The following is a 91,921-nucleotide window of genomic DNA, read 5'->3' as shown; positions in this document are numbered from 1 at the left end:
GGGGGGGGGTGGGGCCCCGCCCCCCAAAACACCGGGGGGGGGGGGGGGGGGGGGGGCCCCCCCCCCCCCCCCCCCGCCCCCGCACCTTCTGAACAGCGCCCGCGCGCGCTTCGCCCTTGCAACAGGCGCCGGCGACGCCATCTTGTAGAATTCGGGATTGACGCCGGGTTCCCGGCAGCCAGCGGTTTCCGACGATGCTCCTGACCCTCCTCAAAGCCAAGATCCACCGCGCCACCGTCACCCACGCCGAGCTCCATTACGAGGGCTCCTGCGCGATCGACGGCCGCCTGCTCGACCTGTCGGGCATCCGCGAGTACGAGCGCATCGAGATCTACAACGTCAACAACGGCAAGCGCTTCGCGACCTATGCGATCCGTGCCGAGGAGGGCAGCGGGATCATTTCGGTCAATGGCGCCGCCGCGCACCAGGCGGAGCCCGGGGACCTGGTCATCATCTGCGCCTACGGTGCCTGCGACGAGGCCGAGGCCGCGGCGTTCAAGCCGAGCCTGGTCTACGTCGACCGCCAGAACAGGATGACGCATACCAACAACGCCATCCCGGCACAGGCTGCCTGATGCATGGCCGGCGAAGCGCTCGTCCGGCAGTTCCTCGACCACGCAGAGCGCCTCGCCGGGGCCCGGATTCCGGACCTGGTTGCTGAGGATCCCGCGCGCGCTGCGTCCATGGCCCTGCGCGTGGGGCCGGTTTACGCGAGCTTCGCGCGCCAGCGCATCGACGCTCCCACCCTGGCCACGCTCGGCGAGCTGGCGGGGCATGTGCGCCTGTCGCTGGCGCTGCGGGCGCTGGTCGATGGCGCCGAGGTCAACGCGTCGGAAGGCCGGCCCGCGCTGCATACCGCGCTGCGCTCGGACCTCGGCCGCGGCGAGGTCGCGGGCCGCGCGCACGCCGATGCCCTGGCTGCCCGCGAACGCATGGCCGGACTCGTCGCTTCGCTGCGGGAGTCGGGCGTCACCGACGTCGTCAACATCGGCATCGGGGGCTCCGATCTCGGGCCGCGGCTGGTGGTCGATGCGCTGAAGGATTTCAACGACGGTCGCTTCCGCGTGCATTTCGTCAGCAACGTCGACGGCAGCGAGGTGCAGCACGCACTGCGCGGGCTGGACCCGGCGCGGACCGCGGCGATCCTGGTGTCCAAGAGCTTCGGCACCCAGGAGACCCTGCTCAACGGTGCCCTGGTCCGCGACTGGCTGGGCGGCGGCGAGCGCCTGTACGCGGTGAGCGCCAACGTGCCCGCGGCCGAAGCCTTCGGCGTCGATCCTGCGCGCGTGCTGCCGATGTGGGACTGGGTGGGCGGGCGCTACTCGCTGTGGTCGGCGGTGGGTTTCGCGATCGCGCTGGCGGTCGGCATGGACGGATTCGAGGCGTTGCTGGCCGGCGCCGCCGGGATGGACGCGCATGCCGTCGAAGCGCCGCTGGACGCGAACCTGCCGATCCGCCATGCGCTGGTGGCGGTATGGAATCGCAACGCGCTGGGCCTGCCCACGCAGGCGGTGCTGCCATATGACCAGCGCCTTGCCCACCTGCCCGCCTACCTGCAGCAGTTGGTGATGGAGAGCCTGGGCAAGTCGGTGCGCAGCGATGGCCGCGCGCCCGGCGTGGCGACCGTGCCCGTGGTCTGGGGTGGCGCCGGTACCACTGCCCAGCACAGCTTCTTCCAGGCCCTGCACCAGGGCACCGACGTCGTGCCCGCGGATTTCATCGGCGTGGTGCGGCCGGCCCACGGCTATCGCGGCAACCACGATGCGCTGCTGGCGAACTTGCTGGCCCAGGCCGAGTCGCTGGGCAACGGCCACGCCGCGGACGATCCGCAGAAGACGTATCCGGGCAACCGTCCGTCGACGCTGTTCCTGCTCGATGAACTCACCCCGCATTCGCTTGGCGCGCTGCTGGCGATGTACGAGCACAGCGTCTATGCGCAGTCGGTGCTGTGGGGCATCAACGCTTTCGACCAGTGGGGCGTGGAGCTCGGAAAACGCATCGCCGGCGAGCTGTTGCCCGCGCTGCGCGGCGAGGGCGAGGCTGGTGACGTGGTGACGCGGGCGCTGCTGGAAGAGATCCGCGCGCGCCGCTGAGGTTTACCGTCGTTGCAGGCAATCCGCGTGCGTCGCCGGCCCTGCGGCCCGAGGCGGGCCAAGCGTCTCTGCGCCTCAGCCGGCGCCGTGCCGCGCGATCGCCCACGCCACGTGTTCGCGGATGACGGGGTCGGGATGGTCGCGTCGCGTGTCCAGCGCCTGCAGCACCTCCGGCGTGGTCGGTGCATTGCCCAGCGCGACGGCGATGTTGCGCAGCCAGCGCGCGTGGCCGCTGCGGCGCAGGGCGGTGCCCTCGGTGCGGCGCAGGAATTCCTCTTCTTCCCAGGCGAACAGCCCGGCCAGCGTCGCGCTGTCGAGGTCGTTGCGCGCGCGGAAGTCCGGCTCGTCGCTGCGCCGCGCGAACTTGTTCCAGGGACAGACCAGCTGGCAGTCGTCGCAGCCGAAGATGCGGTTGCCCATCAGCGGCCGCAGCTCCTCGTCGATCGCGCCCTCGTGTTCGATGGTGAGGTAGCTGATGCAGCGCCGCGCATCGAGCACGTTCGGTCCCAGGATCGCCTGCGTCGGACAGATGTCGATGCAGCGCGTGCAGCTGCCGCAGTGCGCTGTCGCCGGCGGATCGGGTGGCAGCGGGATGTCGAGGTAGATCTCGCCGAGGAAGAACCAGGAGCCGCCATCGCGGTCGATCAGGCAGGTGTGCTTGCCGATCCAGCCCAGCCCGGCATTGCGTGCCAGCGCGCGCTCCAGCACCGGCGCCGAATCGACGAAGACGCGGTGGCCGAAGGGCCCGATCTCGGCGGCAATGCGGTCGGCCAGCTTCTGCAGGCGGTTGCGCATCAGCTTGTGGTAGTCGCGGCCCAGCGCATAGCGGGCGACGTAGGCACGCCCGCCGTCGGCCAGCGTCTCCCAGGCCTCCGCGTCGTCGCGGCGGCCGTAGTCGAGTCCGACCGAAAGCACGCTGATCGTGCCCGGCACCAGCTCCTGCGGCCGGGAGCGCTTGTCGCCGTGGCGCGCCATCCAGTCCATCGAGCCGTGGAAGCCGCGCGCGAGCCAGTCGCGCAGATGCCCTTCGTCACTGCCCAGGTCGATGCCGGTGATACCGCAGCGCTGGAAGCCGGCCTCGCGCACCAGCGCGCGGATCCGCGCCGCGAAGGCGGTCGGATCGGACGGGGCGGCGATGCCCTGGGGCAGGACTGCGCCGCTGGCGTTGGCGGAACGCGTGGGCATGGTGGTGCGGAGTATAGAATCCGCGACATGCATGCACCCGTGACCGACGCCGCCACGCCGCTGTACGACGTCGCCGCGATGCGCCGCGTGGAGACGCAGGCGATCGCGCTGCTCGGCAACGACGCGTCCGCCCTGATGGAGCGCGCGGGCCGGGCCGCGTGGGGCTGTCTGCTGGACCACTGGCCGCAGGCGCGGCGCATCGTGGTGGTCTGTGGCCCCGGCAACAACGGCGGCGACGGCTACGTGCTGGCGCGCCACGCGCTCGAGGCCGGGCGCGAGGTGCAGGTGCTGCACGCGCAGGACCAGGCGCCCCGCAGCGTGCCGGCGCGGCAGGCGGCCGCGGCGTTTGGCGATGCCGGAGGCAGGGTGGCGGTCGCGGGTGCGCGGCTGCCCGACTGCGACATCGTGGTCGATGCGGTCTTTGGCATCGGTTTCGACGGCCGCGCGGACGATGCGAGCCATGCGCTGTTTGCCGCGATCGCGGCCAGCGCCGCCCCGGTGCTGGCGCTCGACGTGCCGTCCGGGGTCGACGCGTCCTGCGGTGACGTGCCGGGCATCGCGGTGCGGGCGACCCGCACGCTGCAGTTCATCGGCCACCACGCCGGGCTTGCGACGGGTGCCGCGCTCGACCATGTCGGCGACCTGGCCGTGGCCGCGCTCGCGCTGCCGCCGGAAGTGTTCGACGGGGTGGCACCGGTGGCGTGGAGCCTGCGCGGGGCTGCATTGGAGTCGCTGCTGCCGCAGCGTGCGCGCACCGCGCACAAGGGCAGCGCCGGCCACGTCCTGGTGGCCGGGGGCAATCACGGCATGGGTGGCGCGGCGATGCTGGCGGCAAGCGCGGCGCTGCGCGCGGGCGCCGGCCTGGTCAGCGTCGCCACCCGCGCGGCGCACGTGGCGCCATTGCTGTCGCGCACGCCCGAGGTGATGGCGCATGCACTGGAGGATCCCACGCGCATGGCGCCGCTGCTGGCGATGGCCGACGTCTGCGCCGTGGGGCCGGGGCTCGGCCGCGACGCGTGGGCGAGCGGCGTGCTGAAGGCGACGATCGCCGCCGCGCATGCGTTGGTGGTGGACGCCGATGCGCTGAACCTGCTCGCCGCCAGTCCGCGGCACCTGCCGGCCGCCACCGTGCTCACGCCGCATCCGGGAGAGGCCGCCCGGCTGCTCGGACGCACCGTGCTCGAGGTCCAGCGCGACCGCATCGCTTCAGCGCGTGCGCTGTGCGCACGCTACGGCTGCGTGGTGGTGCTCAAGGGCGCGGGGACGGTGGTGGCGGCGCCAGGCGCCGGGACCTGGATCATCGATGCCGGAAATCCCGGCATGGCCGTGGGCGGCATGGGCGATGCGCTGACCGGCATCATCGCCGCGCTGCGCGCGCAGGGGCTCCCGGCGGCGGAAGCGGCCGTGGTCGGCGCGCTGCAGCACGGGGTGGCCGGTGATCGCGCAGCCGCCGAGGGCGGCGCTCGCGGCATGCTGCCCAGCGACCTGATCGCGGCCCTGCGCCGGCCAGGGCAGGACTGATGGCCGCCGTACGCAGCGCCGTCCTGCCCAATCCCGAGGCCACGGCCGCACTGGCCGCGGCCCTCGCGGCCACGGCCCCGCCCGGAGCGGTGGTCCACCTCCAGGGCGACCTGGGAACCGGCAAGTCGACCCTGGCCCGCGCCTGGCTGCGTGCCCTGGGCGTCACCGGCCCGGTGCGCAGCCCGACCTACACCCTGGTGGAGCGCTATCCGCTGGCGTCCGGCGGCGAGGCGCTGCACCTGGATCTCTACCGCATCGGTGATGCCGGCGAACTCGAGTTCCTGGGGCTGGACGATGCGGATGCGCGTCTGTGGCTGGTCGAATGGCCCGAGCGCGGCCTGGGCGCGTTGCCGGCGCCGGATCTCGAGGTGGGCCTGGTCGTGCTGGGCCAGGGCCGGGCCTGCCGGCTGCGCTTCCGCACGGCCGCGGGCGACGCCTGGGTCGCCGCCCTGGATGAGCAACGGCGTTTGCGGGGGGTTCCTGAACCGTAACCACAGGAAGGGTCGGCAGGTACCGGATTCATAAGGGAAAAGCTGTTGCAAATATCGCGACTTGGTGCTTGACTAGCGGCCATGCGCGTCCGGGGAATCCAGCTCCAGCAATTCCTTCTCGGTGCGGCCCTGCTGGCCGCATTGATCTGGAACGTTGCAAAGTCGGCTGAAATCAACGACTTGCGCTTGAGCGCCGGGCCGACCGGCACGCGCGCAGAGCTCGGACTCGACGCCGAGGCGGACTACAAGCTGATCCCGCTGTCGGGTCCCGACCGCCTCGTGGTCGACTTCCCGGGCAGCCGAATGGCACCGCAGCTGTCGGTCCCCGCCGGCGCCGGCGTGATCAGGGCCGTGCGCACCGGCCAGCCGACGCCCGGAACGAGCCGCGTGGTCTTCGACCTGGCGGTGCCGGTGGTCGCGCTTGCGCCCCGCTTCGAAACCGGCCCCGGTGGTGTGCGCCTGGTGCTGGAGTGGCCGGGCGACCATGGTGTCGCTGCAGCCCCGGCAACGGTGCTCACCGCAGCGCCTTCAGCAGCCGACCCGATCGCGCGGATCGCGGCCGCCACCCAGTCCGGCGCCGCCGCGGCGCCCGCCGTCGATTCCGCGCAGGCGTCCAACGACGCCACCTCGCGCCTGATCGCGAACCTTCCCGCCGCCGGCGCCAGCGCGCCTGCGGCTCCGTACACGGCATCGCCGCAGCGGCCGCAGCCATCGAGCGACCCGTCGTCGCGGCAGGCGGTGCCGACCACGATCGCCACCGGCGTGCCCACGCCGGTGCAGCGCCAACCCGCCGCGCAGCAGCCCACGCCCGCCAACGCGGTGCAGTCCGCCGCGAGTGGCGCCACGCGTCCCCTGGTGATCGCCATCGATGCCGGCCATGGCGGCCAGGACCCCGGCGCGGTCGGCCCCACCGGCAAACGCGAAAAGGACATCACCCTGGCGATCGCCCGCGAGCTCGCACGCCAGGTCAACGCCACGCCGGGCCTCAAGGCCCACCTGGTGCGTGATACCGACGTCTTCATCCCGCTCAACCGCCGCGCCCAGCTGGCGCGCACCGCGGGCGCGGACATGTTCATCTCGATCCACGCCGACGCTGCGGAAAACCGCAAGGCCAAGGGCTCCTCGGTCTACGTGCTGTCGTTGAAGGGCGCATCCTCGCAGCGTGCGCGCTGGCTGGCCGACAAGGAAAACGCGGCCGACCTGATCGGCGGCGGCAAGGTCGCCACCTCCGACAGCATGCTCACCAACGTCCTGCTCGACCTGACCCAGAGCGGGCAGATGAAGGCGTCCGAGGACGCGGGCAACCACATCCTCGATGGCCTCAAGCGCATCGGCAACAACCACAAGCCGCACATCGAGCGCGCCAACTTCGCCGTGCTGCGCACCTCCGACATGCCGGCGATGCTGGTCGAGACCGCCTTCCTGTCCAACCCCGAGGAAGAGAAGCGGCTGGTCGACCCGAAGTTCCAGGCCAACGTCGCGCGCGCGGTGCTCGACGGGGTCAATACCTATTTCACCAGCCAGCCGCCTCCGGGCACGCTGTTCGCGATGCGGGCCGCGACGGGCGGCGGGTCTTCGTCTTCGGCGAGGGCCAGCGGCGGCAGCCGCTGAGGGCGGCAAGCTCGCTTATCATCGGGGCTGGCCCACACCTGGCCGGCGCCCCGCGCCGGACCCCTGCAGCTTCTTGAGCATCCGCCAGCTTCCAGACACCCTCGTCAACCAGATCGCCGCCGGCGAGGTCATCGAACGCCCCGCGTCGGTGGTCAAGGAACTGGTCGAGAACGCGCTCGACGCCGGCGCCCGCCGCGTCGACATCGACCTCGAGGAAGGCGGGGTGCGCCTGCTGCGCGTGCGCGACGACGGCCTCGGCATCGCGCCCGATGAGCTGCCGCTCGCGGTGTCGCGGCATGCGACCAGCAAGATCGCATCGCTCGACGATCTCGAAGTGGTGGCCACGCTCGGCTTCCGGGGGGAGGCATTGCCTTCGATCGCATCGGTGAGCCGCTTCACGATCAGCTCGCGGCGCGCGGGCGCCGAGCATGGCGCCGCGCTGTCGGTGGATGGCGGACGGGTGGGCGATGTCGTGCCCAGGGCGCATCCGCGGGGCACGACGGTGGAGGTCCGCGACCTGTTCTACAACGTGCCGGCGCGGCGCAAGTTCCTGCGTGCCGAGCGCACCGAGCTGGGCCACATCGAAGAGTGGCTGCGCTCGCTGGCGCTGGCGCGCCCCGACGTCGAGCTGCGGGTCTCGCACAACGGCCGCGCTTCGCGCCGCTACCGCGGGGGTGAAGGCGAGGGCCTGGCGCTGGACGAAGGCGCGGCGCGCCTGGTCGAGACCCTGGGCGAGGCCTTCGCGCAGGCCGCGCTGCGCGTCGAACACGCCACCACGCCGCGCCCCGCCGACGACGGTCGCGACGCCGCGCCCGCGCTGCGCCTGCACGGCTGGATCGCGCAGCCGACGTACTCGCGCGCCAGCGCCGACCAGCAGTACCTCTACGTCAACGGCCGCGCAGTGCGCGACCGCAGCGTCGCGCACGCGGTGAAGCAGGCCTATGCCGACGTGCTGTTCCACGGCCGCCAGCCGGCCTATGTGCTGTTCCTCGAACTCGAACCGGCGCGGGTGGACGTGAACGTGCACCCGGCCAAGCACGAGGTCCGCTTCCGCGACGCGCGCATGGTCCACGACTTCGTCTACCGCGCCCTGCACGAGGCGCTGGCCGGCACGCGCGCCGGCAACGCGCCGCTGGTGGCCGCGGTGACCACCCAGGCCGAGGTCTCGCGCGAGCTGGCCGCGCGCGTGGCTGAACAGTCGAGCCTGTCGCTTCGCGGCGACGGCGTGCGCGATGCCTACGCGCTGCTTTACGGCGCGGCCGGTGGTGCTGCGGCCGGCGCCGGTCATGGTGCCGGCGCTGCCTTCGGTGCGGCACCCGGCGATGGCGCCACCGCTCCCGGCACCGCGATGGACCCGGCTTGGCCGATGGTGCCCGGGGCGCATGGCCCCATGCCGGACACCGGCGACGACGGCATCCCGCCGCTCGGCTTCGCCATCGCCCAGCTGCACGGCATCTTCATCCTTGCCGAGGCCGCCGACGGCATGGTCGTGGTCGACATGCACGCCGCACACGAGCGCATCGGCTACGAAAAGCTCAAGACAGCCCACGACGGTGCCGGTCTGCGCGTACAGCCGCTGCTGGTGCCGCAGGCGGTGGCGGTGAGCGAGCGCGAGGCCGACATCGCCGAGCGCGAAACCGCCACGCTTGCCGAGCTCGGTTTCGAAGTCTCGCGCACCGGTCCGCAGTCGCTGCTGCTGCGCGGGGTGCCGGCGCTGCTGGCGCAGGGCGATACCGAAGCCCTGCTGCGCGACGTGCTTGCCGACCTGCGCGAACATGGCGAAAGCCGCCGCGTGCGCGCCGCCCGCGACGAACTGCTGTCGACCATGGCCTGCCACGGTTCGGTGCGCGCGAACCGCCGGCTGACCATCGCCGAAATGAATGCACTGCTGCGCGACATGGAGGCGACCGAGCGCTCCGGGCAGTGCAACCACGGCCGTCCGACCTGGACGCGCATTCCGCTTGCCGATATCGATCGCTGGTTCATGAGGGGACGTTGATGACGAGATCCACGCCGCGCACGGCCACCGCCGTGACCTGTCTTGTTCTTGCCGCCGTGCTTGCCGCCTGTGGTTCCGCTGCGCCGCCGGGCGATGCGGACGGCGATGACGCCCCGGCGCCCGAGGCCAGCCCTGAGCTGATCGCCGCCGAGCAGCAGTGGCGCGCCGCGCGCCGCGAATACCTGCTGGCCGAGGATGGCTGGACCAGCGTGGTCGGCCTGCACTGGCTCGAACTCAGGGCGCACTACATCGGCAGCAGCCAGACCAGCGGCATCCGCCTGGCGCAGGGGCCGGAGAAGCTGGGCCTGGTGCAGCAGGACGCGGGCCGCGTCTACTTCACGCCCGAGCGCGACGTCGCGGTGACGCACGACGATGCGCCGGTCACCGGCCGCATCGAGCTGCGTGATGATCACGACGATGCCGGTCCGGTTGAACTCGTGTTCGACGACGGCCGCGGCAGGCTGTCGCTGATCAGCCGCGGCGCGCGCCGTGCGCTGCGCGTGAAGCACGCCGATGCGCCTGCGCGGACGAACTTCGGCGCGATCGCGCACTGGCCCGTCGATGCCGGCTGGGTGCTGGACGGGCGCTTCGTGCCGCATCCCGCCGGACGCAGCATCGAGATCGGCAACATCGTCGGCGGCGTCGACCCGATGCCCAACCCGGGCGTGGTCGAGTTCAGCCGCGATGGCGTGGACTACCGGCTCGAAGCGCTGGAAGGCAGCGAAGGCGGGCTGTTCCTGATCCTGGCCGACCGCACCAGTGGCCACGACAGCTACGGTGCGGGCCGCTATCTCGACACGGCCGCGCCCGATGCGCAGGGCCGGGTCACGCTCAACTTCAACCGTACCTACAATCCGCCGTGCGCGTTCACGGATTTCGCCACCTGTCCGCTGCCGCCGCCGGAAAATCGCCTCGACCTCGCGGTCACCGCGGGCGAACAGGCCTATGCCAGGCCGGCCCATGCGGCGCCCGGCAGCTGATACACCACCAAGGACTTTCATGACCGAGACAAGGAACCGGGCGCGCTCGCCCCTGTTTGCCGCGGCCCTGGCCGCAAGCGTCGCCATCGGCACCACCGCCGCGGCCGTCGCCGCGCCCCAGGCCGGATCGAAGCCTGCCACGGCCACCGTCGCCGCCAAGTCGCCCCCGGTGCCCCTGCTGTGGAAGGTGTCCGACGACGACAACTCGCTTTACCTGCTGGGCTCGTTCCACCTCCTGCTGCCCGACGACTACCCGCTGTCGCGCGACGTCGACATGGCCTTCGCGGACGCCGAGAAGCTGCTGTTCGAGATCTCGCCCGACGAACTGGCCTCGCCGCAGCTCGGCCTGCAGATGGCGCAGGCGGCGCTGCGCACCGACGGTCGCACGCTCAACGACGAGCTCGGGCCCGAACTCGCCGCCAAGCTTGCCGACTGGGGCAGGGAAAACGCAGCGCAACTGGCCGCAACCGGCATGAACGTGGAGATCCTGCAGCGGTTCGAGCCCTGGTTCGTGGGCACGATGGTGACGGTGGCGCAGATGATGGCGCTGGGCTTCGACCCCTCGATCGGCCTGGACGCGCACATGGGCGGACTGGCGCAGAACGCGCAGAAGCCGACCGCCGGCCTGGAAACCGGCGCGCAGCAGATCGCCTTCCTCGACGGCATGGATCCGGCCGAACAGCTGCAGATGCTGGAGCAGGCGCTCGACCAGGCCGAGGCCGGGGCCGAGCTGATGCTGGAGCTCCACGCCGCGTGGCGCGCGGGTGACAAGCAGGCCATCCTCGACAGCACCGTCAGCGAGATGCGGCGCGACTTCCCGGCGCTGTACCAGGCCATCAACGTCGACCGCAACGACGCCTGGCTGCCAAAGCTCGAGGCGCGCCTGCGCGAGGACGGCGAGGACGACACCCTGGTGGTCGTCGGCGCCATGCACCTGCTGGGCGAGGATGGCGTGGTGGAGAAGCTGCGCGCGAAGGGCTATGCGGTCGAGCGCGTGTGCTCGGCCTGCGCATCGCCCTAGGGGCGGGGCGGGACCATCACGATGCAGTCCACCGGGCAGGCCGGCACGCACAGCCGGCACCCGGTGCACAGCGGTTCCAGCACGACGTGCATGCGCTTGCTGCCGCCGACGATGGCGTCGACGGGACAGGCCTGGATGCACTTGGTGCAGCCGATGCAGTCGGCCTCGACCACCAGCGCGAACTCGGGCGGGCGGTGCTCGCCCAGGCCGCGCTCGTAGGGAAGGGGCGGCACGCCGAGCAGCTTTGCCAGCGCGCGGGCTCCGGCGTCGCCACCGGGCGGGCAGCGGTCGACGCCGGCATCGCCGGCGGCCATGGCCATGGCATAGGGGCGGCAGCCGGCATAGCCGCACTGCCCGCACTGGGTTTGCGGCAGCAGCCGGTCGAGACGTTCGACCAGGGGGGCGTCGGCGGCGTGCGCGCCCATCGCGGACTCAGCGCACCGGCATCCCGGGCTCGGCGGCGGCGTCCGCGCCCAGCAGCGCCAGCGCGCCGGCGTCGAAGCCGGCCGACAGGATCATCCCCTCGCTCAGGCCGAAGCGCATCTTGCGCGGCGCCAGGTTGGCGATGAAGACGACGTTGCGGCCGACCAGGGCATCCGGCTCGCCGTAGCTGGCGCGGATGCCGGAGAAGATCTGGCGCGTGCCGAGCGGACCTGCGTCGAGCTCGAAGCGCAGGAGCTTGTCGGAGCCTTCGACGAATTCGCAGGCGAGGACCTTGCCGATGCGCAGGTCGAGCTTCGTGAAGTCGTCGATGCCGATGGTAGGAGCGCCGGCTGCCTCTGGCGTGCCCGCTTGCACGGTCGCTGCTGCGGGCTTGTCCGCGGTTGCGGGCGCTCCTGCAGGGGGCGATGTTGCGCCAGCCGCTGCTGTAGCCGCTCCTGCACGTGCTTTGGTGCCGGGCAGGGGGCTGCCGCTGGGCTTGAGGTCATCCTTGCTGGCTTCGGTCATGGCGGCGATCTGCTTCGGGTCGATGCGGGTGAACAGCGGCTGGTAGGCCTGGATGCGATGGCCGGTCAGCGGCGCGTCCAGGTCCTGCCATCGCGAGAGCGGCGCATCGAGGAAGGCCTCGACCTGCGCGGCCATCGCCGGCAGCACCGGACGCAGGGCGCCGGCGAGCACGCGGAACAGGTTCAGCCCCTGCGTGCACACCGCCTGCAGCTCGGCGTCGGCGCCGTCCTGCTTGGCGATCACCCAGGGCTTGCGTTCGTCGATGTAGCGGTTGGCCTCGTCGGCCAGCGCCATCACCTGGCGCAGCACGCTGGCCGGCTCGTTGTGCTCGTAAGCCTCGCGCACCGGCGCCAGTGCGTCCACGAAGCGCGCATACATCGCCGGCTCCGGCAGTGCGCCCGCGAGCATGCCGTCGAAGCGCTTGCCGATGAAGCCGGCGCAGCGGCTGGCGAGATTGACGAACTTGCCGACGATGTCGGAGTTCACCCGCGCCACGAAGTCGGCGAGATTGAGGTCGATGTCGTCGACGCCGCCGGCCGACTTGGCGGCGAAGTAGTAGCGCAGCGCTTCCGGCGGCAAGCCCGCTTCAAGGTAGGTCCGCGCCATCACGAAGGTGCCGCGCGACTTCGACATCTTCGCCCCGTCGACGGTCAGGTAGCCGTTGACGTGCAGCCGCGTGGGCGCGCGGTGGCCGCTGCCGTGCAGCACCGCCGGCCAGAACAGGCCGTGGAAATTGATGATGTCCTTGCCGATGAAGTGGTGCATCTCGGCTTCGCCGCCCGGCGCGGTGAACGCCGCATAGTCCAGGCCTTCGCGCTCGCACAGTGCCTGGAAGCTGGCCAGGTAGCCGATCGGCGCGTCGATCCAGACATACAGGTACTTGCCCGGGTGGCCGGGGATCTCGAAGCCGAAGTAGGGCGCATCGCGCGAGATGTCCCAGGCGCGCAGCCCGCCCTCTCCGTCGACCCACTCCAGCAGCTTGGCCTTGACCCCCGGGACGGCGACGTCGCCGGCCAGCCACTCGCGCAGGAAGGACTCGAAGTGCCCGACCTCGAAGAAGAAGTGCTCGCTGTCGCGCAGCTCGGGCGCCGCGCCGCTGACCACCGAGTACGGCTGCAGCAGTTCGGTGGGCGAGTAGGTCGCGCCGCAGTGCTCGCAGTTGTCGCCGTACTGGTCGGCGGTGCCGCAGCGCGGGCAGGTGCCCTTGACGTAGCGGTCGGGCAGGAACATGCCCTTCACCGGGTCGTAGAGCTGGGCGACCGAGCGCCGGGTGATGTGGCCGGTGGCATCCAGGCGGTTGTAGATCGCCTCGGTGATCGCGCGGTTGCGGTCGGAATTGGTGGAATCGTAGTTGTCGAAGGCGACGCCGAAGTCGGCGAAGTCGCGCTCGTGCCCGGCCTGGATCCCGGCGACGAAGGCCTCCGGCGTGGTTCCGGCCTTCTCCGCGGCGAGCATGATCGGCGTGCCGTGGGTGTCGTCGGCGCAGACGTAGTGCACCGTGCCGCTGGCCATTCGCCGCGCGCGCACCCAGATGTCGGCCTGCACATAACCGACCAGGTGGCCGATGTGCAGGGGACCGTTGGCATAGGGCAGGGCGTTGGTGACGAGTGCGGGGCGGGGCATGCGGACAATCAGCGACGGACGGCCGATGATTATCGCATGCGGTTGCGCGGTGGCCGGCCCACGGTCTGCGTACGCCGCAAGGAAAAGGGCCCGGCGATTGCCGGGCCCCACAGCTAGCTCAAGGCCGGTGCCGCATCATTCGCGGATCCACACCTGCTCCCGGCAGATGAATGCCACGCAGCCGGAGACGCCGAGCTTGTCGTCGTCGATGAGCTTGAGCCTGGACTTGTAGGTCTTGCCCTTGGCCGGGTCCAGGATGGTGCCGCCCTCCCAGCCATCACCGCCCGGCGACAGGCCCCAGAGGATGGCCATGCCCTTGATCGGCTTGCCCTTGTTGTCGCCCTTGCACTTGTCGCATGCCGGGTCGGGGCCGCGGTCGGAGTGGAGGATATCCACCACCTGGCCGCGCAGTTTTCCGCCGGACTCGGAGATCTCGACGATCGACTTCACCTTGCCGGTTTCGTCGTCGATGGTCTTCCAGCGGCCGGTGGGGGACTGCTGGGCGACGGCGGCCAGGGGCAGCAGCGCCAGCAGGAGTACGGTGGAGCGGATAAATACGTTCATGGTTTCACTTCCTGCCGATGTGGCGGTCGAAGAAGTCCAGCATCTTCGTGTACAGATTCTCGCGATTGTCCTCGTCGTAGAAGCCGTGCATTTCACCCGACTGGATGATCATGCCTTCCGGCGGGTTGCCGGCCTCGATGAGGGCCTTGTTCATCAACTCCGTCTGCTCCGGCGGCGTGCGCTCGTCGCGGGCGCCGGCGGCGAGGTAGACCGGGATCTTCACTTCAGCGGCGCGGCGCGCCGGTGAATTCGCGGCCCACGTCGCGCTGTCGGTGCCGTGGGTGCGACGCAGGTAGCGCAGGCCACTCTCGTTGCGCGGGATGTCGCCCCTCTTGAACATCATGTCCACGTCGTAGACGCCGACGTAGCCGAAGGTGCACCCGAACAGGCCCGGCTCGCGGATCGGCGCCATCAACGCCGAGTAGCCACCGAAGCTGCCGCCGTAGATGCAGATGCGCTCCTTGTCGGCATGGCCCTCGCGGATCGCCCAGTGGGTGGCGTCAAGGATGTCGTTCTGGATGCCCTGGCCCCACTGCATGTGTCCGGCGTCCTGGAACGCACGGCCATAGCCGCCGGAGCCGCGGTAGTTGACCTGCAGCACGGCGTAGCCGCGGCTGGCGAACAACTGCGCTTCGGGGTTGAATGCCCAGCGGTCGCGCGGGCCGATGGGGCCGCCGTGGGGATTGACGATCAACGGCAGATTCCTGCCATCGGAGCCGTTGGGAAGCGTGAGGTAGCCGTGGACGAGCTGCCCGTCGCGCGCGGTAAACGAGAACGGCTGGACCGAAGCCATCCTGTCCTTGTCCAGCCACTGCCTGTTGCTCATGAGGAAGCGGGCGCTTCCGGTATCGCGGTCGAACAGGTACAGCTCGCCCGGGTTGCTGTCGCTGTACACGGAAACGACGATCTGCCCGCCGTCCTGGGTATAGCTCGAGAAATCGACCATCTGGCCCGGGAACGACTGCGCAAGCGAGGCGTAGAGCTGGCCGTCGTGGTGCGATTCGTCGAGAAGGGTCACGTCGGGTGCGCCGGCCTCGGTGACGACCGCCACCAGCGCCGTGTCGTCGGTGGACAGGATGTAGTCCGAGATCTCCGCGACCTGGTCCTGGAACAGCTTCGTGAACTCTCCGGTGGACGTGTCCAGCGTACCGATCGCGGCCGGAGAGCGTTTGTCGTCCTCCATGACGTAGACGGTGCCGTCGGCGGTGGTGTGGATGACGAACAGGTGCTTGCCGTCGGTCTTGGAGGCATTGACCAGCGTCCACCGGTTGCCTTCGAGGCGGAAGAGCTCGGTACGCTCGTCGAAGGCGCCTTCCTCGTCACGGCTCGACGAGCAGATCGCGAACCTCGGCTCCTTTGCCGCGTCCACGGAGATGCTGCAGTTGACCTTCGGCGCCTTGGCCAGCGTCGTGCGGCGCCCGCTGAGTACGTCGAGCCTGACCAGCTCGGTGCCCGCGCCCTCGGCGGAGCGCGGGTAGCGCGCCTGCATCAGGACGTACTGGTCGTCATCCTTGAGCGTGTCGAGCAGCGAGAAGCGCTGGTTGCCCACGGCCTTGCCGCGCTGCGTGGCATCGCGGGTGCCGTAGAAAATGAGCGGGCGGGGCTGCGATCCGTCGGCGTTGACCGCGAACCACTCGCCGGTCATGAAGGGTTGCGCATAGCCGCCCATCTTCCTGACCGCGTTGAACATCAGCCGGTCGGAGCTGACCCAGTAGAAGCTGCCGACACTCTTTTTGTCGGGCAACTGGTTGACCTTGACGATCTGCAGGTCGGACGTGCGCATGACGGTCAGCACGTCCTGGTCGCCGCGATCCACGGTGATCGCGAGGTATTCGCCGGTAGGCGAGATCTTCACCTCGCCATAGGTCGCGTGCCTGACGAAGTCCCTGACCGAGTATTCGGGGTTCGCCGCGCCCGCCAGGCCTGCGGGGGCCAGGCACGCGGCCATCAAAAGGGAAAGGTAAACGGTGACTGCCTTCATTTTCATGTGCGCATCGCTTCGGTTGTCTGGTGGTCGCCAGGATGGCCGGGGCCATTGGGGAAACCAGGGTGATCCAACAAGTGCAAAGCCCGGCATTGCCGGGCTTTGCGGGTTGGTTGCAGGCCTTGATCAGCGGAAGCGGTAGTCCATCTGGATGAACACTTCGCGACCGATCGGGCTCTGGCCGCCCCAGTAGTTGAAGTACGGCCAGGAGGTGTGCGACTCGTCCACGATGTGGGTGTTGTTCAGCACGTTGTTCACCAACAGGGTGACCTTGAGGTCGTTGGTGATCTGCTTGCCGACGTTCATGTTGTAGGTGATGAAGGGCTGCAGGCGGCTGGTCTCGGCCCAGTTGGGGATCGAGCCGTAGCGCAGGCCGAACAGTGTGGTGGTCCAGTCGTTGTAGCTCCAGGTGACTGCACCACGCACGCGGCTCCGGTGCTCGAAGTTCTGCATGTGGTCGCGCCAGTTGACACGCGGTGTGTCGAAGCGCTCCTGGGTTTCCGAGCTCAGGATGTGCGAGTACGCCAGCTGGGTGTCGAAGCTGCCCCAGCGATCGGTCGTGGTCCGATAGCGGAAGGTGGCGTCGATACCTTCGACCTCACGGAACGCACGGTTGATCGGGCCACGCACGATCTGCGATACACGCTGGTCGTTCGGGGTGCCGGGAGCGTCGGTGCGGCTGATGCGGCCCAGCATCTCCTGGCAGAACGAGCTGTTGATGTCGAAGTCGGACGGGCTGCCGTCACGCTTGACACCCAGTCGGCAGTCGGCTTCCTGCTGCAGGATGTAGGCATTGCTGATATCGCCCACCTGGTCCTCGAGTTCGATGCTGTAGTAATCGACGGACATCGACATGCCTTCGATCAGGTCGAGCACGAAACCGGCTGTCCACGACTTGCCCGTTTCCTCCTTGAGGCCCGGGTTGCCCTGGCGGACGCCGAACGCGCTGTACGACTCGGACGTCAGTGCGTTCGCGGCGCACTGCGAGTAGGTCCGGCCCGCCGAGCGGCAGGCATACTCGTCGAGGATCCCGGAGAAGCTGCCGCTCTGCTCTGCGAAGACATAGTGCATGTCCGGCGAGCGGAAGCTGGTGCCGTAGTTGGCACGGACCAGCAGGCGGTCGACCGGACGCCACTCGAGGCCGGCCTGCCAGGTCGAGGCGCCGTCCACTTCGGTGATGTCGTCGTACTTGTCGTAGCGGCCGGCGACGGTCGCGCGGAGTGTATTGACGATCGGGATGCTCAGCTCGAGGCCGACCGCATAGCGGTCGCGCTCGCCGCCACCCCCGGTGCCGGTAAGGTTGAGCGGCTTGTCGGGCGCGGTGGTCGGGTAACTCGGCAGGATCCGCGGATCGGCGTTCAGATCGTATTCCTGCGACGCCCACTCGAGCACGCCGGCGAAGCCGAGCGGGCCGGCCGGCATCTCGAACAGGTCGCCGGAGACCGTGAAGGACGCCGTGGTCGCCTTCGATTCACCCCGGTTGACGACACGGGTGGACATCGAACGGTACTGCTCGGGGGTCAGCGGCGTGTGCCAGGCGTCGAAGTTCATGTTGAACACCGGATATGCGCCGAAGAACGGATCAACCGCACCGTCCACGCGGGTCAGGAACAGGTCGTGGACCGACCTGGCCAGCAGGCGCGGACGGTCGTTCTCATACTTGTAACGCGACTGTGCCAAGGTGACGTCCCAGTCGAAGCGCTCGCCGAACGTGCCGCGGTAGCCCGCCGCGAGCTCGGTTGCGCGCTCGGAGTACTCGCTGGCCACGGCGTCGAGGCCGCCGTACTCCTCGGGCCGGAAGATGCGCTGGAGCTGGACGATCGTGCCCAGGGAGGGCTCGTAGAACAGGCCGCTGTGCACATCGATGGTGTTGCCCCACCACTCGGTGCCACCGCTGGAGATGGCCTCGGAATCCCAGCCGAAGGCGCTGGCCCAGAGCTGGTCGCCGTTGTCCAAGTCGAACGTGCCGTAGCCGTAGGCGGAGGTGTTCGAGGACTTGTTGCGGATGGTCTGCAGGGCGGCGTCGTTGTCCGGCCCGCAGACGAGGCCACGGGTGGGCGAGTTGAAGGTGCGGTAGCCGAAGCGGTCGCAGACCTCTTCACCGGGGTAATAGGCCGCGTGGCCGGGCGGGATCGGCGCCCCCGGGCCGAAGTTGAGCAGGTTCAGCGCCACCAGCGCCAGCGCCGGGCTCGGGTTCGGGTTGCCCGGGTTGTCGAAGACCGAGTCGATGAAGTCGCGCTGCGTGCCGTAGATCGGCTCGCGCTCCAGGTGCTCGAACGCATAGACCACGCTCCAGCGGTCGCCGGACCGGCCGCCGGTCCACTGGATGTGGCCGGTGTCGCCACCGCCCATGGTGGTGGTGCCGGCCAGCAGGCGGACCGCGTCGCCCTCCATGTTCTCGCGCAGGACGACGTTGACCACGCCGGCCACCGCGTCGGAGCCGTAAATGGCCGATGCGCCGCCGGCCAGGACCTCGATGCGCTCGACCATCGCCGAGGGGATGGCGGCCACGTTCACGAAGTTGCTCTGGCTGTTGTACGGCTGCGGGTACTCCGCCATCCGGCGGCCGTTGAGCAGGAACAGCGTGTAGCCGGGGCCGATGCCGCGCAGGTTGATCACGCTCGCGTTGGGGGTGAAGCCGCCTGCAAACATCTCGCCCTGGACGTTGGTCGAGTTCTGCGTAAGGGTTTCGAGCGCATCGAATACCGTCACGTGGCCTTCACGCTCGAGGTCCTGCCGGGTGATGACCGTGATCGGGGCCGGGCCTTCGATCTCGGCGCGCTTGATGCGCGAACCAGTTACCTGGACCTTGTCGAGGGTGGTCGTATCCTCGGCAGAGGTCGTCGACTGGAACTCGTCCTGCTCGTTGGCCTGGGTGGCATCCTGGGCCAGCACGGCCCCGCTTGCGGACACCATCAAGGTGGCCAGCAGCGCGACGCTCAGCGGGCTGCGCTTGAAATCGTTACGACGTATCGTCATGTGAAGTATCCCCAATACTGACTGGTAAAAGACGGTCGAGCCACAAGCCGCTAGCACAGGACCGGTTACGGTTCATCGGGTACATCCCCTCCCGATGATCCGACATTAACATGGGGTTAACACGAAGTGCCACATTGCGCGCAGACCCGTGCCAGGCCGGGCGGGCGCAGTTTGGGGCGGCTCGCTGAATTGCATGAAACTATCTGAAAAATGAAGGAATGTTCCCTTGAATCACGCCGATGAAACCGTCTCCCTATCGTCCAGGGCGGTGCAGCCCAGGCTTTCGCCGCTGCCCGGCATCCGCAACATCATCGCCGTGGGCTCGGGCAAGGGTGGCGTGGGCAAGTCGACCACGACGGTCAACCTGGCCCTGGCGCTCGCGGCCGGTGGTGCGAGGGTCGGCATCCTCGATGCCGACGTCTACGGCCCCAGCATCCCGACCATGCTCGGCCTGTCGGGCCGGCCGGAGAGCCCGGACAACAAGTCGATCATCCCGATGCGCGTGCACGGCATCGAGGCAATGTCGATCGGCCTGCTGGTCGAGGAGGACACGCCGATGATCTGGCGCGGCCCCATGGCGACGTCGGCATTGACCCAACTCCTCAACGACACCCTCTGGGGCGGCGACGAGGGCCTGGACTACTTGATCGTCGATCTGCCGCCCGGTACCGGCGACATCCAGCTGACGCTGGCGCAGAAGATCCCGGTGGCGGGGGCGGTGATCGTGACCACGCCGCAGGACGTCGCCACCCTGGATGCGCGGAAGGGCCTGAAGATGTTCGAGAAGGTCGAGGTGGCGGTCTTGGGCCTGGTCGAGAACATGGCCGTGCACGTGTGCGCGAACTGTGGGCATGCCGAGCACCTCTTCGGCGAGGGCGGTGGCGCACGCATGGCCGAGCAGTACGGGGTTCCGCTGCTGGGTTCGCTGCCGCTGGAGCGGACCATCCGGGAGCAGGGCGATGCCGGTCTGCCGATAGTCGTGGCGGCGCCGGATTCGACCGCTGCCATCGCCTATCGCACGCTCGCCCTCAATCTGGTTGCGGAGCTCCGCAAGCGCCCGCGCGTGCCGATGACGATCGCTTCGTCGCTGCTCGGCTGACCTTCGCCGCGCGATCGCCGCTGCACTGCGGCATCCGCGCGCGGAAATTTGCAAAAAATTTGACGCGGGTGGCGGAATTCGCCAGGCGCTGGCGCCGCATGGGGCCAATGCTGCAATGCGGCGTGTCCGCGTTGCCTCCAGGTTGCAATGTCCCCCGGCGCCCGGCTTTGGGCGCGCTCTTTCAAGGGGTAGTCCGTGATAAGCAACCATCGTCATATGCTTCTGGCCAGTGCGATCCTCCTTGCGTTGTCCGGCCCCGCGCTTGCAGGCGGAAAGCCCGATCTCGTGCTTCGCGGCCTGCATGCCGGCGTTCCACACGTCCCGGGAGAAGTTCTGGTCAAGTTCCGCGACGGCGTCGACGCCGCCTCCCAGGAGGCCTTCTACCGCAACTACGGCGTGCAGAAGTCGGCGACCGTGCGCACCGACAAGGGCCGGGGTGAGCTGGCACTGGTCCGGCTGCCCGCCGGGCAGGGTGTCGCCAGTGCCGTCAGCGCGCTGTCGAAGATCGGCGCCATCGACTACGTCGAGCCCAACTGGATCTACCAGCACACCGACGTATCGAACGACACCTACTATGCCGACGGCACCTTGTGGGGCATGTACGGCGACGCAACCAGCCCCGCCAACCAGTTCGGTTCGCAGGCTGGCGAGGCCTGGAACGCCGGCCATACGTCCTGCGGCGATGTCTGGGTCGGGGTGATCGACGAGGGTTACATGTACTCGCACGTCGACCTCGCGGCCAACGCCGGCACCAATCCCGGCGAGATCCCCGGCAACGGCATCGATGACGATGGCAACGGCTATATCGACGACGTCTACGGCTGGGACTTCGATGGCAACGACAACACGGTGTTCGATGGCGTGGACGACGACCACGGCACCCACGTGGCCGGCACCATTGGAGCCGTGGGCGGCAACGGCACCGGCGTGGCCGGCGTGTGCTGGGAGGTCAAGCTGATCAACGCCAAGTTCCTCGGCAAGCGCGGCGGCACTACCGCCAATGCGATCAAGGCGGTGGACTACATGACCGACCTGAAGACCCGGCACGGTCTGAACATGGTGGCCACCAACAACTCGTGGGGCGGTGGCGGCTTCTCGCAGGGTCTCAAGGACGCGATCGGGCGCGCCGATACGGCGGGCATCCTGTTCATCGCCGCCGCGGGCAATTCGGGTGCGGACAACGACGCTACCGACAGCTACCCGTCCAATTACACGAACCCCAACGTCGTCGCGGTGGCGGCGCTGGTGAAGGACGGGTCGATGGCCAGCTACTCGCAGTACGGTGCAACCACGGTCGACATCTGCGCACCGGGTTCGGCCATCGTGTCCACGGTGCCGGTCCGCTCCAAGGGCAGCGTGGTTTCCGGATATGCGAGCTACAGCGGCACGTCCATGGCGGCGCCACACGTGGCCGGTGCCGCAGCGCTCTACAAGTCGTCCCGTGCGGGTGCGACCGCGGCCGATGTCAAGGCGGGCATCATGGGCACGGCGGTGACCACGGCTTCGTGCGAAGGCAAGGTGGTCAGCAACGGCCGCCTGGATGTCAGCAGCTTCTGATTGCGGCACCAGGATGGAGGAGGCCCGGTCCGCCGGGCCTCCTTCTTCCAGACCCCGAGCGGACGACGGGTGCGGCGGCTAGAATTGGCCACCAATCGCGTGGGCAGGAACTGCATGAGCATCAAGTCCGACCGCTGGATCCGTCGCATGGCCGCCGAGCAGGGCATGATCGAGCCCTTCGAGCCCGGCCAGGTCAAGCACGCCGGAAACGGCGAACGCATCGTCAGCTACGGCACCTCGAGCTACGGCTACGACGTGCGCTGCTCGCGCGAGTTCAAGGTGTTCACCAACATCAACTCGACCATCGTCGATCCCAAGCACTTCGATCCCAAGAGCTTCGTGGATATCGAGGCGGACGAATGCATCATCCCGCCGAACTCGTTCGCGCTGGCGCGCACAGTGGAGTACTTCCGCATCCCGCGCGACACCCTGGTGGTCTGCCTGGGCAAGAGCACCTACGCGCGCTGCGGGATCATCGTCAACGTCACTCCGCTCGAGCCCGAGTGGGAAGGGCATGTGACGCTCGAGTTCAGCAACACCACGCCGCTGCCGGCGCGCATCTACGCCAACGAGGGCGTGGCGCAGATGCTGTTCTTCCAGGCCGCGGCCGACGACGTCTGCGAGACCTCGTACAAGGATCGCGGCGGCAAGTACCAGGGCCAGACCGGGGTCACGCTGCCCCGCACCTGAGCCGGCTCAGCCGCGCAGCGCGGCCTGCAGGTCGCGTACGCGGTCGACCAGGGTTTCGGGCGCGTAGGGCCGGGAGGCCACGCGGCCCCAGACCGGCGCCGGCCACGCCGGGTCGTGTTCGAAGCGGGCGATGACGTGCACGTGCAGCTGCGGCACCAGGTTGCCGAGCGCGGCCACGTTGAGCTTGTGCGGCTGGAACACGTCGAGCAGCAGCCGCTCGCAGCGGACGATCTCCTCCATCAGTGCGCTGCGCTGCGCGGGGTCGAGGTCGAGCAGCTCGCGGGCGCCGGCCACGCGCGGCACCAGCACCAGCCACGGATAGTTGCTGTCGTCCATCAGCTGCAGGTCGCACAGCTCGAGGGCGGCGAGCGGGTGGCTGTCCGCGGCGAGCTGCGGATGCAGGGCGTAGGGGTCGGGCTGCGTGACGCGATGACGGGACATGGCGGCCTCCTTTCAGGCGCTCGCTGCGGGCGCGAGTGCCCGGTGCAGGAAGTCCAGCGTGCGGGTATGCGCGAGGCGGGCGCTAGCCTCGTCGAAGTGACGCGGGTCGACGTCGCGGTTGAACGCGTGGCCGGCGTCATAGACATGGAGTCCGGCTTCGGGCCGGGCGCGGCGATGGGCCTCGATGTCGGCCTCCGGAATGCTGGAATCGCGGGTGCCGAAGTGGAACAGCATCGGCGCCCGCAGCGGTTCGTCCAGGAAAGGCACAGTACGCGCGCCGTAATAGCTCACTGCGGGCAGGCCCAGGCGCGCGTTGGCCAGGTAGGCCACGCTGCCGCCCCAGCAGAAACCGACCACCCCGATCCCGGCGTGCCGGTCCGCTGCCTCTTCGGAGAGCAGGGTCCGCAGCTGGGCCGCTGCGGCTTCGACGATGGCCACCGCGCGGTCGAAGCCCAGGGCCGCGGCGAGCGCGCGGCCACGTTCGAAACCGGACTCGTCGTAGGCGAGCTCGACGTCGCGCTGGACCGGGTCGAATACCGCGGGCGCCAGCGCCAGCAGGCCGTCGCGGGCGTAGCGCTCGGTGACCGCGCGCATGTGTGCGTTGACGCCGAAGATCTCCTGTACCACGACCAGGCCGCCGCGGGGTGCCGCTTCCGGGCGCGCCAGCCAGCCGCCGACCTCGCCGATTCCCGCGGCCTCCAGGCTGACTCGCGTACCCATCGTCGCCTCCGGGCGGCCGGCCAGACACCGGCCCTCGGGTGGATTCTAGCCCGCCGGTATAATCGCGGCGCGAAGACCACCAGACCCCTCCGCCGCCGCGCGGACCCACGCCGAGCCCGCCGCCAGCGCATGAACGATATCGCCACCCCGACCGCCCCCCGAGTGGGCTTCATCAGCCTTGGCTGCCCCAAGGCCCTCGTCGACTCCGAACGCATCCTTACCCAGCTCCGGGTCGAGGGCTATGCGCTGTCGCCCAGCTATGACGACGCCGACGTGGTGGTGGTCAACACCTGCGGCTTCATCGATTCGGCGGTGGAAGAATCGCTGGACGCGATCGGCGAGGCGATGGCCGAGAACGGCAAGGTGATCGTCACCGGCTGCCTGGGCAAGCGCGCCGACGTGATCCGCGAGGCGCATCCGGGCGTGCTGTCGATCAGCGGCCCGCAGGACTACGCCAGCGTCATGGACGCGGTGCACGCCGCGCTGCCGCCGCGGCACGATCCCTTCATCGACCTGATGCCGGCCCCGCGCCTGGGCGCGGAGGACTACGCGGACGGCGTGAAGCTGACGCCGAAGCACTATGCGTACCTGAAGATCTCCGAAGGCTGCAACCACCGCTGCAGCTTCTGCATCATCCCCTCGATGCGCGGCGACCTGGTCTCGCGCCCGGTGGATGAGGTGCTGCGCGAGGCCGAGCGCCTGGTGCGCGGCGGCGTGCGCGAGCTGCTGGTGGTGTCGCAGGACACTTCGGCCTACGGCGTCGACCTGCGCTACGCCGAGCGCGAGTGGCGGGGCAAGGCCTACCAGACGCGCATGAAGGCGCTGTGCGAAGGCCTGTCAGAGCTCGACGCCTGGGTGCGCCTGCACTACGTCTACCCGTATCCGCACGTCGACGGCATCATCGAACTGATGACCGCGCGCCGCGCCGACGGACAGCCGCGGCTGCTGCCCTATCTCGACATCCCGTTCCAGCACGCCAGCCCGCGCATCCTGAAGCTGATGAAGCGCCCGGGCGCCGTCGAGCGCACCCTGGAGCGCGTGCAGTCCTGGCGCGCCGCCTGCCCGGAACTGACCGTGCGCTCGACCTTCATCGTCGGCTTCCCGGGCGAGACCGAGGCCGAGTTCGAGTCGTTGCTGGATTTCCTGGACGAGGCGCAGCTCGACCGCGTCGGTGCCTTCGCCTACTCGCCGGTGCAGGGCGCGGCGGCGAACGCGCTGCCCGACCCGGTGCCCGAGGAGGTCAAGCAGGAGCGGCTGGCGCGCTTCATGGAGCGCCAGGCGGAGATCTCCGCCGCGCGCCTTGAAGCCAAGGTCGGGACGGTGCAGCGCTGCATCGTCGACGCCATCGACGGCGACCTGGCGATCGCGCGCTCGATGGCCGACGCGCCGGAGATCGACGGCCTGGTGCAGGTGCAGGACGGCCGCGACGCCGGGCTGCGCCCGGGCGAATTCGCCGACATCCGCATCATGGGCAGCGACGAGCACGACCTGTACGGCGAGGTCGAGTACAACGACTGAGTGCGGAGGGTGCGTGGGGTACTCCGCCGGCTGTCCCGCTGCGCGGGCCTTTATGCCGGCTGCGTACCCCACACACCCTCCGCTGCCACCGCTGAGGTGGGGTGAGGGGGAAGCGTCGCGCTTCTGCTTTTCCCGGCGGCCCGCGGGGATGCGCTGCAAGGCGGGTGGGTGGGTAGGCAGTGGGCATAAAGGCCCGCGCAGCGGGACAGCCCACGGAGTACCCACCCACCCGCCGTACCGCGCGCCAACGCGCCATCGCGCCGCGCCCGGTCGCGGTCTGCGCCGGGCGCCTCAGTCCGCGGGATAGTCCACCGACACCACCAGGAAGCCGCGGCGTCCGCCTGGAAGCTCGACTTCGACTTCGTCGTCCACGCGCTTCTTCAGCAGCGCGCGTGCCAGCGGCGAGTCGATGCTGATCCAGCCCAGCGCCGCGTCGGTCTCATCGGGGCCGACGATGCGGTGGCGCGCGCAATCGCCGCTGTCCATGTCTTCGACCTCGACCACCGCGCCGAAGTAGATCGCGTCGGGATCGGACGGGCGCGTGTCCACCACGCGCAGATCCAGCAGGCGCTTGCTGAGGTAGCGCACGCGGCGGTCGATCTCGCCCAACTGCTTCTTGCGGTAGGTGTACTCGGCGTTCTCGGAGCGGTCGCCCTCGGCCGCCGCCGCCGACAGCGCGCGCACCACCTCCGGCCGACGCACGCGCCAGAGGTCGTCGAGCTCGGCCTTCAGGCGCGCATGGCCCTCCGGGGTGACCAGCGCGGTGGATTTCTCGGGAGGCGGGCGCCAGCGCGACATCGCGGCGTCAGCCGATGCCGGCGCCGCGGGAGCCGCGCGCGGAATGGACGATGCGGCTGATCACTTCTTTCCGGTGATGCCGCCGAAGATCCCGCGCAGGATCTGGCGTCCGATCTGGTTGCCCACGGTGCGCGCGGACTGCTTGGCCATGGTCTCGATCATGCCCTGTCGGCGCTTGGTGCCGAACACCGCGTCCTTGACCGACTGGGCGAAGCCGCCACCGGACTCGGCTTCGTCCTGCTTCGCGGTGCGGGCCTTCGGTGCTGCGGCCTGTTCGGCCAGGCCCTCGGCCTTCTTCGCCAGGATTTCGAACGCCGACTCGCGGTCGACCGCGGTGTCGTACTTCGCGCCGACCGGGCTGCCGGCGCGTACGCGTTCGCGCTCGGCGTCGGTGATCGCGCCCATGCGGCAGCGCGGCGGCGCGACCAGGGTCTGTTCGACGGGCATCGGCGCGCCCTTGCCCTGCAGCGTCGACACCAGGGCCTCGCCGGTGCCGAGCTGGCCGATGGCCTTGGCCACGTCCAGCCCCGGGTTGGACACGAAGGTTTCGGCCGCCGTGCGCACGGCCTTCTGGTCGCGCGGCGTGTAGGCGCGCAGCGCGTGCTGCACCCGGTTGCCGAGCTGGCCGAGCACGTTGTCGGGCACGTCGTCGGGGAACTGCGAGCAGAAGTACACGCCCACGCCCTTGGACCGGATCAGGCGCACCACCTGCTCGATGCGCTGCAGCAGCGCGGACGGCGCGTCGTTGAACAGCAGGTGGGCCTCGTCGAACACGAACACCAGCTTCGGCTTGTCGAGGTCGCCAACCTCGGGCAGGGTCTCGAACAGCTCCGACAGCAGCCACAGCAGGAAGCTCGAATACAGTCGTGGCTTCAGGATCAGGCGGTCGGCGGCCATGATGCTGACCACGCCACGGCCCCCGGTGGTGGTGCGCATGATGTCGACCAGCTCCAGGGCCGGCTCGCCGAAGAAGGCATCGCCGCCGTCCTGCTCCAGGCGCAGCAGGGCGCGCTGGATGGCGCCGATCGAGGGCGTGCTGACCAGGCCGTACTGCGTGGATACCGTCTTGCGTTCCTCGGCCACCAGGGCCAGCAGCGCGCGCAGGTCGGCGAGGTCGAGCAGCAGCAGACCGCGGTCGTCGGCGAGCTTGAAGGTGATGTCGAGCACGCCCGACTGGGTGTCGTTGAGCTCGAGCATGCGCGCCAGCAGGGTGGGGCCGATCTCGCTGACCGTGGTCCGCACCGGGTGGCCGGACTTGCCGTAGATGTCCCAGAACACCACCGGGCTCGCCTCCGGGCCGTAGGCATCGACCCCGATCATCTCCGCGCGCTCGCGCAGCCTGTCGTTGATGTCGCCGGGCACGGCCAGGCCGGCCACGTCGCCCTTCACGTCGGCCATGAATACGGGCACGCCGATCCGCGAGAAGCCCTCGGCCAGGGTCATCAGGGTCACCGTCTTGCCGGTGCCGGTGGCGCCGGCGACCAGGCCGTGGCGGTTGGCGAGTTTCGGCTGCAGGAAGACGCGACCGCCGGTTTCGGGCAGGGAATCGGGCTGGGTGACGGCTTTGCCGACGAGGATCGGGTCCATGGGGGCTCCTGTGCGTGATGCCGGGATTCTAGCGACAAGCGGCCGCGGGGCGGTTGCAGGCGCGGGGGGCTTTGCGCTGGCCGTGGGCGGTCGCTACGCTGCCGGCTCGCTTTGCAGTCCCCGGTCCATCGAATGCCCCCACGTTCCGCTGTCCTCCCGAGGCTGGCGCTTGCCGCCGCCGTCGCAATGTTCGCCCTCCACGTCCCTGAAGCCTCAGCCCAGTCCAGGCGCGACCGCGCCGCGGCCGGGGAGCTGACCGGACGCATGGCCGCCGCGGAGACCCGCTACCGCGAGTCGCTGGTGAAGGCCGCCAACGCCGATCCGGATGCCATCGCCGAGGGCGACGCCGCGCTCGAGGACATGGAGGACGTGATGCTGGCCTGCGAGAAGCAGCGCGGCTGCCAGGTCTCGTCGCTGATGCCGGCCTTCAAGCGCCTGCTGAAGGCGCAGGCGGACGAGGCGTCGGGCGTACCGGAAGAAGACTTCGATGGCGACGGCCTTGCCGATGGCCACCTGCCCACGGGCGAGGTGCCCGAGGGTGCCAGCGCCGCGGCGCTGCTGAGCGAGGACGGCCAGCGCTTCGTGCGCATGGTGCAGTTCAATCCGGCGGTGCAGGAGGGCATCCGGCGCTGGCTCACCGACATGCGCGTATCGCTCATCACCAGCCACGAAAACTACCAGTACATGCGCCACCTGATGGCGCCCGCGTTCGAGGAGCGCGGCCTGCCCGAAGCGCTGCTGTTCGGGATCATGGCCAAGGAATCCACCGGCCGCGTGCACGTCGGCTCGCGCGCCGGCGCCGTGGGTCCGCTGCAGTTCATGCCGGCCACCGGGCGCCGCTTCGGCCTCGGGGCCGATGCCAGCGGCTTCGACACCCGCTACGACCCGGCGCTGTCCGCCGATGCCGCCGCGATATACCTCAGCGAGCGCTTCGCCGAATTCGGCAACGAGGTCGAGAAGTGGCTGGCCGCCTACAACGGCGGCGAGGGCCGTGCCCGGCGCATCCACGATGCCAGCGGCGGGCGCCAGTTCTGGGATGCGGACGTCTACAGCCAGTTCCCCGCCGAGACCCGCGACTACGTGCCGATGGTGATCGCCGCGGCGTGGCTGTACCTGCACCCGCGGGAATACGGCCTGAGCTTTCCGAAGGTCGACGCGCGCCCGGCGCACTTCGCGCTGTCGCGCCCGGCCTCGATCTATGAACTCACCGTGTGCATGGGCGACAGCGGCAGCCGGCACGGCTACATGCGGCAGCTGCGCAACCTCAACCCGCGCTTCGAGGCCGACCAGGTGATCCCGGCCGGCGCCGTGCTCCAGGGCACCACGCGCATGGCGGCGCTGTACAAGCGCTGGTGCGCCCAGGGCCGCCGCGCCGACCTGGCGAAGCAGCTCGTGGGCAGCCGCGTGGACTCGGCCCTGGTCCGGGCCGGTCCGGTCGAGGCGGTGCCGACCACGGTTGCCACCGGCGTGCCGACGCCCGCCGCGGGTCCGCGCGAGCATCGCGTCGCGCGCGGCGACACCCTGGTCGGGATCGCGCGGCGCTATGGCTGCGAGGCGCGTGGGCTGGCGCAGGCCAATCGCCTGAAGGCGCCGGCGTACAGCATCCGCATCGGCCAGCGCATCCGCCTGGAGGGCTGCAGCCGCTGAGCGGCCACGGCGCCGTTGCGCGCCGGCTGCCACACTGCGCGCATGCGCTTCGACTTCGACAACGCCTTTCTGCGCGAGCTGCCCGGCGACCCGATAGCCAGCGCAGGCGTGCGCCAGGTGCACGGCGCGGCATGGTCGCGCGTGATGCCCACGCCGGTGGCGGCGCCGCGGCTGGTGGCGCATTCCGCAGAAGTGGCGGCGCAGCTCGGCCTGGACGCGGATGGGATCGCGGCGCCCGCGTTCGCGCAGGTGTTCGGCGGCAATCGCCTGCTGGACGGCATGGATCCCTGGGCGGCGAACTATGGTGGCCACCAGTTCGGGCACTGGGCGGGCCAGCTTGGCGATGGCCGTGCGATCAGCCTGGGCGAAGCGGTCGGCGTCGACGGCGGCAGGCACGAGCTGCAGCTCAAGGGTGCGGGCCGGACGCCGTACTCCCGCGGCGCCGACGGGCGCGCGGTGCTGCGCTCATCGGTCCGCGAGTTCATCTGCAGCGAGGCCATGCACCACCTGGGTGTGCCGACCACGCGCGCGCTGTCGCTCGTGGCCACCGGCGACGCGGTGGTGCGCGACATGTTCTACGACGGCCATCCAGGGCCGGAGCCCGGCGCCATCGTCTGCCGCGTGGCGCCCTCGTTCATCCGCTTCGGCACGTTCGAGCTGCCGGCCTCGCGCGGTGACGTCGACCTGCTGCGGGCGCTGGTCGAATTCTGCGTGTGGCGGGACTTCCCCTGGCTGCTGGGCAGGCGCGCGGCGCTGCCGCTGGCGGAACTGCGCGCGGCGGCTGCCTTCGACGAGGCCTTGTTCGCCGCGTGGTTCCACGAGGTGTGCACGCGCACGGCGGCCCTGGTTGGCCACTGGATGCGCGTCGGCTTCGTCCACGGCGTGCTCAACACGGACAACATGTCGATCCTCGGGCTGACCATCGACTACGGCCCCTACGGCTGGATCGACGGCTACGATCCCGACTGGACCCCCAACACCACCGATGCCCAGGGCCGCCGCTACCGCTTCGGCTGGCAGCCGCGGGTGGCGCACTGGAACCTGGGGCGGCTGGCGCAGGCGCTGTCGCCGCTGTTCGCCGACGCCGCGCCGCTGCAGGCCGGACTCGATGCCTACGCCACGCGCTGGGCGGCGTGCGAGCGCGACAATGCCGCCGCCAAGCTCGGGCTGTCGGAGTGCCTGGGCGACGACCTTGCGCTGATGCGGGAGCTGCAGGCGCTGATGCACCGCGCCGGGGCCGACATGACGAATTTCTTCCGCGCGCTGCCGGATGTCGACATCGAGGCCGAAGCGCCTTCGCTGGAGCCCCTGCGCGGCGCCTTCTACGACACGGTGCAGCTGGCGGCCAGCGCCGACGCGCTCGACGCCTGGCTCGCACGCTACGCCACCCGCTGCCGCGCCGACGGCCTGCCGCGGGAGGCGAGGGTGGCGCGCATGCACGCGGCCAACCCGCGCTACGTGCCGCGCAACTACCTGGCCCAGCAGGCGATCGAACGCGCGGAGGCCGGTGACGAGGCCGGTATCGCGGAGCTGCTCGACGTGCTGCGCGAACCCTATGACGAGCAGCCGGGCCGCGAGGCTTTCGCCGCGCTGCGCCCGGACTGGGCGCTCGACCGCGCCGGCTGTTCGATGCTGTCCTGCAGCTCGTAGTGGTATCACCGGCAGCGTGCGCGCCGTTGACGCCGGCGATGGCAGGCTGCAGCCTGCAAGAACGCGAGGATTGAACACATGAAGCAGATGTTGGCGTTTGCATGCGGCCTGTTCTTGGCCGGGTGCGTCGGCCAGGAAGCCGCGGTGCCGCCGTCGCCGGGCGTCGCGGCCAGCGGCGCTGTCGCGGACGGGGATGCCGGGATGTTCTGCGCGGAGGGCGAGGACGTCGTGTTCGGCTGCAAGCTTGCGCAGGGCCACACCGTCGCGCTCTGCGCATCGCCCGGGCTGGCGCCGGCCGGTGGCGAGCTGCAGTACCGTGAAAACGTTCCTGGCGAAGCCGCCGACGTGGCCTGGCCGCAGGACGGCACCGTGGCCTCGCAGGCCTACCGCTCAGGCACCCTGATGTACTCGGGCGGCGGCGGGGCATTCCTGCGCTTCGACCGCGAGGGCCGGACCTACACGGTCTACACCGGCATCGGCCGCGGCTGGGAGAAGGCCGGCGTACTGGTGCAGGCGCAGGGCAATACCGTCGCGAACCTGGCCTGCGACGGCGAAGAGGTCTCGGCGATCGGCCCGGAGCTGTTCGCCCGGGCCGGCATCCCCGAGGACGCGGACGGCTTCGAGATTCCCTGACCGGCAGGGCCGGTCAGTACAGCGCGTCCTGCGCGCGCGCGTAATAGGCCTCGCGATCGGCAAGGCCGTTGGTGCCGCCGTTGATCAGGCGGGTGACCTCGACGAAGTTGCCGGCATCGGCCGCGGCATTGATGTTGCGGTCGCTCCAGTACCAGGCGGCGATGCGCGCGGCGTTCTCGGGAAGGGAGGCCAGTTCCGGATTGTTGATCAGGTCGAGCCCCAGGGCCTCGCCGGCCGCGGCGTAGTTGTAGCGACCGGTGATCTGGATGTAGCCGCGGCCCTTGTAGCGTTCGCCGTCGCCGGGCTCGGTGTTGCCAAGGTCGGCGCGGCCTTCGTAATTGGCGCCGCTGGCGATCTCTTCCAGGTACTGGAAGCCGCCGCTCTCGTGCGCCAGCTGGGCGATGAACATCGCCTGCCGCTGCGGTGTGTCGACCTTGGCTTCGGCCATTGCGATGTCGAGGTGCTCGGCGATCGCCGGCGCCCTGGACGGATCCAGCGTCGGCACGATCTGCAGCAGCTGGTCGGCGGTGATGCCGCCCTCGGTGTCGAGGCTCCCGCCCACGCGCTCGATGCCGCCGGCCCCGGTGGCGACGGTCCCGCCCGATGCGGCCGGCACGCCCGATGCCTCGTCGCCGCCAATTGGCAGGCTGACCTGTTCGTTGGGGTAGATCACGTCGGGATTGAGGATCTGCGGGTTGGCGGCGAGCAGCTGGTCGATGCCCAGGCCGTGGCGCAGGGCGATGGCCGACAGGGTGTCGCCGTACTGCACGGTATGCGACGGCGACTGCCTGGCCGGGATGTTGGCGGCATGGTGGCTGACGGGGGAAACGGCCATGTTCATGCTTGGAGTCCTCTGGCGTGGCCTCCGCGGCAGCGGAGAAGCGGATGCGATGCACTATTGATAGAGGGTGTGGCGTGCGCAGAACAGCTAGGGCGACTACCGGGGCGCTGGCCCCGGTAAACTTGTGCGATGCCTCTGATCACCTTGAATGCCGTCGACTACAGCGTCGGCGGCCCGCTCCTGCTCGAACGCGTCGACCTCGCGATCGAATCCGGCGAGCGCATCGCCCTCATCGGCCGCAACGGCGCCGGGAAATCCACCTTGCTGCGCCTGCTCGCGGGCGAACTCAAGCCCGACGACGGCGAAGTCCGCCGCGAGGGCGGGGTGCGCGTGGCCCGCCTCGAACAGGAGGTGCCGGCCGGCGCCTCGGGCAGCGTCTTCGACGTCGTCGCCGAGGGCCTCGGCGCGCTGGGCGCGGCGCTGGCGGCCTACCACCACCTCATCCACCAGGACGAGGTCGACATCGATGCGCTGTCGCGCGCGCAGGCGGAGATCGAGGCCGGCGGCGGCTGGGCCATCGACCAGCGTGTGACCGAGGTGCTGGAACGGCTCGACCTCGACGGCGACGCCGACTTCTCGCGGCTGTCCGGCGGCATGAAGCGCCGGGTGCTGCTGGCGCGCGCCCTGGCCGGAGCGCCCGACCTGCTGCTGCTTGACGAACCGACCAACCACCTCGATATCGCCGCCATCGACTGGCTCGAGGGTTTCCTCAAGTCCTGGGCGGGCGCGCTGGTGTTCATCACCCATGACCGCCGCTTCCTGCGCGCGCTGGCGACGCGGATCGTCGAGATCGATCGCGGCCAGGTCACGGGCTGGCCGGGCGACTGGGACAACTACCTGCGGCGCAAGGAAGAGCGCCTCAACGCCGAGGCCCAGGAGAACGCGCGCTTCGACAAGATGCTGGCCCAGGAAGAGGCCTGGATCCGCCAGGGCATCAAGGCCCGGCGTACCCGCGACGAAGGCCGCGTGCGGCGGCTCAAGGCGATGCGCAGCGAGCGCGCCGAGCGGCGTGAACACATGGGCAACGTGCGCATGGACACGGCGCAGGCCGGCGCCTCGGGCAAGAAGGTCATCGAGGCGAAGGCGGTGTCGTTCGCCTTCGGCGAGCGCCCGCTGGTGCGCGATTTCTCGAGCACCATCCTGCGCGGCGACCGCATCGGCCTGATCGGCCCCAACGGCAGCGGCAAGACCACGCTGCTGAAGCTGCTGCTCGGCCAGCTGCAGCCGCAGGCGGGCGAACTGCGCATCGGTACCCAGCTGCAGGTCGCCTATTTCGACCAGTACCGCGCCACCCTGCGCGAGGACTGGAACGCGCTGGAGAACGTGGCCGAGGGCCTGGAGTTCGTCGAGGTCGGCGGCAAGCGCAAGCACGTGGTCGGCTATCTCCAGGATTTCCTCTTCACCCCCGAACGCGCGCGCGCGCCGATCACCCGGCTGTCGGGTGGCGAGCGCAACCGGCTGCTGCTGGCCAAGCTGTTCGCGCAGCCGTCCAACCTCTTGGTGATGGACGAACCCACCAACGACCTCGACGTCGAGACCCTGGAGCTGCTGGAAGAGCTGCTGGCCGAGTACGAAGGCACCCTGCTGCTGGTCAGCCACGACCGCGACTTCCTCGACAACGTCGTGACCTCCACCCTGGTGATGGAGGGCGAGGGCCGCGTGGGCGAGTACGTCGGCGGCTACAGCGACTGGCTGCGTCAGCGTCCGCAGGCGCAGGCCGCACACTCAGCTGCCGGGCCGGCGCGACGGGAGGACGCGTCGGGCGTGGTCGGAACGCCTCCGGCCCAGGCAGCCGCGCCCGCGGCGGCGCGGCGGAAGCTCAGCTACAAGGACGCCCGCGAGCTGGAGCAGCTGCCGGCACGCATCGAGGCGCTGGAGACCCGGCTTGCGGAAATGACCGGGGCCCTGGCCGACCCGGCGTTCTTCCGGGATGACGGCAGCGCCATCGCCGCCCACAACGCCGCAATGGCGGAGCTCCAGACGGGCCTCGACGCCGCGTATGCACGATGGGAAGCCTTGGAGGCCGGCCCTGAATGAACACCGGGGTGTGCGTTGCGCTGCGATACCGGCGTGACGCAGTTCCGGGTTGGGGGCGCGTACCCGGCCGCGCACTTGCCGGCGGCGCTGATCGCGGCCACCCTGCGGTGATGCAGTTGTCCGACCCAGCCGACGTGGGCGAGCGCGAACTGCGCTTCGCCGGGCGCGTCCACCAGGTGCGCACGCTCGGGGGAGCGCTGTCGGCGCTGCTGGTGGCATCCGTGCTCGCGGCCAACGGGGCATCGGCGTGGATCTGGGCGTTCTGGGCCTTCAACGGCTTCATCTGGCCGCTGCTGGCACGCTGGCTGATGCTGCGATCGCCGGATCCCGCGCACGCTGCGCATCGCCACCTTGTCTTCGATTCCGCGGCCGCGGGCGCGTGGATCGCGATCATGGAGTTCAACCTGGTGCCCAGTGCGGTGCTGCTGGCAATGGTGACCACGGACAAGGTCGCGGTCGGCGGCTGGCGGTTCCTGGGCCGCACCGCGCCCGCGCTCGTGGCGACCTGCGTGCTGGTATCGGCTGCGCTCGGTTTCCCGGTGCGGCTGGAAAGCAGCATGCCTGTCGTCCTTGCCACGCTTCCGTTCCTGTTCGTCTACCCGGTGGCGCTGGCCACGATCGCCTACCGGCTCGGGCGCAGCGTGGCCGACAAGAACCGCCAGCTCGAACGCCTCAACCGCATCGACGTGCTCACCGGCCTGCGCAACCGCCGCGGCTGGAACGAGGCGATGGCCGCCGAGCTGGCGCGCCATGCGCGCACGCGCAGGCCGGCGGTGCTGATGCTGGTCGATGTCGACAATTTCAAGGCGGTCAACGACAACCATGGCCACGTCGCGGGCGACGAGGTATTGCGCAGCGTCGCCGGCGTACTCGCCGCCTGCACCCGCGACATCGACACGCCGGCGCGCTACGGCGGCGACGAGTTCGGAGTGCTGCTGGCCGAGACCAGCCTTGCCGGAGCGCTGTGCGTGGCCGAGCGCGTGCGTCTTGCTTTCCTCGACCAGCGGCCGGACGAGGCGGCGGCGCAGGACTGCACGCTGAGCATCGGCCTGTCCGAGGTCGACCTGTCGGTGATCACCACGGACGAATGGCTCACGCGTGCCGACGCGGCGATGTATCGGGCGAAGGCCGGCGGCAGGAACCGGGTGGAGCCGGCCGCGGCACTGGTCCGGCGCTGAGCGGACGCGGCGTGACCGCCGCTGCAGGGCCCGGCAGGGTCAGCGGGGCGCGGTGGCAGTGCGGAAAACCGGATAGAGGCCGAGGCGCTCGTCCCAGCTCGAGTGGCGGCGGTAGAACCAGTCGAGGCGCGCGCCCGGGCTGGCGGCGAATTCCGGGTCCCCGGCCAGGCGGGCCTCGAAGGCTTCACGTACGGCCGGCTCGCGCAGCATCTCGCGCGCGACCGCCTCGGCGACGTAGGGCTCCATGTATTCCTTGCGCTCGAAGGCATTGTTGAACTCGCCCCAGGCCGCCATCGAGTCCGGTGCCTGCGGTTCGAGGATCGCCATCGCCAGCCGTGCACGGGGCTGGGCGATGGGGACGAACAGGGCGCCGACAGCGAGGTCACGGGTCTCGGGACGCCATTCGCCGTCCAGCTCGAGGCGCTGGTGGCCTTCGCTGGAGGCGGCGGCCAGGCGCGTGGCGTCGGCGCGGAATGTCTCGAGGGCCGCGCCGGGGAGCGGCTGCTCCAGCCTGCGGTACCGGATGCCGTGCACGTCCAGCCAGCGCGTCACCCGGGTGGCGTGCCGCGCCGGCACGATATAGCCGGCGGCGGGCGCGGTCACGCTGCGGCCGGGCACGATCTCGTCGCGCAGCGGCATCTTCCAGACCTGCGGGGTGGTCTCGTCATAGCGCGTGGCCGCTGCGCCGGAGATCTCCGAGGGCGTGCGTGTCCAGGCGTAGCCGCGGAAGTCGACGCTGCGCACGCGGTCGGTGGCGACGTAGTCCAGGGGCACGTCGCGGCCGGCCAGGGTGGCCGCGCGCGCGTCGGCGTCAGCGGCGATGTCCAGCCACTCCCGGCCATCCGCGGCGGTCTGCTCCAGCATCCCGACCACGAGGTTGCGGGTGATGCGCACCCGCACCGGGTATTCCTTCCAGGAATGGGTTTCGACCAGGATCCCGAAGCGGTTCCGCAGCGGGAAATAGCCGTGCGAGAAACGCGGCGGCGAGACGCCGTCGACGATGCCCGAGGCCGGATCGTCATGGGTCACGAACGAAGGGTAGAAGGGCAGCGGCAGCGAGCCCTGCGCGGCGAGGTCGGCGAGCAGTGCGTCGCGCAGCGCCAGGCCGGCCTTGGCCAGCGCCGGGTCGCCGGAGTGCAGCGGCTCGATCTGCACCGAGATGTCGTGCTCGAACTGCGCGCCGTTGGTGGCGTGCAGGTCGACGTAGGCGATCGGGTCCCAGGCTTCGACCAGTCCCAGCATTGCCCGCATTTCCGCCGCGTCGGCCTTGAGGTAGTCGCGGTTGAGGTTGTAGTTCTGCGCGGTGGTGCGCCAGCCCATCTCCTCGGGGCCGCGCTGGTTGGGGCGGTTCCACGCCCCGAAGCGCTCGTGGCCGTCGGCGTTGAACACCGGCACGAACACGAGCACCAGCTTGTCCAGCGCCCCGGTCGCGGCCTCGCCGTCCAGCACCTGGCGCAGTGCCAGGAAGCCCGCGTCCTTGCCGTCCACCTCGCCGGCGTGGATGCCGCCCTGGACCAGCAGCACCGGCAGTCCCGCCGCGCGCGCGGCCTCGGGCGTCAGCGCGCCGCTGCGCGACGCCACCAGCGCCTTCATCGGCCGCCCTTCGGGCGTGGTGCCGAAGTCGATGCAGCGGACCGCATCCGGGTGGCGGCGGGCGAAGGTGGTGCAGAGGCTCACCACCTCGTCGTAGCGGCCCGTGCGCAGGAAGCCCGAGCGCTCCGCGACCGTGGACAGCGGCTGCGGGCTCTCGGCGGATGGCGCCGGCGACGGGGCGGCAGTGGCCGCAGCCGGGACGGCCAGCAGCAGGAGCAGGGGCAGGGCGGCACGTGCGGATCGGGACATGGCGTGGGCATCGGAGGGCGGCAAGGTCGCCCATGATGCCTGCCCATGCCTTTCGGGCCAAAGCGCCGCGGCCATGGATACGCTAGCCTTCACGGCTTCGACCGCAAGACGCCCGAGCCGCATGAGCACAGCCCCCGTTGCCCCCGACGCCGGCAGGATGCCGCGCCAGATCGCCTACATCATCGGCAACGAAGCCTGCGAGCGCTTCAGCTTCTATGGCATGAGGAACATCCTCATCCCGTTCCTGATCAGCTCGATGCTGCTGGCCTACCTGCCGGCGGGCCCCGAGCGCGAGGGCGCCGCGAAGGACATCTTCCACAGCTTCGTCATCGGCGTGTACTTCTTCCCGCTGCTCGGCGGCTGGCTGTCGGACCGTTACTTCGGCAAGTACAACACCGTGCTGTGGTTCTCGCTGATCTACTGTGCGGGCCACGCCTGCCTGGCACTGTTCGAGGACAGCCGCAACGGCTTCTACACCGGCCTGTTCCTGATCGCGCTGGGCTCGGGCGGCATCAAGCCGCTGGTGGTCTCGTTCTGCGGCGACCAGTTCGACCAGACCAACAAATCCAAGGCCAAGGTGGTCTTCGACGCCTTCTACTGGATCATCAACTTCGGCTCGTTCTTCGCCTCGCTGCTGGCGCCGCTGCTGCTGCGCAGCTACGGCCCGGCGGTGGCCTTCGGCGTGCCGGGCGTGCTGATGTTCATCGCCACCGTCGTGTTCTGGCTGGGCCGCAAGCAGTACGTCAACGTACCGCCGTCGGGGCGCGATCCGGACTCCTTCCTCAACGTCGTGCGCACCGCGCTGCGTGGGAGCGCAGGGCAGGGCGGCTCCGGCACGCTGATCGCGCGCACGGGCATCGCGCTCGCGGTGCTGATGCTGGCCTTGTGGGCGCTCGACGCGACCGGCGTGCCGCTGCCGTGGCCGGATTCCTTCGGCTTCGTCATCACCGCCTGCCTGGCGCTGGGCGTGGTGATCGCCTGCGTCGGCTGGGGCGCATCCCTGCAGCTCGAGCGCGCGCGCGGCCTGCACCCGGACGCGGCGGTCGATGGCGTCCGCGCGGTGCTGCGGATCCTGATCGTGTTCGCGCTGGTGACCCCGTTCTGGTCGCTGTTCGACCAGAAGGCATCGACCTGGATCATCCAGGGCAACGCCATGCTGATCCCGCACGAGGCCTGGTGGTGGCCGAGCTGGCTGGTGAAGGAAGCGGCGCAGATGCAGGCGCTGAACCCGCTGCTGGTGATGCTGCTGATCCCGTTCAACAACCTGGTGCTGTACCCGCTGCTGCGCCGGATGGGCTTCACCGTGACGGCGCTGCGCCGGATGGGCTGGGGCATCGTGTTCTCGGGCGTGGCCTGGATCGCGGCCGGGGTGCTGCAGCTCTGGCTCGACGGCGGCGCCGAGGTCTCGCTGGCCTGGCAGAGCCTGCCCTACCTGCTGCTGACCTTCGGCGAGGTGCTGGTCTCGGCCACCGCGCTGGAGTTCGCCTACAGCCAGGCGCCGCACGCAATGAAGGGCGTGATCATGGCCTTCTGGTACCTCACCAGCACCTTCGGCAGCCTCTGGGTGCTGCTGACCAACGCCGGCGTGCGCAACGACGCGGTGACGTCCGCCATCGCCTCCACGGGGCTGAGCGAGAACGCCTTCCTGATGTTCTTCTTCGCACTGTTCGCGTTCGTCGCGGCGCTGGCGTTCGCGGCCTATGCGCGCAGATACCCGATGCAGGACAACTACCGCGTCTCCGGCGGGGTGGCGGCATGAGTGGCGTCGGCATGGTCACCCTGGCGATCCTGGCGCTGACGGTGCTGGTGTCGTGGCAGGCCTTCGGCAATCGTCGCCTGCTGGAGCGCCTGCTGCTGTGGCCGCCGGCGATCGCCCGCCAGCGCCAGTACGACCGCCTGGTCACGCACGGCTTCGTGCACGCCGACTGGCAGCACCTGCTGTTCAACATGATCACGCTGTACTTCTTCGGGCGCCACGTCGAGCGCATGTTCGCGCCCTATATCGGCCCGATCGGCTTCGGGCTGTTCTACCTGTCGGCGATCGTTGTGGCGATCCTGCCCACCTACCTGCGCCATCGCGGCGACCCGAACTACCGCAGCCTCGGCGCCTCCGGCGCGGTGTCGGCCGTGCTGTTCGCCTTCATCCTGGTGCAGCCCTGGGCGCTGATCTTCGTGTTCTTCATCCCGGTGCCGGCGATCGTCTACGCCGTGCTCTACGTCGGCTACTCGATCTGGATGGAGCGCCGGGGCGGCGACAACATCAACCACAGCGCCCATCTCTGGGGTGCGGGCTACGGCCTGCTGTTCACGGTGCTGATGGAGCCGCGCGTGCTCGAGGTCTTCTTCGCGCGGCTGATGTCGCCGATGTCCTGAGTCAGGAGATCGACTCGCCGCCGCAGCCCAGGCCGCCCTGGTCGCAGGCGTAGGTCTCGAGCAGGCGCGAATAGACCAGCGAGTCGAGCTGGTTGAATTCGACGTTGTCCACGTCCCCGGAACGGACGAGATCGAACAGGCGGGTAACGGCTTCGTGTCCGGCGCGGGTATCGACGATGGGCGGCATGATGCTCTCCGTGCGTGAGTTGCGTATCCCGGTCCACGCATCAAGCGTGCCAACCGGCCTGCCCACGCCAGGGCATGGGCGGCAGGTGACGCGTTTGGTCAGTCACACGCGCCGGTCGGCCGCAATCGACGCGGGTCGGCGCTGCTCACTGCGCCTGAATCCCCGCCGTGCTACCCATTGGGGCACCCGATAAAAGGAGAGTGCATATGGCCTTCACCCGTGCCCAGGCGAGTGGCCTGCTCAACAAGTCGGAAATGAAACTGTTCGACGACAGCCGCGCCAACGCCCTGCGCGGCCTGGATCGGGCGGCGCTGGCGGGGCGGGTCGAGCGCACGCGGGCCGCGCGCGACCGGGCCCGCGACCTGCTGAAGCGCCAGCGGCTGGCGGCGCGGAAACGCGGCGAAGGCAAGGCCGACACCATCGCCGCGCGCACCGCGCGCAAGGAGGCGCTGCTGGCCGAGATCCTGCAGCGCTTCGCGGAGGCGCGCCGGAATGCTCCAGCGAAGGTGGTGAAGAAGGCCACTGCGAAGAGGGCGATCGCGAAGAAGGCGCCCGCGAATAAGGGGGCTGGGATGACTGCTTCCAGGAAGGCTGCAGTCAGGAAGACCGCGACCAGGAAGACCGCGGCGAAGACATCCGTCGCGAAGAAGTCCACCGCGAAGAAGGCCGTCGCGAAGAAGGCCGCCCCGGCGATATCCACCGTGAAGAAGGCGGCCCCTGCCAGGCAGCCTGCGCGAAAAGCCGACGCGGCAGGACGGCCCGCAAAGAAGGCTGCTTCGAAAAAGACGCCCGCGAAGCGGAGCGCCTCGCGTCGCCGCGTCTCTCCGGAGCGGGCCCTCGAGGCCACCCGCAGCCTGCTCGAGGCCAAGCACGAACGCGACCGGACGCCGCAGCCGTGGCAATCCCTCGACCCCGTCGCCGACCACGTCCCGCAGCCCGGCTACCAGTCGCCGCAGGCCGCGAGCAAGGCCAGGGAGCTTCACGCCGGCGAGGCCCGGTTGGTCCCGATCCATGGCAGCATCTCCACGCGCGACCGCCGCAACCAGGGCAAGCGCGACCACCGCAACGGCGACAGCGACTGAGGAGCGCGCTGATGAGCGGACTCGACATCATCCACCACGGCATCCCGGGCCGGTTCCTGACCGAGGTCGACGGCCATGTCGCCAATCTCGATTACGAAATGGCCGACGGCATCATGCACATCACCCATACGCATGTGCCCGAAGCGATCGGCGGCCGCGGGATTGCCGGAAAGCTGGTGGAGGCGGCCTTCCACCACGCCCGGGTGGAAGGCTGGAAGGTCCGGCCGCTGTGCAGCTACGCCGAGGCCTGGGTGAAGCGGCACGTCGAGTACGCCGACCTGCTGGGCTGAACGGGCGGGCGCGCAATCTGCCAGACTTGCGCCCCTTTTCAAGGTCGGCCTGCCATCCATGCGCCTGAACAAGCACATCAGCGAGACCGGCGCATGCTCGCGTCGCGAGGCCGATCGCCTCATCGGCGAAGGGCGGGTGACGGTCAACGGCCAGCGGGCGCGGATCGGCGCCGAGGTGGGCGAGGGCGACGAGGTCCTCCTGGACGGCCAGCCGCTGCGCGTCCGCAGCGCTGCGCCCGGCAAGCGCCGCCACGTCTACATCGCGCTGTACAAGCCGGTCGGCATCACCTGCACCACCGAGACCGGCGTGGCCGGGAACATCACCGACTTCGTCGACCACCAGGAGCGGATCTTCCCGATCGGCCGCCTGGACAAGGACTCCGAAGGCCTGATCCTGCTGACCAGCAACGGCGACATCGTCAACGCCATCCTGCGCGCGGAAAACAAGCTGGAGAAGGAGTACCTGGTGGCGGTGAACAACCCCGTCACCGACGATTTCCTGCGCGGCATGGCCCGCGGGGTGCCGGTGCACGGCCAGCTCACCCTGCCGTGCCGGACCGGCAAGCTCGGCCGCTACGGCTTCCGGATCACCCTGGTGCAGGGACTCAACCGCCAGGTCCGGCTGATGGCCGCGCATTTCGGCTATCGGGTGAAGCGCCTGGTCCGGGCCCGCATCGGCCCGGTGAAGCTCGGGCATCTCAAGCCGGGGGGCTGGCGCAATCTGAGCGATGTCGAACTGGCCGCCCTGCTTCCGAGCCAGGACGGCTGGTAGGAGGCTGAATGGCGGTGGCTGCCGATGAACGGCAGGTGCCGTTCACATTTGCAATCGAAAGTAGGGTATGGTTCGCCCACTGTTCAAAGCGGGATCACGGTACATCGTGGCTCCGGTGCGGTAGATCCAAGGTTTCAAGGCCGGTGACGGCTGCGTCCGACGATCCGCTCCATCGTTCCTGTGCTACCCCTTGCTTCGCAGTCTCGGATCCGCCAGGCGGACCGTGTCATTTCAAAAACTGTTCCAAGGAGTAACACCATGTCCGATCGTCAGACCGGCACTGTCAAGTGGTTCAACGACGCCAAGGGCTTCGGCTTCATCACCCCCGAGAGTGGCCAGGACCTCTTCGTCCACTTCCGTTCGATCCAGGGCACCGGCTTCAAGTCGCTGCAGGAAGGCCAGAAGGTTTCGTTCAAGGTTGTGCAGGGCCAGAAGGGCCTGCAGGCCGATGAGGTGCAGGCCGAGTAAGGTCCGCATCGCTGTATCAAAAGCCCCGGACGGCAACGTCCGGGGCTTTTTTGTGGGTTCATCTCCCATCTCCGGGGAAACAGTTTCGACGAGGAGTGTCTGCTTCTTTCGCTACGCCCGGCCGTGAGCTGGAGGGCCCCGCCGCGGCCGGGAGGCCTTCGCGGCTCATGTCCCCCGGCATCCGCCTGCCGGGGGATGCCTCCTCCTTGACTTCCCCGCGAAGGCCTCCCGGCCACGACGGGGCTCGGCTTCGGGTGCAATGCTCGCGCACTGCTGCGCACCGGGTGCCAAGGCCCTTGAGAGCGAAGTCAAGGAGGAGGCGATGGCCGCAGGCCAGCGCCGGGGGACATGAGCACTCAAGGGCCTTGGCACCCGGTGCCCGAGATTATCAATGGCGCGCCAGTCCCTCAGTCGGGAGATGAACCTTTTTTGTGCCGCAACGCGGCCGGCGGCGTGAGCGCCGGCATCACGCGCGGGCCGCTAGCCTGTATGCATCGTGGACAGGACAGGGGGTTCCCGGATGACCCGTAGCCGCTATTGTCTCGTGGCGTTCGTCTTGTTGCTGGCGCTCGCCGGCTGCCGCCGCGAGGCCGAGGTGCCCGGGGGCGCCGTGGACGGCGCCGCGCAGGCGCCGGTCCCGACCGCCGATGGCGTCGCTGCCGACGCACCGGTGGTGCTGGAAGACGTGATGGAGTCCGACCCGCGCTACATCATCGGCATCAGCTATCCGCCCGGGATCAACAGCTACCCGGAGCTGGCGGCAGAGCTCAAGCGCTATGCCGATGCCGCACGCGCCGACCTGATGGACGCCGTCGAGGCCCGGGACCCGTCGTCGACCGGCGCTGCCGGCGCACCCTACGACCTGGCGCTGCCCTTCGACATGGTGATGGAGACCCCCGAAGTCGTGGCCGTGCAGGCGACCGGCACCAGCTATACCGGCGGCGCGCACGGCAACCCGCTGGTGGCGCGCTTCGTCTGGCTGCCCGCCCGGGCTGAAATGCTTCGCGCCGAGGCCCTGGTCCAGGGACCGGGGGGCTGGAACGACATCTCCGCCTTCGTGCGCGAATCGCTGCATGCAGCCCTGTCCCAGCGCCTGGACGCGGACGACCTGGAGCCCGAGGACCGCATGCGCCTGATGCGCACCGGCGGCAGGATGATCGACGAGGGCACGGTACCGACGGCCGGGAACTTCGCGAACTTCGAGCCCGTGCCCAGCACCGGCGGGCGCCTGCGCGCGCTGCGCTTCGTGTTCCCGCCCTATCAGGTGGGGCCGTACTCGGACGGCGTGCAGACGGTGGAGGTGCCCGCCGCCGTACTGCTGCCACACCTTGCGCCAGAGTACCGCGCGCTGTTCACCGCCGGCTGAGATCGATTCCGGCGTGGCTGGCCCGCGCTGCCGTGGCGGGCTAGCATCGTCCCGGGGCGACTTCGGGAGGCGGGCGATGCACCCGGTGCGGGAACGTGTCCACGGCTTGCTGGGCTCGGCCGATGTCCACGTCGGCGGCGGCAGACCCTGGGACATCCAGATCCATGACGACCGGCTGCCGGCGCGATTGCTGACCGGAGGATCGTTGGCGCTGGGCGATTCCTACATGGATGGCTGGTGGGACACGGCCTGCCTGGACGGCATGCTCGAACGTTTGCTCGATGCCCGCGTCGACCAGCGCGCGCGGGGCCTGGCCGACCTGCGCGACGCCCTGGTCGCCCGCCTGCTCAACCTGCAGCTCGGTCGCCGCGCGTTCGCCGTGGGCGAGCGCCATTACGACCTGGGAAACGACCTTTACCAGGCGATGCTGGGCCGTCGACTGGTCTACAGCTGCGGCTACTGGCACGACCGCGACGGCAGGCTCGCTGCTTCGCTCGACCTGGCGCAGGAGGCCAAGCTCGACCTGGTCTGCCGGAAGCTCCGGTTGGGTCCGGGCATGCGCGTGCTCGATATCGGCTGCGGCTGGGGCGAGGCCTTGAAGTTCGCCGCGGAACGCTACGGCGTCAGCGGCGTGGGCGTGACCGTCTCGCGCGAGCAGCAGGCCTTTGCCGCCAGTCTGTGCGATGGACTGCCGCTGGAGTTCCGCCTGCAGGACTACCGGGCGCTGCGCGGGGAGCGCTTCGATCGCGTGTTCTCGATCGGCATGTTCGAGCACGTGGGCGTGCGCAACTACCGCGCTTACTTCGAGCTCGTGCGTTCACTGCTGCCCGACGACGGCCTGTTCCTGCTGCACAGCATCGGCAGCAACATCTCGCGGCGACGCACCGACCCGTGGATCGCACGCCATATCTTCCCGAATTCGATGCTGCCGTCGGCAAGCCAGATCGCAGCGGCCAGCGAAGGCCTGTTCGTGGTCGAGGACTGGCACAACTTCGGTGCCGATTACGACCTGACGCTGCAGGCCTGGCGTGAAAACGTCGAGGCCGCCTGGGGTCGCCTGCCGGCGCGCTATGACGAGCGGTTCCGGCGGATGTGGCGGTATTACCTCGCCGCTTCGATGGCGAGCTTCCGGACGCGGCGCAGCCAGCTGTGGCAGGTGCTGATGTCGCCGCAGGGCGTGCCGGGCGGAATCGTCGTCCCGCGCTGACTGTGTCTGTTTTTTTGGTTCATCTCCCGACTGGGGGATTGGCGCGCCATTGACTGCAGCGCGGGCGCCGGATGCCAAGGCCCTTGAGTGCTCATGTCCCCCGGCGCTGGCCTTGCGGCCATCGCCTCCTCCTTGACTTCGCTCTCAAGGGCCTTGGCCCCCGGTGCGCAGCAGTACGCGGTGGCCCGGGAGCAAAAGCCGGGGCTCCTGCAGGATTGATGGGATGGCAGAAGCGACTTCCCCCGCCGGGGCGGGGGAAGTCGGGTGGCGTCAGTCCTGCTGGGTGGTTTCGGCCGGCGGGGCGCCGTCTTCGACGCTACCGTCCAGGCCACGCTTGACCAGCAGCGGCTGGATGTCCGGATCCTTGCCGGAGAAATCCGTGAACAGCTGCAGCGCATCCTTGCTGCCACCCTGCGAGAGCAGGGTCGCGCGGAAGCGGTCGCCGTTCTCGCGGGTCAGGCCGCCGTTCTCCTCGATCCAGGCCACGGTGTTGGCGTCCAGCACCTCGGACCAGATATAGGCGTAGTAGCCGGCCGCGTAGCCACCCATGATGTGGCTGAAATACGTGGTGCGGTAGCGCGGCGGCACCGGCTTGAAGTCCAGGCCGGCGGCCTTGAGCGCGGTGGCCTCGGTGGCGAGGATGTCGCCGGCCGCGGGCAGTTGGTCGGCCGGCAGCTGGTGCAGGTACTGGTCGAGCATCGCCGCGCCCAGGTATTCGGTCGTGGCGAAGCCCTGGTTGAACTTGGCGGTCGCGACCACCTTGTCCAGCAGCGCCTGCGGCATGGGCTCGCCGGTCTCGTGGTGCTTGGCGTAGTTGGCCAGGATCGACGGCCAGTCGGCCCACATCTCGTTGACCTGCGACGGGAACTCGACGAAGTCCCGCGGCACGCTGGTGCCGGAGAAGTAGGGGTACTCGACGTCGGAGAACATGCCGTGCAGCGCATGCCCGAACTCGTGGAACATCGTGGTGACCTCGTCCCAGGTCAGCAGGGTCGGCTGGCCGGGCTGCGGCTTGGGGATGTTCTGGTGGTTGGCCACCACGGGCTTCGTGCCCTCGAGCTCCGACTGCGACACGTAGGAGTTCATCCAGGCGCCGCCGCGCTTGGAGTCCCGCGCGTAGGGGTCGAAGATGAAGAAGGCCAGCTGGCTGCCGTCGGCGTTGGAGACCTCGTACACCCAGGTGTCGGCGTGGTACTTCGGCAGGTCGGTGCGAGGCTTGAAGGTGATGCCGTAGAGCTCGGTGGCGGCAAAGAACACGCCGTCCTCGAGCACGCTCTTCATCTCCAGGTAGGGCTTGAGCTGCGACTCGTCGAAGTCGTACTCGGCCTTGCGCACCTTCTCGGTGTAGTAGGCCCAGTCCCAGGGCTCGAGCTGGAAGGTCGGCTCGCCCTTGGCCGCCTGTTCCGCATCGATCATCGCCTGCAGCTTGCCACCTTCCGCGCGGGCGTTGGCCACGGCCGCCGGGGCCAGCTGGCCGAGCATGCCGTTGACGGCGTCCACCGTCTTGGCGGTTTCGCCGGCGAGCACGTAGGCGGCGTAGGTGTCGAAGCCCAGCATCTTCGCGCGCTCTGCGCGCAGCTTCAGCACGGTGGCCACGATCTCCCTGTTGTCCCACTGGTTGTCGCGCGCACCGCGGATCACCGAGGCCGTGTGGATGCGCTCGCGCAGCGCGCGGTTGGTCAGCTGCGGCATCGGCGGCTGGCCGGTGGTGTTGAGCAGGGTGATGACGTACTTGCCTTCATGGCCGCGCGCCTTGGCGGCGTCGGCGGCGGTCTGGATCTGCTCCGGCGTCAGGCCGTCGAGCTCGGCGGCGGTGTCGACCACCACGGCGGAGTCGTTGACCTCGGCCAGCACGTTCTGGCTGAAAGTGGTGCCAAGCGTCGCGAGCTCCGCGTTGATCTCCTTCAGGCGTGCCTTCTGGGCTTCGTCCAGGGCGGCGCCCGAGCGCACCAGGTCCTTGTAGTACTCCTCGACCAGGCGCACGCCCTCGGCCTCGAGGCCCAGGGTGTCACGGGCGTCGTGCAGCGTCTTGATGCGCGCGAACAGCTCGGGATCCAGCGAGATCGCGTCGCGGTGGGCGGCGAGCTTGCCGGCGTAGTCGGCCTGCAGCTTCTTGCGGGCGTCGTTGGTGTCGGTGCCCACGAGGTTGTAGAACACGCGCAGGGCGCGGCTCAGCGTCTGGCCGCTGGTCTCCAGCGCGAGGATGGTGTTCTCGAAGGACGCGGGCTCGGCGTTGCCGGCGATCGCGCGCACTTCGGCGAGCTGTTCGGCCATGCCGGCGTCGAAGGCCGGCGCGAAGTGCTCGTCGCGGATCCGGTCGAAATGGGGGTATTGCAGCGGCAGGGTGCTCTCGACCGCGAAGGGGTTGCCCTTGAGGGCCTCGACGCTGGCGGACATGGTGGCCTCCGCTTCGGTGGTGGACTGGGCGAGGGCAGGCGACATGCCGGCCCCGGCGAGGGTGATGGCCAGGGCGAGCGTCAGCGGATGCTTCATCGGGGGTTTCCTTGCGGGACAGAGTCCCCTAGGGTACCCCGCCCCGCGCCGGGGCCTCCCATGACGAAAGGCATGGGCGCCGGCACCGGATTCCGCGCCTCAGCGGATGATGGTGACCGGGAGCTCGGCCTGGGCGATGACCTTGCTCGACACCGAGCCCAGCAGGAGCCCCTTGACCGAGCCGCGGCCATGGGAGCCCATCACCACCAGCTCGGCCTTGTTGTCGCCGGCGGCGGCGAGGATGGCCTCGGCCGGTTCGCCGACCACCGGGACTTCGCGCACGTCGGCCTTGCTGCGCGCCAGCGCCTTGCGCGCCGGGGCCAGCATGCGTTCGTGGTTCTCGGCGTGGATGGCGTCCATCGCCTCCTTGCCGATGCGGCTGACGACACCGGGAAACGGCGCGGATTCGACCGCCACCAGGAAGATCTTCGCCGGCTTGGCCAGCTTGCGGGCCAGCGCGCCGGCGTACTTGGCGGCACGCACGCTGATCTCGCTGCCGTCAACGGCGACCAGGATCTTCATCGCGGGATTCCTTGAGCTTGGGGTCGAGGGCCGTGATTCTACTTGCAGGCCGGCACCGGCGTACGCCCCGGCCTGCCTACTTCTCGACGAAGGCGCGCTCGAAGACGTAGTCGCCGACCACGCCGATGCGCATCGACGGGGTGAAGCCGCGGCCGTCGAGCAGGGTGCGGAAGTCGGCGAGCATGGCCGGGCTGCCGCAGACCATGGCGCGGTCGCGGGCCGGGTCCAGGGGGGCGAGGCCGAGGTCGGCCATCATCTGCCCGCTGGCCATCAGGTCGGTGAGGCGGCCGCGATGCGGGTGGCCGTCGAACACGAAATCCTCGCGGGTCACCGCCGGGTAGTAGAGCAGGCGCTCGCCGAGGACGTCGCCGAGCAGCTCGTGGTGCGGCAGCTCGTTGACGATGTAGTCGCGGTAGCAGAGGTCGGACTCGCGCCGCACGCCGTGGCAGAGCACCACGCGCTCGAAGCGCTCGTAGGTCTCGGGGTCCTTGATGATCGACATCCACGGCGCCAGACCGGTGCCCGTGCCCAGCAGGTACAGGTTGCGGCCGGGGTGAAGGTCGCTGATCAGCAGGGTGCCGGTGGGTTTGCGGCCGATCAGCACTTCGTCGCCCGGCTTGACGTGCTGCAGGCGCGAGGTCAGGGCGCCGTCGGCGACCTTGATGCTGAAGAACTCGAGCTGCTCTTCCCAGTTCGCCGACGCGATCGAATACGCGCGCATCAGCGGCTTGCTGCCGCCGTCGGGGCGCGGCAGGTCCAGTCCGATCATCACGAACTGGCCATTGTCGAAGCGGAAGCCGTCGTCGCGGGTCGTGGTGAAGCTGAAGTAGTCGTCCGTCCAGTGACGGACGTCCAGCACCGTCTCGGTGCCAAACGCGGAGGACATGCGGGATCTTGGTCGGGGAGGGAAACCCGCTCATTATACGCCGTGGCGAGTGGGGCTGGCCGGAGCGGCAGGCACACGCCGCGGAGGCTAGCGGTAGCCGGCGGCCTGGAGCTCGAACAGCTCGGCATAGCGGCCGCCGGCGGTCATCAGCTCGGTGTGGGTGCCGCTGGCCTCGATGCGGCCGTCGGCCATCACCAGGATGCGGTCGGCCATGCGCACGCTGGAGAAGCGGTGCGAGATCAGCACCGCGGTGCGGTCGTCGGACAGCTCGCGGAAGCGCTGGAACACTTCGTACTCGCTGCGCGCGTCCAGCGCGGCGGTGGGTTCGTCGAGGATCATCACCTGGGCCTCCCGCATGTAGGCGCGGGCGATGGCGATCTTCTGCCACTGGCCGCCGGAGAGGTCGACGCCGGTCTTGAAGCGGCGGCCGATCACCTGGTCGTAGCCGGCGGGCAACTCGTTGATGAGCTCCTCGGCCATGGCCCGACGCGCGGCGGCCTGGATGCGTTCGCGGTCGTCCATGGCCTCGATCTGGCCGACGCCGATGTTTTCGGCCGCGGTCATGTGGAAGCGCACGAAGTCCTGGAAGATCACGCCGATGTTGGCGCGCAGGTCGTCGAGGTCGTAGTCGCGCAGGTCGCGGCCGTCGAGGAGGATCCGGCCTTCGTCGGGGTCGTACAGGCGGGCCAGCAGCTTCACCAGCGTGGTCTTGCCGGCGCCGTTTTCGCCGACCAGGGCCAGTACTTCGCCTGCGCGCAGCTCGAGATCGACACCGCGCAGCGCCCAGCGGCTGGCGTCGGGATAGCGGAAGCCGACGTTCTCGAACACGAAGCCGGTGCCGATCGGCCGCGGGATCGCCGCCGCGCCGGGCTTGGACACGATCTCCGGCTGGATCTCGAAGAACGAGTACAGGTCGTCCAGGAACATCGCCTGCCCGGCCACCTGCGACAGGCCCACCAGCAGGCCCTCCAGCAGCTGGCGCAGGCGCCGGAAGCTGCCGGCCAGGAAGGTCAGGTCGCCGATGCTGAAGTCGCCGTGCACCGTGCGCCAGGCGATGTAGGCATAGGCCACGTAATAGCCCAGCGTGCCCAGGGCGGCGAGCAGGGTGCCCCAGAACGCGCGCTTGCGGGCCAGCCTGCGGTTCGCCACCAGGAAGGCCTGCGACAGCCTGCGGAAGCGCTCCACCAGGAAGCGGTGCAGGCCGAAGATCTTCACCTCTTTGGCGGTGTCGACGCTGGCGCCGGTCTGGCGCAGGTATTCGAGCTGGCGGCGCTCAGCCGTCCACTGGAAGTTGAGCGAATAGTTCAGCGCGTTGAAATGCGACTCGCCGATGAAGGCCGGGATCAGCGCCACCGCCAGCAGCAGGATCAGCCAGGGCGCGTAGACCAGCAGGCCGGCGGAGAAGCTGATGATGGTGATGATGTCCTGGGCCTGGCCGAACAGCTGCCCCATCAGGTTCATGCGGCCCATGGTCTGGCGGCGCGCGCGGTCCAGCTTGTCCTGCAGCTCGGGATCCTCGAAGTCCTCGAGGTCGAGCGTGGCCGCGTGCTCCATCAGGCGCACGCTGGCGGCGTTGGTGAACATCTCCGACAGCACCTGGTCGCAGTAGGACACCAGGCGGCCGAGCAGGTCGGACAGGATCGCCAGCCCGAACTCGGCCGCCAGCAGCAGCGCCAGGTGGTCCAGCTGGCCGCTGCGCCAGGCCTGGGCGAAGCCGTCGCCGACCACGCCGGTGCCGACCAGGCGGATCGCCTCGTCGATGATCAGCTTGCCCAGGTACAGCATCGCCACCGGCAGCAGCGCCCGGACCAGGCGGAGGCTGAGGGTGGCGAGGGTGAGCGGCCGGCTGGTGCGCCAGATCTCGCGCAGGAACGGCGGCAGGTTGCGCAGGGCCTTCAGGCGCTCGCGGAACGAGGGGCGGGCTGCCCGCGGGTCGGGGGCGGTGGCGGAGTGGGGAGCGGTCGACATCGCGCCATCATGCCGCGACTGCCTTGCATGACGCGACTCGCCGGCCCGCGGCGCATGGCCGCGGGCCGGCGCGGGCTCAGTCGAGCACCAGCTTCACGCTGCCGGAAAAGGTCTCGATGGCGATCGAGCCGCTGCCGGTACCGTAACTGTGCTCGAGGCTGGCGCCGGGCCCGTAGCGCTTGCGCACCACGTTGGCATCGGGAGCATCGAGGTCTCCGCTGAAGGTGCTGGCTTCCACCCGTGCGGACGCATCGCGCGGCAGCGCCAGGCGGATGTCGCCGCTGACCGACTCGAAGCTGAAGCGGCCGCCGTCGGCGATGCCGCCGCGGACCCGGGCGTCGCCGGAGACGGTGCTGGCCTCCAGCCGCGCCAGGCGCTCGCCGCGGGTGTCGATGTCGATATTCCCGGATACCGTTTCCGCCGCGATGCTTCCGGCGATGCGGCCGCGCAGCGCCACCTTGCCGCTGACGCTCTCGATGTCGACGTCGTGGCTGTTGAGGGTCAGCTGCAGGTCGCCGCTGACGCTTTCGATGCTGGCCTTGCGCGGCGCGCCGACCGCGACCACGTCGCCGCTCACGCTGTCGATCTCCAGCTCGTCGCCGGCCACGCCCTGGACATCGACGCTGGCCGCGACCGAGTCGACGTCCAGGCTCGCCTGGCGCGGGATCTCGAGGATCAGCGTGGTCGGCTCGCTGTTGCGGCTGTTGCGTGGATAGCGCGTGCGCACCAGCAGCTTGGCTCCGCCGTCGCCGATCTCCAGGCGCTCGACGCCTTCGCCCAGGCTGCCGGTGATGCGCACTTCGTTGCGGTCCCAGGTGCGGACTTCGATGCTGCCCTTGAGGTTGGACACCTCGACTTCGCCGCGGGCGTCGAGCGGGCGGGTTTCGTTGATCGGCGTGGCGGCCAGCGCGGGGAAGGCAAGGCCGGCCAGCGCAAAGCCGATGAGATAGCGGTTCATGGATGACTCCTCGGGTCAGGCCTGGCGCAGGCTGAGCGCCAGGCGGTGGGCGTAGATGCGCTGCAGCCGATGGAACAGATGCAGTGCATCGGGGTCGCGGGCCAGCGCGGCGCGGACTTCCGCGGCGCTGCGTTCGAGTTCGGCGTCAAGCCCGTCGGGCGTCGTCGCCGCGGTCGCGCTGGCTTCGCTGGCGCGGGCGGCGTCGGACGTCGTGGCCTGGACCTCGCGCATGGCGCCCTGGTATTCGCGGGCCAGGGCATCCGCGGCGCGCAGCAGCGGCGATTCCCCGGCAGCCGAGGCGCTGGTGGCGACCACGTTGGCGGGGTCGGCGGCCGGGTCGACCACGGTCTTCACCGGCAACAGCTGCCAGGCGATGGCGACGGCCAGCACCACCGCGGCCGCAGTGGCATAGCCGGCGTTGCGGCGGCGGAGATAGCGGCGCCAGTCGCGACGGGGCGCGACGGTGCCCGGCGCGGGGGCCTGCGGTGCGCTTGCGGCTCCGTCGGTGCGTGGGCGCATGGGGCCGGGCGCCGCCGTCGCAGCTGCGGTGTCACCGGTCGCCCGGACACGCGGCTCCAGCCGGGCCGCGATGGCCGGCCAGAGGTCGCGATCCGGCGCGAGGTCGTCGCGCAGCGCGCGCAGGCCGGAGGCCAGGACTGCGGGAAGCGGGCTGTCGTCGTCGTGCGGGGAGCGGGTGTTGGTCATGGCGTATCTCCAAGACGCGCGCGGAGCAGGCCGCGCGCGCGGTGCAGCTGGGCCTTCGAGCTGCCGACCGCCATGTCCAGCGCGGCGGCGATCTCGGCGTGGGTCCAGCCTTCGATGTCGTGCAGCACCAGCACGGCGCGTGCGCGGGGCGGCAGGGTGGCCACGGCCTTGCCGAGGTCCATGGCCGTGGCAGGACCGTGGCCGAAGGCGTCGACCGAAGGCAAGGCGTTCAGCGCGTCGTCGTCGTCGCCGTCAAGCACTGGCCGCACGCGGCGCGCACGCAGGTCCATCAGCGCGGTGTTCACCGCCAGCCGGTACAGCCAGGTGCCGAAGGCGGCCTCGCTGCGCCACTGCGGCAGCGCCTGCCAGGCGCGCAGGAAGGCCTCCTGCACAAGGTCCTCGGCGCGGGCGTGCTGCCAGCCCGCCAGGCGCAGCACCACGCCGTGGACACGACCGGTGTGGCGGCGGTACAGCGCCTCGAAGGCGGCCGCATCGCCGGCGGCTGCGGCCAGCGCCAGGGCGTGGTCGCCGTCCCCGGTATCGGTGGCCGGGGCTTGCGGGCTGTCGGTCATGGCGGCGTCGAGCATACCCAGTCGGATGCAGCGTCACGGCAAAGGGTTTAAGCCTCCGGTCAGCCGCGGCTTAAAATGGGTGCCTACGCCCGCAATCCGAGCCCGCCGTGACCGAGATCCGCCAGCAGGACTTCATCCAGAGCGTCGCCGACGCCCTGCAGTACATCAGCTACTACCACCCGGTGGACTACATCCGGAACCTGGCGGCCGCGTACGAGCGCGAGGAATCCCCGGCCGCGAAGGACGCGATGGCGCAGATCCTGATCAACTCGCGCATGTGCGCCGAGGGCCACCGTCCGATCTGCCAGGACACCGGCATCGTCACCGTGTTCCTTGAAATCGGCATGGACGTGCGCTGGACCGACGCCACCATGGGCGTCGAGGACATGGTCAACGAGGGCGTGCGCCGCGCCTACAACCTGCCCGACAACAAGCTGCGTGCCTCGGTGCTGGCCGACCCGGCCGGCAAGCGCCGCAACACCGGCGACAACACCCCGGCGATCGTCAACTTCAAGGTGGTCCCGGGCGGCACGGTCGACGTGATCGTGGCCGCCAAGGGCGGGGGCTCTGAGGCGAAGTCGAAGTTCGCCATGCTCAACCCGTCGGACTCCGTCGTCGACTGGGTGCTGAAGACGGTGCCGACCATGGGCGCCGGCTGGTGCCCGCCGGGCATGCTCGGCATCGGCATCGGCGGCACCGCCGAGAAGGCGATGCTGCTGGCCAAGGAAGCGCTGATGGAGCCGATCGACATCGTCGACCTCAAGGCCCGCGGTGCCTCGAACCGGCTGGAAGAGATGCGGCTGGAGATCTTCGAGAAGGTCAACGCGCTGGGCATCGGCGCCCAGGGCCTGGGCGGCCTGACCACCGTGCTCGACATCAAGATCAAGGACTACCCGACGCACGCCGCGAACCTGCCGGTGGCGATGATTCCGAACTGCGCCGCCACGCGGCATGCGCACTTCACGCTCGACGGCAGCGGCCCGGTCGCACTGGATCCGCCCTCGCTGGAAGACTGGCCGCAGATCACCTACGACGCCTCCAAGGGTCGCCGCGTCGACCTCGACACGGTCACCCGCGAAGATGTCGCCTCGTGGAAGCCGGGCGAGACCCTGCTGCTCAACGGCAGGCTGCTGACCGGCCGCGATGCCGCGCACAAGCGCATGGTCGAAATGCTCGACAGGGGCGAGACGCTGCCCGTCGACCTGGCGGGCCGCTTCATCTACTACGTCGGCCCGGTCGATCCGGTCCCCGGTGAAGTCGTCGGTCCCGCCGGTCCGACCACGGCCACGCGCATGGACAAGTTCACCGAGCAGATCCTGTCGGAAACGGGGCTGTTCGGCATGGTCGGCAAGGCCGAGCGCGGCCCGGCGGCGATCGAGGCCATCCGCAAGCACCAGTCGGCCTATCTGATGGCCGTTGGTGGTTCGGCCTACCTGGTGTCCAAGGCGATCAAGGCGGCGAGGGTGCTCGCGTTCGAGGACCTGGGCATGGAGGCGATCTACGAGTTCACGGTGCAGGACATGCCGGTGACGGTGGCGGTGGATTCGACGGGCGAGTCGGTGCACGAGACGGGGCCGCGGGAGTGGCAGTCGCGCATCGGCGCGATTCCGTTGACGGTGGTCGAGACCGCCTGACCCTTTTTTCGGGCTCTTCTCCCATTTGAGGGAATGGCACGCCATTGATACAGCGCGGGCGCGGGGTGTCGGGTGCCGGGTACCAAGGCCCTTGAGTGCTCATGTCCCCCGGCGCTGGCCTGCGGCCAGCGCCTCCTCCTTGACTTCGCTCTCAAGGGCCTTGGCACCCGGCGCGCAACAGTGCGCGGTGGCCCCAGGAGCAAAGCGGGCATCCCGCGCAGCTGCAACAACGCCGAGCCCCGCCGTGGCCGGGAGGCCTTCGCGGGGAAGTAAAGGAGGAGGCATCCGCCGCCAGGCGGATGCCGGGGGACATGAGCCGCGAAGGCCTCCCGGCCGCGGCGGGGCCCTCCAGGTCACGACAAGGCGTAGCGAAAGAAGCAGACACTCCTCGTCGAAACCGTTCCCCCGGAGTCGGGAGATGAACTTTTTCGGGCCGAAGGTCGTGGCGGCGGAGTACCCAACGACCCCGCCGCACGAGTCCAAGCACTAAAGCTGGGAGCGGAGCGGGCGGACGAACTTCTCGGCCAGTTTTTCGCGCAGCGGCCGGCGCTCCCACATCTCGTGCGAATACTGCTTCGCATGCTCCAGGTCGGCCTCGAAGACTTCGGTCATGCGTGCGGCGAAGTCGCGGTTGTAGACGTTGAGGCTGGCCTCGTCGTTGAGGCGGAAGGAGCGGATGTCGAAGTTGGTGGAGCCGAGGGAGACCAGCTCCCCGTCCACGATCAGCAGCTTCACGTGCAGCATCGTGGGTTCGTACTCGTGGATCTCGATGCCCGTCTGGAGCAGCTCGCCCCAGGTGGCTTTGGATGACAGCCGCACCGTTTCCGAATCGATGTGCTCGCCGGGAAGCAGCACGCGCACGCGGACGCCGCGCTGGCGGGCGGCGATCAGCGCTTTGATGATCAGCTCGTCGGGAACGAAGTAGGACGCGGCGAGGTCGATCGAGCGGTCCGCCGCGGCGATCGCGCTCAGGTACATCAGGTGCATGCTCTCGCTGCCGCCGGCGGGAGAGGCGATGAACAGGTGCGCGGCCATGTCGCCGGCGGGCTCGAGCGGGGGGAAGTAGGCGGGGCCGTTGAGCAGGATGCCGGTGGTCTTGATCCAGTTGTCGTTGAACGCCGACTGCATCTGCGCCACCGCAGGGCCCTCGATGCGGAAATGGGCCTCGCGCCAGTGGTCCGGGTCCTGGGCGTGGCCCGTCCACTGGTCGGCGATGCCGACGCCGCCGGTGAAGCCCACGCGGCCGTCGATCACCAGCAGCTTGCGGTGGGTGCGGTTGTTCATGCGGCCGAGGTTGTACCAGTGCAACGGGCGGTAGCGCTCGACCAGAACGCCGGCATCCTTCATCGCCTGCAGCATCTCCTCGTCCATCTTGATGCTGCCCACCCAGTCGATCATCAGGTGCACCGCGACGCCCGCCCGTGCGCGCTCGGAGAGTGCGTCGGCGAAGCGCTGGCCGATGTCGCCGGACCAGTAGATATAGGTCTCGAAGGTGATCGTCTGCTGCGCCGACGCGATGGCCTCGAGCATCGCGGGGAAGATCTCGTCGCCGTTCTCGTAGTCGACAACGTGGTTGCCGGGCAGGATCGCCGGACCCAGCAGGACCGACATCTCGCGCCGGAACTGCGGGTCGGCGATCGCGTGCCGGTGCGCGATCTTGCGTTCGATCTTCTTCTCTGGCGTCGAGAAGTTCATCGCCAGCACCACGGCCAGCGCCGTGATGGCGACAGTCAGCACGATCGTCCACGCCATGCGCTTGCGGCTCCAGGTTCTTCGGCTCATCGGGATCCTCGGCGTCGGGGCGCCGGAGGCCGCACTCTCCCGCAATCGCATTCAGCAGCGTGTGAAGCCGGACCGGTCAGAACCAGTCGAGGACCGAGATTCCGAAGCCGACGTAGGTGGCCTTGTGGTCGTAGTCGAGCATGCTCTCGCCGTAGCCGCTGAACAGCTGCAGGTGGCCGTGCAGGTGGCTGCTGAGCGGGAAGCCCCAGTCGAACTGCAGGGCGCCGTGCGAGCGATCGCCGCTGCGCAGGGAGTGCCGCGCCATCAGCGCGAAGGTCTGGTCGCCGCGGGCGTGGACCAGGGTGACGTCGCCGCGGCCCAGATAGTCCTCGATGCCCGGGTTGTCGTCGTCGCTGCCGTCGGAGATGCGGATCCACGGCCGGAAAGTGATCGCCCAGTTTTCGCGGTCGAGGCCGACGTTGAACATCACCCGGTTCCAGCTGCGCGACAGCGGATCGCCGCGGCCGTTGGACTGGTGGTTGATGCCGACCGCGGCCATGCGCCCCTTCCACCCGCCGAGGCTGTAGCTGTTGCGGAACACCAGCAGCACTTCGGGTTCGTAGTTCGTCTCCCGGAATGGGCGCGAGTCCTCGGTGTTGTAGACCTGCCAGCGCGAGCTCTGCGTGTAGCCGAGCCAGATGTCGCCGTTGTCGCCGAACAGGTTCTCCACCGCCTTGGTCTTGAAGCTGAGCTGGAACTTGGTCTCGATGTCGTCCACGGCCGCCAGCTGCAGCTCCTGGCCGTCGGACGACGATGTCGGCGTGGAGTTCGGGCTGCTGGTCCAGAACGCCGGCAGCAGGTACACCGGTTTGTACGCACGCATGTTGAATGTGCCCAGCTTCGAGTCCCGCGCCAGCTCCCAGCGGCTGTCGAGCAGCGACCCGCGGCCGGCATTGGCCAGTGCGCGGCGCGGGTCGTCGTCGTGCGGGAACACGTCGCTGTGGGTATCGCCGCCGGGACGCCTGGCTTCGCGCACCTCGGCGCGGGCACGCGCGGCCGCGGCATCTGCGTCTTCAGGCGACGACCCGGCGCGCTGCATGGCGCGGTCATAACAGGCCAGGCGTTCGACCGCGGTTTCGATCGCGACGCAGGCCGCGGGCGAGGTGCGCGCACCGGCTTCGTCGACCGCTTGTGCCTGTGCAGCGAGCGGGAATGCGCAGAGCAGGGGCAACAGCAGCTGCGTCGTCTTGCCTGGATGCATTCCTGCGGCCCTCGTGATTGCGGATTTGCGAAGTCTAGCGGGTGGCGCGTCAACGCCGTCTCCGGCGCCCTCGCGACCCTGAAAGATGGTTCATCTCCCAATTCCGGGGAACCGGTTGAGACGAAGAGTGTCTGCTTCTTTCGCTATGCCTCGCCGCGGCCTGGAGGGCCCCGCCGCGGCCGGGAGGCCTTCGCGGCTCATGTCCCCCGGCATCCGCCTGGCGGCGGATGCCTCCTCCTTGACTTCCCCGCGAAGGCCTCCCGGCCACGGCGGGGCTCGGCTTCGGCTGCAGATGCGCGAGCCGGACTTTGCTCCTGCGCCACCGCGTACTGCTGCGCACCGGGGGACATGAGCACTCAAGGGCCTTGGCACCCGGCGCCCGCGCTCTATCAATGGCGCGCCATTTCCTCAGTTGGGAGAAGAACCTAAAAAATCCACGCCAGCACAAACAGCCCGATCATCGTGAACGCCAGCCCCAGTTTCAGCACCGTGCCGAACACGATCCCCATCCAGGTGCCGAAGCCCACGCGCGTCGCCTTGGCCACGTCGCGACCATGAAGAAGCTCACCCGCCAACGCACCGACGAAGGGGCCCGCGAACAGACCGATGGGTCCGAAGAAGATGCCGACGAAGGTGCCGATCACCGCGCCGGCGACTGCCTTGCCGCTGGCACCGACGCGCCGCGCGCCCAGGGCCGTGGCCCAGAAATCCACCACCAGCGAGAGAAGGGTCAGCAGCCCGAGGACCACCAGCACGGGGATGCCGATGTGCTCGAAATCGCCGGCCCACGCGCCCAGCACCATGCCGGCGAATACCAGCGGCAGCCCTGGTAGTGCCGGCAGGATGGTGCCGGCGATGCCGATGAGGACCAGCACCGCGGCCACGACGTAATAGAGGAGCTGCAGTTCCATTGCGCGAGTCTTCCACAGAAAGACGGCCCGCAGAGCGGGCCGTGAAGAGAGAGATGACTTGAAGGGGTGCGAGGGCTCAGCGGATCAAGGCGCGGCCGTTGGCTACGTTGACGTAGGATCCCTCGCGGATGCCGCCGAGGTCGTTCTGGGTGACGACCGTCATGCGACCGTTGTCCAGCCGCACATGGATGTCGTAGGTCGACTGTCCTTGCACTCGGTTCTGGATGGCGTTGCCGGCGACGGCGCCGCCCACGGCGCCCACTGCGGTGGCGGTATTGGCGCGGCCGTCGCTGTCGGTGTTGCGCTCGGCGATCTCGCGCGCGGCGACCGCGCCGACGATGCCGCCAATCACCGCACCGGTGGCGTTGGGCGTGTTCGAGGCGCGGCCGCGTTGTTCGATGCGGGTCACGACGCCACAGGTCTCGCAGTAGGCGCCCTGCGAACCGCCGTAGCCGCTGCCGTAGCCGCCGGAGGAGTAGCCCGGGGAGGTGCTGGCGCAGCCGACCAGGGCGGTGGCGGCGATCATCGCGGCGGCGCTCATCATGCGGATCTTCATGGCTTGGCTCCTGGCACGGCATGGGGAATGCCTCTCGCCGCCGACGTTAGGGCGTGGGGCGTGAACAGCCGATCAATCGAGCATGCCCAGCGGCGCCGTCGCGGCGCCGCGTGCAGGAAGTGTTCATGCGCTGGCGCCGGCAGGCGCGGCGCGCGGAGCTCAGCCCCTGAAGTCGGTGTGGCAGGCCTTGCAGTCCCCGCCGATGTCCTCGAGCGTGCTCTTGAGGCCGGCGCAGTTCATCGGTGGTGCCGTGAGCGCCTTGTCGAGCGTGGCGCGGAAGCTGCCGGTATGGCCGGCGAAGCGGGTGTTGTCGCGCAGGTCCGCGAAGGCCGGGTCCAGGTCGTTGCCAAAGGTGCGCAGCGCCTGCAGGTGGGGCAGCACGTCGGTGGCGGCGCAACGGTTGGCATCGAGCTTCTGGCGCAGTTGGGCGGTGTGGGCCGACATCAGCTGCATCGCCGCGGTCGGGTAATGGTCCTGCCAGCCCTTGCGGTTTTCCAGGGCGCGCAACAGCATCACCACCGTGATCACGCCGATCACCAGGCCCAGCAGGAACAGGAACAGGTAGCGCCCGGCGGCCGACGGTGGCTTGCGCGGCGGACGCGGTGCGGACGGATCAATCGGCGTGGCTTGCGGCTTCGGCGTCGACATGCTGTGGCTTCCGGTGAGGCGAAAGCGGGGATTGTAGGCGGCGCGACCGCTAAAATGGGCGGATGGACACGGCTTGGAACGAACGTTTCGCGGGCATCGACCGCCTTTATGGCCGCGGCGCGGTGGAGCGTTTCGCCGCCTGCCACGTCGCCGTGGTCGGGCTGGGCGGTGTGGGCTCCTGGGTTGCCGAGGCGCTGGCGCGCAGCGCGGTCGGCACGCTGACCCTGATCGATGCCGATGACCTCTGCGTGTCCAACACCAACCGCCAGCTGCCGGCGCTCGACGGCCATTACGGTCGCGCCAAGGTCGAGGCCATGGCCGAGCGCTGCCGCGCCATCAATCCGGCGATGGTGGTGCATGCCGTGCCCAGCTTCCTCACGCCGTCCAACCTGGGCGAGCTGCTCGATCGCGGCTACGACCTGGTGGTCGATGCCTGCGACAGCTTCCGCAGCAAGGTCGAGATGATCGCCTGGTGCCGGCGCCGCAAGCTGCCGCTGGTGGCGGTGGGTTCGGCCGGTGGTCGCGTCGATCCGACGCTGGTGCGCGTGCGCGACCTGTCGAAGACCGAGCATGACGCGATGCTGGCCCTGGTGCGAAAGAAGCTGCGCGGCGAGTTCAATTTCCCGAAGGGCGCCAAGCGCTACTTCGGCGTCCCCGCGGTGTACTCGCTGGAGAACGTACGCTACCCGCAGGCCGACGGCAGCGTCTGTGGCCTGCGTCCGCAGCTCGGCGGCGAGGACGGATTCAAGCTCGACTGCGGCGGTGGTCTGGGTGCGGCCACCCATATCACCGGCGCCTTCGCGTTCGCCGCCGCCGGCAAGACGCTGGAGATGCTGCTGGCGCGTGCGCCCGTTCGCGAGGCCTCGCCGGCCGGCGCCGATACGGGTTCCAGCGACTGATCGCGAAGGCGCGGTACGCAGTTCAAGCGGTGGTGGCGACCCGGTCGGGCAGGGCGAACAGGCGGCGCGCGTTGGCGGTCGTGGCCGCGGCGACCTCGGCGACAGGCATGTTGCGCAGCGAGGCGATCGTTTCGCAGACCACCGTCAGCCTTGCCGGTTCGTTGCGCTGGCCGCGGATGCCCGAATCGGGCTGGTCCGGCGCATCGGTTTCCAGCAGCAGGAATTCCAGCGGCATGGTCGCCGCCAGCGTGCGCAGGCGATTGGCGCGCTCGTAGGTCACCGGCCCGCCGAGGCCGACCAGGAAGCCCAGGTCCCACAGCGTTTCCGCCTGCTGCCGGCTGCCCGAGAAGCTGTGGACGACGCCGCGCAGGCCGCCGATGCGGCGGATCGCGGCGGTGGCCTGGTCCACGGCGCGCCGCGCATGGACGATCACGGGCAGGTCGGCGTCGCGCGCGATGCGCAGCTGGGTATCGAAGAACCGCGCCTGGGCGTCGGCGTCCAGGCCGTCGACGAAGAAGTCCAGCCCGCATTCGCCCACGGCCACCGGGCGCTCGCGCGCGATCCAGTCGCGCAGCTGCGCCAGGTGTTCCTCGCGGTGGTGCTCCAGGAAGGTCGGGTGCATGCCGTAGGCGGCGTACAGGCCGTCATCGGGGGACGCGGCCTCGCGCAGGGCCGGCCACTCGTCGGCGTGGGTGGCCGGCAGGACTTGCGCATGCACGCCCGCGGCGCGCGCACGCGCCACCACCTCGGCACGGTCATGCGCGAACTCGCCGGCATCGAGGTGGCAGTGCGAATCGACCAGCATGGCTCTCAGCCGCGATGGGCCTCGCCGTCGATCACCCGTTCGTCCGGCGGCGGCCCGGGCTTGCGCTTGCGCCGCGCGATCATCATCGCGCCGATGCCCAGCAGCAGCTCGTCGACGAAGGGCAGCGGGTCGGGCACGAACAGGTTGGCCACGAACAGCGCCGCGGCCACCAGGAACAGCTTCGGATAGCTCAGCCGGCCAAGCCAGCGGAGCAGGGGAGCGAGGATGGGATTGGGCACGGCCGGACTCCGTGAATCGCGTTGCCAGCACGCTATCACGCAGGGAATGGGGACGGGGTTCACGTTCCGCTCAGTCCCGCGGCCGCTGATCGGGGCGCGTTCAGGCGACAAGTGTTGGAATCGATTCCGCCCCCGATCCATTCCCAGCAATCAGGCGTTTCGCCCCGAGGAGCCTTCCATGAAAAACAACACGCTTGCCATCGCCCTTGCCTCGCTGCTGGTTGGAGGCGTCGCGGTCGCCGCGTTCCAGGGCAACCGCGACGACGCGCCGCGTACCGATGTCGCCATCGCCGGCAGTGACACGCTCGGCTTTGCCGACGATGCCGCAATTCCCGCCGACGGTCGCCTCGAGTACGCCAGCGTGCTGGCCATCGAGCCGATTACCGAGCGCGAGGCGCAGTACGCGACGGTGATCGGCAGCGAGGCCATCCGCGAGACCACCACCACCAGTGCGCCGCGCGAAGTCTGCAACGACGTCGTGGTGCAGGAGCGCCTGCCCGAGCGCGACGGCAACGTCGGCGGCACCGTGGCCGGCGCGGTCATCGGCGGCCTCGTCGGCAACCAGGTTGGCAGCGGCAGCGGCCGCAAGCTCGCCACCGTGGCGGGTGCGGTTGGCGGCGGGTTCGCCGGTCGCGAGGTCGACCGTCGCCACGTCGGCGGCCGCGTGGTCGAGCGCGTGGATCGCCAGTGCCACACCGTCCAGGACAGCTCGCAGTCCTCGCGCGTGGTCGCCTACAACGTGACCTACCGCAACCCGGACGGCACCACGGGGACCATGCGCACCGACGGCAAGCCCGGCAACCGCATCGCCCTGGGCGACGCCGAGGTCACGGTGGGCTACGACGTCACCTACAGCTATGACGGCGTCGAGCGCAGCATCCGCATGGACGAGCGCCCCGGCGACCGCCTCCCCGTCATCGACGGCCAGGTCGTCACCCAGGTCGCCGCGGTGGACGACGCCACCCAGCGCGGCTGATCGCGCGGTTCGCCGGCCTCTGGCCGGCAGGCGCCCTGCAGGCATCCCACGGCCGCCCCGGTTCCCCGGTGGCGGCCGTGGCCGTTCCGGGGCCTTGATGTTCGATGTTCGACCTGCCCGGAGGCATCCGGCGTCGCTACAATGCGGGGCTTCCCGCCCACCGGTAGCGCTTCCATGGCCCTGAACCCCTACGATCTCTACGACGTCCACTCCCTGCTCAGCGAGGAGGAGCGCGCGGTCCAGGATACGGTGGCGCGTTTCACCGACGAGCGCGTGCTGCCGATCATCGGCGAGTGCTTCGACGAAGGCCGCTTCCCCGCGGAACTGATCCCCGAGATCGCCGGCCTCGGCCTGCTCGGTGCGACCCTTCCGGCGGAATACGGCGGGTCCGAGCTCAACTACGTCAGCTACGGCCTGATCTGCCAGGAGCTCGAGCGCGGCGATTCCGGCCTGCGCAGCTTCGCCAGCGTGCAGTCCTCGCTGTGCATGTACCCGATCTTCGCCTACGGCACGGAAGAGCAGAAGCGGCGCTGGCTGCCGGACATGGCCGCGGGCAAGGTGATCGGCTGCTTCGGCCTGACCGAGGCGCACGGCGGCTCCGACCCGGCGAACATGAAGACGCATGCCAAGCGCGACGGCGACGACTGGATCCTCAACGGCTCCAAGATGTGGATCACCAACGGCAACCTGGCCGACATCGCCATCGTCTGGGCGCAGACCGACGACGGCATCCAGGGCTTCGTGGTCGAGAAGGACTTCGCCGGCTTCAAGGCGCAGGAGATCAAGCACAAGATGAGCCTGCGCGCTTCGGTGACCAGCGCACTGTTCTTCGACGGCGTGCGCGTGCCGGAGGCCAACCGGCTGCCGAACGTTAAGGGCCTGAAGGGTCCGCTGGGCTGCCTGACGCAGGCGCGCTACGGCATCACCTGGGGCCCGATCGGCGCGGCGATCGCCTGCCTGGACGAAGCCCTGGAGTATTCGAAGGAGCGCATCCTGTTCGGCCGCCCGGTGGCGGCGACCCAGAGCGCACAGATCAAGATGGCCGACTGGGCGCGCCGCATCACCGGCGCGCAGCTGCTGAGCCTGCAGCTCGGTCGCCTGAAGGACGCCGGCAAGATGCAGCCGACGCAGGTGTCGCTGGCGAAGTGGAACAACTGTCGCATGGCCATCGACATCGCCCGCGAGGCGCGCGACCTGCTCGGCGGCGCCGGCATCACCACCGAGCATTGTCCGATCCGCCACGCGCTGAACCTGGAATCGGTGATCACCTATGAAGGCACCGAAACCGTGCACCAGCTGGTGGTGGGCCGCGAGCTGACCGGCATCAACGCCTTCGGCGGCTGATACTCCACCGGCCGCGTGTGCGGCCCGCGTTTCACGAGATCGAGGTGCATCCCGATGTCCCTGGCCGGCCCCCGCATTGAAACCGAACGCCTGCTCCTGCGCCTGCCGGAGATCGGTGATTTCGAGCGCTTCGCCGAACTGCAGGCCGATGAAGAGGCGGCGCGGCACATCGGCGGCCACCAGCCGCGCACCGCGGCGTGGCGCAAGTTCCTGCAGCAGCCGGGTGCATGGATGCTGCAGGGCTTCGGCATGTTCTCGATCATCGACAGGGGCAGCGGCCGCTGGCTTGGCCAGGCGGGCCCATGGAAGCCCGAAGGCTGGCCGGGCAACGAGATCGGCTATTCGCTCCACCCCGACGCCTGGCACAAGGGGTATGTGAGCGAGGCCGTGCCGGCGACCATCGACTGGGCGCTGGCCAACCTTGGCTGGGACGACTTCATCCACTGCATCGCGCCGCAGAACACCGCCTCGCAGCGGGTCGCCCAAGGGCTGGGCTCGACCCTGCTCGGGCCTGGAAGGCTGCCGCCACCCTTTGAGGATGAGGCGGTCGACGTCTGGGGCCAGACGCGCGAACGCTGGCTGGCGCGCCGCCGGGAGCCGCAGGCGCCGTGCTGAGGTGTCGCGGCGTCGTCCACATCCCCCTTTCGACTTCCCGGTAGCCCGGTCGGAGCATCGCACCCGCATGGCAAGCACTACGGTTCCAACACCCATCCCCGCGCGGATGCGCGGCCTCAACCGCGCCGAGATCTGCGACGTCAATTTCAGCGAATTCATACGCGCATGGGACGGCGGTGGCGCCGGCCGCGCGCCGGCCGCCGACGACGCCATCCTGCCCGGCAGCGCGCTCGACGCCCGCGGCTTTCGCGAGCTGTTCGAGTCGCAGCTGATCAGCCGCCACCTCGATCTGATGGCACGCGTCCTGCGGGTGCAGAACAAGGTCTTCTACACCATCGGTTCCAGCGGCCACGAGGGCAACACGATGGTGGCGCGGCTGACGCGCCATACCGATCCGGCGTTCCTGCATTACCGTTCCGGTGGTTTCATGGCCGAGCGGTTCCGCAAGTTGCCCGGCATGGACCCGGTGATGGATTCCGCGCTGTCGTTCGCGGCCAGCAAGGACGACCCGGCCTCCGGCGGCCGCCACAAGGTCTGGGGCAGCAAGCCGCTGTGGGTGCTGCCGCAGACGTCCACCATCGCCTCGCACCTGCCCAAGGCCTTCGGCACCGCGGTCGCGATCGAGCAGGCGCGGCGCATCGGGCACCCGCTGCCCATCCCCGCCGACAGCATCGCCATCTGCTCCTTCGGCGATGCCTCGAGCAACCACGCCACCGCGCAGACCGCCTTCAACGTCGCCGCGTGGACCGCCTACCAGAAGCTGCCCGCCCCGGTGCTGTTCGTCTGCGAGGACAACGGCATCGGCATCTCGGTGAAGACGCCCGATGGCTGGATCGCGCGCAACTTCGCGCACCGCTCGGACCTGGACTACTTCGCGGCCGACGGCCTCGACCTCGCCAAGGGCTATGGCGACGTGCAGCGCGCGGTCGAACACTGCCGCCGCAGTCGCCGCCCGACCTTCCTGCACCTGCGCACCACCCGGATCATGGGACATGCCGGCACCGACTTCGAGATCGAATGGCGCTCGCTCGAAGAACTGTGCGCGGTCGAGGCCACCGATCCGCTGCTGCGTTCGGCGGCGATCGCGCTCGAGTCGGGACTGATGTCGAAGGACGACATCCTCGACCTGTACGAAGCCACGCGCGCCAGGTGCTTTGCCGCCGCCGAAGACGCCGACCGCCGCCCGCGGCTGGACAGCCTGGAAGACGTCATGGCGCCGCTGGCGCCGTACACGCCCGCCGCGGTGCAGGCCGAAGCCGCGCGCACCGACTACGCCGAGCGCCGCCTTGAAGTATTCGGCAGCGAAGCGAAGCTGCCGGAAAACCAGCCGCCCAGGCACCTCGCCATCCAGATCAACCAGGCCCTGCACGACCTGTTCGCGAAGTATCCCGAAGCGCTGCTGTTCGGCGAGGACGTAGCCCAGAAGGGCGGCGTATACACCGTCACCAAGGGGCTGCAGAAAGCCTTCGGCGCGCGCCGCGTGTTCAACACCCTGCTCGACGAGACCGTGATCCTCGGCCTGGCCCAGGGCTACGCCAACATGGGCCTGCTGCCGCTGCCGGAGATCCAGTACCTGGCCTATTTCCACAACGCCTGCGACCAGATCCGCGGCGAAGCGGCCAGCCTGCAGTTCTTCTCCAACGGGCAGTACCGCAACCCGATGGTGATGCGCATCGCATCGCTGGGCTACCAGCGCGGTTTCGGCGGCCACTTCCATAACGACAACTCGATCACCGCGCTGCGCGACATCCCGGGCCTCGTGGTCGGCTGCCCCAGCCGCGGCGACGACGCGGTCACGATGCTGCGCACCCTGATGGCGCTGGCGAAGGTCGACGGCCGCGTCTGCGCCTTCCTCGAGCCGATCGCGCTGTACATGGCCAAGGACCTGTACGAAGCGGGCGATGGCGGCTGGCAGACGACATTCCCGGCGCCAGGCGAAGCCATGCAGCTGGGCGAAGGCCGCGTCTACGGCGAAGGCCACGACGACCTGGTGGTGTTCACCTACGGCAACGGCGTGCCGATGAGCCTGCGCGCAGCGCGGGCCATCGAGGCGAAGCATGGCTGGAAGGTCCGCGTGCTCGACCTGCGCTGGCTGGTGCCGCTCAACGAGGACTTCATCCGCGCACAGGCGGCGGGCGCAAAGCACATCCTGGTCGTCGACGAAGGCCGCCGCAGCGCCGGCGTGGGCGAGGGCGTCATCACCGCCTTGACGGAAGGCGGTTTCGGCACGACGCCACTGCTTCGCGTGACCGGCGCCGACACCTTCACCCCGCTGGCTGGCGCAGCGTTCCTGGCGATTCCGTCGGAAGAAGAGATCGTGGCCGCCGCGGATCGTCTGGCCGCAAACTGAGGGCGCACCGCGGAGTGGCGGGCTGATGGTGCTCCGTGGGCGCCGCGGATCCGCACGCCCTCCGCACCCGGCGACCCACCAGCGCTAAAGCGCTTGCACCCTCACTTCGACCCGACGATTCGGAGCCAGGCAATCGATCAGCGCCTGGTTGCGTTCGCCTTCGCATGCAGCGACCGGCTCGACGCTGCCGCGACCGACGGCGGTGATCTGCCCGGCGGAAACTCCGGCGGCGACCAGGTAGTCGCGCACCGCGGCTGCCCGCTTGCGCGAGAGCTCGACGTTGGCCGCGTCCTTGCCGATGCGGTCGCTGTGGCCGATCACTCGGATGGCCTCGATGTCCGGGGTGGAGAGCACGCGCTCGGCGAGCGCATCGAGTTCGGCGCGCCCCGCGTCGCTCAGGTTGTCGACGCTGGCCTTGCCGAAGGCGAACAGCGCGTCGCCCGACAGCGTGTGGTTGAACGAGGCCGACGGTGGCGGGACCGATGCAGGTGCGGGTTCGGGTGCAGGTGCAGTGGCACAGGCCGCGACCAGGCAGGCGGCCGCGAACGCGGCCAGGATCGGCTTCGACTGGCGATACATTGGATTTCCCCTTGCGTTGCAGCGGCGCCTGGCCCGATGCCCGGCGTCCCCTCCGGATCCCCTGGGCCGAGCATAGCCAAGGAATGTGTCCGTGCTGCAACCGCGGTCGCGTTTTCGGGGTTCCATCGGCATCGGGCGGGACGCCCGCGATGGCCGAAGGGTCAGCGGGCCAGTCCGTCCAGGAGCGGCACGGGCGTCAGGGCTGCCTCCTCGATCCGTAGTGCGGGGGCGTCGTCCGCCCGCTCCAGGGGCAGGACGGCGAGTGCCAGGGCAGGGTGGGACCCGGACTCACCCGCGGCGGCGGCCCCGGCCACCACCGTGCCGATCGCACGCTCGCCCTCCATGACCTGGGTGCCGGACGCCGGCACGTCGTCGCAGCCGAACAGCGCCAGGCCGCGCTTGGCCTGGCCAAGGAAATGGGTGCGGGCGACGATCTCCTGCCCCGGATAGCAGCCCTTGCGCACGCTGTAGGCCTGCAGGCGGTCGAGCGACAGCTGCTGCGGGGTAAAGGCCTCAAGCGTCGCGCTTCCCGGCCGCGGAAGGCCGTGCGCGAGGTCGTACGCACGCCAGCGGGCGAGGGCGTCGGCATCGGTCGGGGCGGTGCAGCCGCTGCAGATACGCAGCGTGCGCGGCTGCCTGCCGTCGCCGAAGTCGAGTTCGACCCGGCCCTTCGCGTCGGTGGACGTGGTCGCGCCGGATGCCTCGGCGGGCGCCGCGAAGGATCCGCACACCGCGGCATCTTCAGGCACCCGCAGCTTCACCTTGCTGCGGAACACAAACCGTTCCAGGGCCGCCTTCAGCGCTGCGGCATCACCGTCGGGCAACAGCAGCCAGAGCGTTTCCGGTCCCACGCGCAGCAGTGCGAACAGCGCCTGCACGCGGCCCTTCGGCGACAGCCAGCCGCTCCACTGCCACTGGCCATCGGCGAGCGTGGCGAGGTCGCTCATGCACTGCGCCTGTGCGAAAGCGATCGCATCGCGACCCTCGAGCGCAAGCAGGGCGTGGTCGGAGAGGGCGAAAAACTGGGCCTTGTCGGCCGTTGGCTTGTCCAAACTGTGCTCCGGGACGTAAACTTCGGCTCGTGCCAGATCCCGCAATCATAGGCGAAACGCCGACCGACACGGCCCCGGAGACATCCCCGGCCAAACCGGTGACGCCACTGCCAGCGCCCGAATTCGGCGGGCGGGACGGTCCCGATCCGACGCGCTACGGCGACTGGGAGAAGAACGGACGCTGCATCGATTTCTGATGCACCCGCTGCGGTACGCAGCCAACACCTGTCAATGAAGCCAACGCGGCCCACGGCCGCCCAGCGAGAGATGCCTGCCGCGATGACCCACCCCAACCGCCCCCTGTCGCCACACCTCCAGGTGTACCGCTGGCAGATCACCATGCTCACGTCCATCCTGCACCGCGCCACGGGCATCGCCCTGGTCGTGGGCGCGTTCGGTCTCGCGTGGTGGCTGCTTGCCGTCGCCGCCGGCGGTGATGCCTATGCATCCGCCGCCGCCTGCCTGGCCTCGCCGCTGGGCAGGATCGCGCTCTTCGGCTTCTCGCTGGCGCTGGTCTACCACCTGCTCAACGGCATTCGCCACCTGCTGTGGGATGTCGGTTGGGGCTTCGAGATCCCCGAGCTCTACCGCTCCGGCTACATCGTGTTCGCGCTCACCGTGGTGTTCACCGCGCTGATCTGGTTCGTGGCACTGGGAGGTGCGGCATGAACGAAGCCAAGGCAAGTCCCGACTACCGCACGCCGCTGTCGCGCGCGCGCGGCCTGGGTTCGGCCAAGTCCGGCACCGGCCACTTCTGGTGGCAGCGCGTCACCGCCGTCGTGCTGGCGCTGCTGGTGCCGTGGCTGGTGGGCACGCTGGTGTCGCTGGTCGGCGCCGACCTCGGCCGCGTGTACGAGGTCTTCTCCCGCCCCTACAACGCCATCCTGATGACGCTGTTCGTGCTCGCCCTGTTCTGGCACGCCAAGCTCGGCATCCAGGTGGTGATCGAAGACTACGTCCACAACCGCACCGTCGAGATCACCCTCCTCGTGCTCAACATCCTCCTTTGCGTCCTCGGCGCGCTCGCGTCGCTGTATGCGATCGCCCGCATCGCGCTGCTGGCCTGAGAAGACGCCTGAAATGACCAACGCCTACAAGATCACCGAACACAACTACGACATGATCGTGGTGGGAGCCGGCGGCGCCGGCCTCCGCGCCACCTTCGGCCTCGCCCACAAGGGCCTGCGCACCGCCTGCATCACCAAGGTCTTCCCGACCCGCTCGCACACCGTTGCGGCGCAGGGCGGTATTTCCGCGGCGCTCGGCAACATGGGCGAGGACGACTGGCGCTTCCACTACTACGACACCATCAAGGGCTCCGACTGGCTGGGCGACCAGGACGCCATCCAGTACATGTGCCGCGAGGCCATCCCGGCGGTGATCGAGCTCGAGCACCAGGGCGTGCCGTTTTCACGCACCGAAGAGGGCAAGATCTACCAGCGTCCCTTCGGCGGCATGACCACGCACTACGGCAAGGGCACCGCGCAGCGCACCTGCGCCGCCGCCGACCGCACCGGCCACGCGATGCTGCACACGCTGTACCAGCAGTCGCTCGCGCACCAGGCCGAGTTCTTCATCGAATACTTCGCGCTCGACCTGATCATGGACGACGAGGGCGTCTGTCGCGGCGTGCTCGCCATCGACATGGCCGAGGGCACGCTGCACCTGTTCCGCGCCCAGGGCACGGTGCTGGCGACCGGCGGCTACGGCCGCGCCTACTTCTCCGCCACCTCCGCCCACACCTGCACCGGTGATGGCGGCGGCATGGCCCTGCGCGCCGGCCTGGGCCTGCAGGACATGGAGTTCGTGCAGTTCCATCCCACCGGCATCTACGGCGCCGGCTGCCTGATCACCGAGGGCGTGCGCGGCGAAGGCGGCATCCTGCGCAACGCGCAGGGCGAGCGCTTCATGGAGCGCTATGCGCCCAACGCCAAGGACCTCGCCTCGCGCGACGTCGTCAGCCGCTCGATGACCATCGAGATCCGGGAAGGCCGCGGCGTCGGCGAGCACAAGGACCACATCCACCTCGACCTGACCCACCTCGACCCCGCCGACATCCACGAGAAGCTCCCCGGCATCGCCGAGAGCGCGCGGATCTTCGCCGGCGTCGACGTCGAGAAGCAGCCGATCCCGGTCATCCCCACCGTGCACTACAACATGGGCGGCGTGCCGACCAACTACCACGGCGAAGTGGTGCAGCTGCGCGACGGCAACCCGGATTCCGTGGTTCCCGGCCTGTACGCCATCGGCGAGGCCGCCTGCGTATCGGTGCATGGTGCCAACCGCCTGGGCTCGAACTCGCTGCTGGACCTGGTGGTGTTCGGCCGCGCGGTGGCCAACCGCTGCGCCGAGACCATCAAGCCCGGCATGCCGCACAAGAAGCTCGCCGGCGATGCCTGCGATGCCTCGCTGTCCAACCTCGACAAGCTGCGCCACGCCAACGGCGACACGCCGACGGCGGTCATCCGCGACAACATGCAGCGCACCATGCAGGCCGACGCCGCGGTGTTCCGCACCGGCAGCACCCTGGCCGAGGGCGTCGAGAAGATCCGCGAGATCAACGCCTCCTTCGCCGACGTCAAGGTCAGCGACCGTTCGCTGGTCTGGAACTCGGACCTGATCGAGACCTTCGAGCTGCAGAACCTGCTGGGCCTGTCGCTGGCCACGATCGTCGCCGCCGAGAACCGCAAGGAGTCGCGCGGCGCCCACGCCCGCGAGGACTTCCCGGATCGCAACGACGCCGAATGGCAGAAGCACTCGCTGACCTGGGTCGACCCGGACGGCGGCACCCGCATCGACTACCGCCCGGTGCACATGTACACGCTCGACGACGAGGTCGAAGTCGTCCCACCCGTTGCGCGCGTCTACTAGGATCGATAAGCAGATGGCCGAATTCTCACTCCCCAGGAACTCCAAGGTCCACAAGGGCAGGCACTTCGCCGCGCCGGCGGGCTCGACCCGCGTGCGCGAGTTCAAGGTCTACCGCTGGAGCCCCGACGACAACGAGAACCCGCGCACCGACACCTACGAGGTCGACCTCGACAAGTGCGGTCCGATGGTTCTCGACGCGCTGATCAAGATCAAGAACGAGGTCGACCCCACGCTGACCTTCCGCCGGTCGTGCCGCGAGGGCATCTGCGGTTCGTGCGCGATGAATATCGACGGCACCAACACGCTGGCGTGCACCAAGGCCATCGAGGACTGCGGCAAGGGCGAAGTGCCGATCTACCCGCTGCCGCACATGGAGGTGGTCAAGGACCTGGTCCCGGACCTGACCCACTTCTACGCGCAGTACGCGTCGATCCAGCCCTGGATCCGCACCCAGAGCGCGCCGCCGCCGGACCGCGAGCGCCTGCAGTCGAAGGAAGACCGCGCCAAGCTCGACGGCCTGTACGAGTGCATCCTCTGCGCCTGCTGCAGCACCGCCTGCCCGAGCTACTGGTGGAACGGCGACCGCTACCTGGGCCCGGCGATCCTGCTCCAGGCCTACCGCTGGATCGTCGACTCGCGCGACGAGGACACCGGCGCGCGCCTGGACGATCTCGAGGATCCGTTCAAGCTCTACCGCTGCCACACCATCATGAACTGCACGCGGACCTGCCCGAAGGGACTGAACCCCGCCAAGGCGATCGGCGCGATCAAGCAGTTGATGCTGGAACGCCAGGTCTGACCCACACCGCGCCGGCACCCGCCGGCGCGATCGTTTCCGGGGAGAGAAAGTCGATGGCCAATCCGATCCTGTGGCCGGGCGTGGCGCTGGTTGCGCTGACGTTCGCGGTGGCGGTGCTGATGTACCGCCGGCGCGTGGGCACCATGAAGCGCGAGCGCATCCATCCGCAGTCGGTGGCGCTGTCGGCGCAGATCGCGCAGCGGCTCACCGATACCCGCGCCTCGGACAACTACCGCAACCTGTTCGAGCTGCCGGTGCTGTTCTACTTCGCCGTTGCGGTGGCGCTGGCCGCCCGGGTGCAGGACCCCTGGGTGCTGGGCCTGGCCTGGGGCTTCGTCGCGTTGCGCCTCGCGCACAGCGTGATCCAGTGCGGCTACAACAAGGTCATGCACCGCTTCCCGGTCTTCATCGCCGGGGTCCTGGTGCTCGCGCTGCTCTGGGTGCGCCTGGCCTGGTACCTCTTCATCGTATGAGCGTGCACGACGACGAGGCCGAGTTCCGCCGCCTGCGCTGGCGCTGCCGCCGCGGCATGCGCGAGCTCGACCAGCTGCTCGAGCGCTGGCTGGAGCGCGAATGGCGGGGTTCCCCGACGGCCGAACGCGACGCATTCCTGCGGCTGCTCGACAGCGAGGACGATAGGCTGTGGAAATGGTTCCTCGGCCACGACACCTCCGATGACGCCGGGCTCCAGGCCCTGGTCGAGCGCATCCGCGCCCTGCCGCATTGACTGGCGCCCCTCGCGCTGCCTGACGGCCGCGCTGCTGTCGCTGGCGCTCCTGGCCCCCATCGCGGTGCTGGCCAGCGAGCTGCCGGTCGCCGCGGCCTGGCTGCTGGCGGCGGCCGCCCTGGTGCAGGGCATGCACCTGGCGCTGCGCGAACGGCGTCGCGCCCCGCGCAGCCTGCTGTTCACCGCGGACGGCCGCCTGCTGGTCGACGATATCGAGGCGTCCGGCGTGCAGCTGCAGTGGCGCGGCCCGCTGGCCTTCCTCGCCTGGCACGACCCGGACGGCCGCCGCGACCGGCTCGTCTGGTGGCCGGACACCCTGCCGCCGCGCTGGCGGCGTGAACTGAGGCTGGCCGTCGACAGGTTGCCCGCTGCGCTCGCGGGGCCATCGGTGGCACCATAGCGGCCTTCGAGCCGGCGAGACCCGATGTTCAAACCACTCCCAGTCGCCATCGGCCTGCGCTACCTGCGCGCCAAGCGCCGCAACGGCTTCATCTCCTTCATCTCGCTGGCCTCCATCCTCGGCATCGCCATCGGCGTGACCGCGCTGATCACCACGCTGGCGGTGATGAGCGGCTTCCAGCGCGAGATCCGCGACCGCATGCTGCAGATGACGCAGCACGCCACGGTCAGCGCCCACGGCGAGCCGATGCAGAACTGGCAGCAGGCGATCGACGTCGCCGGTCGCGACCCGCGGGTGGCCGGCGCCGCCGCCTACATCGCCACCGAAGCGCTGCTGTCGGGCAAGCGCCGCGAGCCGGCCATGGTCCGCGGCATCGTGCCCGCCGACGAAGCCAAGGTGTCCATCCTCGGCGAGCGCATGGTCGAGGGCAGTCTCGATACGCTCAGCCCACGCAGCTACAACATGGTGCTTGGCCGCGAGCTGGCGCTGTGGCTGGGCGTGCGCGTGGGCGACAGCGTGGTCGCCACCACCGACTTCCAGGCCACGCCGATGGGCGCGGTGCCGCAGCTCAAGCGCTTCACCGTCAGCGGCATCTTCGAGGCCGGCTACCAGGAGTTCGACAGGGGCCTGGCGGTGGTCAACATCCAGGACCTGCAGCGCCTGCTGCGCATGGGCGAGGGCGTGACCGGCGTGCGCCTGCAGATGCACGACATGGACCAGGCCTACACCGTGGCGCGCGAGCTCGCGCTGGCGCTGGAGGGTCCGTACATGGTCAGCGACTGGACACGGGAGAACGCGCACCTGTTCCGGGCGCTGAAGCTCGAAAAGACCATGATCGCGATCCTGCTGTCGCTGATCATCGCCATGGGCGCGTTCAACCTGGTGTCCTCGCAGGTGATGCTGGTCACCGACAAGCAGTCCGACATCGCGATCCTGCGCACCCTGGGGCTGACGCCGCGGGGCGTGATGCAGGTGTTCATGGTGCAGGGCTCGTTGATCGGCCTGTTCGGCACCGTGCTTGGGGTGGTCGGCGGCCTTGTGCTGACGCTGAACCTGGAGCGCATCCTGCGCGTGATCGAAGCGGTGACCGGCGCCGAGCTGATGCCGGCCGACGTCTACTACATCACCGGGCTGCCGACCGAGCTCAGCGGCCAGGACATCGCCATCATCGCCGCGGTGGCGCTGGCCATGGCCTTCCTGGCCACCATCTACCCGGCGCGCCGCGCGGCGCGCACGGCCCCGGCGGAGGCGCTGCGCTATGAGTGAGCAGATCGCTGACGGCGAAGTCGGGCAGGTGACGGGGCGCGTACCCGACGAAGTCGTGGGTGCCGTGGGCCTGGGCAAGACCTATGCCGAAGGCGGGATGCGCACGCCGGTGTTCGACGGCCTGGACCTCAGCGTGCTGGCGGGCGAAACGGTCGCCATCCTCGGCGCATCGGGTGCGGGCAAGAGCACGCTGCTGCATCTTCTCGGCGGGCTGGATACGCCCACTGCGGGCGAGGTGTTCGTCGCCGGCCAGCGCATGGGCTCGCTGTCGGACGCCGAACGCGGCCGCCTGCGCAACCGCGCGCTGGGCTTCGTCTACCAGTTCCACCACCTGCTGCCCGAATTCACCGCGCTGGAGAACGTGATGCTGCCGGTGCTGCTGTCCGGCGCCGGCGTGCCGGACGCATCCAGGCGCGCGCGCAGCCTGCTGGAAAGCGTCGGCCTCGGCCATCGCCTCGAACACAAGCCCGGCGAACTGTCCGGCGGCGAACGCCAGCGCGCCGCCGTCGCCCGCGCACTGGTGAACCGCCCCGCCTGCGTGCTGGGCGACGAACCCACCGGCAACCTCGACGAGAAAACGGCCGCCACCGTGTTCGAACTGATGCTCGAGCTCAACCGCGCCGAGCGCACCAGCCTGGTGCTGGTCACGCATGACCGCCGCCTGGCCCGCCGCCTGGACCGCGTCCTCGAACTCCACGAAGGCAAGCTGCGCGAGATCGCCCCCGCCACCGCCTGACCCACCGAAAACATTCCCAAAACCGACCCTCTTCCCCCGCAAGCGGGGAAGGGGCGGAAATCCCTGACGGATCAATCGGGTCTGCGGCGATCCGTATTCTTGCGACGACGCAGCACGCTGGGCATCGTTCTCGCCCGGCAGTCGGCAATGACAGCAATGATCGCGGCGCCGCCGCTTGGAGTCGGGGCGGCAGCGGCCCTGGTGGCCGGAGCGCTCGCCTGCCTGCGGCTTCCCGCGCTGCCACCAGCAGCCTTGCTCGCGGTGCTCCTGCTCATCGGCCTCGCCGCATGGTGGCGTATCCGCGGTCGATGGCGATGGGCGGGTGCATTGCTCGCGGGCTTCGCGCTCTGCGGCCTGCACGCGGCGGCATCGCTGGGCGCGCAGCTGCCGGCGGCGCACGAACGTGGTGACTTCACCGTCACCGGCCGCGTGACCGGCCTGCCGGAGGTCGAAACGCGACGCACGCGCTTCCAGCTCCGCGTCGATGACGACCCGGCGCTGCCGGAGTTCCTGCGTGGCGCCAGGCTGCGCCTGTCCTGGTACGAAAACGAATGGTCGGATGAGCCCACGCGGCGCCATGAGCTCAAGCCCGGCGCGGAGTGGCGCCTGCAGCTGCGCCTGCGCGCGCCGCGCGGGCTGCGCAATCCCGGCAGCTTCGACAGCGAGCGCCACGCCATGGCCGCGCGCATTGCCGCCACCGGCTATGTGCGCGAACAGGCGGCGGCCGAACAGCTTCGGCCGCCGCGCGGCATCGATGCGTGGCGCGACGGCATCGCCACCCGCATCGGCGTGGCCGTGCCCGGCGAATCCTCGCGCTATGTGCGCGCGCTCGCCCTGGGCGATACCCGCGGCCTGGAAGACGCCGACTGGGAGCTCCTGCGCGCCACCGGCCTCACCCATCTGATCGCGATCTCGGGCTTCCACGTCGGCCTGGTGGCGGGCTTTTTCGCGCTGCTGGGCGCCGCGTTGTGGCGGCTGTTCCCGGCGCTGTGCATGCGCATCCCCCGGCCGCAGGCCGCCGCCGCTGCGGCCTTCCTCGGCGCGCTGGGCTATGCCGCCGTCGCCGGCTTCGCGCTGCCCACCGTGCGCACCGTGCTGATGATCGCGGTGTCCGTCGCCGCGCGGCTCTGGCGCCGTCCGCTGCGGATCTCCGAATCGCTCGCCCTGGCCGCCGTCGCCATCGTCCTGGTCGATCCCCTGGCGCTGCTGTCGGCGGGTTTCTGGCTCAGCTTCGGCGGCGTGGCCTGGCTGCTGTGGTGCCTGCCGCAGGCGGGCCGCCGGCCGCTGCGTGATTTCCTGTCCGCGCAGTGGGTCGCCACGCTGGGCCTGCTGCCGCTGAGCGCCATCCTCTTCGGCCAGGCGTCGCTGGCCGGCCCGCTGGCCAACCTGGTGGCGATTCCCTGGTGGAGCCTGCTCGTGGTGCCGCTGTCGCTGGTCGGCACCGCGCTGGACGGCCTGCATGCCGGCTGGGGCAGCGGTGCCTGGCGCCTGGCCGCCGCCGCCTTCGACCTGTCCTGGCCGCTGTTCGATCGCCTCGGCGGCAGCCCGCTGGCGCTGTGGTGGCTGCCCGAGCCGCCCTGGTTCGCGCTGCCGATGGCAATGCTGGCCGCGTTCTGGCTGCTGCTGCCGCGCGGCGTGCCCGGCAAGGCGCTGGCGCTGCTGCTGTGGCTGCCGCTGCTGTGGCCCGACCGCGGGCTGCCGCGGCCGGGCGAAGTCGAACTCGTCGTACTGGACGTGGGGCAGGGCAGCGCGCTGCTGCTGCGCACCGCCGGCCACGCCATGCTTTACGACATGGGGCCGGCCATCCGCGACGGCTACGACGCAGGCGAGCGCGCCGTGGTGCCGGCGCTGCATGCGCTGGGCGTGCGCCGGCTCGACATGCTGGTGCTCAGCCACGGCGATGCCGACCACGCCGGTGGCCTGGACGCCGTGCGCCGGCGCTTCCCGGCCAGGCGCCTGCTGGCGCCGGAAGGCGTCGATATCGAAGGCGCATCCGAGTGCATGGCCGGCAGCGGCTGGCAGCGCGACGGCGTCCGCTTCCGCTTCCTGCACCCGCCGCTGCATTTCCCCTACCTGGGCAACGAGTCCAGCTGCGTGCTGCGCATCGAGAGCGCACACGGGACGATCCTGCTCCCGGGCGACATCGGCGAGGCCATCGAGCAGCGCCTGGTGGGGCGCGGGCCCGAAGACCTGCCGGCGGATGTGGTGCTGGTGCCCCACCACGGTTCGCGGCATTCGTCGACGGCCGGATTCGTCGCCGCCACCTCGCCGCGGCTGGCGCTGGTGTCGGCGGGGCACGGGAACCGCTTCGGGCATCCGGATCCGCAGGTGGTGGCGCGCTGGCAGGCGGGCGGGGCGGAGGTGCTGGAGACCCCTGCGGGTGGGGCGGTCCGGGTGCGGCTGACCGAAGATGGGGTGGTCGCGGAGACGGAGCGGCTGCGGAGAGTGCGGTTCTGGGATTCGGGACGGTTCCGCTAGGTTGCCCCCATCCCCCGCGGGAATCCCGCACAGCGTTATCCTATGCACCCTGTTTCCCCCGGGCCCCCCGGCCCCAGGAGTCGATACGTGCTGGAACTGGTCAAGGCGGGCGGCTGGCCGATGCTGCCGCTGCTGCTGCTGTCGGCGGTGGCGCTGGCGATCATCGTCGAACGGTTCTGGACGCTGCGCCGCAGCCAGGTGCTGCCGCCGGACCTCGGTCGCGAAGTGCGCGACTGGGTCGGTCGAGGCGGCCAGCTGGATCCGTCGCATATCGAATCGCTGCGCGGCAACTCGCCGCTGGGCGCGCTGCTGGCGAGCGTGCTCGACATGCGCAACCACCCGCGCGAGGAAATGCGCGAGCGCGTCGAGGACGTCGGCCGCCACCTCGCGCACCGCATGGAGCGCTACCTCAACGCGCTCGGCACCATCGCCGGCGTCGGCCCGCTGCTGGGCCTGTTCGGCACCGTGGTCGGCATGATCCAGATGTTCCTCGGCATCATGGACGTCGGCATGGGCGAGATGAACGAGCTCGCCGGCGGCATCGGCAAGGCCCTGGTCTGCGCCGCCGCGGGCATGGTGGTGGCGGTGCCGGCGCTGATGTTCCACCGCTACTTCCGCGGCCGCATCGACGGCTACATCGTGCAGATGGAGCACGAGGCGATCGCGCTGATGGACGCGCTCGATCCGCGCAGCCGCCGCGGCGTCGCACATGCGGTCGGCCAGCCCGGCCAAGCCGGCCGCGCCGGGTTCTCCGCGGGCACCGCGCCGGCCGAGGCCTGAGCCCCGCATGCGCATCCGCGACCGTCGCGCCGAGGACATCCCCGAGATCAACCTCGTGCCGTTGATCGACGTGATCCTGGTGCTGATCATCTTCTTCGTGGTCACCACCACCTTCGACACCCGATCGACGCTGAAGCTCGAACTGCCGCGCGCCGACGCCCGTCCGGCCGACAGCGAGCAGCCCGCGCTGAGCGTGCTGGTCAACGCCGAGGGCCGCTACTTCATCGACGATCGCGAGGCCCTGCGCACCGACGTCGAAGCGATCAAGTCCACCATCCTCGAAGTCGCCGGCGGCGACCGCGAGCGCCCCGTGCTGCTGCGCGCCGACGCCCGCACCCCGCACCAGGCCGTGGTCACCGCGATGGACGCGCTCGGCCAGCTCGGCTTCCGCCGCATCTCGATCGCCACCGCGCCCGAAGCCGGCGCGCCGGTCGTCCAGGATCCCGCGCAATGAGTTCCAGCGACGCCCGCGACGCGGCTGCGGCGCGGAAGGCCGCCTCCGCAGCGCCCACGGCCGGTGCCGCTGCGGCTCCGGCAGCGCCCGCCGCGGCCGCGACCGAAGAGCCACCGCCGCCCAGCCCCTGGCAGACCTATCGCCGCCTGCTTGGCCACGCCGGCCGCTACTGGCCGCTGTTGGCCGTCGCCATGGTCGGCATGGTGATCGAGGCCGGCGCCGGTGCCGCCTTCGTCTGGCTGATGAAGCCGCTGACCAACGACGGCTTCGTCGACCCCAAGCCGGAGATGGCGGTGATCCTGCCGCTGGCGATCATCGCCCTGTTCCTGCTGCGCGGCGCCGCCACCTTCTGCACCGACTATGGCATCGCCCGCGCCGGCCGCAGCGTGGTGCGCGACCTGCGCGAACTGGTGCTGGGCAAGTACCTGCGCCTGCCCAGCAGCCGCTTCGATACCGAAGCCGTGCCGCAGATGGTCAGCCGCCTGAACTTCGACACCGAGCAGGTCACCCAGGCCAGCGCCGACGCGCTGAAGATGATCATCGCCGACGGCCTGACCATCGTCTTCCTGCTCGCGCTGATGCTCTACACCAGCGTCAAGGTGACGATGGCGATGATCCTGATCGCGCCGCTGATCGGCGTCCTGGTCTGGTACGTGGGCGGCCGCTACCGGCGCATCAGCCGCGGCATCCAGACCGGCATGGGCGATCTTGCGCACAGCGCCGAGCAGTCGCTGGCCGCGCAGCAGGACGTCAAGGTGCACGGCGCCCAGGGCTTCGAGCAGACGCGCTACTCCGCGCTGGCCAACCGCGTGCTGCGCCTGAACATGAAGGTCGAGGCCACGCGCGCGGCGTCGTCGGCGCTGGTGCAGGTACTCGCGGCGCTGGCGCTGGCCGCGATCGTCTGGGTGGCGATCCACGAGGCGCTCGAGGGGCGCCTGGATCCCGGCGAGTTCATGCAGCTGATGACCGCGATGATGGGCATCATTCCCTCCCTGCGGCGCATCACCAACGTGCAGAGCGTGATCGGCCGCGGCGTGGCCGCCGCCGAGCGCCTGTTCTCCATCCTCGACGATGTCGAGGAAGACGATCGCGGCCGCCATGCCGTCGAACGCGTGCGCGGCGAACTCGTGTTCGACGACGTCGGCCTGCGCTACCAGCGCGGCGATGGCAGCGCACTGCAGGAGGTCAGCTTCCGCGCCGCGCCCGGCACCGTCACCGCCATCGTCGGCCGCTCGGGCAGCGGCAAGACCAGCCTGGTGCGCCTGGTGCCGCGCTTCTACGAACCCAGCTCCGGCAGCATCACCCTCGACGGCGTGCCGCTGGCCGACTACCCGCTGGCCGACCTGCGCCGGCAGGTCGCGCTGGTCGGGCAGCGCGTGGCGCTGTTCGACGACACGGTTGCCGCCAACATCGCCTATGGCGTCGACGCCCCGCGCGAGTCCATCCGCGCCGCGGCGGAAGCGGCCAACGCCTGGGAATTCATCGAACGCCTGCCGCAGGGCCTGGATACGCCGATCGGCGAGAACGGCGCGCTGCTGTCCGGCGGCCAGCGCCAGCGCCTCGCCATCGCCCGCGCGATCCTGCGCGACGCGCCGATCCTGATCCTGGACGAAGCCACCGCCGCGCTCGACACCGAGTCCGAGCGCCTGGTGCAGGACGCGCTGCAGCGGCTGATGCCCGACCGCACCACGCTGGTGGTGGCGCATCGCCTGTCGACCATCGAACACGCCGACCAGGTGCTGGTCTTCGACCGCGGCCGCATGGTGGAGCAGGGCACCCATGCCGAGCTGCTGGCACAGGGCGGCCTGTATGCGCACCTGCACGCCATGCAGTTCCGCGAAGGCGGTGCCGCATGAGCAGACGCCAGGCCCCCCGTTGGTGGTACGAGACCGGCGCACGCGTGCCGCTGTGGGCGCGCGCCGTGTCGCGCCTTTACGCCGCGCTGGTCGCGCTGCGCGTGCGCCTGTATCGCATGGGCCTGCTGCGCAGCCGCAAGGCCGGCGCGCCGGTGGTGGTAGTCGGCAACCTGGTGGCCGGTGGCAGCGGCAAGACCCCGCTGACCATCGCCATCGTCGAACGCCTGCGCGCCGAGGGCTGGACGCCCGGCGTCGCCAGTCGCGGCTACGGACGCGCGGACGATTCAAAGGCGCTGTGGGTCGAATCCACCACGCCCGCCGCCCAGGGCGGCGACGAACCGGTGCTGATCGCCCGCCAGGCCGAAGCCAAGGTGCGCGTCGACCGCGACCGCGCCGCCGCCGCCCGCGCCCTGGCCGCCGCCGGCTGCGACATCGTGGTCTGCGACGACGGCCTGCAGCACTACGCCCTCGCGCGCGACGTCGAGATCGAAGTCATCGACGGCCGCCGCCGCCACGGCAACGGCCTGCCGCAGCCCGCCGGCCCGATGCGCGAGCCGGCCGGGCGCGGCGCCACCTGCGACTTCCGCGTGCTCAACGCCGGCAGCGATCCCGACATCGCCGCGGGCTTCGGCGAATGGCCGATGTGGCTGGCGCCGGGCGATGCCGTACCGCTGCTGGGCGGGCGCACGCTGCCGCTGTCGGCGTTTGCCGGGAAGCGGGTGCACGCGGTGGCGGGCATCGGCGATCCCGAACGCTTCTTCACCATGCTGCGCGCTTTGGACATCGCCGTGGTGCCGCATGCGTTCCCGGACCACCATGCCTATGTCGAGGACGACCTGCGCTTCGGCAGCGACCTGCCGGTGCTGATGACGGCCAAGGACGCGGTGAAGTGCGCCGCCTTCGTGACCGAGCGGCATTACGCCGTGCCGGTGCGGGCCGAGCTGCCCGAGGCGTTCTGGGTGGCGTTCCTGGCGAAGCTGCCCCCATCTGCCCTTCGGGCATCGTCCCCCGCGTAGCGGGGGAAGAGGGTGGGGGTGGCACAATCCCTGGATGACTGAACCTCCCTTCGTCGTCGCCATCCCCGCCCGCTATGCGGCTACCCGCCTCCCCGGCAAGCCCCTGTGCCTGCTCGCTGGTGAACCCCTCGTGCTCCACGTCGCCCGCCGCGCGCTTGCCGCGGGTGCCGAAGACGTGTGGGTGGCCGCCGATGACGCGCGCATCGCCGATGCCCTGGCCGGCAGCGGCGTCCGCATCGCCATGACCTCGCCCGACCACGCGTCGGGCAGCGATCGCCTCGCCGAGTGCGCCGCCATCGCCGGCTGGCCGGACGACACCGTGGTCGTGAACCTGCAGGGCGACGAGCCCTTCGCGCCTGCGGCGGGCATCCGCGCCGTGGCGGCCGCCCTGGTCGATTCCGGCGCCGACATGGCTACGCTCGCCACGCCGGTCGAAGACGCCGCCACGCTCGCCGATCCCAACGCCGTGAAGCTGGTGCGCGCCGCCAACGGCGACGCCCTGTATTTCAGCCGCGCCCCCATCCCCTGGCCGCGCGATGCCTGGGCCACCACCGAAGGCCGCGCCCTGCTGCCGCCGGGCACGCACTGGCTCCGGCACATCGGCATCTATGCCTACCGCGCCGGCTTCCTGAAGCGATTCGCGGCACTGCCGCCCACGCCGCTGGAACGCACGGAATCGCTGGAACAGCTGCGCGCCCTGGAGCACGGGCACCGGATCGCAGTGGCGCTGTCGCCGGAACCGTTCCCGCCCGGGGTGGACACGGCCGAAGATCTCGAGCGCGCCGAGCATCGCCTCGCCAATCGGCCGCCGGGCGAACAGGGCTGAATCCGGGAAAACCCTTTTCGCGCCGGAGTCCGCATGTATTATCGGGCTTCAGCACAATAACTAGGGGTGATGTGATGACGACGACGCGTATCCTGCTTTGCGCTTTCCTGGCGCTGATGCTCCCGGGTCTGGCCTTGGCGAACCAGCCGCGGGTCGACGTGGGCGCCGGCGCATTCGAGGAGCAGCGTGGCCAGGTCCAGGCCGACCTCGCGGATGGCGAGACGTATTCGGAGATCAGCCAGGCGGACCGGGCCGCCGTGATCGAGGCCCTTGGCAAGATGGAGTCCCTGCTGGGCGGTCGCCCGGTGAGCGCGCTGACCGAAGCGGAAAAGGTGCAGCTCATGAACGCGCAGTCGCTCGTGAACACCAGGCTCACCGCGGCCAGCGAGGACAGCCGCCTGGTATGCCGCCGCGAGGCGGCGGTCGGCAGCCGCCTGCAGCGCAGCCAGTGCCTGACTGTGGCGCAGCGACGCCGCCAGCGCGAAGAGTCCCAGGAAGCCATCAACGCCCACAACCGCGGATTCAAGCTCATCGGCGAGCCTTGACCCGGGACCCTGGCGACCAGCCGGTCGCCGGGCAGGCATAATCGGCGCATGGACGCCGCCGTGCTTGCTCCCGAATTCCCTCCCGGCCTGGAATGGTTGAACACCACCGAGCCGCTGCGCATGTCGCAGCTGCTCGGCCGCGTGACCGCGCTGGCCTTCGTCAATGCGGGTTCCGCCTGGTGCACCCAGACCCTGGTCGACCTCGGCCACCTGCGCAACCGCCACCCCGACCGCCTCAACGTGGTCGCGGTGAACGTGCCGCGCTTCGACCATGAGCGCGAATCGCGGCGGGTGGGCAAGCGCTTTGCCCGCAACAAGTTCGAATTCCCGATCGGCCACGATCCCGACTGGGCGCTCTGGCAGCACTACGGCATCGAGGCCTGGCCCACCGTGGTCCTGATCGACGCCGCCGGCCAGGTGCGCGACCGCTTCGTCGGTGACGGCCAGCTGCGCGAGATCGACACCGCGGTCAGCCGCCTGCAGGATGAAGCCACCCCGCGCTCGCTCAACGTCGAGCGCGTCGAAATGCGCCGCGGTGGCGAGCCGGCGCTGCCGCTGCGCTTCCCGATCGGCCTGGCACTGTCGGGCAACTATCTGTACGTCGCCGACAGCGGCCACCATCGCGTGCTCGAATGCGACCTCAGCGGCCGCGTGCTGCGCCAGTTCGGCAGCGGCGGCGCGGGCTTCATCGACGGCCCGATGGAACTCGCCGCGTTCAACCGCCCGCAGGGCCTTTGCATCGAACGCGACACGCTCTACATCGCCGACACCGGCAACCACGCCGTGCGCCGCATCCAGCTGCGCGGCGGCGACATCGAGACCGTGGTCGGCGCCGGCCGTCCCGGCACGCCGAACGAAGGCCCGGTGGTCGACCCGCGCATGGTCGCGCTCGACCAGCCGCGCGCGGTGTCGCTGGCCGCCGGCAATCTGTACATCGCCACCGCCGGCGACAACCGCGTCTGGCGCTTCGACCTCGGCGCCCCGGCGATGTCGCTGGTGGCCGGCTCCGGCGCGCTGGCGGTCGTCGACGGCCTCCGCGAGAAGGCGTCCTTTGCCGAGCCGTCCTCGCTGGCCTCGGTGCAGCAGGTGGTCTACGTCTGTGACGCCGCCGGCTCCGCCATCCGTTCGGCCAACGGGCGCAGCGGCCAGGTCACCACCGTCATCGGCCAGGACGCCTGGAAGCACGGCAACGCCGACGGCGCCCGCGGCGACGCGCGCCTGCAGCAGCCGCAGGCCATCGCGCTCGACCCCGGCGCGCCGGTGCTGTGGATCGCCGACAGCGGCAACGACTGCCTGCGCTCGCTGCGCCTGGGCGGCGGTGAACTGACCACGGTCGAATTGCCGCAGCGCCTGCACGCACCCTGCGGCATGGTCGTGGGCGGCGGCGCGGTGTGGATCGCCGACACCGATGCCCACGCCGTGCTCCGCTACGACATCGGGAACGGCAGCCTGAAGCACGTTCCCATCGGCGAATGACCGCGGCCGGCGATCCCGCCGCGCCCGCCCCGGCCGCCTTCGACGGCAAGGATTTCGTCCGCGGCCTGAGCACCGCGCCCGGCGTCTACCGCATGTACGCGGCCGACGACAGCGTGCTCTACGTCGGCAAGGCCGGCGCGCTGAAGAAGCGCGTGGCCAGCTACTTCAGCGCCAGCCCCAAGAGCGCCCGCATCATGTCGATGCTGGCCCAGGTCGCGCGCATGGAGGTCACTGTCACCCGCACCGAGGCCGAGGCGCTGCTGCTGGAAAACCAGCTGATCAAGTCGCTCAAGCCGCGCTACAACGTGCTGCTGCGGGACGACAAGAGCTATCCGCACCTGCTGATGACCCGCGAGGAATGGCCGCGCATCGCGCTGCACCGCGGCCCGCAGTCGGTGCCCGGCCGCTACTACGGCCCGTACTCCAGCGTGGTCGCCGTGCGCGAAACGCTGAACCTGCTGCACAAGCTGTTCAAGCTGCGCAGCTGCGAGGACAGCGTCTTCAAGAACCGCACGCGGCCCTGCCTGCAGTACCAGATCGGCCGCTGCAGCGCGCCCTGCGTGGGCCTGGTGGACGCCGACGAATACGCCGCCGCCGTGCGCCGCGTGCGCCTGTTCCTGGAAGGCCACAGCGACGAGCTGCTCGATGAGCTCGGCAACGCCATGGAAGCCGCCAGCGCTGGCCTCGAGTTCGAACAGGCCGCCCGCCTGCGCGACACCCTGGCCAGCCTGCGCAGCATGCAGGCCCGCCAGTACGTCGACGGCCACGCCGCCGACCTCGACGTGCTCGCCGTCGCCATGCAGGGCACCCACGCCTGCGTGCTGCTGCTGGCCTTCCGCGACGGCCGCAACTTCGGCACCCGCGCCTTCTATCCGAAGACCAACGGCGCCGAGGACCCGGCCGAAGTCCTGGCCGCCTTCGTCGCCCAGTACTACACCAGCCAGCAGCCCCCGCGCGAGATCGTGCTCGACCGCGTGATCGAAGACGTGCCGCTGCTGGAAGAGGCCTTCGCGCTCAACGCCGGCCACCGGGTCAACATCAAGACCAGCGTCCGCAGCGAGCGCGCAGGCTACCTGGATCTCGCGCGCCGCAACGCCGAGAACTCGCTGGCCACCATGCTCGGCAGCCAGGCCGCCCAGGCCGCCCGCGTCGAATCGCTGCGCGAACTGCTCGGCCAGGCCGAGCCCGCGAAGCGCATCGAATGCTTCGACATCAGCCACACCATGGGCGAGGCCACCGTGGCATCGCAGGTGGTGTTCGATGCCGACGGCCCCGTGCGCAGCCAGTACCGCCGCTACAACATCTCCGGCATCGAACCCGGCGACGACTACGCCGCCATGCACCAGGCGCTGATGCGCCGCTTCAAGCGCGCCGCCGGCAACGACGACGCCGTGCTGCCGGACCTGCTGCTGATCGATGGCGGGGCAGGGCAGGTGGCCCAGGCCCACGCCGTGCTCGACGAACTCGGTATCCCCGGCATCACCGTGATCGGCGTCGCCAAGGGCGAGGCGCGCAAGGCCGGCGACGAAACCCTGCTGCTGCCGGGCGTCGACGGACAGCCGGGCCGCGAACTCAAGCCCGGCGCCGCATCGCCCGGCCTGCAGCTGGTGCAGCAGGTGCGCGACGAAGCCCACCGCTTCGCCATCACCGGCCACCGCGGCCGCAGGCAGAAAGCGCGCAGCACCAGCCGGCTCGAGGACATCCCCGGCATCGGCCCGCGCCGGCGCGCCGCGCTGCTCAAGCATTTCGGTGGCCTGGGTGGCCTGCGCGCGGCCGGCGTCGAGGAAATCGCGCGCGTCGAAGGCGTCAGCGACGCGCTTGCCGAACGGATTTACGCCACACTGCACGGCCTGGACGCCCCCGCGCCGGGTGCAACGCGAACCCAGAAGGACCCATGAAGCTCACCCTTCCCACATGGCTCACCCTGCTGCGCATGCTGCTGATCCCGGTCATGGTGGCGACGTTCTACATGCCCTGGCAGTGGAGCAACTTCGCCACCGCCGCCGTCTTCGGCCTGGCCGCCCTGACCGACTGGCTGGACGGCTGGATCGCCCGCCGCTTCCAGATGTCCTCGGCCTTCGGCGCCTTCCTCGATCCCGTCGCCGACAAGCTGATGGTCGCCACCGCCCTGTTCCTGATCGTGCAGGGGCATCCCACGCCGTGGATGGCGTTCTGGGCGGCGGTGATCGTGGGCCGCGAGATCGCCGTCTCCGCGCTGCGCGAATGGATGGCCGAGCTCGGCCAGCGCGCTACCGTGAAGGTCGCCGCCATCGGCAAGTTCAAGACCGTGGTGCAGATGGTCGCCCTGCTGTGCCTGCTGTATGCCGTGACCCCCCAGAAGAACCCGCCGCGGCCCGAGCCCTGGCTGGGCGGCCCGATCTTCCACATCGGCGACTGGATGCTGGCCGTGGCCGCGCTGCTGACCCTCTGGTCCGCCTTCCTGTACCTGCGCGCGGCCTGGCCCACCCTGAAGGCAGGTGAACACCACTGACCGCGCCCGCACCCTCCTGCTCCCACAGGTATTGACAGACTTTTTCTTCCGCCTAAAATGACCGGCTCAACGCGGGAATAGCTCAGTTGGTAGAGCACGACCTTGCCAAGGTCGGGGTCGCGAGTTCGAGTCTCGTTTCCCGCTCCAGTTTTTGACAAGGCCCCGGAAACGGGGTCTTGTTGTGTCAGGCCCGGCAATTCGCCCGGCGCCAGTTTTACGTGGGCCTCATGGCAGAGTGGTCATGCAGCGGACTGCAAATCCGCGTACGCCGGTTCGATTCCGACTGAGGCCTCCAGCTCCGGGATGCACCCGACGGGACAATCCCGCGAGGTAGCCCCCATCTGCCCTTTGGGCATCTTCCCCCGCGGGCGGGGGAAGAGAGCCGCGGACTCGCCACGGCACAATGGTAAAGTCCGAGTTCGCCTCGGCTGCATATGGATTTCGCGGCTTTGCATGACCTCCGCTGCCATCTTCTGCCGGTCATCGACGACGCCGGCGTACCGGCGATCATTGCGGTGCTGCTGGGCGCCGCAGCCTTGACACCATCCTCGCGTGGCTTGCTGGGACAGTCCGCGCACGCGCGCGGCTTAGGCGTGACCGCGCTGGTGGCACTGGTTGCGGTGCTGGCGGGCGCTGCAGCGCAGACTAATGACAACCTTGCATAGGGACAACATCCGATGAACCAGTTTCCTTCACCGCAGCACACCCGCATCGCCGTGGTGGGCCTAGGTTACGTGGGTCTGCCACTGGCCGTGGAGTTCGGCAAGCAGTACGACACCGTGGGCTTCGACATCAACACCGCGCGGATCGATGACCTTTGCAGTGGCCGCGACAGCACCCGAGAAGTGGAGCCGGAGCTGCTGGCCGAAGCCACGCGCCTGACGTTCACCAGCGAGCCTGCCGGCATCGCCGCTTGCAACATCTACATCGTGACCGTGCCCACTCCGATCGACAGCGCTCGCCGCCCCGACCTGACCCCGCTCATCAAGGCCAGCGAAAGTTTGGGCGCGGTGCTGGCCAAGGGCGACACCGTGGTCTACGAAAGCACCGTGTATCCCGGCTGCACCGAGGAAGTGTGCGTGCCGATCCTAGAGAACGTGTCGGGACTGAAGTTCAACGAGGACTTCTTCGTTGGCTACAGCCCGGAGCGCATCAACCCTGGCGACAAGGAACATCGCGTCACGACCATCCTCAAGGTGACCTCGGGCTCCACGCCAGCGGTCGCGGACTTTGTCGACGGGCTCTACGCCAGCATCATCACCGCCGGCACCCACAAGGCCAGCAGCATCAAGGTGGCAGAGGCCGCCAAGGTGATCGAGAACACGCAGCGTGACCTCAACATCGCCTTGGTCAATGACTTGGCGATGCTGTTCAACAAGCTGGGTATCGATACGCTGGAAGTGCTGGAAGCGGCAGGCACCAAGTGGAACTTCCTGCCGTTCCGCCCGGGCCTCGTGGGCGGGCACTGCATCAGCGTTGATCCTTACTACCTGACGCACAAGGCGCAGGAAGTAGGGCATCACGCGGACGTGATTCTGGCAGGGCGTCGCACCAACGACGGCATGGGTGCGTACGTGGCGGGCGAAGTGATCCGGCTGATGGTGCGCAGTGGAATCAACCCGGTGCGCGCGCGGATCCTGATCCTGGGGCTGGCGTTCAAGGAGAACTGCCCGGACCTGCGGAATACACGTGTGGTGGACATTATTGGGGCGCTGCAGGGTTACAACGCGAGTGTGGATATTTGCGATCCGTGGGTGGATGTTGCTGAGGCCAAACACGAATATGGGTTGACGTTGTGCAAGCCGGACGAGGGTGAGTACGACGCCATCGTGCTGGCGGTTGGGCACGAGGAGTTCCGGAAGCTGGGTGCGGCGGGGATTCGCGCGCATGGCAAGCCAGGAGCGGTGCTGTATGACGTGAAGTATGTGTTGCCGCGAGAAGCGGTGGATGGGCGGCTCTGACCCTTGGATTCAACCGATCGATGCAACGACTTGTCGATATCGCCCGCCCGGTGTTTCGTAGCCTAGCGTCTTCCGGGGTCGGTCGTTTAATTTCCGCGCCACGGCATCGAGCTTAGCCTGCGAGACGCGGGACAGGCCGATACCCTTGGGGTAATTGCCGCAGCAACCTGATCTTGCCCCGGAACTTGCTGCGCCATTTGTAGAACGTCGCCGAACTGATGCCGTGCTCGCGGCACAGTTCCGGCACGGGCGTCCTAGCTTCGGCCTACTTGAGCATGACGATGATCTGGCTATCGGTAAAGCGGGACCTTTTCATGGACCCTCGGGAAAGGGTACGAGAAAATTCCACTTCTGGCGTCAGCTAACCTGTGGGGGGATTACCCCTGAATCTGCCCCTGGCGACAGATAGCGGTCGGAACGGCGGTACAGGGACCGTCCATGAGCGGACGGTCCCGGTCCGCGATCACTCAACGGTCAACAACGCCAGGCAGCGACAGATCGCCGCTCGCCACCTTGAACACATCGGCCACGCACACCAGCGGCGCATGCACGCTCTCGTTGACGCGCAGTGCCGCGGTCACGCCATCGAAGCTCTTCCCCTGGATCACGCCGATGTCGTCGAACGGCACGCGCACTTCCACGGTGTCGTTGTCGATGGCCGGCCACCATCCAGGGCTGTCGATGAGGATCGGCAGGCCGGGCCAGGTCTTGGGCAGTCGTGGCTTGGCGCCCTCCGGGATGTCGACGATCTTCAGTGCGTCCGATCCACAGACCGGGTCTGGCTGCAGCACCACCCAGTGCGAGTGCCAGACGCCGCCGTCGTTGGTCGGGTCGCCATCACCGTTCTCGTCGTACAGCGGGGTGTCGTCGAAGTCGGGGTGCGAGGTCACCGCGAACGCGAGGATGCCCGCGCGCGGCTCGAATCCCACCACCGCGGGATCCAGGCTGGTGGGCCAGACGTAGGAGAACACCGCGCTGCCGGCGAGGCGTCCGGTGCTGGTCGGGCGCGTGGCGCCCGCTTCGCCCGACACCGCCATGTGGAAGATCGCGATATTGCCCTCGGTGCTGATGCGGGTGTGGACGATGTCGTAGGGCGCCTGCACGCCGGCGGCGGGGGCGGACCTGATGCCGCCCTGGTGCGGCGCGTCGGGGCCGTGGGCCCAGGTGGCGGCGGGAAGGCTGGCCAGGGCCAGCGACAGCAGCGATGACTTGAGCAGCGTGTTCATGCGCGCCTCCTTGAGGCTGATCGGGTGTGGGGGCAGTGTGCGGCGCCAGCGTGTACTATCGGCCACATGACGGCCACGATAGATACCAATACGTCCAGAATGCAGCCTCCGGTCGCCATCGACCGGCTGTCCGGTGTGCTGGACCGGTTCCGGGTGCGGACCGAGCTGCACCACAGCGGCGAGCTGTGCGGGATCAGCCACTTCGATGCCGGCGAGGGATACGGCTATCTGCACGTGCTGCGCAGCGGGCAGTTGGATGTCCGCCATCCGGGCGCGCGGGATGTACCGCGATCGATGCACTTCGACGAGCCGACGCTCCTGTTCTATCCGCGCCCGCTGACCCATCAGTTCCACAATCCGCCGGTGGACGGGCCGGAGTTCACCTGTGCGCGCCTGTGCTTCGAGGGCGGGGCCGCGAACCCCCTCGCCCGCGCGCTGCCGCCGCTGATCGCGCTGCCGCTGGCGCGGGTGCCCGGACTGGGTGCCGCAATCGAGTTGCTGCTCGCGGAGACCGGCCAGGTGCGCTGCGGCCACCGCCTGCTCGCCGACCGGCTGTTCGAGGTGGTGCTGATCCAGCTGCTGCGCTGGCTGCTTGATCACCCGGCGGAGGCGGGGGTGAGTCCGGGCCTGATTACCGGCCTGTCCGATCCGCGCCTGGCGTGCGCACTGGTGGCGATGCACGAGGCGCCGGGCGAGTCCTGGACGCTGGAGCGCATGGCCCAGGTGGCCGGGATGTCGCGGACCGCTTACGTCAACCTCTTCCGCGAGCGCGTGGGCCAGACGCCCGCCGACTACCTCAACGACTGGCGCATCGCGCTGGCGCAGGGCCGGCTGCGGGCCGGGCAGCCGATGAAGCTGCTGGCGGAGCAGCTCGGCTACGCCAACCCTTCGGCGCTGTCACGCGCATTCAAGGCGAAGGTCGGCGTGTCGCCGCGGGCGTGGCTGGGCACGACAGGTGCCCGCGCGGATGCGTTTCGTATCCGCTCGTCCACGTCTTCGCCGGTATCGGGCGGGATTCCGGGCCCGCCCTGAGCGGCACGCTGGAATGTACGATCTGGCATTTAAGGTGGACTAAACGCACCCATGGGTACGTGGTTGCTCCATAGGATGGTCATCGAGCGCTCGACCGGGCGCCGCCACCACCCGACCCAGGAGACGTCCCATGTCCCGTATCCCGCTGGTAAACCCCGACGACACCACCCCCGACCGCAAGGCCACCCTCACCGACATCAACGCCGCGTTTGGCGCCACGCCGAACATGTTCAAGGCGGTCGCCAATTCTCCTGCAGCACTGCAGGGCATGTGGGGATTGTTCGGCGCGCTGGGCAAGGGCGTC

Annotated in this window: 85 protein-coding genes, 2 tRNA genes and 2 pseudogenes (1 of these 89 running past the window's edge); 57 read left to right on the top strand and 32 right to left on the bottom strand. The window is 69.7% G+C overall.

Annotated elements, in window-relative coordinates; genetic code table 11:
• Positions 1-194 precede the first annotated feature (194 nt).
• A complete protein-coding gene (gene panD / locus E2169_RS09520; RefSeq protein WP_132986375.1) occupies positions 195-575 on the top strand; it encodes an aspartate 1-decarboxylase in 381 nt (126 codons plus the stop codon).
• Positions 576-578: 3 nt separating this feature from the next.
• A complete protein-coding gene (gene pgi, locus E2169_RS09515) occupies positions 579-2,093 on the top strand; it encodes a glucose-6-phosphate isomerase (protein ID WP_132986374.1) in 1,515 nt (504 codons plus the stop codon).
• Between the two features lie 75 nt (positions 2,094-2,168).
• On the opposite strand, the gene queG is transcribed toward pgi, so the two are convergent.
• The gene (gene queG, locus E2169_RS09510; RefSeq protein ID WP_132986373.1) at positions 2,169-3,278 is read right to left on the bottom strand and encodes a tRNA epoxyqueuosine(34) reductase QueG; all 1,110 of its coding nucleotides are present in this window, start codon (positions 3,276-3,278) and stop codon (positions 2,169-2,171) included.
• Between the two features lie 27 nt (positions 3,279-3,305).
• On the opposite strand from queG, the gene E2169_RS09505 reads away from it, so the two are divergent.
• The 6 genes from E2169_RS09505 (at position 3,306) to E2169_RS09480 (ending at position 10,901) form a co-directional block, all read left to right on the top strand.
• Positions 3,306-4,799 carry an NAD(P)H-hydrate dehydratase gene (locus E2169_RS09505; protein ID WP_132986372.1) on the top strand — a complete coding sequence of 498 codons (1,494 nt, stop codon included), beginning with the start codon at positions 3,306-3,308 and terminating at the stop codon, positions 4,797-4,799.
• On the top strand, positions 4,799-5,290 hold the full coding sequence (gene tsaE, locus E2169_RS09500) for a tRNA (adenosine(37)-N6)-threonylcarbamoyltransferase complex ATPase subunit type 1 TsaE (RefSeq protein WP_132986371.1): 492 nt from the start codon (positions 4,799-4,801) through the stop codon (positions 5,288-5,290). Before E2169_RS09505 ends, tsaE begins: the two co-directional genes overlap by 1 nt.
• A gap of 81 nt (positions 5,291-5,371) precedes the next feature.
• The gene (locus E2169_RS09495) at positions 5,372-6,901 is read left to right on the top strand and encodes an N-acetylmuramoyl-L-alanine amidase (RefSeq protein WP_132986370.1); all 1,530 of its coding nucleotides are present in this window, start codon (positions 5,372-5,374) and stop codon (positions 6,899-6,901) included.
• 73 nt (positions 6,902-6,974) lie between these two features.
• Entirely contained in the window at positions 6,975-8,900 is a 1,926-nt protein-coding gene (gene mutL, locus E2169_RS09490) for a DNA mismatch repair endonuclease MutL (protein WP_132986369.1), read from the top strand.
• Entirely contained in the window at positions 8,900-9,880 is a 981-nt protein-coding gene (locus E2169_RS09485; RefSeq protein ID WP_132986368.1) for a DUF1684 domain-containing protein, read from the top strand. The genes mutL and E2169_RS09485 overlap by 1 nt, the downstream gene beginning before the upstream one ends.
• A 19-nt stretch (positions 9,881-9,899) precedes the next feature.
• The gene (locus E2169_RS09480; protein WP_132986367.1) at positions 9,900-10,901 is read left to right on the top strand and encodes a TraB/GumN family protein; all 1,002 of its coding nucleotides are present in this window, start codon (positions 9,900-9,902) and stop codon (positions 10,899-10,901) included.
• On the opposite strand, the gene rnfB is transcribed toward E2169_RS09480, so the two are convergent.
• From rnfB to E2169_RS09455, 5 genes are all read right to left on the bottom strand, one after another.
• Complete coding sequence (rnfB, locus tag E2169_RS09475) at positions 10,898-11,326, bottom strand: Rnf electron transport complex subunit RnfB (protein ID WP_132986366.1); 429 nt, start codon at positions 11,324-11,326, stop codon at positions 10,898-10,900. The genes E2169_RS09480 and rnfB overlap by 4 nt on opposite strands.
• A 7-nt stretch (positions 11,327-11,333) precedes the next feature.
• Positions 11,334-13,472, bottom strand: a complete 2,139-nt coding sequence (gene metG / locus E2169_RS09470) for a methionine--tRNA ligase (protein ID WP_132986365.1) — start codon at positions 13,470-13,472, stop codon at positions 11,334-11,336.
• 135 nt (positions 13,473-13,607) lie between these two features.
• Positions 13,608-14,024 carry a DUF2147 domain-containing protein gene (locus E2169_RS09465; RefSeq protein ID WP_229659202.1) on the bottom strand — a complete coding sequence of 139 codons (417 nt, stop codon included), beginning with the start codon at positions 14,022-14,024 and terminating at the stop codon, positions 13,608-13,610.
• Between the two features lie 16 nt (positions 14,025-14,040).
• Complete coding sequence (locus E2169_RS09460; RefSeq protein WP_229659140.1) at positions 14,041-16,023, bottom strand: alpha/beta hydrolase family protein; 1,983 nt, start codon at positions 16,021-16,023, stop codon at positions 14,041-14,043.
• Positions 16,024-16,146: 123 nt separating this feature from the next.
• On the bottom strand, positions 16,147-18,999 hold the full coding sequence (locus E2169_RS09455; protein ID WP_132986363.1) for a TonB-dependent receptor plug domain-containing protein: 2,853 nt from the start codon (positions 18,997-18,999) through the stop codon (positions 16,147-16,149).
• A gap of 226 nt (positions 19,000-19,225) precedes the next feature.
• On the opposite strand from E2169_RS09455, the gene apbC reads away from it, so the two are divergent.
• The 3 genes from apbC (at position 19,226) to dcd (ending at position 22,345) form a co-directional block, all read left to right on the top strand.
• Positions 19,226-20,098 (top strand): iron-sulfur cluster carrier protein ApbC, encoded by an 873-nt coding sequence (apbC, locus tag E2169_RS09450; RefSeq protein WP_132986362.1) that lies wholly within the window; start codon positions 19,226-19,228, stop codon positions 20,096-20,098.
• 216 nt (positions 20,099-20,314) lie between these two features.
• Positions 20,315-21,655 carry a S8 family peptidase gene (locus E2169_RS09445; protein ID WP_132986361.1) on the top strand — a complete coding sequence of 447 codons (1,341 nt, stop codon included), beginning with the start codon at positions 20,315-20,317 and terminating at the stop codon, positions 21,653-21,655.
• 114 nt (positions 21,656-21,769) lie between these two features.
• Positions 21,770-22,345, top strand: a complete 576-nt coding sequence (gene dcd / locus E2169_RS09440; protein ID WP_132986360.1) for a dCTP deaminase — start codon at positions 21,770-21,772, stop codon at positions 22,343-22,345.
• 6 nt (positions 22,346-22,351) lie between these two features.
• Here the strand turns inward: dcd and E2169_RS09435 are convergent, their stop codons facing one another.
• Together E2169_RS09435 and E2169_RS09430 are read right to left on the bottom strand one after the other, a co-directional pair.
• A complete protein-coding gene (locus E2169_RS09435; protein WP_132986359.1) occupies positions 22,352-22,786 on the bottom strand; it encodes an HIT family protein in 435 nt (144 codons plus the stop codon).
• Between the two features lie 12 nt (positions 22,787-22,798).
• Positions 22,799-23,506: a dienelactone hydrolase family protein gene (locus E2169_RS09430; RefSeq protein ID WP_132986358.1), complete on the bottom strand. Its 708-nt coding sequence runs from the start codon at positions 23,504-23,506 to the stop codon at positions 22,799-22,801.
• A gap of 129 nt (positions 23,507-23,635) precedes the next feature.
• On the opposite strand from E2169_RS09430, the gene rimO reads away from it, so the two are divergent.
• The gene (rimO, locus tag E2169_RS09425) at positions 23,636-25,024 is read left to right on the top strand and encodes a 30S ribosomal protein S12 methylthiotransferase RimO (RefSeq protein ID WP_132986357.1); all 1,389 of its coding nucleotides are present in this window, start codon (positions 23,636-23,638) and stop codon (positions 25,022-25,024) included.
• 291 nt (positions 25,025-25,315) lie between these two features.
• Here rimO and greB read toward each other — a convergent pair whose 3' ends face one another.
• The gene (greB, locus tag E2169_RS09420; RefSeq protein WP_132986356.1) at positions 25,316-25,822 is read right to left on the bottom strand and encodes a transcription elongation factor GreB; all 507 of its coding nucleotides are present in this window, start codon (positions 25,820-25,822) and stop codon (positions 25,316-25,318) included.
• A 60-nt stretch (positions 25,823-25,882) separates the two neighbouring features.
• Positions 25,883-27,409: a helicase HerA-like domain-containing protein gene (locus E2169_RS09415; RefSeq protein ID WP_132986355.1), complete on the bottom strand. Its 1,527-nt coding sequence runs from the start codon at positions 27,407-27,409 to the stop codon at positions 25,883-25,885.
• A 132-nt stretch (positions 27,410-27,541) separates the two neighbouring features.
• Between E2169_RS09415 and E2169_RS09410 the strand changes: the two genes are divergently transcribed.
• The 3 genes from E2169_RS09410 to E2169_RS09400 all read left to right on the top strand — a co-directional run bounded on the left by E2169_RS09410 (position 27,542) and on the right by E2169_RS09400 (position 31,339).
• Positions 27,542-29,056, top strand: a complete 1,515-nt coding sequence (locus tag E2169_RS09410; protein WP_132986354.1) for a transglycosylase SLT domain-containing protein — start codon at positions 27,542-27,544, stop codon at positions 29,054-29,056.
• A gap of 42 nt (positions 29,057-29,098) precedes the next feature.
• On the top strand, positions 29,099-30,706 hold the full coding sequence (locus tag E2169_RS09405) for a protein adenylyltransferase SelO (RefSeq protein WP_132986353.1): 1,608 nt from the start codon (positions 29,099-29,101) through the stop codon (positions 30,704-30,706).
• 78 nt (positions 30,707-30,784) lie between these two features.
• The gene (locus tag E2169_RS09400) at positions 30,785-31,339 is read left to right on the top strand and encodes a hypothetical protein (protein WP_132986352.1); all 555 of its coding nucleotides are present in this window, start codon (positions 30,785-30,787) and stop codon (positions 31,337-31,339) included.
• 13 nt (positions 31,340-31,352) lie between these two features.
• Here E2169_RS09400 and E2169_RS09395 read toward each other — a convergent pair whose 3' ends face one another.
• Positions 31,353-32,174 (bottom strand): glycoside hydrolase family 19 protein, encoded by an 822-nt coding sequence (locus E2169_RS09395; RefSeq protein ID WP_165942386.1) that lies wholly within the window; start codon positions 32,172-32,174, stop codon positions 31,353-31,355.
• Positions 32,175-32,309: 135 nt separating this feature from the next.
• Here E2169_RS09395 and E2169_RS09390 point away from each other — a divergent pair, with 135 nt between their 5' ends.
• The gene (locus E2169_RS09390; protein WP_132986350.1) at positions 32,310-34,217 is read left to right on the top strand and encodes an ATP-binding cassette domain-containing protein; all 1,908 of its coding nucleotides are present in this window, start codon (positions 32,310-32,312) and stop codon (positions 34,215-34,217) included.
• Between the two features lie 116 nt (positions 34,218-34,333).
• The gene (locus E2169_RS09385; RefSeq protein WP_165942385.1) at positions 34,334-35,395 is read left to right on the top strand and encodes a sensor domain-containing diguanylate cyclase; all 1,062 of its coding nucleotides are present in this window, start codon (positions 34,334-34,336) and stop codon (positions 35,393-35,395) included.
• 39 nt (positions 35,396-35,434) lie between these two features.
• Here the strand turns inward: E2169_RS09385 and E2169_RS09380 are convergent, their stop codons facing one another.
• Positions 35,435-37,237 (bottom strand): M14 family metallopeptidase, encoded by a 1,803-nt coding sequence (locus E2169_RS09380; RefSeq protein ID WP_132986348.1) that lies wholly within the window; start codon positions 37,235-37,237, stop codon positions 35,435-35,437.
• A gap of 121 nt (positions 37,238-37,358) precedes the next feature.
• Here E2169_RS09380 and E2169_RS09375 point away from each other — a divergent pair, with 121 nt between their 5' ends.
• Both E2169_RS09375 and E2169_RS09370 read left to right on the top strand, forming a co-directional pair.
• A complete protein-coding gene (locus tag E2169_RS09375) occupies positions 37,359-38,996 on the top strand; it encodes a POT-type proton-dependent oligopeptide transporter (protein WP_132986347.1) in 1,638 nt (545 codons plus the stop codon).
• An 11-nt stretch (positions 38,997-39,007) separates the two neighbouring features.
• The gene (locus tag E2169_RS09370; protein ID WP_132986401.1) at positions 39,008-39,610 is read left to right on the top strand and encodes a rhomboid family intramembrane serine protease; all 603 of its coding nucleotides are present in this window, start codon (positions 39,008-39,010) and stop codon (positions 39,608-39,610) included.
• Between the two features lies 1 nt (position 39,611).
• Here E2169_RS09370 and E2169_RS09365 read toward each other — a convergent pair whose 3' ends face one another.
• The gene (locus tag E2169_RS09365) at positions 39,612-39,797 is read right to left on the bottom strand and encodes a hypothetical protein (RefSeq protein ID WP_132986346.1); all 186 of its coding nucleotides are present in this window, start codon (positions 39,795-39,797) and stop codon (positions 39,612-39,614) included.
• Positions 39,798-40,003: 206 nt separating this feature from the next.
• Between E2169_RS09365 and E2169_RS09360 the strand changes: the two genes are divergently transcribed.
• The 6 genes from E2169_RS09360 to cfa all read left to right on the top strand — a co-directional run bounded on the left by E2169_RS09360 (position 40,004) and on the right by cfa (position 44,982).
• Positions 40,004-40,879 carry a hypothetical protein gene (locus E2169_RS09360; RefSeq protein WP_132986345.1) on the top strand — a complete coding sequence of 292 codons (876 nt, stop codon included), beginning with the start codon at positions 40,004-40,006 and terminating at the stop codon, positions 40,877-40,879.
• An 11-nt stretch (positions 40,880-40,890) separates the two neighbouring features.
• Positions 40,891-41,169: a GNAT family N-acetyltransferase gene (locus E2169_RS09355; RefSeq protein WP_132986344.1), complete on the top strand. Its 279-nt coding sequence runs from the start codon at positions 40,891-40,893 to the stop codon at positions 41,167-41,169.
• Positions 41,170-41,227: 58 nt separating this feature from the next.
• Entirely contained in the window at positions 41,228-41,941 is a 714-nt protein-coding gene (locus tag E2169_RS09350) for a pseudouridine synthase (RefSeq protein WP_132986343.1), read from the top strand.
• A 258-nt stretch (positions 41,942-42,199) separates the two neighbouring features.
• Entirely contained in the window at positions 42,200-42,409 is a 210-nt protein-coding gene (locus tag E2169_RS09345; RefSeq protein ID WP_132986342.1) for a cold-shock protein, read from the top strand.
• A gap of 520 nt (positions 42,410-42,929) precedes the next feature.
• On the top strand, positions 42,930-43,775 hold the full coding sequence (locus E2169_RS09340) for a DUF3298 and DUF4163 domain-containing protein (protein ID WP_132986341.1): 846 nt from the start codon (positions 42,930-42,932) through the stop codon (positions 43,773-43,775).
• Positions 43,776-43,851: 76 nt separating this feature from the next.
• Positions 43,852-44,982 (top strand): cyclopropane fatty acyl phospholipid synthase, encoded by a 1,131-nt coding sequence (gene cfa, locus E2169_RS09335; protein WP_132986340.1) that lies wholly within the window; start codon positions 43,852-43,854, stop codon positions 44,980-44,982.
• Between the two features lie 270 nt (positions 44,983-45,252).
• On the opposite strand, the gene E2169_RS09330 is transcribed toward cfa, so the two are convergent.
• The 7 genes from E2169_RS09330 to E2169_RS09300 all read right to left on the bottom strand — a co-directional run bounded on the left by E2169_RS09330 (position 45,253) and on the right by E2169_RS09300 (position 53,101).
• On the bottom strand, positions 45,253-47,463 hold the full coding sequence (locus E2169_RS09330) for a M3 family metallopeptidase (RefSeq protein ID WP_132986400.1): 2,211 nt from the start codon (positions 47,461-47,463) through the stop codon (positions 45,253-45,255).
• Positions 47,464-47,574: 111 nt separating this feature from the next.
• Positions 47,575-47,997 (bottom strand): universal stress protein, encoded by a 423-nt coding sequence (locus E2169_RS09325; RefSeq protein ID WP_132986339.1) that lies wholly within the window; start codon positions 47,995-47,997, stop codon positions 47,575-47,577.
• 76 nt (positions 47,998-48,073) lie between these two features.
• Positions 48,074-48,883 (bottom strand): ferredoxin--NADP reductase, encoded by an 810-nt coding sequence (locus E2169_RS09320; RefSeq protein ID WP_132986338.1) that lies wholly within the window; start codon positions 48,881-48,883, stop codon positions 48,074-48,076.
• A gap of 87 nt (positions 48,884-48,970) precedes the next feature.
• Positions 48,971-50,851, bottom strand: coding sequence for an ABC transporter ATP-binding protein (locus E2169_RS09315; RefSeq protein ID WP_132986337.1), 1,881 nt, complete (start codon positions 50,849-50,851; stop codon positions 48,971-48,973).
• Between the two features lie 76 nt (positions 50,852-50,927).
• Positions 50,928-51,809 (bottom strand): DUF4097 family beta strand repeat-containing protein, encoded by an 882-nt coding sequence (locus E2169_RS09310; protein ID WP_132986336.1) that lies wholly within the window; start codon positions 51,807-51,809, stop codon positions 50,928-50,930.
• A gap of 15 nt (positions 51,810-51,824) precedes the next feature.
• Positions 51,825-52,514 carry a hypothetical protein gene (locus E2169_RS09305; RefSeq protein ID WP_132986335.1) on the bottom strand — a complete coding sequence of 230 codons (690 nt, stop codon included), beginning with the start codon at positions 52,512-52,514 and terminating at the stop codon, positions 51,825-51,827.
• Entirely contained in the window at positions 52,511-53,101 is a 591-nt protein-coding gene (locus E2169_RS09300) for an RNA polymerase sigma factor (RefSeq protein ID WP_132986334.1), read from the bottom strand. The genes E2169_RS09305 and E2169_RS09300 overlap by 4 nt, the downstream gene beginning before the upstream one ends.
• A gap of 92 nt (positions 53,102-53,193) precedes the next feature.
• Between E2169_RS09300 and E2169_RS09295 the strand changes: the two genes are divergently transcribed.
• The gene (locus E2169_RS09295; protein WP_132986333.1) at positions 53,194-54,720 is read left to right on the top strand and encodes a fumarate hydratase; all 1,527 of its coding nucleotides are present in this window, start codon (positions 53,194-53,196) and stop codon (positions 54,718-54,720) included.
• A 486-nt stretch (positions 54,721-55,206) separates the two neighbouring features.
• Here the strand turns inward: E2169_RS09295 and E2169_RS09290 are convergent, their stop codons facing one another.
• From E2169_RS09290 to E2169_RS09270, 5 genes are all read right to left on the bottom strand, one after another.
• Positions 55,207-56,472, bottom strand: coding sequence for a phospholipase D-like domain-containing protein (locus E2169_RS09290; protein ID WP_132986399.1), 1,266 nt, complete (start codon positions 56,470-56,472; stop codon positions 55,207-55,209).
• Positions 56,473-56,578: 106 nt separating this feature from the next.
• Complete coding sequence (locus E2169_RS09285) at positions 56,579-57,703, bottom strand: phospholipase A (protein ID WP_132986332.1); 1,125 nt, start codon at positions 57,701-57,703, stop codon at positions 56,579-56,581.
• Positions 57,704-58,128: 425 nt separating this feature from the next.
• A complete protein-coding gene (locus tag E2169_RS09280) occupies positions 58,129-58,614 on the bottom strand; it encodes a DUF456 domain-containing protein (protein WP_132986331.1) in 486 nt (161 codons plus the stop codon).
• Positions 58,615-58,690: 76 nt separating this feature from the next.
• Positions 58,691-59,170: a glycine zipper 2TM domain-containing protein gene (locus E2169_RS09275; protein ID WP_132986330.1), complete on the bottom strand. Its 480-nt coding sequence runs from the start codon at positions 59,168-59,170 to the stop codon at positions 58,691-58,693.
• Between the two features lie 159 nt (positions 59,171-59,329).
• Positions 59,330-59,818, bottom strand: coding sequence for a hypothetical protein (locus E2169_RS09270; protein ID WP_132986329.1), 489 nt, complete (start codon positions 59,816-59,818; stop codon positions 59,330-59,332).
• A 62-nt stretch (positions 59,819-59,880) separates the two neighbouring features.
• Here E2169_RS09270 and E2169_RS09265 point away from each other — a divergent pair, with 62 nt between their 5' ends.
• On the top strand, positions 59,881-60,717 hold the full coding sequence (locus E2169_RS09265) for a tRNA threonylcarbamoyladenosine dehydratase (protein ID WP_132986328.1): 837 nt from the start codon (positions 59,881-59,883) through the stop codon (positions 60,715-60,717).
• Between the two features lie 22 nt (positions 60,718-60,739).
• On the opposite strand, the gene E2169_RS09260 is transcribed toward E2169_RS09265, so the two are convergent.
• Positions 60,740-61,522: a TatD family hydrolase gene (locus E2169_RS09260; protein WP_132986327.1), complete on the bottom strand. Its 783-nt coding sequence runs from the start codon at positions 61,520-61,522 to the stop codon at positions 60,740-60,742.
• 5 nt (positions 61,523-61,527) lie between these two features.
• Complete coding sequence (locus E2169_RS09255) at positions 61,528-61,761, bottom strand: DUF6116 family protein (RefSeq protein WP_132986326.1); 234 nt, start codon at positions 61,759-61,761, stop codon at positions 61,528-61,530.
• Positions 61,762-61,939: 178 nt separating this feature from the next.
• Here E2169_RS09255 and E2169_RS09250 point away from each other — a divergent pair, with 178 nt between their 5' ends.
• The 4 genes from E2169_RS09250 to E2169_RS09235 all read left to right on the top strand — a co-directional run bounded on the left by E2169_RS09250 (position 61,940) and on the right by E2169_RS09235 (position 67,046).
• Positions 61,940-62,737 (top strand): glycine zipper 2TM domain-containing protein, encoded by a 798-nt coding sequence (locus tag E2169_RS09250; RefSeq protein WP_132986325.1) that lies wholly within the window; start codon positions 61,940-61,942, stop codon positions 62,735-62,737.
• Positions 62,738-62,911: 174 nt separating this feature from the next.
• Positions 62,912-64,081 (top strand): acyl-CoA dehydrogenase family protein, encoded by a 1,170-nt coding sequence (locus E2169_RS09245; RefSeq protein ID WP_132986324.1) that lies wholly within the window; start codon positions 62,912-62,914, stop codon positions 64,079-64,081.
• Positions 64,082-64,135: 54 nt separating this feature from the next.
• A complete protein-coding gene (locus E2169_RS09240) occupies positions 64,136-64,696 on the top strand; it encodes a GNAT family N-acetyltransferase (RefSeq protein ID WP_132986323.1) in 561 nt (186 codons plus the stop codon).
• A gap of 106 nt (positions 64,697-64,802) precedes the next feature.
• Positions 64,803-67,046 carry a thiamine pyrophosphate-dependent enzyme gene (locus E2169_RS09235; RefSeq protein ID WP_425480546.1) on the top strand — a complete coding sequence of 748 codons (2,244 nt, stop codon included), beginning with the start codon at positions 64,803-64,805 and terminating at the stop codon, positions 67,044-67,046.
• A gap of 84 nt (positions 67,047-67,130) precedes the next feature.
• Here E2169_RS09235 and E2169_RS09230 read toward each other — a convergent pair whose 3' ends face one another.
• A complete protein-coding gene (locus tag E2169_RS09230) occupies positions 67,131-67,625 on the bottom strand; it encodes an OmpA family protein (RefSeq protein ID WP_165942383.1) in 495 nt (164 codons plus the stop codon).
• Positions 67,626-67,786: 161 nt separating this feature from the next.
• Positions 67,787-68,677: a CAF17-like 4Fe-4S cluster assembly/insertion protein YgfZ gene (ygfZ, locus tag E2169_RS09225; RefSeq protein ID WP_229659139.1), complete on the bottom strand. Its 891-nt coding sequence runs from the start codon at positions 68,675-68,677 to the stop codon at positions 67,787-67,789.
• On the opposite strand from ygfZ, the gene E2169_RS14470 reads away from it, so the two are divergent.
• The 24 genes from E2169_RS14470 (at position 68,584) to tviB (ending at position 89,359) form a co-directional block, all read left to right on the top strand.
• On the top strand, positions 68,584-68,874 hold the full coding sequence (locus tag E2169_RS14470; protein WP_243707994.1) for a DUF1674 domain-containing protein: 291 nt from the start codon (positions 68,584-68,586) through the stop codon (positions 68,872-68,874). The two genes, ygfZ and E2169_RS14470, sit on opposite strands and share 94 nt — an antisense overlap.
• A gap of 82 nt (positions 68,875-68,956) precedes the next feature.
• On the top strand, positions 68,957-69,346 hold the full coding sequence (gene sdhC / locus E2169_RS09215) for a succinate dehydrogenase, cytochrome b556 subunit (RefSeq protein ID WP_132986319.1): 390 nt from the start codon (positions 68,957-68,959) through the stop codon (positions 69,344-69,346).
• Complete coding sequence (sdhD, locus tag E2169_RS09210) at positions 69,343-69,744, top strand: succinate dehydrogenase, hydrophobic membrane anchor protein (RefSeq protein ID WP_132986318.1); 402 nt, start codon at positions 69,343-69,345, stop codon at positions 69,742-69,744. Before sdhC ends, sdhD begins: the two co-directional genes overlap by 4 nt.
• Before the next feature lie 13 nt (positions 69,745-69,757).
• Positions 69,758-71,548: a succinate dehydrogenase flavoprotein subunit gene (gene sdhA / locus E2169_RS09205; RefSeq protein WP_132986317.1), complete on the top strand. Its 1,791-nt coding sequence runs from the start codon at positions 69,758-69,760 to the stop codon at positions 71,546-71,548.
• A gap of 13 nt (positions 71,549-71,561) precedes the next feature.
• Complete coding sequence (locus E2169_RS09200; RefSeq protein WP_132986316.1) at positions 71,562-72,347, top strand: succinate dehydrogenase iron-sulfur subunit; 786 nt, start codon at positions 71,562-71,564, stop codon at positions 72,345-72,347.
• A gap of 53 nt (positions 72,348-72,400) precedes the next feature.
• Complete coding sequence (locus E2169_RS09195; protein ID WP_132986315.1) at positions 72,401-72,820, top strand: MAPEG family protein; 420 nt, start codon at positions 72,401-72,403, stop codon at positions 72,818-72,820.
• Positions 72,817-73,074: an FAD assembly factor SdhE gene (locus E2169_RS09190; RefSeq protein ID WP_132986314.1), complete on the top strand. Its 258-nt coding sequence runs from the start codon at positions 72,817-72,819 to the stop codon at positions 73,072-73,074. The genes E2169_RS09195 and E2169_RS09190 overlap by 4 nt, the downstream gene beginning before the upstream one ends.
• A complete protein-coding gene (locus E2169_RS09185; protein ID WP_132986313.1) occupies positions 73,022-73,474 on the top strand; it encodes a hypothetical protein in 453 nt (150 codons plus the stop codon). Before E2169_RS09190 ends, E2169_RS09185 begins: the two co-directional genes overlap by 53 nt.
• A gap of 24 nt (positions 73,475-73,498) precedes the next feature.
• Complete coding sequence (locus tag E2169_RS09180) at positions 73,499-74,740, top strand: lipoprotein-releasing ABC transporter permease subunit (protein WP_132986312.1); 1,242 nt, start codon at positions 73,499-73,501, stop codon at positions 74,738-74,740.
• Entirely contained in the window at positions 74,733-75,476 is a 744-nt protein-coding gene (gene lolD / locus E2169_RS09175) for a lipoprotein-releasing ABC transporter ATP-binding protein LolD (protein ID WP_132986311.1), read from the top strand. Before E2169_RS09180 ends, lolD begins: the two co-directional genes overlap by 8 nt.
• Positions 75,477-75,623: 147 nt before the next feature.
• Positions 75,624-77,954 (top strand): DNA internalization-related competence protein ComEC/Rec2, encoded by a 2,331-nt coding sequence (locus E2169_RS09170; RefSeq protein ID WP_132986310.1) that lies wholly within the window; start codon positions 75,624-75,626, stop codon positions 77,952-77,954.
• An 87-nt stretch (positions 77,955-78,041) separates the two neighbouring features.
• The gene (locus E2169_RS09165) at positions 78,042-78,734 is read left to right on the top strand and encodes a MotA/TolQ/ExbB proton channel family protein (RefSeq protein WP_165942381.1); all 693 of its coding nucleotides are present in this window, start codon (positions 78,042-78,044) and stop codon (positions 78,732-78,734) included.
• A gap of 7 nt (positions 78,735-78,741) precedes the next feature.
• Complete coding sequence (locus E2169_RS09160; RefSeq protein ID WP_132986308.1) at positions 78,742-79,188, top strand: ExbD/TolR family protein; 447 nt, start codon at positions 78,742-78,744, stop codon at positions 79,186-79,188.
• Complete coding sequence (msbA, locus tag E2169_RS09155) at positions 79,185-81,044, top strand: lipid A export permease/ATP-binding protein MsbA (RefSeq protein ID WP_132986307.1); 1,860 nt, start codon at positions 79,185-79,187, stop codon at positions 81,042-81,044. The genes E2169_RS09160 and msbA overlap by 4 nt, the downstream gene beginning before the upstream one ends.
• Positions 81,041-82,060 carry a tetraacyldisaccharide 4'-kinase gene (gene lpxK / locus E2169_RS09150; protein ID WP_132986306.1) on the top strand — a complete coding sequence of 340 codons (1,020 nt, stop codon included), beginning with the start codon at positions 81,041-81,043 and terminating at the stop codon, positions 82,058-82,060. The genes msbA and lpxK overlap by 4 nt, the downstream gene beginning before the upstream one ends.
• A 34-nt stretch (positions 82,061-82,094) precedes the next feature.
• Positions 82,095-82,886 carry a 3-deoxy-manno-octulosonate cytidylyltransferase gene (kdsB, locus tag E2169_RS09145; protein WP_132986305.1) on the top strand — a complete coding sequence of 264 codons (792 nt, stop codon included), beginning with the start codon at positions 82,095-82,097 and terminating at the stop codon, positions 82,884-82,886.
• A 74-nt stretch (positions 82,887-82,960) separates the two neighbouring features.
• Complete coding sequence (locus E2169_RS09140) at positions 82,961-83,431, top strand: hypothetical protein (RefSeq protein ID WP_132986304.1); 471 nt, start codon at positions 82,961-82,963, stop codon at positions 83,429-83,431.
• A 48-nt stretch (positions 83,432-83,479) separates the two neighbouring features.
• Positions 83,480-84,907 (top strand): redoxin family protein, encoded by a 1,428-nt coding sequence (locus tag E2169_RS09135; RefSeq protein WP_132986303.1) that lies wholly within the window; start codon positions 83,480-83,482, stop codon positions 84,905-84,907.
• Entirely contained in the window at positions 84,904-86,805 is a 1,902-nt protein-coding gene (gene uvrC / locus E2169_RS09130; protein WP_132986302.1) for an excinuclease ABC subunit UvrC, read from the top strand. The genes E2169_RS09135 and uvrC overlap by 4 nt, the downstream gene beginning before the upstream one ends.
• Positions 86,802-87,398, top strand: coding sequence for a CDP-diacylglycerol--glycerol-3-phosphate 3-phosphatidyltransferase (pgsA, locus tag E2169_RS09125; RefSeq protein ID WP_132986301.1), 597 nt, complete (start codon positions 86,802-86,804; stop codon positions 87,396-87,398). The genes uvrC and pgsA overlap by 4 nt, the downstream gene beginning before the upstream one ends.
• 71 nt (positions 87,399-87,469) lie before the next feature.
• A tRNA-Gly gene (locus E2169_RS09120) sits at positions 87,470-87,545 on the top strand.
• Positions 87,546-87,619: 74 nt separating this feature from the next.
• Positions 87,620-87,693: transfer RNA gene (locus E2169_RS09115), tRNA-Cys, on the top strand.
• Between the two features lie 154 nt (positions 87,694-87,847).
• The gene (locus E2169_RS09110) at positions 87,848-88,063 is read left to right on the top strand and encodes a hypothetical protein (RefSeq protein ID WP_207918380.1); all 216 of its coding nucleotides are present in this window, start codon (positions 87,848-87,850) and stop codon (positions 88,061-88,063) included.
• Between the two features lie 12 nt (positions 88,064-88,075).
• A complete protein-coding gene (gene tviB, locus E2169_RS09105) occupies positions 88,076-89,359 on the top strand; it encodes a Vi polysaccharide biosynthesis UDP-N-acetylglucosamine C-6 dehydrogenase TviB (RefSeq protein ID WP_132986299.1) in 1,284 nt (427 codons plus the stop codon).
• A gap of 9 nt (positions 89,360-89,368) precedes the next feature.
• Here tviB and E2169_RS14465 read toward each other — a convergent pair.
• The 3 genes and pseudogenes from E2169_RS14465 to E2169_RS09090 all read right to left on the bottom strand — a co-directional run.
• Positions 89,369-89,512 (bottom strand): annotated as a pseudogene (locus E2169_RS14465) (IS30 family transposase); the annotation flags it as partial.
• 22 nt (positions 89,513-89,534) lie between these two features.
• A pseudogene (locus tag E2169_RS09095) lies at positions 89,535-89,675 on the bottom strand (transposase); the annotation flags it as partial.
• A gap of 151 nt (positions 89,676-89,826) precedes the next feature.
• Positions 89,827-90,585 (bottom strand): hypothetical protein, encoded by a 759-nt coding sequence (locus tag E2169_RS09090; protein ID WP_132986298.1) that lies wholly within the window; start codon positions 90,583-90,585, stop codon positions 89,827-89,829.
• Positions 90,586-90,684: 99 nt separating this feature from the next.
• Here E2169_RS09090 and E2169_RS09085 point away from each other — a divergent pair, with 99 nt between their 5' ends.
• Together E2169_RS09085 and E2169_RS09080 are read left to right on the top strand one after the other, a co-directional pair.
• A complete protein-coding gene (locus E2169_RS09085; RefSeq protein ID WP_132986297.1) occupies positions 90,685-91,617 on the top strand; it encodes an AraC family transcriptional regulator in 933 nt (310 codons plus the stop codon).
• Between the two features lie 130 nt (positions 91,618-91,747).
• On the top strand, positions 91,748-91,921 hold the beginning of the coding sequence (locus E2169_RS09080; RefSeq protein ID WP_132986296.1) for a carboxymuconolactone decarboxylase family protein. Its footprint extends 399 nt past the window's final position; only the first 174 of its 573 coding nucleotides appear in the window; it begins with the start codon at positions 91,748-91,750; its stop codon lies off the right edge, out of view.

This window comes from Luteimonas terricola (assembly GCF_004352845.1).
Classification (GTDB): Bacteria; Pseudomonadota; Gammaproteobacteria; order Xanthomonadales; family Xanthomonadaceae; genus Luteimonas; species Luteimonas terricola.
Note: the sequence above shows the minus strand (reverse complement) of the source record. Positions and strands in the feature narration are given on the sequence as shown.

Coding starts and splice junctions, on each gene's coding strand:
- E2169_RS09200 (WP_132986316.1), top strand. CDS start 71,562: ATGGCCGAATTCTCACTCCCCAGGAACTCCAAGGTCCACAAGGGCAGG.
- kdsB (WP_132986305.1), top strand. CDS start 82,095: ATGACTGAACCTCCCTTCGTCGTCGCCATCCCCGCCCGCTATGCGGCT.
- E2169_RS09495 (WP_132986370.1), top strand. CDS start 5,372: ATGCGCGTCCGGGGAATCCAGCTCCAGCAATTCCTTCTCGGTGCGGCC.
- E2169_RS09350 (WP_132986343.1), top strand. CDS start 41,228: ATGCGCCTGAACAAGCACATCAGCGAGACCGGCGCATGCTCGCGTCGC.
- sdhC (WP_132986319.1), top strand. CDS start 68,957: ATGACCCACCCCAACCGCCCCCTGTCGCCACACCTCCAGGTGTACCGC.
- E2169_RS09435 (WP_132986359.1), bottom strand. CDS start 22,786: ATGTCCCGTCATCGCGTCACGCAGCCCGACCCCTACGCCCTGCATCCG.
- E2169_RS09390 (WP_132986350.1), top strand. CDS start 32,310: ATGCCTCTGATCACCTTGAATGCCGTCGACTACAGCGTCGGCGGCCCG.
- E2169_RS09285 (WP_132986332.1), bottom strand. CDS start 57,703: ATGCATCCAGGCAAGACGACGCAGCTGCTGTTGCCCCTGCTCTGCGCA.
- E2169_RS09140 (WP_132986304.1), top strand. CDS start 82,961: ATGACGACGACGCGTATCCTGCTTTGCGCTTTCCTGGCGCTGATGCTC.
- E2169_RS09245 (WP_132986324.1), top strand. CDS start 62,912: ATGGCCCTGAACCCCTACGATCTCTACGACGTCCACTCCCTGCTCAGC.
- E2169_RS09085 (WP_132986297.1), top strand. CDS start 90,685: ATGCAGCCTCCGGTCGCCATCGACCGGCTGTCCGGTGTGCTGGACCGG.
- tviB (WP_132986299.1), top strand. CDS start 88,076: ATGAACCAGTTTCCTTCACCGCAGCACACCCGCATCGCCGTGGTGGGC.
- sdhA (WP_132986317.1), top strand. CDS start 69,758: ATGACCAACGCCTACAAGATCACCGAACACAACTACGACATGATCGTG.
- rnfB (WP_132986366.1), bottom strand. CDS start 11,326: ATGGGCGCGCACGCCGCCGACGCCCCCCTGGTCGAACGTCTCGACCGG.
- metG (WP_132986365.1), bottom strand. CDS start 13,472: ATGCCCCGCCCCGCACTCGTCACCAACGCCCTGCCCTATGCCAACGGT.
- E2169_RS09445 (WP_132986361.1), top strand. CDS start 20,315: ATGCTTCTGGCCAGTGCGATCCTCCTTGCGTTGTCCGGCCCCGCGCTT.
- queG (WP_132986373.1), bottom strand. CDS start 3,278: ATGCCCACGCGTTCCGCCAACGCCAGCGGCGCAGTCCTGCCCCAGGGC.
- E2169_RS09310 (WP_132986336.1), bottom strand. CDS start 51,809: ATGAACCGCTATCTCATCGGCTTTGCGCTGGCCGGCCTTGCCTTCCCC.
- E2169_RS09260 (WP_132986327.1), bottom strand. CDS start 61,522: ATGCTGGTCGATTCGCACTGCCACCTCGATGCCGGCGAGTTCGCGCAT.
- E2169_RS09290 (WP_132986399.1), bottom strand. CDS start 56,472: ATGGCGTGGACGATCGTGCTGACTGTCGCCATCACGGCGCTGGCCGTG.
- E2169_RS09405 (WP_132986353.1), top strand. CDS start 29,099: ATGCGCTTCGACTTCGACAACGCCTTTCTGCGCGAGCTGCCCGGCGAC.
- E2169_RS09355 (WP_132986344.1), top strand. CDS start 40,891: ATGAGCGGACTCGACATCATCCACCACGGCATCCCGGGCCGGTTCCTG.
- E2169_RS09370 (WP_132986401.1), top strand. CDS start 39,008: ATGGTCACCCTGGCGATCCTGGCGCTGACGGTGCTGGTGTCGTGGCAG.
- E2169_RS09320 (WP_132986338.1), bottom strand. CDS start 48,883: ATGTCCTCCGCGTTTGGCACCGAGACGGTGCTGGACGTCCGTCACTGG.
- E2169_RS09250 (WP_132986325.1), top strand. CDS start 61,940: ATGAAAAACAACACGCTTGCCATCGCCCTTGCCTCGCTGCTGGTTGGA.
- E2169_RS09365 (WP_132986346.1), bottom strand. CDS start 39,797: ATGCCGCCCATCGTCGATACCCGCGCCGGACACGAAGCCGTTACCCGC.
- E2169_RS09230 (WP_165942383.1), bottom strand. CDS start 67,625: ATGTATCGCCAGTCGAAGCCGATCCTGGCCGCGTTCGCGGCCGCCTGC.
- rimO (WP_132986357.1), top strand. CDS start 23,636: ATGAACGATATCGCCACCCCGACCGCCCCCCGAGTGGGCTTCATCAGC.
- tsaE (WP_132986371.1), top strand. CDS start 4,799: ATGGCCGCCGTACGCAGCGCCGTCCTGCCCAATCCCGAGGCCACGGCC.
- uvrC (WP_132986302.1), top strand. CDS start 84,904: ATGACCGCGGCCGGCGATCCCGCCGCGCCCGCCCCGGCCGCCTTCGAC.
- pgsA (WP_132986301.1), top strand. CDS start 86,802: ATGAAGCTCACCCTTCCCACATGGCTCACCCTGCTGCGCATGCTGCTG.
- dcd (WP_132986360.1), top strand. CDS start 21,770: ATGAGCATCAAGTCCGACCGCTGGATCCGTCGCATGGCCGCCGAGCAG.
- E2169_RS09315 (WP_132986337.1), bottom strand. CDS start 50,851: ATGTCGACCGCTCCCCACTCCGCCACCGCCCCCGACCCGCGGGCAGCC.
- E2169_RS09380 (WP_132986348.1), bottom strand. CDS start 37,237: ATGTCCCGATCCGCACGTGCCGCCCTGCCCCTGCTCCTGCTGCTGGCC.
- sdhD (WP_132986318.1), top strand. CDS start 69,343: ATGAACGAAGCCAAGGCAAGTCCCGACTACCGCACGCCGCTGTCGCGC.
- E2169_RS09240 (WP_132986323.1), top strand. CDS start 64,136: ATGTCCCTGGCCGGCCCCCGCATTGAAACCGAACGCCTGCTCCTGCGC.
- lpxK (WP_132986306.1), top strand. CDS start 81,041: ATGAGCAGACGCCAGGCCCCCCGTTGGTGGTACGAGACCGGCGCACGC.
- E2169_RS09375 (WP_132986347.1), top strand. CDS start 37,359: ATGAGCACAGCCCCCGTTGCCCCCGACGCCGGCAGGATGCCGCGCCAG.
- E2169_RS09305 (WP_132986335.1), bottom strand. CDS start 52,514: ATGACCAACACCCGCTCCCCGCACGACGACGACAGCCCGCTTCCCGCA.
- E2169_RS09160 (WP_132986308.1), top strand. CDS start 78,742: ATGCGCATCCGCGACCGTCGCGCCGAGGACATCCCCGAGATCAACCTC.
- greB (WP_132986356.1), bottom strand. CDS start 25,822: ATGTCGCGCTGGCGCCCGCCTCCCGAGAAATCCACCGCGCTGGTCACC.
- E2169_RS09480 (WP_132986367.1), top strand. CDS start 9,900: ATGACCGAGACAAGGAACCGGGCGCGCTCGCCCCTGTTTGCCGCGGCC.
- E2169_RS09505 (WP_132986372.1), top strand. CDS start 3,306: ATGCATGCACCCGTGACCGACGCCGCCACGCCGCTGTACGACGTCGCC.
- E2169_RS09270 (WP_132986329.1), bottom strand. CDS start 59,818: ATGTCGACGCCGAAGCCGCAAGCCACGCCGATTGATCCGTCCGCACCG.
- E2169_RS09360 (WP_132986345.1), top strand. CDS start 40,004: ATGGCCTTCACCCGTGCCCAGGCGAGTGGCCTGCTCAACAAGTCGGAA.
- E2169_RS09195 (WP_132986315.1), top strand. CDS start 72,401: ATGGCCAATCCGATCCTGTGGCCGGGCGTGGCGCTGGTTGCGCTGACG.
- E2169_RS09325 (WP_132986339.1), bottom strand. CDS start 47,997: ATGAAGATCCTGGTCGCCGTTGACGGCAGCGAGATCAGCGTGCGTGCC.
- E2169_RS09400 (WP_132986352.1), top strand. CDS start 30,785: ATGAAGCAGATGTTGGCGTTTGCATGCGGCCTGTTCTTGGCCGGGTGC.
- E2169_RS09135 (WP_132986303.1), top strand. CDS start 83,480: ATGGACGCCGCCGTGCTTGCTCCCGAATTCCCTCCCGGCCTGGAATGG.
- lolD (WP_132986311.1), top strand. CDS start 74,733: ATGAGTGAGCAGATCGCTGACGGCGAAGTCGGGCAGGTGACGGGGCGC.
- E2169_RS09340 (WP_132986341.1), top strand. CDS start 42,930: ATGACCCGTAGCCGCTATTGTCTCGTGGCGTTCGTCTTGTTGCTGGCG.
- E2169_RS09090 (WP_132986298.1), bottom strand. CDS start 90,585: ATGAACACGCTGCTCAAGTCATCGCTGCTGTCGCTGGCCCTGGCCAGC.
- pgi (WP_132986374.1), top strand. CDS start 579: ATGGCCGGCGAAGCGCTCGTCCGGCAGTTCCTCGACCACGCAGAGCGC.
- cfa (WP_132986340.1), top strand. CDS start 43,852: ATGCACCCGGTGCGGGAACGTGTCCACGGCTTGCTGGGCTCGGCCGAT.
- E2169_RS09185 (WP_132986313.1), top strand. CDS start 73,022: ATGACGCCGGGCTCCAGGCCCTGGTCGAGCGCATCCGCGCCCTGCCGC.
- E2169_RS09485 (WP_132986368.1), top strand. CDS start 8,900: ATGACGAGATCCACGCCGCGCACGGCCACCGCCGTGACCTGTCTTGTT.
- E2169_RS09460 (WP_229659140.1), bottom strand. CDS start 16,023: ATGAAAATGAAGGCAGTCACCGTTTACCTTTCCCTTTTGATGGCCGCG.
- E2169_RS09415 (WP_132986355.1), bottom strand. CDS start 27,409: ATGGACCCGATCCTCGTCGGCAAAGCCGTCACCCAGCCCGATTCCCTG.
- E2169_RS09395 (WP_165942386.1), bottom strand. CDS start 32,174: ATGGCCGTTTCCCCCGTCAGCCACCATGCCGCCAACATCCCGGCCAGG.
- panD (WP_132986375.1), top strand. CDS start 195: ATGCTCCTGACCCTCCTCAAAGCCAAGATCCACCGCGCCACCGTCACC.
- msbA (WP_132986307.1), top strand. CDS start 79,185: ATGAGTTCCAGCGACGCCCGCGACGCGGCTGCGGCGCGGAAGGCCGCC.
- E2169_RS09170 (WP_132986310.1), top strand. CDS start 75,624: ATGACAGCAATGATCGCGGCGCCGCCGCTTGGAGTCGGGGCGGCAGCG.
- E2169_RS09275 (WP_132986330.1), bottom strand. CDS start 59,170: ATGAAGATCCGCATGATGAGCGCCGCCGCGATGATCGCCGCCACCGCC.
- E2169_RS09410 (WP_132986354.1), top strand. CDS start 27,542: ATGCCCCCACGTTCCGCTGTCCTCCCGAGGCTGGCGCTTGCCGCCGCC.
- E2169_RS09455 (WP_132986363.1), bottom strand. CDS start 18,999: ATGACGATACGTCGTAACGATTTCAAGCGCAGCCCGCTGAGCGTCGCG.
- E2169_RS09345 (WP_132986342.1), top strand. CDS start 42,200: ATGTCCGATCGTCAGACCGGCACTGTCAAGTGGTTCAACGACGCCAAG.
- E2169_RS09180 (WP_132986312.1), top strand. CDS start 73,499: ATGTTCAAACCACTCCCAGTCGCCATCGGCCTGCGCTACCTGCGCGCC.
- E2169_RS09300 (WP_132986334.1), bottom strand. CDS start 53,101: ATGCTCGACGCCGCCATGACCGACAGCCCGCAAGCCCCGGCCACCGAT.
- E2169_RS09280 (WP_132986331.1), bottom strand. CDS start 58,614: ATGGAACTGCAGCTCCTCTATTACGTCGTGGCCGCGGTGCTGGTCCTC.
- E2169_RS09190 (WP_132986314.1), top strand. CDS start 72,817: ATGAGCGTGCACGACGACGAGGCCGAGTTCCGCCGCCTGCGCTGGCGC.
- E2169_RS09235 (WP_425480546.1), top strand. CDS start 64,803: ATGCGCGGCCTCAACCGCGCCGAGATCTGCGACGTCAATTTCAGCGAA.
- E2169_RS09265 (WP_132986328.1), top strand. CDS start 59,881: ATGGACACGGCTTGGAACGAACGTTTCGCGGGCATCGACCGCCTTTAT.
- E2169_RS09430 (WP_132986358.1), bottom strand. CDS start 23,506: ATGGGTACGCGAGTCAGCCTGGAGGCCGCGGGAATCGGCGAGGTCGGC.